At 73.3% G+C, this 113,922-nt stretch carries 106 protein-coding genes and 3 pseudogenes (2 of these 109 only partly in view); 71 read left to right on the forward strand and 38 right to left on the reverse strand.

Annotated features, from left to right (window positions below; all coding sequences use genetic code 11):
• Both H0S66_RS12165 and H0S66_RS12170 read left to right on the forward strand, forming a co-directional pair.
• Positions 1–395, forward strand: partial view of a TetR/AcrR family transcriptional regulator gene (locus H0S66_RS12165; RefSeq protein ID WP_179615617.1) — the 3' portion only. Its footprint begins 169 nt before the window's first position; only the last 395 of its 564 coding nucleotides appear in the window; its start codon lies beyond the left edge, outside the window; its stop codon occupies positions 393–395.
• Positions 396–425: 30 nt separating this feature from the next.
• Complete coding sequence (locus tag H0S66_RS12170) at positions 426–1,409, forward strand: SGNH/GDSL hydrolase family protein (RefSeq protein ID WP_179615618.1); 984 nt, start codon at positions 426–428, stop codon at positions 1,407–1,409.
• 122 nt (positions 1,410–1,531) lie between these two features.
• Here the strand turns inward: H0S66_RS12170 and H0S66_RS12175 are convergent, their stop codons facing one another.
• On the reverse strand, positions 1,532–2,509 hold the full coding sequence (locus H0S66_RS12175) for a type IV toxin-antitoxin system AbiEi family antitoxin domain-containing protein (RefSeq protein WP_179615619.1): 978 nt from the start codon (positions 2,507–2,509) through the stop codon (positions 1,532–1,534).
• A gap of 212 nt (positions 2,510–2,721) precedes the next feature.
• Complete coding sequence (locus H0S66_RS12180; RefSeq protein WP_258016885.1) at positions 2,722–4,236, reverse strand: AtzH-like domain-containing protein; 1,515 nt, start codon at positions 4,234–4,236, stop codon at positions 2,722–2,724.
• Between the two features lie 43 nt (positions 4,237–4,279).
• Here H0S66_RS12180 and H0S66_RS12185 point away from each other — a divergent pair, with 43 nt between their 5' ends.
• On the forward strand, positions 4,280–4,615 hold the full coding sequence (locus tag H0S66_RS12185; protein ID WP_179615620.1) for a YnfA family protein: 336 nt from the start codon (positions 4,280–4,282) through the stop codon (positions 4,613–4,615).
• A gap of 7 nt (positions 4,616–4,622) precedes the next feature.
• Here the strand turns inward: H0S66_RS12185 and H0S66_RS12190 are convergent, their stop codons facing one another.
• Complete coding sequence (locus H0S66_RS12190; protein ID WP_179615621.1) at positions 4,623–4,811, reverse strand: hypothetical protein; 189 nt, start codon at positions 4,809–4,811, stop codon at positions 4,623–4,625.
• Positions 4,812–4,917: 106 nt separating this feature from the next.
• Here H0S66_RS12190 and H0S66_RS12195 point away from each other — a divergent pair, with 106 nt between their 5' ends.
• A complete protein-coding gene (locus H0S66_RS12195) occupies positions 4,918–5,844 on the forward strand; it encodes an acyl-CoA thioesterase (protein ID WP_180923599.1) in 927 nt (308 codons plus the stop codon).
• On the opposite strand, the gene H0S66_RS12200 is transcribed toward H0S66_RS12195, so the two are convergent.
• The 4 genes from H0S66_RS12200 to H0S66_RS12215 form a co-directional block, all read right to left on the reverse strand.
• Complete coding sequence (locus tag H0S66_RS12200; RefSeq protein ID WP_179615623.1) at positions 5,766–7,310, reverse strand: sulfatase family protein; 1,545 nt, start codon at positions 7,308–7,310, stop codon at positions 5,766–5,768. The genes H0S66_RS12195 and H0S66_RS12200 overlap by 79 nt on opposite strands.
• A 56-nt stretch (positions 7,311–7,366) precedes the next feature.
• Entirely contained in the window at positions 7,367–8,968 is a 1,602-nt protein-coding gene (locus H0S66_RS12205; protein ID WP_179615624.1) for a sulfatase family protein, read from the reverse strand.
• A 63-nt stretch (positions 8,969–9,031) separates the two neighbouring features.
• Positions 9,032–10,342 carry an HNH endonuclease gene (locus H0S66_RS12210; RefSeq protein WP_179615625.1) on the reverse strand — a complete coding sequence of 437 codons (1,311 nt, stop codon included), beginning with the start codon at positions 10,340–10,342 and terminating at the stop codon, positions 9,032–9,034.
• A gap of 89 nt (positions 10,343–10,431) precedes the next feature.
• On the reverse strand, positions 10,432–11,901 hold the full coding sequence (locus H0S66_RS12215; RefSeq protein ID WP_179615626.1) for a hypothetical protein: 1,470 nt from the start codon (positions 11,899–11,901) through the stop codon (positions 10,432–10,434).
• A 424-nt stretch (positions 11,902–12,325) separates the two neighbouring features.
• On the opposite strand from H0S66_RS12215, the gene H0S66_RS12220 reads away from it, so the two are divergent.
• On the forward strand, positions 12,326–15,499 hold the full coding sequence (locus H0S66_RS12220; protein WP_179615627.1) for an Ig-like domain-containing protein: 3,174 nt from the start codon (positions 12,326–12,328) through the stop codon (positions 15,497–15,499).
• Positions 15,500–15,566: 67 nt separating this feature from the next.
• Here H0S66_RS12220 and H0S66_RS12225 read toward each other — a convergent pair whose 3' ends face one another.
• Positions 15,567–16,949 (reverse strand): hypothetical protein, encoded by a 1,383-nt coding sequence (locus tag H0S66_RS12225; protein WP_180923601.1) that lies wholly within the window; start codon positions 16,947–16,949, stop codon positions 15,567–15,569.
• A gap of 534 nt (positions 16,950–17,483) precedes the next feature.
• On the opposite strand from H0S66_RS12225, the gene H0S66_RS12230 reads away from it, so the two are divergent.
• The gene (locus tag H0S66_RS12230) at positions 17,484–20,831 is read left to right on the forward strand and encodes an RHS repeat domain-containing protein (protein WP_179615629.1); all 3,348 of its coding nucleotides are present in this window, start codon (positions 17,484–17,486) and stop codon (positions 20,829–20,831) included.
• 291 nt (positions 20,832–21,122) lie between these two features.
• On the opposite strand, the gene H0S66_RS12235 is transcribed toward H0S66_RS12230, so the two are convergent.
• Together H0S66_RS12235 and H0S66_RS12240 are read right to left on the reverse strand one after the other, a co-directional pair.
• The gene (locus H0S66_RS12235) at positions 21,123–22,052 is read right to left on the reverse strand and encodes a hypothetical protein (RefSeq protein WP_179615630.1); all 930 of its coding nucleotides are present in this window, start codon (positions 22,050–22,052) and stop codon (positions 21,123–21,125) included.
• A complete protein-coding gene (locus tag H0S66_RS12240) occupies positions 22,049–23,002 on the reverse strand; it encodes a DMT family transporter (RefSeq protein ID WP_179615631.1) in 954 nt (317 codons plus the stop codon). Before H0S66_RS12240 ends, H0S66_RS12235 begins: the two co-directional genes overlap by 4 nt.
• 80 nt (positions 23,003–23,082) lie before the next feature.
• Here H0S66_RS12240 and H0S66_RS12245 point away from each other — a divergent pair, with 80 nt between their 5' ends.
• Genes H0S66_RS12245 through H0S66_RS12265 form a run of 5 tightly spaced genes read left to right on the forward strand, consistent with a single transcriptional unit; the run spans position 23,083 to position 27,960 of the window.
• Positions 23,083–23,799, forward strand: a complete 717-nt coding sequence (locus H0S66_RS12245) for a (deoxy)nucleoside triphosphate pyrophosphohydrolase (RefSeq protein WP_258016886.1) — start codon at positions 23,083–23,085, stop codon at positions 23,797–23,799.
• Between the two features lie 10 nt (positions 23,800–23,809).
• Entirely contained in the window at positions 23,810–24,727 is a 918-nt protein-coding gene (gene mshB / locus H0S66_RS12250; RefSeq protein ID WP_179615632.1) for an N-acetyl-1-D-myo-inositol-2-amino-2-deoxy-alpha-D-glucopyranoside deacetylase, read from the forward strand.
• 14 nt (positions 24,728–24,741) lie between these two features.
• Positions 24,742–25,107, forward strand: coding sequence for a hypothetical protein (locus H0S66_RS12255; protein WP_179615633.1), 366 nt, complete (start codon positions 24,742–24,744; stop codon positions 25,105–25,107).
• A 24-nt stretch (positions 25,108–25,131) separates the two neighbouring features.
• Positions 25,132–26,901, forward strand: coding sequence for a VanW family protein (locus H0S66_RS12260; protein ID WP_179615634.1), 1,770 nt, complete (start codon positions 25,132–25,134; stop codon positions 26,899–26,901).
• A 21-nt stretch (positions 26,902–26,922) separates the two neighbouring features.
• Positions 26,923–27,960 (forward strand): DUF389 domain-containing protein, encoded by a 1,038-nt coding sequence (locus H0S66_RS12265; protein WP_179615635.1) that lies wholly within the window; start codon positions 26,923–26,925, stop codon positions 27,958–27,960.
• A 6-nt stretch (positions 27,961–27,966) separates the two neighbouring features.
• Here the strand turns inward: H0S66_RS12265 and H0S66_RS12270 are convergent, their stop codons facing one another.
• Entirely contained in the window at positions 27,967–28,947 is a 981-nt protein-coding gene (locus H0S66_RS12270; protein ID WP_179615636.1) for a GNAT family N-acetyltransferase, read from the reverse strand.
• A gap of 86 nt (positions 28,948–29,033) precedes the next feature.
• Here H0S66_RS12270 and fdxA point away from each other — a divergent pair, with 86 nt between their 5' ends.
• Together fdxA and dapC are read left to right on the forward strand one after the other, a co-directional pair.
• Entirely contained in the window at positions 29,034–29,360 is a 327-nt protein-coding gene (fdxA, locus tag H0S66_RS12275) for a ferredoxin (protein ID WP_179615637.1), read from the forward strand.
• A complete protein-coding gene (dapC, locus tag H0S66_RS12280; protein ID WP_179617369.1) occupies positions 29,357–30,505 on the forward strand; it encodes a succinyldiaminopimelate transaminase in 1,149 nt (382 codons plus the stop codon). Before fdxA ends, dapC begins: the two co-directional genes overlap by 4 nt.
• A gap of 100 nt (positions 30,506–30,605) precedes the next feature.
• Here the strand turns inward: dapC and H0S66_RS12285 are convergent, their stop codons facing one another.
• Positions 30,606–30,956 (reverse strand): cupin domain-containing protein, encoded by a 351-nt coding sequence (locus H0S66_RS12285; RefSeq protein WP_219633569.1) that lies wholly within the window; start codon positions 30,954–30,956, stop codon positions 30,606–30,608.
• A gap of 112 nt (positions 30,957–31,068) precedes the next feature.
• On the opposite strand from H0S66_RS12285, the gene H0S66_RS12290 reads away from it, so the two are divergent.
• On the forward strand, positions 31,069–33,117 hold the full coding sequence (locus H0S66_RS12290; RefSeq protein ID WP_179615639.1) for a hypothetical protein: 2,049 nt from the start codon (positions 31,069–31,071) through the stop codon (positions 33,115–33,117).
• On the opposite strand, the gene H0S66_RS12295 is transcribed toward H0S66_RS12290, so the two are convergent.
• The 4 genes from H0S66_RS12295 to H0S66_RS12310 form a co-directional block, all read right to left on the reverse strand.
• Positions 33,114–34,124 carry an IS481 family transposase gene (locus H0S66_RS12295; RefSeq protein WP_179615640.1) on the reverse strand — a complete coding sequence of 337 codons (1,011 nt, stop codon included), beginning with the start codon at positions 34,122–34,124 and terminating at the stop codon, positions 33,114–33,116. The two genes, H0S66_RS12290 and H0S66_RS12295, sit on opposite strands and share 4 nt — an antisense overlap.
• Before the next feature lie 116 nt (positions 34,125–34,240).
• Positions 34,241–34,738 carry a hemerythrin domain-containing protein gene (locus H0S66_RS12300; RefSeq protein ID WP_179615641.1) on the reverse strand — a complete coding sequence of 166 codons (498 nt, stop codon included), beginning with the start codon at positions 34,736–34,738 and terminating at the stop codon, positions 34,241–34,243.
• A 94-nt stretch (positions 34,739–34,832) separates the two neighbouring features.
• A complete protein-coding gene (locus H0S66_RS12305) occupies positions 34,833–37,403 on the reverse strand; it encodes an ABC transporter permease (RefSeq protein ID WP_179615642.1) in 2,571 nt (856 codons plus the stop codon).
• 3 nt (positions 37,404–37,406) lie between these two features.
• Entirely contained in the window at positions 37,407–38,183 is a 777-nt protein-coding gene (locus H0S66_RS12310; protein ID WP_218876310.1) for an ABC transporter ATP-binding protein, read from the reverse strand.
• A gap of 147 nt (positions 38,184–38,330) precedes the next feature.
• Here H0S66_RS12310 and H0S66_RS12315 point away from each other — a divergent pair, with 147 nt between their 5' ends.
• Positions 38,331–39,551, forward strand: coding sequence for a YihY/virulence factor BrkB family protein (locus H0S66_RS12315; RefSeq protein WP_258016887.1), 1,221 nt, complete (start codon positions 38,331–38,333; stop codon positions 39,549–39,551).
• A 31-nt stretch (positions 39,552–39,582) separates the two neighbouring features.
• On the opposite strand, the gene H0S66_RS12320 is transcribed toward H0S66_RS12315, so the two are convergent.
• Both H0S66_RS12320 and dapD read right to left on the reverse strand, forming a co-directional pair.
• Positions 39,583–40,551 (reverse strand): VldE C-terminal domain-containing protein, encoded by a 969-nt coding sequence (locus tag H0S66_RS12320; protein ID WP_179615644.1) that lies wholly within the window; start codon positions 40,549–40,551, stop codon positions 39,583–39,585.
• 67 nt (positions 40,552–40,618) lie between these two features.
• Positions 40,619–41,608 (reverse strand): 2,3,4,5-tetrahydropyridine-2,6-dicarboxylate N-succinyltransferase, encoded by a 990-nt coding sequence (dapD, locus tag H0S66_RS12325; protein ID WP_179615645.1) that lies wholly within the window; start codon positions 41,606–41,608, stop codon positions 40,619–40,621.
• A gap of 164 nt (positions 41,609–41,772) precedes the next feature.
• Between dapD and H0S66_RS12330 the strand changes: the two genes are divergently transcribed.
• The 3 genes from H0S66_RS12330 to H0S66_RS12340 all read left to right on the forward strand — a co-directional run bounded on the left by H0S66_RS12330 (position 41,773) and on the right by H0S66_RS12340 (position 43,432).
• Positions 41,773–41,910: a hypothetical protein gene (locus tag H0S66_RS12330; protein WP_180923604.1), complete on the forward strand. Its 138-nt coding sequence runs from the start codon at positions 41,773–41,775 to the stop codon at positions 41,908–41,910.
• A complete protein-coding gene (locus tag H0S66_RS12335) occupies positions 41,907–42,749 on the forward strand; it encodes a hypothetical protein (protein WP_180923606.1) in 843 nt (280 codons plus the stop codon). The genes H0S66_RS12330 and H0S66_RS12335 overlap by 4 nt, the downstream gene beginning before the upstream one ends.
• Positions 42,750–42,844: 95 nt before the next feature.
• Positions 42,845–43,432, forward strand: coding sequence for a P-loop nucleotide/nucleoside kinase family protein (locus tag H0S66_RS12340; RefSeq protein ID WP_179615647.1), 588 nt, complete (start codon positions 42,845–42,847; stop codon positions 43,430–43,432).
• Between the two features lie 10 nt (positions 43,433–43,442).
• Here H0S66_RS12340 and H0S66_RS12345 read toward each other — a convergent pair whose 3' ends face one another.
• From H0S66_RS12345 to H0S66_RS12355, 3 genes are all read right to left on the reverse strand, one after another.
• Positions 43,443–43,994, reverse strand: a complete 552-nt coding sequence (locus H0S66_RS12345) for a DinB family protein (RefSeq protein ID WP_218876312.1) — start codon at positions 43,992–43,994, stop codon at positions 43,443–43,445.
• Positions 43,995–44,077: 83 nt separating this feature from the next.
• Positions 44,078–44,281, reverse strand: a complete 204-nt coding sequence (locus H0S66_RS12350; RefSeq protein WP_179615648.1) for a helix-turn-helix transcriptional regulator — start codon at positions 44,279–44,281, stop codon at positions 44,078–44,080.
• Positions 44,281–44,691, reverse strand: coding sequence for a hypothetical protein (locus H0S66_RS12355; protein WP_179615649.1), 411 nt, complete (start codon positions 44,689–44,691; stop codon positions 44,281–44,283). The genes H0S66_RS12350 and H0S66_RS12355 overlap by 1 nt, the downstream gene beginning before the upstream one ends.
• Positions 44,692–45,029: 338 nt before the next feature.
• Between H0S66_RS12355 and ileS the strand changes: the two genes are divergently transcribed.
• Positions 45,030–48,311 (forward strand): isoleucine--tRNA ligase, encoded by a 3,282-nt coding sequence (gene ileS, locus H0S66_RS12360; RefSeq protein ID WP_179615650.1) that lies wholly within the window; start codon positions 45,030–45,032, stop codon positions 48,309–48,311.
• Positions 48,312–48,727: 416 nt separating this feature from the next.
• Positions 48,728–50,734 carry an Ig-like domain repeat protein gene (locus tag H0S66_RS12365; RefSeq protein WP_179615651.1) on the forward strand — a complete coding sequence of 669 codons (2,007 nt, stop codon included), beginning with the start codon at positions 48,728–48,730 and terminating at the stop codon, positions 50,732–50,734.
• A gap of 40 nt (positions 50,735–50,774) precedes the next feature.
• On the opposite strand, the gene H0S66_RS21125 is transcribed toward H0S66_RS12365, so the two are convergent.
• Together H0S66_RS21125 and H0S66_RS12375 are read right to left on the reverse strand one after the other, a co-directional pair.
• On the reverse strand, positions 50,775–52,328 hold the full coding sequence (locus H0S66_RS21125; protein ID WP_179615652.1) for a cupin domain-containing protein: 1,554 nt from the start codon (positions 52,326–52,328) through the stop codon (positions 50,775–50,777).
• Positions 52,329–52,418: 90 nt separating this feature from the next.
• Complete coding sequence (locus tag H0S66_RS12375) at positions 52,419–53,282, reverse strand: LLM class F420-dependent oxidoreductase (protein WP_179615653.1); 864 nt, start codon at positions 53,280–53,282, stop codon at positions 52,419–52,421.
• A gap of 188 nt (positions 53,283–53,470) precedes the next feature.
• Between H0S66_RS12375 and dapE the strand changes: the two genes are divergently transcribed.
• Genes dapE through H0S66_RS12395 form a run of 4 tightly spaced genes read left to right on the forward strand, consistent with a single transcriptional unit; the run spans position 53,471 to position 56,094 of the window.
• Positions 53,471–54,595 (forward strand): succinyl-diaminopimelate desuccinylase, encoded by a 1,125-nt coding sequence (dapE, locus tag H0S66_RS12380; RefSeq protein WP_258016888.1) that lies wholly within the window; start codon positions 53,471–53,473, stop codon positions 54,593–54,595.
• 1 nt (position 54,596) lies between these two features.
• Entirely contained in the window at positions 54,597–55,331 is a 735-nt protein-coding gene (locus H0S66_RS12385) for an LOG family protein (protein WP_179615655.1), read from the forward strand.
• 7 nt (positions 55,332–55,338) lie between these two features.
• The gene (locus H0S66_RS12390) at positions 55,339–55,653 is read left to right on the forward strand and encodes a DivIVA domain-containing protein (protein WP_246305142.1); all 315 of its coding nucleotides are present in this window, start codon (positions 55,339–55,341) and stop codon (positions 55,651–55,653) included.
• A 15-nt stretch (positions 55,654–55,668) separates the two neighbouring features.
• Entirely contained in the window at positions 55,669–56,094 is a 426-nt protein-coding gene (locus H0S66_RS12395; protein WP_179615656.1) for a hypothetical protein, read from the forward strand.
• A 10-nt stretch (positions 56,095–56,104) separates the two neighbouring features.
• Here H0S66_RS12395 and H0S66_RS12400 read toward each other — a convergent pair whose 3' ends face one another.
• Positions 56,105–56,911 (reverse strand): enoyl-CoA hydratase/isomerase family protein, encoded by an 807-nt coding sequence (locus H0S66_RS12400; protein ID WP_179615657.1) that lies wholly within the window; start codon positions 56,909–56,911, stop codon positions 56,105–56,107.
• A gap of 121 nt (positions 56,912–57,032) precedes the next feature.
• Between H0S66_RS12400 and H0S66_RS12405 the strand changes: the two genes are divergently transcribed.
• Genes H0S66_RS12405 through H0S66_RS12415 form a run of 3 tightly spaced genes read left to right on the forward strand, consistent with a single transcriptional unit; the run spans position 57,033 to position 59,172 of the window.
• Positions 57,033–57,200 carry a DUF3117 domain-containing protein gene (locus H0S66_RS12405; protein ID WP_082602897.1) on the forward strand — a complete coding sequence of 56 codons (168 nt, stop codon included), beginning with the start codon at positions 57,033–57,035 and terminating at the stop codon, positions 57,198–57,200.
• Positions 57,201–57,217: 17 nt separating this feature from the next.
• Positions 57,218–58,831 (forward strand): leucyl aminopeptidase family protein, encoded by a 1,614-nt coding sequence (locus tag H0S66_RS12410; protein ID WP_179615658.1) that lies wholly within the window; start codon positions 57,218–57,220, stop codon positions 58,829–58,831.
• On the forward strand, positions 58,828–59,172 hold the full coding sequence (locus H0S66_RS12415) for a hypothetical protein (protein WP_179615659.1): 345 nt from the start codon (positions 58,828–58,830) through the stop codon (positions 59,170–59,172). The genes H0S66_RS12410 and H0S66_RS12415 overlap by 4 nt, the downstream gene beginning before the upstream one ends.
• Before the next feature lie 47 nt (positions 59,173–59,219).
• On the opposite strand, the gene H0S66_RS12420 is transcribed toward H0S66_RS12415, so the two are convergent.
• Positions 59,220–59,918, reverse strand: a complete 699-nt coding sequence (locus H0S66_RS12420) for an O-methyltransferase (RefSeq protein ID WP_476739291.1) — start codon at positions 59,916–59,918, stop codon at positions 59,220–59,222.
• A 163-nt stretch (positions 59,919–60,081) separates the two neighbouring features.
• Here H0S66_RS12420 and sigE point away from each other — a divergent pair, with 163 nt between their 5' ends.
• The 3 genes from sigE (at position 60,082) to H0S66_RS12435 (ending at position 62,530) form a co-directional block, all read left to right on the forward strand.
• Entirely contained in the window at positions 60,082–60,705 is a 624-nt protein-coding gene (gene sigE, locus H0S66_RS12425; protein ID WP_179615660.1) for an RNA polymerase sigma factor SigE, read from the forward strand.
• Positions 60,702–61,148 (forward strand): anti-sigma factor family protein, encoded by a 447-nt coding sequence (locus H0S66_RS12430; RefSeq protein WP_180923608.1) that lies wholly within the window; start codon positions 60,702–60,704, stop codon positions 61,146–61,148. The genes sigE and H0S66_RS12430 overlap by 4 nt, the downstream gene beginning before the upstream one ends.
• Positions 61,149–61,264: 116 nt before the next feature.
• Positions 61,265–62,530, forward strand: a complete 1,266-nt coding sequence (locus tag H0S66_RS12435; protein ID WP_179615662.1) for a S1C family serine protease — start codon at positions 61,265–61,267, stop codon at positions 62,528–62,530.
• Positions 62,531–62,640: 110 nt separating this feature from the next.
• On the opposite strand, the gene H0S66_RS12440 is transcribed toward H0S66_RS12435, so the two are convergent.
• The gene (locus H0S66_RS12440; protein WP_179615663.1) at positions 62,641–62,877 is read right to left on the reverse strand and encodes a helix-turn-helix domain-containing protein; all 237 of its coding nucleotides are present in this window, start codon (positions 62,875–62,877) and stop codon (positions 62,641–62,643) included.
• A 99-nt stretch (positions 62,878–62,976) separates the two neighbouring features.
• On the opposite strand from H0S66_RS12440, the gene H0S66_RS12445 reads away from it, so the two are divergent.
• Both H0S66_RS12445 and H0S66_RS12450 read left to right on the forward strand, forming a co-directional pair.
• Positions 62,977–63,690: a CpaB family protein gene (locus tag H0S66_RS12445; RefSeq protein WP_179615664.1), complete on the forward strand. Its 714-nt coding sequence runs from the start codon at positions 62,977–62,979 to the stop codon at positions 63,688–63,690.
• A gap of 32 nt (positions 63,691–63,722) precedes the next feature.
• Positions 63,723–65,072 carry a CpaE/TadZ family protein gene (locus H0S66_RS12450; RefSeq protein WP_179615665.1) on the forward strand — a complete coding sequence of 450 codons (1,350 nt, stop codon included), beginning with the start codon at positions 63,723–63,725 and terminating at the stop codon, positions 65,070–65,072.
• On the opposite strand, the gene H0S66_RS12455 is transcribed toward H0S66_RS12450, so the two are convergent.
• The gene (locus H0S66_RS12455; protein ID WP_258016889.1) at positions 65,035–66,408 is read right to left on the reverse strand and encodes a hypothetical protein; all 1,374 of its coding nucleotides are present in this window, start codon (positions 66,406–66,408) and stop codon (positions 65,035–65,037) included. The genes H0S66_RS12450 and H0S66_RS12455 overlap by 38 nt on opposite strands.
• A gap of 1 nt (position 66,409) precedes the next feature.
• Complete coding sequence (locus H0S66_RS12460; protein ID WP_179615666.1) at positions 66,410–66,796, reverse strand: hypothetical protein; 387 nt, start codon at positions 66,794–66,796, stop codon at positions 66,410–66,412.
• 94 nt (positions 66,797–66,890) lie between these two features.
• Between H0S66_RS12460 and H0S66_RS12465 the strand changes: the two genes are divergently transcribed.
• The 4 genes and pseudogenes from H0S66_RS12465 to pruA all read left to right on the forward strand — a co-directional run bounded on the left by H0S66_RS12465 (position 66,891) and on the right by pruA (position 70,322).
• Positions 66,891–68,333 carry a WS/DGAT/MGAT family O-acyltransferase gene (locus H0S66_RS12465; protein WP_179615667.1) on the forward strand — a complete coding sequence of 481 codons (1,443 nt, stop codon included), beginning with the start codon at positions 66,891–66,893 and terminating at the stop codon, positions 68,331–68,333.
• Complete coding sequence (locus H0S66_RS12470) at positions 68,333–68,674, forward strand: DUF6912 family protein (RefSeq protein ID WP_179615668.1); 342 nt, start codon at positions 68,333–68,335, stop codon at positions 68,672–68,674. The genes H0S66_RS12465 and H0S66_RS12470 overlap by 1 nt, the downstream gene beginning before the upstream one ends.
• A gap of 9 nt (positions 68,675–68,683) precedes the next feature.
• Positions 68,684–68,968, forward strand: a pseudogene (locus H0S66_RS20510) (L-glutamate gamma-semialdehyde dehydrogenase); the annotation flags it as partial.
• A 94-nt stretch (positions 68,969–69,062) separates the two neighbouring features.
• Positions 69,063–70,322 carry an L-glutamate gamma-semialdehyde dehydrogenase gene (gene pruA, locus H0S66_RS12475; RefSeq protein WP_258016890.1) on the forward strand — a complete coding sequence of 420 codons (1,260 nt, stop codon included), beginning with the start codon at positions 69,063–69,065 and terminating at the stop codon, positions 70,320–70,322.
• A 63-nt stretch (positions 70,323–70,385) separates the two neighbouring features.
• On the opposite strand, the gene H0S66_RS12480 is transcribed toward pruA, so the two are convergent.
• Complete coding sequence (locus tag H0S66_RS12480) at positions 70,386–70,538, reverse strand: hypothetical protein (RefSeq protein WP_179615670.1); 153 nt, start codon at positions 70,536–70,538, stop codon at positions 70,386–70,388.
• 79 nt (positions 70,539–70,617) lie between these two features.
• The gene (locus H0S66_RS12485) at positions 70,618–71,688 is read right to left on the reverse strand and encodes an alkene reductase (protein ID WP_179615671.1); all 1,071 of its coding nucleotides are present in this window, start codon (positions 71,686–71,688) and stop codon (positions 70,618–70,620) included.
• 66 nt (positions 71,689–71,754) lie between these two features.
• Between H0S66_RS12485 and H0S66_RS12490 the strand changes: the two genes are divergently transcribed.
• Positions 71,755–71,958 (forward strand): hypothetical protein, encoded by a 204-nt coding sequence (locus H0S66_RS12490; RefSeq protein WP_179615672.1) that lies wholly within the window; start codon positions 71,755–71,757, stop codon positions 71,956–71,958.
• On the opposite strand, the gene H0S66_RS12495 is transcribed toward H0S66_RS12490, so the two are convergent.
• From H0S66_RS12495 to H0S66_RS12505, 3 genes are read right to left on the reverse strand one after another with little or no spacing between them, the layout of a single operon-like run.
• Entirely contained in the window at positions 71,943–72,425 is a 483-nt protein-coding gene (locus H0S66_RS12495) for a DUF2505 domain-containing protein (protein ID WP_179615673.1), read from the reverse strand. The two genes, H0S66_RS12490 and H0S66_RS12495, sit on opposite strands and share 16 nt — an antisense overlap.
• The gene (locus tag H0S66_RS12500; protein ID WP_179615674.1) at positions 72,425–72,910 is read right to left on the reverse strand and encodes a DUF2505 domain-containing protein; all 486 of its coding nucleotides are present in this window, start codon (positions 72,908–72,910) and stop codon (positions 72,425–72,427) included. Before H0S66_RS12500 ends, H0S66_RS12495 begins: the two co-directional genes overlap by 1 nt.
• Before the next feature lie 27 nt (positions 72,911–72,937).
• Positions 72,938–73,945 carry a hypothetical protein gene (locus H0S66_RS12505; RefSeq protein ID WP_179615675.1) on the reverse strand — a complete coding sequence of 336 codons (1,008 nt, stop codon included), beginning with the start codon at positions 73,943–73,945 and terminating at the stop codon, positions 72,938–72,940.
• 120 nt (positions 73,946–74,065) lie between these two features.
• Between H0S66_RS12505 and H0S66_RS12510 the strand changes: the two genes are divergently transcribed.
• The 5 genes and pseudogenes from H0S66_RS12510 to H0S66_RS12530 all read left to right on the forward strand — a co-directional run bounded on the left by H0S66_RS12510 (position 74,066) and on the right by H0S66_RS12530 (position 84,838).
• Positions 74,066–74,860: a tryptophan 2,3-dioxygenase family protein gene (locus H0S66_RS12510; protein WP_258016891.1), complete on the forward strand. Its 795-nt coding sequence runs from the start codon at positions 74,066–74,068 to the stop codon at positions 74,858–74,860.
• Between the two features lie 73 nt (positions 74,861–74,933).
• A complete protein-coding gene (locus H0S66_RS12515; protein ID WP_258016892.1) occupies positions 74,934–79,835 on the forward strand; it encodes an NAD-glutamate dehydrogenase in 4,902 nt (1,633 codons plus the stop codon).
• Positions 79,836–80,204: 369 nt separating this feature from the next.
• Positions 80,205–82,028 (forward strand): ABC transporter ATP-binding protein, encoded by a 1,824-nt coding sequence (locus tag H0S66_RS12520; RefSeq protein WP_179615677.1) that lies wholly within the window; start codon positions 80,205–80,207, stop codon positions 82,026–82,028.
• Positions 82,025–83,881: an ABC transporter ATP-binding protein gene (locus H0S66_RS12525; RefSeq protein WP_180923610.1), complete on the forward strand. Its 1,857-nt coding sequence runs from the start codon at positions 82,025–82,027 to the stop codon at positions 83,879–83,881. The genes H0S66_RS12520 and H0S66_RS12525 overlap by 4 nt, the downstream gene beginning before the upstream one ends.
• 31 nt (positions 83,882–83,912) lie before the next feature.
• A pseudogene (locus H0S66_RS12530) lies at positions 83,913–84,838 on the forward strand (SDR family NAD(P)-dependent oxidoreductase).
• Positions 84,839–84,903: 65 nt separating this feature from the next.
• Here H0S66_RS12530 and ku read toward each other — a convergent pair.
• Positions 84,904–85,899: a non-homologous end joining protein Ku gene (gene ku / locus H0S66_RS12535; RefSeq protein WP_179615680.1), complete on the reverse strand. Its 996-nt coding sequence runs from the start codon at positions 85,897–85,899 to the stop codon at positions 84,904–84,906.
• 106 nt (positions 85,900–86,005) lie between these two features.
• On the opposite strand from ku, the gene ligD (H0S66_RS12540) reads away from it, so the two are divergent.
• The 10 genes from ligD (H0S66_RS12540) to H0S66_RS12585 all read left to right on the forward strand — a co-directional run bounded on the left by ligD (H0S66_RS12540) (position 86,006) and on the right by H0S66_RS12585 (position 94,951).
• The gene (gene ligD / locus H0S66_RS12540) at positions 86,006–86,950 is read left to right on the forward strand and encodes a non-homologous end-joining DNA ligase (protein ID WP_258016893.1); all 945 of its coding nucleotides are present in this window, start codon (positions 86,006–86,008) and stop codon (positions 86,948–86,950) included.
• A gap of 25 nt (positions 86,951–86,975) precedes the next feature.
• Entirely contained in the window at positions 86,976–87,884 is a 909-nt protein-coding gene (gene ligD / locus H0S66_RS12545) for a non-homologous end-joining DNA ligase (protein WP_179615681.1), read from the forward strand.
• Positions 87,885–88,014: 130 nt separating this feature from the next.
• Positions 88,015–88,551, forward strand: coding sequence for a hypothetical protein (locus H0S66_RS12550; RefSeq protein ID WP_179615682.1), 537 nt, complete (start codon positions 88,015–88,017; stop codon positions 88,549–88,551).
• An 82-nt stretch (positions 88,552–88,633) separates the two neighbouring features.
• Positions 88,634–89,359 carry a response regulator transcription factor gene (locus H0S66_RS12555; protein ID WP_246305143.1) on the forward strand — a complete coding sequence of 242 codons (726 nt, stop codon included), beginning with the start codon at positions 88,634–88,636 and terminating at the stop codon, positions 89,357–89,359.
• A gap of 100 nt (positions 89,360–89,459) precedes the next feature.
• Complete coding sequence (locus H0S66_RS12560) at positions 89,460–90,221, forward strand: HAD-IIA family hydrolase (protein ID WP_179617377.1); 762 nt, start codon at positions 89,460–89,462, stop codon at positions 90,219–90,221.
• 28 nt (positions 90,222–90,249) lie between these two features.
• Positions 90,250–92,370 (forward strand): ATP-binding protein, encoded by a 2,121-nt coding sequence (locus H0S66_RS12565; RefSeq protein WP_179615684.1) that lies wholly within the window; start codon positions 90,250–90,252, stop codon positions 92,368–92,370.
• 74 nt (positions 92,371–92,444) lie between these two features.
• Positions 92,445–92,948 carry a pyruvoyl-dependent arginine decarboxylase gene (locus H0S66_RS12570; RefSeq protein WP_179615685.1) on the forward strand — a complete coding sequence of 168 codons (504 nt, stop codon included), beginning with the start codon at positions 92,445–92,447 and terminating at the stop codon, positions 92,946–92,948.
• Positions 92,941–93,522 carry a hypothetical protein gene (locus tag H0S66_RS12575; protein WP_179615686.1) on the forward strand — a complete coding sequence of 194 codons (582 nt, stop codon included), beginning with the start codon at positions 92,941–92,943 and terminating at the stop codon, positions 93,520–93,522. The genes H0S66_RS12570 and H0S66_RS12575 overlap by 8 nt, the downstream gene beginning before the upstream one ends.
• Positions 93,523–93,610: 88 nt before the next feature.
• Complete coding sequence (locus tag H0S66_RS12580) at positions 93,611–93,994, forward strand: response regulator (protein WP_179615687.1); 384 nt, start codon at positions 93,611–93,613, stop codon at positions 93,992–93,994.
• A 9-nt stretch (positions 93,995–94,003) separates the two neighbouring features.
• On the forward strand, positions 94,004–94,951 hold the full coding sequence (locus H0S66_RS12585; RefSeq protein WP_179615688.1) for an oxygenase MpaB family protein: 948 nt from the start codon (positions 94,004–94,006) through the stop codon (positions 94,949–94,951).
• Here H0S66_RS12585 and H0S66_RS12590 read toward each other — a convergent pair.
• Positions 94,908–95,762, reverse strand: a complete 855-nt coding sequence (locus H0S66_RS12590) for an LLM class flavin-dependent oxidoreductase (protein WP_258016894.1) — start codon at positions 95,760–95,762, stop codon at positions 94,908–94,910. The two genes, H0S66_RS12585 and H0S66_RS12590, sit on opposite strands and share 44 nt — an antisense overlap.
• Before the next feature lie 385 nt (positions 95,763–96,147).
• On the opposite strand from H0S66_RS12590, the pseudogene H0S66_RS21050 reads away from it, so the two are divergent.
• The 12 genes and pseudogenes from H0S66_RS21050 to H0S66_RS12645 all read left to right on the forward strand — a co-directional run.
• Positions 96,148–96,957: pseudogene (locus tag H0S66_RS21050) on the forward strand (ABC transporter substrate-binding protein); the annotation flags it as partial.
• 61 nt (positions 96,958–97,018) lie between these two features.
• Entirely contained in the window at positions 97,019–97,375 is a 357-nt protein-coding gene (locus H0S66_RS20520) for an ABC transporter substrate-binding protein (protein ID WP_258017222.1), read from the forward strand.
• Positions 97,372–98,133: an ABC transporter ATP-binding protein gene (locus tag H0S66_RS20525; RefSeq protein ID WP_179615690.1), complete on the forward strand. Its 762-nt coding sequence runs from the start codon at positions 97,372–97,374 to the stop codon at positions 98,131–98,133. Before H0S66_RS20520 ends, H0S66_RS20525 begins: the two co-directional genes overlap by 4 nt.
• Complete coding sequence (locus H0S66_RS12605) at positions 98,130–98,894, forward strand: ABC transporter ATP-binding protein (protein WP_179615691.1); 765 nt, start codon at positions 98,130–98,132, stop codon at positions 98,892–98,894. The genes H0S66_RS20525 and H0S66_RS12605 overlap by 4 nt, the downstream gene beginning before the upstream one ends.
• Positions 98,891–99,766 (forward strand): branched-chain amino acid ABC transporter permease, encoded by an 876-nt coding sequence (locus H0S66_RS12610; protein ID WP_179615692.1) that lies wholly within the window; start codon positions 98,891–98,893, stop codon positions 99,764–99,766. Before H0S66_RS12605 ends, H0S66_RS12610 begins: the two co-directional genes overlap by 4 nt.
• Positions 99,763–100,926 carry a branched-chain amino acid ABC transporter permease gene (locus tag H0S66_RS12615; RefSeq protein ID WP_218876314.1) on the forward strand — a complete coding sequence of 388 codons (1,164 nt, stop codon included), beginning with the start codon at positions 99,763–99,765 and terminating at the stop codon, positions 100,924–100,926. The genes H0S66_RS12610 and H0S66_RS12615 overlap by 4 nt, the downstream gene beginning before the upstream one ends.
• Entirely contained in the window at positions 100,923–102,503 is a 1,581-nt protein-coding gene (locus H0S66_RS12620; protein ID WP_179615693.1) for a class I adenylate-forming enzyme family protein, read from the forward strand. Before H0S66_RS12615 ends, H0S66_RS12620 begins: the two co-directional genes overlap by 4 nt.
• Positions 102,500–103,213, forward strand: coding sequence for a TetR/AcrR family transcriptional regulator (locus H0S66_RS12625; protein WP_179615694.1), 714 nt, complete (start codon positions 102,500–102,502; stop codon positions 103,211–103,213). The genes H0S66_RS12620 and H0S66_RS12625 overlap by 4 nt, the downstream gene beginning before the upstream one ends.
• On the forward strand, positions 103,210–104,145 hold the full coding sequence (locus tag H0S66_RS12630; RefSeq protein WP_179615695.1) for an alpha/beta fold hydrolase: 936 nt from the start codon (positions 103,210–103,212) through the stop codon (positions 104,143–104,145). The genes H0S66_RS12625 and H0S66_RS12630 overlap by 4 nt, the downstream gene beginning before the upstream one ends.
• A 73-nt stretch (positions 104,146–104,218) precedes the next feature.
• Complete coding sequence (locus H0S66_RS12635) at positions 104,219–105,529, forward strand: extracellular catalytic domain type 1 short-chain-length polyhydroxyalkanoate depolymerase (protein WP_179615696.1); 1,311 nt, start codon at positions 104,219–104,221, stop codon at positions 105,527–105,529.
• Between the two features lie 34 nt (positions 105,530–105,563).
• Positions 105,564–106,109 carry a hypothetical protein gene (locus H0S66_RS12640; RefSeq protein WP_179615697.1) on the forward strand — a complete coding sequence of 182 codons (546 nt, stop codon included), beginning with the start codon at positions 105,564–105,566 and terminating at the stop codon, positions 106,107–106,109.
• A gap of 112 nt (positions 106,110–106,221) precedes the next feature.
• On the forward strand, positions 106,222–106,776 hold the full coding sequence (locus H0S66_RS12645; RefSeq protein WP_179615698.1) for a YetF domain-containing protein: 555 nt from the start codon (positions 106,222–106,224) through the stop codon (positions 106,774–106,776).
• Between the two features lie 26 nt (positions 106,777–106,802).
• Here the strand turns inward: H0S66_RS12645 and H0S66_RS12650 are convergent, their stop codons facing one another.
• Positions 106,803–107,660, reverse strand: a complete 858-nt coding sequence (locus H0S66_RS12650; protein WP_179615699.1) for a hypothetical protein — start codon at positions 107,658–107,660, stop codon at positions 106,803–106,805.
• Between the two features lie 257 nt (positions 107,661–107,917).
• On the opposite strand from H0S66_RS12650, the gene H0S66_RS12655 reads away from it, so the two are divergent.
• The 7 genes from H0S66_RS12655 to H0S66_RS12685 are packed head-to-tail and all read left to right on the forward strand — an operon-like array spanning position 107,918 to position 112,543.
• Positions 107,918–109,216, forward strand: coding sequence for a TadA family conjugal transfer-associated ATPase (locus tag H0S66_RS12655; protein ID WP_179615700.1), 1,299 nt, complete (start codon positions 107,918–107,920; stop codon positions 109,214–109,216).
• 2 nt (positions 109,217–109,218) lie between these two features.
• Positions 109,219–110,073 carry a type II secretion system F family protein gene (locus H0S66_RS12660; RefSeq protein ID WP_179615701.1) on the forward strand — a complete coding sequence of 285 codons (855 nt, stop codon included), beginning with the start codon at positions 109,219–109,221 and terminating at the stop codon, positions 110,071–110,073.
• Positions 110,070–111,008 carry a type II secretion system F family protein gene (locus H0S66_RS12665; RefSeq protein WP_179615702.1) on the forward strand — a complete coding sequence of 313 codons (939 nt, stop codon included), beginning with the start codon at positions 110,070–110,072 and terminating at the stop codon, positions 111,006–111,008. The genes H0S66_RS12660 and H0S66_RS12665 overlap by 4 nt, the downstream gene beginning before the upstream one ends.
• Before the next feature lie 23 nt (positions 111,009–111,031).
• Positions 111,032–111,244, forward strand: coding sequence for a hypothetical protein (locus H0S66_RS12670; RefSeq protein WP_179615703.1), 213 nt, complete (start codon positions 111,032–111,034; stop codon positions 111,242–111,244).
• A complete protein-coding gene (locus H0S66_RS12675; protein ID WP_258016896.1) occupies positions 111,244–111,633 on the forward strand; it encodes a TadE/TadG family type IV pilus assembly protein in 390 nt (129 codons plus the stop codon). Before H0S66_RS12670 ends, H0S66_RS12675 begins: the two co-directional genes overlap by 1 nt.
• A complete protein-coding gene (locus tag H0S66_RS12680) occupies positions 111,630–112,088 on the forward strand; it encodes a hypothetical protein (RefSeq protein WP_179615704.1) in 459 nt (152 codons plus the stop codon). Before H0S66_RS12675 ends, H0S66_RS12680 begins: the two co-directional genes overlap by 4 nt.
• Complete coding sequence (locus tag H0S66_RS12685) at positions 112,085–112,543, forward strand: pilus assembly protein TadG-related protein (protein ID WP_179615705.1); 459 nt, start codon at positions 112,085–112,087, stop codon at positions 112,541–112,543. Before H0S66_RS12680 ends, H0S66_RS12685 begins: the two co-directional genes overlap by 4 nt.
• 21 nt (positions 112,544–112,564) lie before the next feature.
• Here H0S66_RS12685 and H0S66_RS12690 read toward each other — a convergent pair whose 3' ends face one another.
• Positions 112,565–113,107, reverse strand: coding sequence for a hypothetical protein (locus H0S66_RS12690; RefSeq protein WP_179615706.1), 543 nt, complete (start codon positions 113,105–113,107; stop codon positions 112,565–112,567).
• Positions 113,104–113,922 carry the 3' portion of a hypothetical protein gene (locus H0S66_RS12695; protein WP_179615707.1) on the reverse strand. Its footprint extends 792 nt past the window's final position, so only the last 819 of its 1,611 coding nucleotides appear in the window; the start codon falls outside the window, past its right edge; the stop codon is at positions 113,104–113,106. Before H0S66_RS12695 ends, H0S66_RS12690 begins: the two co-directional genes overlap by 4 nt.

Here is a 113,922-nt window from a genome sequence, read left to right on the forward strand (position 1 = left end):
TCAACGAGCGGGCGGTGGCCGCGGTCGAGGCGCTGCCGTCGCGGCGCACGGTCCGGGCCGGGGTGCACGGGCTGTGGGAGGCGTTCAGCACCCCGCCGCTGCAGGCCCTGATCACCTCCTACGTGCAGGCCGCCGCCACCGGGCTGCTGGGCGAGGAGCCCTACCGCAGCGACGTGCAGGCCTCCAACGCCGAGTGGGCGGCCGCGCTGCGCGACTACTTCGTGCGCTGCGGGGCCCCGCCGCGACGCGCGCGGCGGGTCGTGCGCCTCGTCGACGCCTCGCTGGTGGGGCTGCACGTCGACCTCGCCACCGAGACCTCCGACCAGCTCGCCGGGGTCGTCGACGACCTCGCCCGCGCCGCCCAGGGCCTGGCCCACCCCGAGACCGTGGCGTGACCTGCGTCACCCCGGCGCGTTGAGCAGGGCATGACGGCACGTCCCCACGCCCTGCTGGCCCTGCTCGCCCCGTTGGTGGGCGCCCTGCTCGCCGCCCCCGGCGCGGACCCCGGCGTCGCCGCTGCCGCGCCGGCCGAGCGGCGGCTGCCGACGTTCACCGAGTACGTCGCGCTCGGCGACTCCTGGACAGCCGACGTGGTGCTCGTCGACCGCTACGGCCTGCCCGACACCACCCACGCCCCGATCGACTGCGCGCAGTCGAAGTCGAACTACCCCAAGATCGTGGCCGAGGCGCTGGCGGTGCCGGTCTTCCGCGACGCCTCCTGCGGCTCGGCCACCACCAAGCACTTCCGACGACCCCAGGAGGGCCTGCCCCTGGGCGGCACCAACCCGCCTCAGTTCGACCGGCTCACCCGCACCACCGACCTGGTCAGCGTCGGCATCGGCGGCAACGACGCCGGCATCGCCGGTGCCGGCCTCGACTGCCTCAACCTGATCCCGGTCGAGAACCCTGTCTCCGACAGCGGCCCCGGGCTCCCGCTCGGCGGCTGCAAGGCCAAGTACACCGCCGGTGGCGAGGACCAGCTGGCCCAGCGGATCAAGGCGTCCGAGATCAAGCTCGTCAAGGCGCTGCGCCAGATCCACCGCCGCGCCCCGCGGGCCCGGATCCTGGTGATGGACTACCTCGACGTGGTGCCCGACCACGGCTGCTACCCGACCCTGCCGGCCACCGACGAGGACATGGCCTACATCTCCGCCAAGTTCCGCCAGCTCAACAAGATGGTGCACCGGGCCGCGCGGCGCGGCGGCGCCGAGGTCGTCAACACCTACCGCCAGAGCGCCGGGCACGACCTGTGCCAGGCACCCCAGGTGCGCTGGGCCGAGACCTACGGGCCCTCGGTCAACGACCCCGCCGTCGGCGTGCCCGCCCACCCCAACGCCGCCGGCGCCCGCGCCCAGGCGGCGTACCTGCTCCAGCACCTGCGCGACACCGACCCCGACGTCTACCGCTGAGCGGGCGCCTTGCATGAGTCCCCGGCCGACCGGGGACTCCTGCACTTGTCAGGGGTTGCAACACCTGACAAGCGAGCGACTCGCCCGACCAGTGCGGCAGCCCGGTCCCGCCGTACGACGGCTCAGGCGCTGAGCGGGGGCGGCGAGAGCACCGCCCCGATACGTCGGGCGGTCGCGGGACCCCGCTCGAGGTCGGGCCAGTCCACCCGGACCGGTCGCCAGCCGGTGGCCTCGCACACCTCCTGCTCGCGCTTCTTCTCGCGCAGCACCGCGTCGGTGACGCTCTCGCCGGGGCGCAGCAGCTTGGTGTACTTCACCTTGCCGTCGAACTCCATGAAGACACCCAGGTCCGGCCAGGCGAAGTCGACCCTCGCCACGAGCCGGCCCCACCGGTCGCGCACCTCGTACTGCGGCACCGGCATGGGCAGCCCGTTGGCCCAGCACAGGTAGAGCAGCCGGCTCTCGCCCACCGACTCCAGCCGTGGGTCGCAGAGGCGCAGGACGATGTTGGCGGTCAAGGTGCCTGGCCAGTGGTCCATCGGCTCGGTGATGTCCTCTCCGAGGGCCCGGTAGCGCGTCTCGAGCGCCTCCCGGGTGGTCAGCCCGCGGTGCAGCAGGTCGTTGACCACGCACAGCGCGGCCTCGGCACGGCCGGTGGTGGTCATCTCGAGACCCAGCCGCGTCGGCGACGAGACGACCAGCCCGCCGCGGGTCGCCGTGTCCCCGGGCAGCAGCTTGCCGCGGTGCTGCTGGACGCCCGCCTCGCGACGCCCCGCCTTCCGGTCGGGCCTGGTCACGTGCACGTCGGTGAGGTCGAGCCCCCAGTCCGGTGCACCCCAGAACGGCACCGCCGAGGCGTGCGAGACCACCAGGTCGGTCCCGCCCTGGGCCACCACCGCACGAGCCCGCAACCCGTTGCGGCCCGCCTCGTCGAGGGCGTCGTACGACGCTCTGCTGACGTAGGCGCCCCAGCGGACCTTGGCCAGGTCGCCGCGCGCGACGGCGCGGGAGATGGCTCGGTCCGTCCAGCCGCTCGCGACGAGGTCCTTGCGGAGGTGGAGGGGAGTGAGCAACGGGTCGTGAGGAGTCAGTTCGTCCATGCCCCCGGTGCTGCCCCGGGCACCGGCGGGCCTACCTGGGTGGGTGCTGGCCTGTGGACGACGAGCCGTCGGGGAGGGGTTGGGGTCAGCTGGTGGCTCGACCCAGGTCTGGCCAGCGGCGTACTTGGTGGGCGAGTCCCTCACTTGTCAGGTGTTGCAACCCCTGACAAGTGCAGGAGTCCCCGGCTGACCGGGGACTCATGCAGCCGGGCTCAGGCCAACGAGGCGGCGAGGGCCAGCAGGTCGCGGTCGCGTCCGGGGGCGGCGGTGAGGCTGACGCCGCAGGGCAGCCCGGCGGCGGTGCGCAGCGGCAGGGTGACGGCCGGCATCGCGGCGAGCGGGGCGAGGCAGGTCAACGAGAGCGTGGGCTCGCGCAGGGCGGCGAGGTCGCTGCCGAGCAGCGGCGCGACCGACGGCGTGGTGGGGGTGACCAGCACCCGGTCGCCGACCAGCTCGCGCAGCCGGGCGCGGGCGGCCAGCACGACCTCCTGGGCGCGCTCGGCGGTGCGCTCGTCGATGCTGGCGGCGTGGCTGAAGCGGGCGCGGGCCTCGTGGCCCAGCACGTCGAGGCGGTCACGCAGCCAGGCGCCGCGCACGGTCCAGGCCTCCCACGACTGCTGGGTGACGAAGGCGCGCCGCCACTCGGCCAGCTCGCCGAGCGACCAGCTCTCGCGCACCACCAGCCCCTGGGTGGCCACCCAGCCCTCGACGGCCTCGCGCACGTCGGGCTCGGCGAGGTCGAGCAGCTCGGGCACCAGCACCAGCTCGCCGCTGCCACGGGCGGAGGAGTCGGGCAGCAGCACGTCGCCGACGAGCGCGAGCAGGTCGGCGTCGCGGGTCATCCAGCCGACGGTGTCGAAGCTCGGCGCCAGCGCCAGCACCCCGTGGGTGCCGATCGCGCCGTGCGTGGTGCGCACGCCGTACAGGCCCTGGTAGGCCGCGGGCACCCGCGACGAGCCGCCGGTGTCGGTGCCGAGCCCGATGGTGGCGTGGCCCAGCGAGACCGCGCTGGCCGGGCCCGACGAGGAGCCGCCCGGCACCCGGTACGGCGCCCGCGGGTTGGGCGGGGCGCCGAAGTGCGGGTTGGTGCCGAAGAGCGACCAGGCCAGCTCGTCGGTGCGCGCGATGCCGCGCAGGTCGGCGCCGGCCTCGACCAGGCCCAGCACCGCCTTGGCGTCGCCGCGCTCGATCGGGGCGGCCGCCTCCCACGCCGGGTTGCCGCCGCCGACGGGGTGGCCGGCCACGGCGTAGACGTCCTTGACCGCCACGCTCTCGCCCGACAGCGGCCCGCCGGGCGTGCCGGGCACCAGCGGGTCGCCGACCACTCGCCACACGCGGGCGTCGAGGGCCGGCGCCGGCTCGGAGGTGTGCGCGGCGGTGACCATCCAGCCGGCGTCGGTGCGCGCCCACAGCTGGGTCTGCTGCCCGCGCCCGCCCGAGGCGTGCTCGGTCACGGCCACCACCAGCGCGTGGTCGGGGTCGGTGACCTGCACGTGGGTCTGCACCAGCCGCCGCGGCCCGGGCGCGACGGCGTACGCGGTGATCGCGCTGCTGCCCACGAGCAGCCCGCGCGGGTCCCCGGCCAGGGTGCTGGTGCCCGGGGCGACGAAGCGGGCCAGCGCCGCGGTGTCACCCTCGGCGACGGCGCGCTCGTGGGCGCGGAAGGCCTCCACCAGCCCGTCGGGGACGGGCAGTGCTGGTCCGGGGGTCGTGCCTGGCTGCTCCACGCCGCCGAGTCTGCCCTGTCGAGGGGCCTGCGAGACTGCTGCCGTGCCCGTCGCCACCTCGTTGCTGCTCTTCACCCTGGCCGCCCTCGCCGAGATCGGCGGCGCCTGGCTGGTCTGGCAGGGGGTGCGCGAGGACCGCGGCCTGCTCTGGGTCGGCGCCGGCGTGGTCGCGCTGGGGCTCTACGGGCTGGTGGCCACGCTCCAGCCCGACGCGAACTTCGGGCGCATCCTGGCGGCGTACGGCGGGGTCTTCGTCGCCGGCTCGCTGGCCTGGGGGATGGTCGTCGACGGGTTCCGGCCCGACCGCTTCGACCTGACCGGCGCCGCGCTGTGCCTCGTCGGCGTCGCGGTCATCATGTACTCGCCGCGCGCCGGCTGAGCGCCGCTCAGTCGCTGTCGTCGACCCGCTCCTGCGGGGCGTGGAGCTCGACGTCGGAGTCGGGGTCGGTGGCGTTGAGCTGCTCGTCGGGGTCCTTGTCGAGCCGCTCCGCGACGTCGGCCTGCGACAGGCCCTCCTCGTCGGGCACGCCCTCGGTGTGGAGCGGCTGGTCGTCGCGGCCGTGCAGGGTGCCCATGTCGTCCTCCGGGTGCTCGGGTGCTGGGGTGCTGGTCGTCCCACCGTGGCCCGTCGGGCGGCGGCTGGCTACACCCCCTCGTCGGCGGGTCGGTACCTTGCCACCCATGACCACCCAGCAGGCCGAGTTCGACGTCGACACCACCGTGACCCCCGCCGGTGAGGGCCGGTACGCCGCGCAGCTCGCGCCGGGCTGGAAGGTCGGGGGAGGGCTCAACGGCGGCTACCAGCTGGCCGTGGTCGGCACCGCGATCAGCACCCACCTGGCCGACAAGCCCGACCCGGTCGCGATCAGCGCCTACTACCTCTCCGCCGCGGAGGCCGGCCCGGCCACCGTCGACGTCGAGGTCAAGCGCGCCGGCGGGCGGATGTCGACGGTCGCGGCCGAGCTGAAGCAGGGCGAGGCCACCCGGCTCACCGTGCTGGCGACCTACTCCGACCTCGACCGCTTCGAGGGCGACGTGCGCACCACCGCGACCGAGCCCGACCTGCCGCCGCGCGAGGAGTGCGTGGGCCGGGCCGACGTGCCGTCGTACGTGCTGGAGATGGCGCCGCTGATGTCGCGCTTCGACATGCGCTTCCCGCGCGACCAGGCGGGCTGGACCACGGGCCAGCCCAGCGGCCGGGGGCGCTTCCAGGCGTGGTTCCGGCTGGAGGGTGAGCGGGAGCCCGACCCGCTGTCGCTGCTGCTGGTGCTCGACGCGCTGCCGCCGGTGACCTTCGACCTGGGCGTGATGGGCTGGGCGCCGACGCTCGAGCTCTCCGCCCACGTGCGCGCGAAGCCGGCGCCGGGGTGGCTCAAGGTGCAGCACCGCACCCGCAACCTGGCCGGCGGGATGTTCGAGGAGGACTGCGAGGTCTGGGACTCCACCGGTCGCCTCGTCGCGCAGTCGCGGCAGCTGGCGCTGCGCCGCGCCCGGCCTGAGCCCCGCCCGGCCGACCGCGGCCCAGCGGGTCAGCGCGGCGCGGGCTCCGGCCCGAAGTCCTGCTGCTCGCACCGGCGTACGCCGGCGCAGTCGGCGAGCCGCTGGTAGCGGCGCCGCAGCTCGGTCCGCACTCCTCGGTACGACGCCTGCCCGGCGACGTTGCGCAGCTGGCCGGGGTCCCGGCGCCGGTCGTAGAGCTCCTCGAAGCCGTCCCACCAGCGCGTGTAGGTGTAGCGCCCGGTGCGGACCCCGCGCCAGGCCCAGCCGAAGGCGGCGAGCTGCCGGCGGTCGCCGGTGCCGGCCTGGATGAGCGAGGTGTCGTTGACCGGGGCGCCGCTGCGCCACACCGGGCGCAGGCTGATCCCGTCGGTGTGCCCGGCCGCGCGCACGTCGTCGAGCACGCCGGCGAGGTCGAGGAAGGTCGGCGCCAGGTCGACCAGCGTGGCCGTCGCCCGGCTGCGGCTGCCCGGCTCGATGCCGGGGCCACGGACCAGGAACGGCACCTGCAGCGCCTCCTCGTAGGGGAAGTTCTTGCCGAAGATCCGGTGCTCGCCTAGCAAGTAGCCGTTGTCGCTGACGAAGACGACCAGGGTGTTGTCGAGCTCGCCGGTGCTGCGCAGCGCCCGCACCATCCGGGCGTTGGCCTCGTCGATCGCCTGCAGCGACCGGGCCCGGTCGCGCACGTGGCGGGTCAGGTGGTCGAGCGGGAAGCGCTTGCGGCGGCGTACGACGCCGGGCTTGTCGGAGACGTCGTCCTCGTTGAAGGACTTCTTGGTGCGGTTGCTGACCTGGAGGTCGCGGAACATGTCGGCGTGGCGTCGGGCGGGGACCGCTGAGCGCCAGCCCTTGACGAAAGCGGTGTGCGGGCCCACGTGGGAGGCCCACAGGAAGAACGGCTCGGGCTCGGAGGCGTACTGCTTGATCAGCCGCACCGACTCCCCGCGCACGATGTCGGCGACGTACTTGCGGCCGAAGCCGCGGGGCTCGCCGTCGTTGTAGAAGGTGGTGCCGTAGTAGGAGTAGGTCTTCTTGCCGGTGGGGGAGTAGAAGTCCCAGCCGCGGGGGCGGGGCTCCTCGAAGGAGTAGCCGTTGAGGTTCTTGCCGATGAAGGCCGTGCGGTAGCCGGCGTCCTGCAGCCAGGGGCCGATGTTCTGCTTCTCGTTGCGGCGGATGAAGGCCGACCAGCCGCCGTGGGGGCCGTCGTTGTGGCGCACCCCGTTGTTGTGGGCGTACTCGCCGGTGAGGATCTCCGCGCGGGCGGGGCAGCACAGCGGGTGGGGGCTGATGGCGTCGGTGAAGTCGAGGCCCTGACGCCGCAGCAGCCGGCGGGTGCGCGGCATGAACCGCAGCTCGTCGTCGGTCTGGTCGTCGGTGGTGATCAGCACGATGTTGGGGCGCTGCGGCTCGGCGGCCGCGACCGGATTCTCCGCGCCCCGGGAGTCCTCGCCGGGCCGGGTCGTCTGGTCCGAGGCCCGGCTCGCGGGCAGGCCGCCCACCAGGAGGGCCAGCGCCAGCGCCAGCAGCAGGAGAGGCGTCAGGGCGCGCGCCGCGGCAGGGCGCAGTCGAGGGAGCACGAGGCGAGAGGGTGCCACGCCGGCGACGAGGCGGGTTCTTCTTCCCCGGATCACGCTCAGCGCGGTGAGGGGACGGCCCCGAAGTCCTGCTGCTCGCACTCGCGCACGCCGGTGCAGTCGGCGAGCCGCTCGTAGCGTCGGCGCAGCTCGCGGCGCACCCCCCGGTACAACGCCTGCCCGGCGACGTTGCGCAGCTCGCCGGGGTCACGGCGGCGGTCGTAGAGCTCCTCGAAGCCGTCCCACCAGCGCGTGTAGGTGTAGCGCCCGGTGCGGACCCCGCGCCAGGCCCAGCCGAAGGCGGCCAGCGCCTCGGGGTCGCTGGTGCCGGCCTGGATGAGCGAGGTGTCGTTGACGGGGGCGACCTCGGCCCAGACGGGGCGCAGGCTGATCCCGTCGGTGTGGCCGGCCGCGCGCACGTCGTCGAGCACTCCCGCGTAGTCCAGGAACGTGGGGGCGAGGTCGACCATGCTGGCGGTGGCGCGGCTGGTCGTGCCCGGCTCGATGCCGGGGCCGCGGGCCAGCAGCGGCACCTGGAGCGCCTCGTCGTAGGGCACGTCCTTGCCGAAGTAGCGGTGCTCGCCGAGCAGGAACCCGTTGTCGCTGACGAAGACCACGAGGGTGTCGTCGAGCTCGCCGCTGCGGCGCAGCGCCCGGATGGTGCGCGCGTTGGCCTGGTCGATGGCCTGCAGCGACCGGGCCCGGTCGCGGACCTGCTTGGTGAGCTTGACCAGCGACAGCTTGCCCCGCCTGCTGATGAAGGGCGGCTTGTCGCTGACGTCGGCCTCGTTGAAGGAGGCCTTGGCGCGGGTGCTGACCTGCAGGTCGCCGAAGAGGCCGGCGTGGCGCCGTGCGGGGACCGGCGAGCGCCACCCGTCGACGTACGCCGCGTGCGGGCCGACGTGGGAGGCCCACAGGAAGAACGGCTCGGGCTCGGCGGCCCAGGCCTTGATCAGGCGGACCGACTCGTCGCGCACGATGTCGGCGACGTACTTGTCGCCGAAGCCGCGGGGCCGGCCGTCGTTGTAGAAGGTGGTGCCGTAGTAGGAGTAGGTGCGTTCGCCGGTGGGGGAGAAGAAGTCCCAGCCGCGCGGGCGCGGGGCGGCGAAGGTGTACTCGTTGAGGTTCTTGCCCACGAACGCGGTGCGGTAGCCCGCCCGGCGCAGCCAGGGGCCGAGGTTCTCCTTCTCGTTGTCCGCCACGAACGCCGACCAGCCGCCGTGGGGGCCGTCGTTGTGGCGCACACCGTTGTTGTGGGCGTACTCGCCGGTGAGGATCTCCGCGCGGGCCGGGCAGCACAGCGGGTGGGGGTTGATGGCGTCGGTGAACTCGATGCCCGCGGCCCCCAGCAGCCGCCGGGTGCGCGGCATGAACCGCAGCTCGGCATCGCTCTGGTCGTCGGTGGTGATCAGCACGATGTTGGGTCGTGGCTGGCGCTGCTTCGGCTCGTACGTCGCCCGCTCGGGCTCGGCGGTGGTCTCGCGCTCCGCGGGGGCAGGGGGCGGCACCGCCCGCTCGCTGCGGCGGGGGCGCTGCGGCCGCTCGCCGTCGTCGGTCTGCGCCGGCCAGGTCGCCACGATCAGCGCCAGCACCACGGCCGCGACGACCACCAGCACGGCGCCACTGAGCCGCACCCGTGTCGGCAGTCGCGAGATCCTCACGCTTCCTAGACGGTGCTGGGGAGCGGTCGGTTGCCTTCGAGGCTCAACTTTTTCGGCGCGGGGTCAGGCGGCGGGCGTGTAGTCGTCGAGGACGATCTGCAGGCGGGGGTGGAGGATGTCGACCCGTGGTCGCGTTGGTGCTGCTGTGACTGGTGGGTCGCCGGGTGGGAGGTCGGGTGCCCTCGAGCGGACCTGGTGTCCGGTGGGGGTGGTCGTGACGACGGTGCTGCCCTCGGTGGTGGCGGTGAAGCCGGGGGCTTCCTTGGCCTGGTTGCAGGCCTCGCAGAGGCCTTGTCCGTTGGTGGCGCTGGTGGGGCCGCCGGCGTGGTCGGGGACCACGTGGTCGTGGTGCCGGATCGGGGCGTCGCACCACGGGGTGCGGCACGACTGGTCGCGCAGGTCGATGAACAGCCCCAGGCCGGCGGGGAAGGCGCGTGCCCGGGAGTCCATCGCGACCAGCGCCCCGGTGCTGGTGGTGTAGAGCCTGCGCAGCGTCGCCTGCGCCTGCTCGACCGCGGTGGCGACCAGCTCACGGGCGAACCCGGCTGGCACCGGCCCGTAGCCGGCGACCCAACCGGGCTGGTGGCCGCCGCCGAGGAGGGTGGCGTCGGAGACCGTCAGGTTCACCGCCACCGGCACCGCAGGAACTGGCGCCGGCTCGGCGGGGCGGTCGGTGAGCACGGAGGTGACCAGGGTGTCGGCCATGACCTGCCCGCGGGAGCGCTCATCGCCACTCGCACGGGCGGAGTCGGCGGCGCGGGTGAGCGCGGCGTAGGCAGCGACGCCTTGGGCGACCGGGAGCAGCGCGGTCAGGTAGGTCATCGTGTCGGGTGCGGGTCGCAGGGACACGTACCGCTCGCTCTCGGCCTTTCGGGAGCGCTTCAGCGCGGCGTGCGGGTCGACCTCGTAGGCGCGGGCCCGGGCCGCGGCGACCAGCCGCTTGTCGCCCCAGCCGTCGGTGGTCTCGGGGTCGGCCATCAGCTCCGCATCGACCCGGCGCCGGTCCTGCAGCGACAGGCACGCGGTCTCGCGGGCCAGGAGGGTGGCGCGCCACTCGCTGCACCAACCGGCGCGCATCGCGGCCAGGGTGTGCGGCATCTCGGCCACCAGCATCTTCGCCAACCCGAGGTGGCGAGCGCCCCGGTTGGGAGACTCCCGCCTCGCCAGCCCGACCTGCGAGGCCACCCCGACACCCTGCCGCTCAGTGGGCAATCCGGCCGCGGCGTGGCGGCGGCGTACGACCTCGTCGAGACGAGCAGTCAGCTCCACCTGCAGCGCGCCGAGTCGGCACTTCTGCTCCTCCGCGGCCCGCAACGCCTCGACCAGCTCGGCCTCGCCACAGGCGAAGTCGGTGGCGGGGGGAGCGGAGGTCATGCCCCGATTTTACTCGAACGTGAGTTCGACGGCTAGAGCTGTGTGAGATCTGTGGACGACTTCGTCCCACTCCCCAAGGCCGGCCTCGGTCAGGCAGCAGACCCGTTGCAGTCGTCGTCGCGCAGCACGGGTCCGGTCGTCCGCCACCACGCGGCCGCTCGTTGGGAAGCTCGGTCGAGGCCCGCGACCTCCTCCAGCCGTTGCGGCGCGACCATCCCCAGTGTCAGCGTGACCCCGTAGCGGACGTCGGGATCGCTGGTGCCTGCGGCCAGCGCGACGAGTGCGTCGGCCTCGGCGGCGGTGAGTGGGCGCGGCGACAGGCTCAGGGCGTACAGAGCCTCCCGCTGGGACTCGGAGACGGTCGTGGCGCAAGCGCGCTCGACCATCTCGTCGGTGCGACCGCCGTGCCCCAAGGCTCCGAGAAGAGCCCAGGCGCGCAGGCCCACGACAGGGTTGTCGTCCTGGGTCAGGCTCAGGGCCCGTTCGGCGACCACAGCGGCGTACGGGCTCGCGCCGAGCGTGCGGCCGGCCAGGGAGCGCCGCCAGCCGTGCACGTGGAACAACGCCTCCTGGACCAGGCGGTCGAGCATCAGGTCGGGCTCGGGCGTGGTGCGGGTCGACCCGGCCGTGTCGACCTGGGCACCCCAGCCAACGCGCTTCCCGATGCCGCGCGAGAGCTGCAGCGGCACCAGCGAGGCCTGCTCCCGGGCGCGGAGCACGGTCTCGCGGGTCCCGACGTGGCGGATCGCCGTGACCAGCCGGTCGAACGCGGCTGCGGGGAGGTGGGTGGCGAGGTCGAGGGTGGAGAGCGCCTCGCTGGTGCTGGTGGTGCGCGCGAGCCGGCGCGCGCACATCGCCTCCAGCTCGTGCTGCGCCGCATGGTCGAGATGGCCCCGAGCGAGCTTGGTGGTGACCACGCCGAGCGTGCCCGACCGCAGTCGTCGGCTCGAGCTCCGCAAGAGCTTGAGCACCAGGTCGGAGGCGCCCGGGCCGTCCACCTCGGCGAGCAGCGAGAGCACCGGAGTCACGACCTGCACGTCGCGTCGGGTCAGCCAGCGCCCGGCTGCGCGCAAGAGGTGCGGCTGGGCGACCGGGTGGTCGAGCAGAGTCACGCACGCCTCGTGCCGGCGGTGGTGGGCGACCCCGCGCGTGCGCGCCAGCTCCGAGACCAACCGGTCGCAGACCGCCTGCCACAGCGGCGACGGCATGTAGAAGTGGTGGAAGGCGCTGACCGCAACGGCCCAGGAGAGCCACTCGGCCCCGTTGACGCGCGCCCCGGCCCGACCCGCCCGGTCGAGGATGTCGTCGATCTCCGCCGCCGGAGGTGCGGGCACCTCGGCGAGAGCGGCACGTTCCTCGAGGTGGCCAGAGGACCTGGCCATCAGTCGCGAGATCGCCAGCAACCGGGCCCGTGGCTGGTCCGCCTCCTGCTCGTAGAGCGCCGTCACCGGTGCGGGCACCGCGTGGTTGCCCGACTCCCAGCGGCTGATGCGGCTCACGTCAGCGGTGATCTGCTCAGCGCGCAGTCGACGGGCCAGCTCGGCACGCGTGCGCAGCACGGCCGGCACCGTGCGGCTGGTGACGTGCAGCCACGAGGCGCGAGGCCATGCGCGGAATGAGCCGGCCGCCATCGGCGTGGGATCGACCGGCATCACGACCGGCCGCCCCGAGCGGCGCCGAGGCGTGCGAGCAGGGGGCGCCGGGTGCTGGGGATCAGGGGCTTCAGACGGCACGCGGAGCCTCCTCGGTGACTCGGGAACGGCGCAGGGGAGCAACGATCCGGCGCCCGGTCGTTGCGCATTAAAGCAAAATTCGTGGCGTGGCACACATATCCGACGCGTCGTGAGGAGCGCTGTTTGTGTCTCCCGGTGTCGGCGCCCTCGAGGGGCGCGGCACCGGTCCTCGGGGACCAGCACGTACGCCGGCGACGACGTCGCCGACGCATGTCCATCTCTCGAAAGGAACCACATGTTCAGCAGCGGCATGAAGCGAGGCCTCGCCTCGGGCGCCGTGTCGGCCCTGGCCGTCGCGGGTCTCCCGATGCTCGCCTCCTCGGCAGGAGCAGTGACCCACGCGAGCACCCTCGGCGCCGACGCCGTCGACCTGGTGCAGCCCGGGACGGACGTCTCGGCCAAGAACGACGGGCAGAACACGACCATGCGCCTGACCGCCCTCGGCGGGTCGAACGTCACGTCGGTGACGTTCGCCTACCGCATCGGGGCTGCCGGCCCGTGGGTCGAGATCGGCACCGCCCAGCGCGACGACCAGGGCGCGTTCGGCCTCGAGTGGAACCCCTCCAGCATCGCCGGCGCCACGGACGTGACGCTGCGCGCCACCGGCAACGGACCGGCCGCCAAGCCCACCGACGACTCCGCAGCCGTCGCGGTCGACAACAACCTCGACACCGTCAACGTCGACGAGGGTGACGCGCTCGACGTCTTCCAGGCGCCGTACACCAACGACGCCGCCAAGGGGCAGTTCGGAGTGCTCACCGGCACCTCCTCGGCGCCCGGCGCCACCCCGGCGCTGGACTTCTACGACCCCAGCGCGAAGGCGTGGCACGGCAGCAGCGACGCCACGACCAGCACCACGGCCAAGGGGGCCGCCACAGGCACCTGGCGCGGTGTCCTCGACATCACCGACTACGACTACGCCAGCGGCGGCACCGACGAGCTGCTGGTCAAGGCGACCGGGGCCACCGACGACGCCGAGTCCTTCGCGGTGAACCGGCAGAAGATCGACGCCGTCAGCGCCGAGCCCACCAGCGCCAACGTGCCGGGCAGCGGCAAGGCCGACATCACCATCACGGTGACCGACGCCGACGGTGACCCCGTCGCCGGTGCCGAGGTCCGTCGTGAGGGCGGCGCCTACGTCGGGCAGAGCGACGCCGACGGCAAGGTCACCACCCAGCAGGACGGCGGCACCGAGGCGTACTACTACGCCAACGCCACCGACAGCGACTCCTACGAGCCGGGGCTGGGCGACAAGAAGACCCAGGACGTGACGGTGGGGCAGTACGCCGCAGGCGCCGACAGCCTCGAGGCGGTCTCGGTGCACGGCGACGCCTTCGACGTCGACGAGCACGACGACCTCGACGACATTCAGGTCAAGGTCAAGGACCAGGAGGGCGAGGACTTCGCCACCACTCAGGTCGTGAAGTACTCCTGGAGCTTCACCGCCTTCGACGGCGATCCGAAGAGCAAGGACCTGACCGACCCCGACGGCACCACCGCGGCGGTCGCCGGCACGGCCAGCATCCCGTTCCCGGAGCAGGCCGAGGGCGGCACCTACACGCTGACCGCCTCGCTCGAGGCCGACCCGGCCACGGGCCAGGGTGCGGTCGCGGCCTCGGAAGTGCTCACCGTCAAGGCAGGGGAGTCCTCGGTCGTCTTCGCCGACGACCAGGAGTCCGCCCCCGCCGGCTCCGCGACCGAGGTCGCGGGGCGCCTCGTGCTGGCTGACGGCACCGGACTGCCGGGCCGTCCGATCACGCTCACCTACACCGGGGGCGACGCCGGCTTCGACCAGGAGAACGGCGCCGACGCCAAGACACGCTCGGTGCGCACCGGCGACGACGGCGGCTTCAGCGTCACCCTCGACGACGTCGAGCAGGACGACCAGAGCACCGAGACCGGCAAGGTCGAGGCCAAGACCGACGACTACGAGGACCCGAACACGGCGGGCGACAGCGACAACCCGGGTGCCAGCGGTGAGGTCGCGGTCACGTTCTTCAACGAGACCGCTCCCGACGGCGCCGAGGTCGAGGTCTCGGGCCTCTCCGGCACGGGCACCCCCGGTGCGCCGCAGTACGGCACCGCCCTGGTCACCGACAAGGACGGCAACCCCGTCGAGAACGTGGCTGTGACCCTCAGCGTCGACGGGGCCAGCTTCTTCACCAGTGGCCCGCAGAACGGGGCCGCGGGGCAGGAGGCGGGCGACCTGGCTGACAGCGGCCAGGAGATCACCCGTGTCACCGACGCTGACGGCAAGGTCTCGTTCGCGGTCGGCATCGAGCGCAGCGAGGAGTTCGACGGCAACGGCAAGGCCGCCGACCAGCTCGCGGCAGCCGTGGGAGACGCCACGGACACCGAGTCCGTCTCGTGGAGCACCGCCGACCCGCTCAACGGCGGGGAGGTCCTCATCGAGATGGCGGGTGCGTCCTACCAGGAGTCGGGCGTGCTGCCGAAGGCGCCGGTCACCGACGACGTCGCCTACGACGTCAAGGTGACCGACCAGTTCGGCAACCCGGTGGGCGGCGAGGACGTGGCAGTCTCCGCGGACGGCGGCGACGTCGTCAACGGTGCCGGCAACGAGATCGACTCTGTGCAGCCCGGGTTCAGCGACGCGCCCGAGCTCTACCTGTCGTCCGACGAGGCCTCCGAGGCGACCCCCAGCGGGTCGTGGACCACCGACTCCTCGGTGTACGCCGCCGACGGTGCAGACGCCGACGACGACGCCGACGTGGTCACGACCGCAGACAGCGAGACGGTGACCGGCGATGGGCCGGTGACCTCGTTCTACGAGGTCGACTTCGCAGCCAGCTCCTTCGAGCTGGGCCAGCTCGGTGACGAGCAGCGCGAGGTGGGCGAGACGGTCATCATGACCTACGAGGCGGCCGATCAGAACGGTGAGCCGATCGAGTTCGACGTCTCGTTCTTCCGGACCGGCCCTGGCGACGACAGCGACGGCGACGCCAACAAGACCGCGCCCACGGGCGAGGACGGCTCGGCGACGTACGTCTTCTCCGGGAGCCAGGAGGGCACGGCGAAGCTGTCGGCCCTCGGCTACCTGGACAACGAGGTGGTGCCGGAGTCGCGTGCGACCGACACCGTGACCTTCGGTCAGCTTGACGACGGCGACCCCAGCGACCCGATCGAGATCGTGATCGCTGGTGACAGCAACGGCTCGAAGAAGGACGTCGTGCGGGCCTCGGTCGACGAGAACGCTGCGGGCGAGACGATCAAGCTGTTCAAGATCCGCGGCAAGAAGAAGGACGGCAACAAGCGTCTCAAGCAGATCCGCCAGGACATCGTGACCGAGGACGGCCAGCTGACCTTCAAGGTCGCTGACCGCAACGGGAACCGCAAGACGCGGTTCATCGCCAAGGTCACGCGCGGTGGCAACACCAACAAGTCGAACACCCAGAAGATCCGCTGAGGTTCGACCCACTGACCGGTCCGGGTGCCCCGTTGCTGCTGGCGGGGCACCCGGATCGTCCCGTTTCTCAGCCGGCGTCGGCCAGGGCGGGCCCGACCCGCAGCCACCAGTTCGCGATCTCGCGCTGCTCCGCCGGCAGCGAGTCCATGCGACCCAGGCTGCCGGGGGCTCCGGTGCCGAGCGCCAGGAGGCCCGCGGACCGCACGCCGCGGTGCGTCGTCCTCAGCGTCGTGTCCACGACGCGGGCCGCTTCCTCCGTGTCAAGGGTGGTCCCGCTGCTGCCCAGGCAGGTCAGGGCGCGACGCTGCACCCAGGGACGACGCTCGTCGGCCGCGAGCCGAGCGATGTCGTCACGTCGGGTGCCGGTGCCGAGCTGCCAGATGGCCTCCCAGGCCAGGGCGCCGACGAACTCGCTGTCGCCCGAGGCCAGCGACAGGCAGGCGTCGGACACGGCCGGCCCGTACGGGCTGACGCGCAGCAGGCTCGTGGCCATCGACCGGCGTGCGCCGTGCACGTGGAAGAGCGCCTCGCCGACGAGTCGGTGCAGCAGGAGATCGGGCTCGGCGGCGTACAGCATGGGGGTGACCGACTGGGCCTGCGCCGCGATGTTGCGGCTGAGCGTGCGAGCAACCTCAGCGGGCAGCAGGCAGTGCGTCTCTCGGCTCGACTCGACCCGGCCGCGCAGCTGGGCGTCGCGTACGCTCCTCAGGACGCGCTGGTACGAGGACTCAGGCAGGCAGCTCATCAGATCCAGGATGTCGATCCCGCTCTGGCCCTGGGGGGTGACCAGCTCGCGGATGGCGCGCTGCTCCAGCAGGGCCAGCGCCACTCCCTGGAAGTGGCCGCGGGCGGACTTGGCGGCGGCCACCTGGACAGCTCCCTGGTTGAGGGGGCGAGCGTTCGCGTCGAGCAGGCGGAGCACGAGCTTGCTCGCGGCCTCGTTGCGGACGTGGTGCAGCAGCGAGAGGAGGGGGCTGACGACCTGTACATGAGGGTCGATGAGCCAGTCCCCGAGGGCGTTCACGACGTGACGCTGAGCGACGGGGTGGGAGATCAGGGTCACCGCGGCCTCGTAGCGACGCAGCCGGTCGCCGCCCACGGTGCGTGCCAGCTCGTTGACCAGTCGCCTGCAGACGGTGTCCCAGGTGGACTTGGGCAGCAGCACCATCTCGAAGCGGGTGACCTCGACAGCGAGGCGGAGCCAGTCCGCGCCCACCATCGGGGCGGTCGAGTCGGCAGCCTGCTCGAGCAGCTCGGAGACCAGCTTGTCGGGCGCGCTGTCGGCGTCGGAGAAGGCCACGGGCTCAGGTGCCGGGGTGGTCGGGTCGGAGACGCGCAGCACGGACCGTTGGGCGGCCAGCAGCACCCCGTCGGGCAGGCCGATCGCCTGTTCGTAAGCACGGACCACCTTGACCGAGACGCTTTGCGTGCCGGATTCCCACCGGCTCACCCGACTCAGGTCGGCGGCTACCCCGAGGTCGCGCAAGCGCTCGACGAACGAGCTGCGGCTCGCCAGTCCTGCGTCCGTCGAGCACGACCGACTGGTGGCCAGCAACCACGAGGTGCGTGCGACCGGGTCGGTGGTTCGGGAGGGCATGGAGCTCGGGTCGTCGGGCAGCTGGGTCGGCCGTCCCCGTCGCTTCGTGGGTGCGCCGCCGGGGGTCCTCGACCTCGACGGGCTGGGGCGGGCCGGGCGGACCGATCCTCGCAAGGTGACTCTCCTGGTGGTTTCGACGACGTCTCGCGGCCCCGATGCCGTGGCGCTATATACCCACAACTGGTGAAACGCGTCTCAGTTATTGCAAAGGAAGTTGCGCCCGACATTAAAGCCACATCAGGTCTCTTTACCTTCCTAGAGTCCGGATCGTCTTGCTGGGCGCTTCGTGCCCGGTGAGGCACACAGCGGCCCTTCGGGATTGCTGTGCCATGACCTCGTGCTCGGTCGAGGTCAGTCCTTACACACATCCGGAAGGATCTTTTCCACATGAACAGCAGCGGCATCAAGCGGGGACTGGCCGGCTCGGCCATCGCCGCCCTCGCAATCGCGGGCCTGCCCATGGCGGCCTCCGCGCAGACGGTCGGCCAGGGCGAGCCCGCCTTCGAGCTCTACTCCCAGTACTCCGGCGGCGCCTCGACGCGCAACGACGGCACCGACAAGACCGTGACCCTCTTCGCGGGCACGCCGGCCACCATCGGCGGCAAGACGGTCAACAGCGTCCGGTACTCGTACTCCACCGACGCGGGCGCGACCTGGACGAACATCGGCAACCTCGTCGTGCCGATCGACGGCATCGCGACCATCCAGTGGACCCCGCCGGCCCAGCCCCCGGTGGTGACGAACATCCGCGCCGAGGCCCTCGACAACGTCAACGACGTGCTGGCCACCCAGTCGCAGGCTGTCGTCGTCAAGACCGACGCCCCGGCGGTTAAGCTCGACGGTGCTCTGCGCTCCGAGGTCGGGCAGTGGCAGAACGAGATGGTCGTCACCGGTCGCACCTCGGCTGCGGCCGGTGCGCCGAACCTCTCCGTCAGCGCGCGTGGTCCGGTGAGCAGCAACGCCGCCGGTCCCGCTCCGTCGCTTGGCGACCCGGACGCCAACAACACCCGCAGCTTCAAGACCCACGTCGACATCTCGGGCAACCTGACTGCTGACCCGATCGACGAGGTCATCGTCGGCGCCACGGCGACCGACCTGCTCGGCAGCTCCGACGACGTCACCGCCTACAAGGTCTACGACCAGGTCGTCACGGGCATCACCGCGCCGCTGGCGGCCGGCTCGACCGAGCAGGTCCCTGCCGGTTCCGGCGAGGAGACGAAGTACGTCATCACTGCCGTCGACCAGAAGGGCGCGGCGATCCAGGGCCTCGACGTCTTCGAGGCAGACAAGGCCGGTGCGCCGGCCGCGGGTCCGAGCACCCCCGACGGCACCACGGAGACCAACGACGACGGCAAGGTGACCGTCACCTTCGACGAGGCCAACATCGCCGCTGGCTCCAGCAGCCAGACCGGCTACTACGTGGTCGACGTCAACGAGAACGGCACGTACGAGCCGGGCACCGACACCCTGCTGACGCTCAGCCAGAGCAACTACTCCGTCACCCCCACCAAGGTCGAGATCTCCTCGGACCTCGGAACGGCTGTGGACGACGACGAGACGGCGACGCTCACCTTCACGGTGACCGACCAGAAGGGCAAGCCGGTCCAGGGCGCCACGGTGCTGTGGAGCGACAAGCGCACCAACGTCGACAACAACGACAAGGTCGACTACCCGACCGACAACCCCGCGATCACCGGTCTCCAGTACGAGAACGCTGGTACGACCAACGCGCAGGGCAAGGTCTCCGTCACGTTGCCGAACCGCAACGACGTCAACGAGACCCACGACGTCGACGCCTACGTCAACCTGAACGGCACCCCTGCCCCTGACCAGGGCGATGTCATCGCGGCCCCCGTGCAGGTCAAGTCGGGTCTCGCCGACATCACCTGGGACAACGGCCGCAAGGCACAGGCCGGCAACGCGACCACGACGGTCCAGAGCGGCAAGCTCGCGCTGGCCAAGTTCGGCGACGCTCTCGGCAAGCGCAGCGTGGGCGTCGAGATCACCGACCTCGGTGACACGACCGCCGGCAACGACACCGGCAACGCCGTGCTGGCGCCGCAGTCGGCCCAGCCGGAGGGCACGACTCGCGGCAGCGACCTCAAGGCCAACGTGCTCACCCGCGCGGACGGCACGTTCGGTGTCGCGGTGCAGGACCCCGCCAGCCCGAACGGTGAGGAGCTCGACGTTGAGGTCACGGCGCAGGCTCCGACCCTGGAGAGCCCCGGCGACCAGACCGACGCAACCCTGTCGATCGACTTCCTGCGCTCGCTCACGCCCACGCGCGTCGAGATCCAGGACGACCTCGGCACCGTCGACCAGGTGGAGGCGCCGTTCGGCGACCTCGAGCCGGGCAAGTACGGCTACGGAACTGTGGTCGCCTACAACGCCGACGGCGTGGCGCTGACCGACCTGGTCGTCCCTGTGACGATCAAGGAGGGTTCGTTCATCGACCTGGACAACCCGTTCGACCCCGAGCCCAAGGTTGGGGAGCAGGCGGGCGAGTGGAGCTCGGCCGGCAAGTCGATCTCGGTGACCACCGACGACGACGGTGAGGGGTTCTTCGCCTTCAACATCGAGCGCAACGAGGGCTTCGACGACGACGGCCGGGTCAGCGACAAGATCAACGCCGGCACCGGTGCCGCGTCGTTCGAGTTCGACTTCACCTGGGACACCATCGGCACCCCGCTGAACCCGGGCGCCACCCCCCTCGTGGTCACGCTGTCCGACACGCAGGAGAGCAGCATCCTTCCTCAGGCCCGGGTGGGCCAGGAGGTTGCCTACGACGTCGAGACCTACGACCAGTTCGGCAACCGGACTCAGCAGAACCTGACGGTGCGCGACGACACGCCTCGTGCCGGGACCCAGGGCAGCTCCTCGGAGTTCGACCTCAACCAGCCGGCCATCATCGCGGAGGCAACCTCTGCGACCAGCCAGTCGCTCGAGGTCGAGCTCGACAACGCCACGAAGTTCCTGTACGTCGACAACAAGTCGAACAGCCAGTTCGACCCGACCAACCCGGCGGCCAACTTCGCGTCGTTCAGCTCGGCCGACATCCAGGAGACCACCGACGCCATCGAGTGGTACACCGTCGACGAGGCGGCCTCGAGCTTCTCGCTGATGCAGGAGGGTGACGAGACGGTCCCGGTTGGCACCACCGTGACCATGGTGGCCAACGCGGTCGACCAGAACGGCCAGCCGCTCTACGGCAACGACGTCCAGGTCAAGTGGGTCCGCTCGGGCCCCGGCGGTCAGGACTCGGACGGCCAGGGCATGGCTGACCCGACCACGGACATGAACGGCAACGCGTACTACGACTTCGCTGGCACCAGCGAGGGCACTGCCGAGGTCACGGCCATCATCACCGTGGGCGGTCAGCGTGTTGCCCGCCTCGTCGACACCGTCACCTTCGGCAAGAACCCCGGCGGTGGCGACCCGGTCGAGGTCGAGGCGCTGATCTCCGGTGACTCCAACGGTGGCGCGAAGGACGTCGTCCGGTTCCAGGTCGACGATGCCGCTGAGGGTGCGACGGTGAAGCTCTTCAAGATCCGTGGCAAGAAGTCCGAAGGCAACAAGCGCCTGGTCCAGGTCCGCGAGGACATCGTCCCCGAGGGCGGCACCCTGACCTTCAAGGTCGCGGACCGCAACGGGAACAAGAAGACCCGTTTCGTGGCCAAGGTCGGGAAGACGGTCAACAGCCTCGCGGCGAAGTCCAACACCCAGAAGCTTCGCTGATCCTTCTGGTCATGGGGAGCTCCGGGGCCGGGACGTAGGTTGTCCGACCCGGAGCTCCTCCCGGGAGCCACCAGGCGAAGCCAGGGAGGTTCCCGCTCCTGGGCACAGTCATCTGAGCACGATCCATGAGCCAGCTCACTGAGCCGGAGACACAGACGCGGTCCGGGCCATTCTCTGTTGCCGCTGCTTGAGAATGGTCCGGACCGCTTGTCCACCTTAGGACACAACGATGGTCCGGCTGCATCACCGGGGTCGCACACGGCGTGTGCGACCCCGGTGGGCATTTGCACGTCAGTGCTGCGGTAGCCGCACGACCCACCGCCGACGCGGGTGCTCGGTGACCGTCCACAGGTCGCCGGCCGCGTCGGCGTACAGGTCCTCGGGGCCCATCGGCATCGCCCACCGGCGGGCCTCGAAGGAGCCGGGGGAGCCGGTCCACAGCGAGCCGGGGCCCCAGGGGCCGTGCGAGGTCGTGACCGACCAGCGGCCCTCGCGCTCCACGACTCCCTGCATGCCGGCCACGCCCTCGCCCACGACGACCGGGGCGGAGCAGGGCAGGTCGGTGCGGGGGTCGACGTCGATGCGGGCCAGGCGCCGCGTCCTCTTGCCGCGGGCGTACTCACCCACGACGATCCCCGACGCGCCCGCCGACAGGAACGAGTAGCGCAGCGGTTCGACACCCTCGGGCGCCGAGGCGCGGTGCGCGTGGCGCACCGGCAGCACCGGCCCCTCGTCGGTGACGACGACGTCGTCCAGGTGTGCGGTGTAGAAGCCCTTCGCGGTAGCCGCGACGTGCAGCCAGCGGCCGGTGCGGGCCAGGCCGCCGGCGTGCACCTTGAGCGGCGCCAGCTCCAGGGCCCCCGAGTCGTCGACGCGGGGCACCGCCAGCCGCACGTGGGCGTACCAGCCCGCCCGGGTGTCGACCACCGAGATCCGTGAGCCGCCTGACTTCGCGTACCACGAGACCAGCAGCGTCGCGTCGGCCTCGGCGGCGTCGGTGACGCCCTGCGGCCACCACTCGCGGTCGATCCGGTCGGGCTTCTCCCACGTCCACGCGGTCATGCCCAGCGCGCGCAACGCCCAGCTGCGGCGCAGCTGACCCGTCAGCGGCACGGCCTCGATGCCGACGGCCCCCGGCACCCGCGGGTACGCCGCGCTGCGAGCCAGCCGCAGCCCGCTCGCCTCGTCGACCCACGCGGTCTCGGCCTCGGGCTGGCTCATGCGGTCGGCTCCTGGAGTCTCGCGGCTGCTGCTGTACGACGGGCGCGCCCGGCGCGGGTCGCGACGGCGACGCCCACCACCGAGAGTGCCAGCCCCACCACCTGGCGCGGGCCCAGGGTGTCGCCGAACGCCACCCAGGCCAGCACCGCGGTCACCGGCGGCATCAGGAAGAAGACGCTGGCCCCGGCGCTGGCCCCACCGCGGCGCACGAGCACGCCGAGCAGCAGCAACCCCACCACCGAGTTGATGCCCGCGATGTAGCCGACCGCGGCCAGGCCCAGCAGCGGGTCCTCGACCCCACCGGTGCCCTCGACCGCCAGCGCGACCACGCCCAGCGGCACCGCCGCGATGGCGCACTGCACCGTCGCCGACCAGATCGGGTCGGCGCTCACGTGGATCCAGCGCTGCCCCAGGGTGCCCAGGCTCAGCGCCAGCAGGCTCGCCACCCCCAGCACCAGCCCCAGGGGCCCGCCCGCCCCGTCGACGTCGGGCCCCAGCACCACCAGCACGCCCACCACGCCCGCCGCGAAGCCCAGCACCTGCACCCGGGTCAGCCGCTCGCCGAGCAGCAGCCCCGCCAGGACGACCGTCAGCACGGGGGACAGGGAGTGCAGCAGCGAGGCCAGGGTCGCGCCCAGGCCGAGCTCGAAGGCGACGTACATCAGCCCGAACTGCACGGCGTTGAGCACCAGCCCGACTGCCCCGACCCGCACCACCTCCTCGCGCGTCATCCGCATCGGCCCGCGCAGCCACCACGCCAGCGGGGCGAGCAGCAGCGCGGCCAGCGCGAAGCGCAGGGTGAGCAGCGTGAACGGCTCCACCACGCTCACCCCCGCCGGCCCGGCGATGTAGCCCGACGACCACACCAGCACGAACGCCGCCGCCGGGACGAGCGGTACGGCGCCGGGTGGGGGAGCGGAGCGGGTGGGGGTGCGGTCCCGAGAGGTCACGGGCCCAGCCTGCCTCATGGGGTGGTCCCGAGACGGTTGCTGCGCAACCTCCTCGACCAACGGGTCGATATCGTGCGGGCGTGGCTGAGCGGAGGCTGGTGGTGGGCGCGGCGATCGTGCGCGGGGCGCGCGTGCTGGCCGCGCGACGTACGACGCCGCCCGAGGCCGCGGGGCGGTGGGAGCTGCCGGGCGGCAAGGTCGAGCCGGGCGAGCGGCCCGCCGACGCGCTGGAGCGCGAGATCGCCGAGGAGCTCGGCTGCGAGATCGAGGTGACCGCCTGGCTGGGCGGCACCAGCGAGATCGACGACCACCTCGAGCTGCGGGTGGCGGTGGCCCGCATCGTCGAGGGCGAGCCCGCGCCCCACGAGCACGACCGCCTGACCTGGGTGGGCGCCGACGGGCTCGACGGGCCCGGAGGGCTCGACTGGATGGCGGCCGACCGGCCGTTCCTGCCCGAGCTGACCCACCTGCTGCGCGCCGCCGAGACCGAGCAGCGCCGCGCGGTGCTGCGCGCGGTCCTCTTCGACGAGGACGACGCCACCGCCGTGCTGCGGCGGCTGCGCGGCGACGGCTACGAGGCGCACCTCGAGCGCGAGCGGCTGGCCGGCGAGGACGACGACGAGGACCACCCCTGGGCGGTGCTCACCGACGCCCCGCAGTGGCTGGTCGAGGTGCTCGTCGACGACCACGAGGGCTGGCTCGACGACGACACCGTGGCCGCGACCCCGCCCCCGGCCGCGCCCCTCGACCTGCCGTCCGGCCCCCGGCGCATCAAGAGACCGGGCGCGCAGACCTAGGATCGAGCCCATGTCGACCACCTCCGGAGACCAGCGCCTGCTCCTGGTGCACGCCCACCCCGACGACGAGTCGATCGGGCAGGGCGCCACGATGGCCAAGTACGCCGCCGAGGGCCGCGGCGTCACGCTGGTGACCTGCACCGCCGGCGAGATGGGCGAGATCCTGGTGCCCGAGCTCGAGCACCTCGCCGCCGACAAGGACGACCGGCTCGGCGAGCACCGCCGCACCGAGCTCGCCGCGGCCATGAAGGCGCTCGGCGTCACCGACCACCGCTTCCTCGGCGGCTTCGGCCGCTTCCGCGACTCCGGCATGAAGTGGCACGCCGACGGCCACGCGGTCGCCGCCGACGACATCCACGACAACGCCTTCTGGCGCGCCGACCTCACCGAGGCCGCCGACCTGCTGGTCGAGGTGATCCGCGAGGTCCGCCCCCAGGTGCTGGTCACCTACGACCAGTTCGGCGGCTACGGCCACCCCGACCACATCCAGGCCCACCGCGTCGCGATGTACGCCGCCCAGCTCGCCGCGGTGCCGTCGTACCGCCGCGACCTCGGCGCGCCGTGGGAGATCGCGAAGATCTACTGGGGCGCGATGTCGGAGAGCCGGATGCGCGCCGGGCTGCGCGCGCTGCGCGAGGCCGGCGACACCACCAGCTTCGAGGGCATGGACCCCGACGGCCCGCTGCCGCACTTCATCACCCCCGACGAGGACCTCGCCTGCGCGGTCGACGCCACCGACTACGTCGACACCAAGATGGCCGCCCTGGCCGCGCACGCCACCCAGATCACCACCGACGGGCCGTTCTTCGCGCTCTCCAACAACGTCGGGGCCACCGCGTGGGGCCAGGAGTTCTACCGGATCGCCAAGGGCACCCTGGGCCCGGTGGGGGAGGACGGCCTCGAGACCGACCTCTTCGCGGGGCTCTGAGCACGCTCCTGCCCATGCCGCTGCGCGTGCTGGTCGTGGGCGCCCTCCTGCTGGCCGGTGCCGTGACCGGCCTGGGTGTGCTGCTGGTGCACGCCACCGGCTGGGGCCTGGCGCTCGGCGCGGCCGCGTCGCTGGCGGTGCTGCTGGCGCTGCCGCCCGGCTTCACCACCCGGGTCGCCTACGCGCTGGGGATGGCGCTGCTCCTGGTCGCCGCTGCGCGACCACGGCCCGAGGGCGACTACCTGATCGGCTCGGGCCTGCTCGGCTACGGGCTGCTGGGGCTCTCGCTGGTGCTGGTGGTGGCGGCCGTGGTCAGCGTGCCGCGGCGCCCGCACCCCAGCGCGCCACCCACCCCTCCCGGCGAGGATTCAAGGCTGTAGGTGCTGGCTCTTAGAGTGGAACGTGTGAGCCGAGACCCCAAGCGACCCTCCGACGACCGCGAGTCCAGCGGCGCCAAGGCCGTGGTGCTGATCCTCGGTGTCCTGGCCCTGCTGGCCGGCGGCGGCTACGCCGTGGCCGGCGCCGTGGCCGGTGACAAGGTGCCGCGCGGCACCACCATCGCCGGCATCGACGTGGGCGGGCGCAGCCCCGCGCGCGCCGAGCGCACCCTGGCCGCCGGGCTCGACGAGCGGCTCGGCTCGCCGCTGAGCGTCGCGCTGCCCGGCGGCGAGACCACCGAGATCGACCCGGCGCAGGCCGGCCTCTCGGTCGACACCGCCGCCTCGGTCGCCGACGCCGGCGGACGCCAGTCGTGGGCCCCCGACCGGCTCTGGGACTTCTTCACCGGCGGTGAGGACCTCGACCCCGTCGTCGAGGTCGACGAGTCCGCGCTCGACGCCGCCCTGGACGAGGCCGCCGAGGGTGTCGCCCAGCCCGCCGTCGACGGTCAGGTGCGCCTGACCGCCACCGGCGTGAAGACCACGAAGGCCAAGGTCGGCAGCGAGCTCGACGTCGAGGCCGCCCGCGAGGCCGTCGTGGCGGCGTACGTCGCGATGGCCGGCGGTGACGACGACGCGAGCGCCGAGCTCGTGGTCCGCGACGTCGAGCCCGACATCGACGACGCCGACGTCGACCGCGCCGTCGAGGAGTTCGCCAACCCCGCGATGTCGGCGCCCGTCTCTCTGGACTTCGGCGACGCGACCGTGAGCCTCGACCCGCAGCAGTACGCACCGATCGTGCGGCTCAAGGCCGTCGACGGCGCGCTCGAGCCGGCCGTGAACACCAAGAAGCTCGTCGGCCTCGTCGACGCCGCGACCGCCGGCGACGGCGCCCCGGTCGACGCCACCGTCGCGCTGGTCGACGGCAAGCCCAAGGTGGTGCCCGGCAAGCCCGGCGTGACCTACGACCCCGCCGACGTCACCGACGCGCTGCTCGAGGTCGTCGTGCGCCGCGAGGGCCGGCGCAGCGCCGAGGTCGAGGCCAAGGTCGAGAAGCCCGACTTCACCACCAAGGACGCGCGCGAGCTCAACATCCGCGAGCAGGTCTCGACGTTCACGACCTACTACCCCAACGCGGAGTACCGCAACGTCAACATCGGTCGCGCCGCCGAGATCATCGACGGCACCGTGCTCGCCCCCGGCGAGACCTTCTCGATGAACGACACGGTGGGCGAGCGGACCCGCGAGAACGGCTTCACCGAGGGCTTCATCATCTCCAACGGCATCCTCAAGGAGGACCTCGGCGGCGGCGTCTCGCAGATGGCCACCACCCTCTTCAACGCCGCGTTCTTCGCCGGCCTCGAGGACGTCGAGCACAAGCCGCACTCGTTCTACATCGACCGCTACCCGGTCGGGCGCGAGGCCACGGTCGCGTGGGGCGCCATCGACCTGCGCTTCAAGAACGACACGCCCCACGGCATCCTCATCGACACCAACGTCACCCCCGGCGACGCGACCGGCACCGGGGTGGTCACCGCGACCTTCTACTCCACCAAGTACTGGGACATCACCTCCAAGACCGGTGAGCGCTACGACTACACCCAGCCCACGACGCGCACCCTGTCGGGCGACGACTGCTACGCCTACGAGGGCTCCGCGGGCTTCTCGATCAACGTGTGGCGCTACTTCCGCCGCGCCGGGGAGTCGGAGCTGGAGCGCACCGAGAAGTTCAACACCGTCTACACGCCCTCCGACGGCGTGGAGTGCAAGCCGGCGAAGGCGGGCTCCGGGGGCTGAGCGTGGCCCTATCGTGAGCGGATGCTGGTCCACCTGCGGCTCACCGCACCCGCCGACCTGACCGACGCCGTCCGCGAGACGCTGTGCGAGCCCGACTGGGCCACCAACGTCACCCTGCAGCGCGACGTGGTCATCGACCCGCCCGGCGACCTGCTCGAGTGCGACGTGGCCCGGGAGAAGGCCGGGCCGCTGATCGACAAGCTCGAGCGCTGCGGGCTCAAGGAGCGCGGCTCGATCCTGGTGGTCGACCCCAGCGGCGCCCCCTTCGACCGGGCCGAGGAGCTCGAGGCGCTCGCGCCCGGCCATCCCGACGACGCGGTGATCTGGGAGCAGGTCGAGGCCGACGCCGAGGGCGGGGCCGACCCGACGGTCTCCTACCACCTGTTCCTGGTGCTCGCGGTGGCGCTCGGCGCCGTCGCGGTGCTCACCGACTCGGCGGTGCTCGTGGTCGGGGCGATGGTGGTGGGCCCCGACTTCGCGGTGGTGGCCAGCGCCAGTGCCGGCGTCGTGCTGGGCCGCTGGCGGCTCGTGCGCCGCAGCCTGCAGCTGCTGGTGCTGTCCTTCGTGCTCGCGATCGCGGTCGTGGGCCTGCTGTGCCTGCTCGGGCGGGCCACCGGGATGATCGACCTGGCCGACGTGACCGCCAAGCGGCCCAACACCGGCTTCATCTGGCGCCCCGACCAGTGGTCGCTGGTGGTGGCCCTCATCGCCGGCGCCGCGGGGGTGCTGGCGCTGTCGATCCAGAAGACCTCGACCATGGTCGGCGTCTTCATCAGCGTCACGACCGTGCCCGCCGCCGGCAACCTCGCCCTGGGCCTGGCGTTCCTCGAGACCGCCGAGATCCTGGGCTCGCTGGCCCAGCTCGGCATCAACATCGCCGGGATGCTGATGGCTGGCACGCTGGTGCTGGCGGTGCAGCGGCGCTGGTGGATCCCCATCACCGCCGGGGCCGAACGGGTCTTCCGGGCCACGTCGTACGGCAACGACGACGGGCGTGCCGGGTCAGCGGGACCTGGGCACAGCCGCGACGAGGGCATCGGCGTGCGCGACGAGGACTGAGGCGCCTCAGCCCGCGTCGCCGGGCACCAGGTAGCGCGTCACGTGGTGCACGGCCAGGCCGAGGCCGTCGTAGAGGGCGCGCGCGGCGGGGTTGTCGGACTCGACGTGCAGCCACACCGTCATCGCGCCGCGCTCGGCGCCCCACTCGAGCAGGGCGTCGAGGACCTCGCCGGCCAGGCCCTGGCGGCGGTGCTCGAGACGGGTGCGCAGACCGTTGAGCCCCAGCCAGTCGCCGTGCACCGCCCCGCGGCCCTCGGCGCGCGGCTCGGCGGTGCCCGGCACCACCACGTGCACCCGCTCGTCACGGTCGCCCTCGAGGGCGACCACGCCCAGGCCCCGGCCGCGCCCACGGCGGGCGCGGCGCACCGCGACCAGCGAACCCAGGCGGAACTCGACCTCGCCGTGCGGGTAGGGCCCCCACCCCCGCTCCCGGAACGCGGCCTCGACGTCGCCGTCGGCCTCGACCGAGACCATCGGGTCGCGGCCGCGCTTGGCGTAGAAGTCGAGCACCGCCCGCTCCGCCTCGGCGAACGAGCAGCCGGGGTCGCCCATCGCCAGCGCCGAGTTGGCGCGCTTGTAGAGCCGGCCGATCGGCGCCGGGTCGCTGCGCAGCACCCACTCTCCGACGTCGCGGCGCTCCACGTCGGGGAACAGCACGAACGAGTGGCCCTCGGCCTCGCGGGCCGAGACCCGCTGGCGCACCGACGCCCTCGGCGGCACCGGCTTGCCGGCGACGATGTCGGCGACCGGGATGGTCACCGGCTCGCCGTCGGCGGGCTGCACCACGCACACGCCCTCGCCCCAGGCCAGGCAGGTGCCCAGCACGTCGGTCAGCGCCGGGCCGCCGCTGGGGCCGGTCTCGACCTCGCCGGGCCCACCGTCGGCGCCGGGGCGGCGTACGACGCGGCGCACGACCACGCGGGTGCCCACGACGTGCGGGCCCAGGTGCGGCGCTCCCGAGGGGTGGGCTTCCGACGATGCAGGCACGGCGGGATACTAGGCTGCGCAACGGCGTCACCAGGATGCCGCCACCCTGCTGAACCCCCGCTGACCCCGCCTCCGAGGAGGAACCGGTGACCTACGTCATCTCCCAGCCGTGCGTCGACCTCAAGGACCGCGCCTGCGTCGACGAGTGCCCCGTCGACTGCATCTACGAGGGCAAGCGGATGCTCTACATCCACCCCGACGAGTGCGTCGACTGCGGCGCCTGCGAGCCGGTCTGCCCGGTCGAGGCGATCTTCTACGAGGACGACACCCCGGAGGAGTGGAAGGGCTACTACGACGCCAACGTGCACTTCTTCGACGACCTCGGCTCGCCGGGCGGCGCCGCGAAGATGGGCGAGATCGACAAGGACCACCCGATGGTCGCCGCGCTCCCGCCGCAGAACCAGGACTCCTGAACCAGCGTCGCCGGTCGGGGGGGCCGGTCTCGGCCCGCCTGCCCGACTTCCCCTGGGACCAGCTGACGTCGTACGCCGCCACCGCGCGCGCCCACCCCGACGGCATCGTCGACCTCTCGGTCGGCACCCCCGTCGACCCGACGCCCGAGGTGGCCCAGGCCGCCCTGCGCGCGGCGAGCGACTCGCCGGGCTACCCGGTCACGATCGGTCTCGAGCGCACCCGCCAGGCGTGCCTCGACTGGCTCGAGCGGCGCCACGGCGTGACCGGCGTGCCGGGGCTCGACCTCAGCGCGGTGATCCCCTCGATCGGCTCCAAGGAGCTGGTCGCGACCCTGCCGCTGCACCTGGGCGTGGGGCCCGGTGACGTCGTGGCCTACCCCGAGCTGGCCTACCCGACGTACGAGGTCGGGGCTGCGCTGTGCGGCGCGACCGGTGTGGCCACCGACTCGCTGACCTCCTTCGGCCCCGAGGCGCCGGCGCTGCTGTGGCTGAACTCCCCGTCGAACCCGACCGGGCGGGTGCTGCCGCCGGCCCACCTGCGCAAGGTCGTCGACTGGTGCCGCGAGCGCGGCACCGTGCTGGTCTCCGACGAGTGCTACGTCGAGTGTTCCTGGGAGGGTGAGCGGCCCGTCTCGGTGCTGCACCCCGACATCAACGGCGGCTCCCTCGAGGGCATCCTCGCGGTGCACTCGCTCTCGAAGCGCTCCAACCTCGCGGGCTACCGCTGCTCCTTCGTCGCCGGCGACCCGGCCCTGGTGGGCGAGCTGCTCGCGGTGCGCAAGAACCTCGGGCTGATCATGCCCGGGCCGATGCAGCACGCGATGGTCGCCGCCCTCGACGACGACGCGCACGCCGACGAGCAGCACGCCCGCTACGCCGCGCGGCGTACGGCCCTGCGCGCCGCGCTGGAGGGCGCGGGCTTCCGCGTCGACCACTCCGAGTCGTCGCTCTACCTGTGGTCGACCCGCGTGGTCGACGGGGTCGAGCAGGACTGCTGGGAGACCGTCGCCTGGCTCGCCGAGCGCGGCATCCTCGCCGCCCCCGGCGTCTTCTACGGCCGCGCCGGCGCCCGCCACGTGCGGGTCGCCTTCACCGCCACCGACGAGCGGGTCTCCGCCGCGGTGGCTCGGCTCGCGGCGGGCTGAAGGTTCATCGGGTACCCGATGGAACTGGCGCCGCCCGGCTGAGCGTTCATGGCGGCAGCGCGAGCTCCATCGGGTACCCGATGAAACTCCCGCGGGCCGCTCAGACCGCCGCGCCCATCACCCCCAGCATGTGGTGGTCGAGCACGACGGTGTGGGCGTGGGAGGGGCTGAAGAGGATGACCTCGGCGTCCTGCTCGACGCGCACGCTGTGCCCGGCGCGCCAGCTGAAGAGGTCGCCGGTGGTGCAGCGCTCGGGGTCGCCGTCGGTGTAGGTCACGACCAGCGCGCCGGAGATGACGTACCCGACGTGGGTGGCCTGGCAGGCGTCGCCGGGCAGGCCCACGAGCAACGGGGCGATGTCGGTGCCGGCGGCCAGCGAGAACCACTCGGCGGCCAGCGGGCCCTCGGCGAGGCCGAAGTCGGGCAGCTGGCGGGCGGTGGCGCCGGGCACGTCGATCTTGACGGGCAGGTCGTGCTGCCGAGATGTGCATGGGAGTCTCCTGTGCGAGTGGGTGGCTGGGCTGTCACTCGTACGGCGTGACAATCGGTGTCACAGTGGGACAGTGACGCTCGACCGGGCCCGCGCGGCCCTCGGCACCGGCGCATGGACCGACGCCCTGACCGAGCTCGGGGCGCTCGCCGAGGACGACGGTCCGCAGCTGGCGGACGCCCTCGAGGTGCAGGCCGCGGCCTGCTACGGCGCCGGCGACCTCGAGCGCTCCCTCGGGTCCTGGGAGCGGCTGTACGACCTGCACGAGCAGCGCGGGGAGACCGAGCAGGCCGGGCGCGCGGCGGCGATGACCGCGCTGCACCTGCTCATCGACTCGGGCCTGATGGCCACGGTGCGCGGCTGGAACCGCCGCGCCGAGGAGCTGCTGGGCCCCACGCCCGAGTCGCCGGTGTGGGCGATGGTGGCCATGGTGGCCGGCTACGAGCGGTTCTTCAGCGGCGACCCGGTCGCCGCGCGCGAGCTCGCCCGCCGCGCCGTCGAGCTGGGCCGCGAGCGCGACGTCGTCGCCGCCGTCGTGGTGGGGCGTACGGCGCTGGCCCGGCTGCGCATCCTCGACGGTGCGGTCGAGGAGGGCCTCGAGCTGCTCGACGAGGTCGCCATCGAGCTGACCTCCGAGCGCGTCGACCCGCTGACCGCGGGGATGATGCTCTGCGAGCTCGTCTGCGCCGCGCAGGGCGTCGGGCGCCACGACCGGGCCCGGGAGTGGACCGAGGTGATGCAGCGCTGGCGCCCGGGCCGCGCCGTGGGCGGCATCAACGGGCGCTGCCGGGTGCACCGCGCCGAGATGCTGCGCTGGTCGGGCCCGGGGGAGGAGGCCGAGGCCGAGGCGGTCGCCGCCTGCGAGGAGCTGCGGCCCTGGATGCGGCGCGAGTACGGCTGGCCGCTGGTCGAGCTCGGCACGATCCGGCTGCGCCTGGGTGACCTGGTGGGCGCGGAGGAGGCCCTGCTCGAGGCCCACGAGCACGCCTGGTGCCCCCAGCCGGCGCTCGCCCTCCTGCGCCTGGCCCAAGGCCGGGGCGAGGAGGCGCTGGCCCTGCTCGACGAGGCCGTCGCCCACCCGCTCCCGATGCCCTCCAAGGAGCGCCCGCCCTTCGTCGAGCTGCGGGTCGCGCCGCTGCTGGAGGCGCAGGCCGAGGTGGCCGCCGTGCTCGGCCGGCCACAAGCGGTCGCGCGCGCGGCCGAGCGGCTCGAGGCGATCGCGCAGCGCTGGCCGGGCCCGGGCCTCTGCGCCGCCGCGGCGCTCGCCCGGGCCCGAGCCGAGCTGGCCGCCGGGCGCCCGGCCGTCGAGGCCGGCACGGCCGCGGTGGCGGCCTGGGCCGACGCGGAGGCGGCGTACGAGACGGCGGGTGCCCGCGAGGTGCTGGCCGCGGCGCTCGACGCGGCCGGTCGCCCCGACGCGGCGCGCCTCGAGCGCGACTCGGCGCTGGTGGCCTACCAGGCGTTCGGCGCCGCCCTCGACGTACGCCGCCTGCTCGCCGTCGCGGGTCAGGGCGAGGAGGAGCCGGGGGAGCGGGCTCCGGGGCCGCCGGTCGCGGTCTTCGAGCGCCTCGGCAGCAGCCGTCGGGTCGCGCTCGGCGGGGTCGAGCGGGTGCTGCCCGACCTCAAGGGGCTGCGCTACCTCGAGCGGCTGCTGGTCCGGCCCGGCGAGGAGCTGCACGTGCTCGACCTGGTCGCCGGCGAGGCCGACCCGCAGGCTCCCGAGGGGGTCGTCCGGGTCGACGCCCCGGGCCTCCTGGTGCTCGACGAGGAGGCCAAGGCGGCCTACCGCCGACGGCTGGCCGAGGTCGAGGACGACCTCGAGGAGGCGGTGCGCACGGACGACCTGGCGCGCCAGGAGATGGCCGCGCGCGACCGCGACTACCTGCTCGCCGAGCTCTCGCGGGCAGTGGGTCTGGGTGGTCGCGACCGGCGTACCGGCGGCTCGGCCGAGCGCGCGCGCACCAGCGTGACGCGCTCGCTGCGCTACGGGCTGGCGCGCCTGGCCGAGCAGCACCCCGACCTCGGGGACCACCTCTCGCGCCGGGTCCGCACCGGCACCTACTGCTGCTACGAGCCCGACCCGTTGAGCCCGGTGACCTGGCGGATGGGCCAGCGGGGCTAGCTGTGATGTCCAGCCAGGTTGTCCAACCTGGTGATGGGTGTCGCCTTGCCGATCGCTGAGTGGGGCCGGTGGTGGTTGTACTCGTGGATCCATGCTGGCAGAGCGGCGAGCCGGGCTGACTCGGAGTTGTAGAACTTCTTGAAGGCCCACCCCTCGGCGAGGGTGCGGTGGAACCGCTCGACCTTGCCGTTGGTCTGCGGCCGGTACGACCGGGTCCGCTTCGGGGTGACGCCGAGATCGGCGCAGGTCTCGCGCCACAGGTGCGACCTGTAACAGCCGCCATTGTCGCTGAGCACGCGGTGGACCGTGACGCCTCGCTCGGCAAACCAGGCGACCGCGTTGCGCAACACGGCAGCGGCGGTCTCCTTGGTCTCGTCGTCATGAGCCTCGACGTAGGCCACACGGGAGTGGTCATCGATCACGGTATGCAGGTAGCAAGTGCCGATGAGGGGGGCGCGATGCTTGCTCCGCGGGGCACCAGTGCGCACGACGGTCGCGGATCGGTTCTTCTCGCCCTGCTGGCGACCCACGTAGCGCCACCCGCCGCCGTCGGGGACGCGGCCGAGCTTCTTGACGTCGACGTGGATCAGGTCCCCGGGCGCTTCGTGTTCGTAGCGGCGGATCGGCTCGCCCGTGGCGCGGTCAATGTGGGTGAGTCGGCTGATCCGGCAGCGAACCAAGACGGCATGCACGGTCGAGGCCTGCATCCCGAGCCGGTCAGCGATCTGGACCGGACCCAGGCGGTGCTTCCAACGCAGGTGGACGATCTTGCGGACGACCGGGGCCGGGGTTCGGTTCGGTTGGCGGTGCGGCGCCGATGACCGATCAACCATGCCGTCGGGACCCTCGGCGAGGTAGCGCTCGGCCCACTTCTTCGCGGTCTTCCACGACACGTCGTAACGCTCGGCCGCTCGAGCCGGCGACCAGCCCTGGTCAATGATCAGACGCGCCAGCCGCAGCCGGGTGCGCGGCGTCAGGGCCGCATTGGAATGGGTAGCGTGGGACATGAAGACCTCCTGGTCGTGAAGCGGTTCCTAGATAGCTCCACTCCACACCGGGAGGTCTTCACCCATCTACACATCAGATCGTGTCGTCACACGATCTCGACCAACGTGCCTGGTCATCACAGCTGGCCCGGCTCGCTGGGGTCGGCGCAGGTCCAGCCGGGCGGCGTGTGGGCGTGGCTCAGCTGGTTCAGGAGCGTGGCCTGCTGCCGTTCGGTGAGCGTGTCCTCGACGTGGGCGAGGATGACGGGCCGCTCGGTCGAGGTGTGCCGGTCGAGCTCGGCCTGCAGGATCCGCGCCGCGGTGCGGACGTCGGGGGTGCCGGGCGTGGCCAGGTCGGCATCGAGCCGGTCGAGGGTCTCCCACAGCTGGTAGTGGTCGAGCGACATGGCGTGCACCGGGCCCTCCATCCCTGCCTCGCGCAGCAGCGGGAACACCAGCTCCTCCTGCACGTAGATGTGCTCCCGCAGCGCCGCGACCGCCTCCCCGAGCCGGCGGGCCGCGACGGTGGGGCCGCCGCGTCGGGCCAGGTAGTCGTCGATGTGCTGCTCGATGGTGCGGCAGCCGGCCTCGAGGACGACCGAGAGCCGCACGGGCGGCAACGGGTCGTGGGTCATGGGGCACCTCCGGGGGCGGGGTCCCCACGCTAGGCCTGGCCCGCTGCCCAGCCCAGGGCCGAAGGACCCAGCGGCGCGGGCCGGCGTCAGGGGTCTACTCGGTCGCGATCGCGTCGAGCACGTTCATCCGGGAGGCGCGCACCGCCGGCACGATGGCGGCCAGCACCCCGAAGACCACGGCGACGGCCAGGAAGGCCACCAGGCTCGTCCAGGGCAGCGCCAGCTCGGAGAGGTCCTCGCGCAGCGAGCGCTGCAGCAGCACCCCGATCACGAGACCCAGCACCAGGCCGAGGACCGCGCCCATAAGCGAGATGGTCACCGACTCCAGGGTGACCATCCGCCGCAGCCGGGGGCGGGAGAGGCCCACCGCGCGCAGCAGCCCGATCTCGCGAGTCCGCTCGAGGACGCTCAGGCTCAAGGTGTTGACGATGCCGATCACCGCGATCACCACCGACAGCGCCAGCAGCCCGTAGACGATGTAGAGCAGCTGGTTGATCTGCGCGGTGATGGAGTCGGCGAACTCCTCCTTGTCCTGCACGGCCACGATCGGCAGGTCGGCGACGATCTCGTCGAGCTCGTCCTGGACCGCCTGCACCTCGGTCGGCGACGAGCCGGCGGCGGTGTTGACGCTCAAGGTGGTGTCGACGCGGCGCACACCGGCCTCCTCGAGCACGTCGAAGCCGACGTTGACCGGCCCGGCCACGGGGGTGTCGTCGATGATGCCGGCCACCTCCACCTCGACGGGGGCCGCGCCGGGGAAGCCGAGCGCGAGCGTCGAGCCGACCTCGAGGTCGCGCTCGGCGGCGGTGTCGGCGCTGACCACGGCCTGGCCTGCACCCGGCTGCGCCGCGCCCTCGGTGACGCCCAGGTCGTAGACGTCGCCGAAGGCGTCGTCGGAGGCCACGATGTACGTCGGCTCGTCGTCGCCGCCGACGGTGGCCAGCACGCCCTGCTGGCGCGCCAGCACCGCCACCCCGTCCACCGCGGCCATCTGGTCGCCGATGGCCACCGGGAAGCTGCCGAAGACCGGTGACTGCACCAGGAAGTCGGCCTCGAACTGGTCGTCGACGAGCTTGTCGGTCGAGGCCGCCATCGACGCGGCCAGGACCCCGACCGCCGAGACCAGGGTCAGCCCGATCATCAGCGCAGAGGCGGTCGCGCCGGTGCGCCGCGGGTTGCGCAGCGCGTTGTCGCCGGCCAGACGACCGGTGGTGCCGAAGACGGCGCTGAAGAGCCGCCGCGCGCCGAGCAGCACCGGGCGACCCAGCACCGGGCTGATCGCGGCCGCGGTCAGCACCCACACCACCGCGCCCGCCCCGATCCACAGCGCGTCGTTGCCGGGGGCGCCGACCACGCCGGCCCCGGCTGCGCCCGCGCCCAGCACCAGCAGCACCACACCGACGGCGGTGCGCCGGCCCAGGCCCTGCTCGGGGGCGCCGGTGTCCTCGCGCATCGCCGCGACCGGCGCCACCCGCGAGGCGCGCCGCGCCGGCAGGTACGCCGACAGCAGTGTCACGCCCAGCCCGACGGCGTACGCCGCCGCGACCGTGCCGGGCGTCAGGGTCAGCACCGCGCCGTTGATCTCCAGGCCGAAGCTGCCGAAGAGCGCGGCCAGGCCACGGGCGAGGCCCAGGCCCAGCACCAGGCCGAGCGTGGACCCGACCAGGGCGGTGAGCCCCGCCTCGAGCAGCACCGAGCGGCGTACCTGCACCCGGCTGGCGCCCAGGGCGCGCAGCAGCGCCAGCTCGCGCACCCGCTGCGCGACCAGGATGGAGAAGGTGTTGGCGATGATGAACCCGCCGACGATGACGGCGATCACCGCGAAGGTGCCCAGGAAGATGTCGATGAAGCCGAGGAACTCCCCGACCGACGACTGCGACTCCTCGGCCACCTCGTCCCCGGTGACCGCCTCGAAGCCCGTGGGCAGCACCCTGCCGGCGGCCTCGACCAGCTCGGCCTGGGTGACTCCTGCGGCGGCGGTCAGCGTCACCGACGTGAAGACGTCCTCGCCGCCCAGGAACATGGCCTGCGCGCCGTCGGTGGAGAAGATCACGAGGGTGCTGCCGGCGGTGCCGGCGCCGCCGTTGAAGCCGGCCAGGCCGACCAGCTCGAGCTCCCGGGTGACCGGACCCGAGCCGTCGACCCCCGGCGGGATGACGGTGACCTGGTCGCCCAGCTCGTAGCCGGCGTTCTCGACGGCCGCGGTGTCGAGCGCGATCTCGTCGTCGGCCTCGGGCCAGCGGCCGCCGTCGAGGACCAGGATCGGCTCGCCGGCCATGTTGGGGCTCGCCGCGTAGTTGAAGGCCAGGGTGGGTGCACCGCCGGTGCCCACGAGCTTGTCGTCGGGGTCGAGCACGTAGAGGCCCAGGCCGTCGACGCTGCCGTCGGCGCGCGCCACCTCGGGCAGCGCGTCGAGTGCCGCGACCTCGGCAGGGGAGACGGTGGCCGTCGAGCCGGCCCCCACCGCCTCGAACGACGCGGCGCCCGCGGGGCGCACCACCGCATCGGACGTCGAGCCCTCGATGATGCCGGTGAAGGTCGTGGACAGGCCGCTGCTGAAGGTCAGCACCCCGCCCAGGAAGCCGATGCCGAGCACGATCGCCAGGGTGCTCATCGCCAGCCGCGCCTTGCGCGCCAGCAGGCTGCGCCAGGTCAGTCGCCACACGGCTCAGCCCGCCTGGTGCGGCACGGCCGGGCGCTGCAGCCGGCCCATCCGCTCGAGCACCGACTCGCGGTCGGGCTCGCGCAGCTCGTCGACGATGCGCCCGTCGGCCAGGAACAGGATCCGGTCGGTGTACGACGCCGCCACCGGGTCGTGGGTGACCATCACGACCGTCTGCGCGAGCTCGTCGACGCTGCGGCGCAGGAAGCCCAGCACCTCGGCGGAGCTGGTGGAGTCGAGGTTGCCGGTCGGCTCGTCGGCGAAGACGATCGCGGGCCGGCTCACCAGGGCCCGGGCGCACGCCACCCGCTGCTGCTGACCCCCCGACATCTCGCTGGGACGGTGCCCCAGGCGCGGGCGCAGCCCCACCGCGTCGACGACGGCGTCGTACCAGTCCTGGTCGGGCTTGCGCCCCGCCAGGTCGAGCGGCAGCAGGATGTTCTCGCGCGCGGTCAGGGTCGGGATCAGGTTGAAGGCCTGGAAGACGAAGCCGACCTTCTCGCGCCGCAGCGTGGTGAGGTCCTTGTCCTTGAGCCCGGCCAACGCCGTGCCGTCGACGACGACCTCGCCGCTGGTGGGGGTGTCGAGCGCCGCCAGGCAGTGCATCAGGGTCGACTTGCCGGAGCCGGAGGGCCCCATGATGGCGGTGAACTCGCCGCGGTGCAGGTCGACGCTGACGCCGTCGAGCGCGCGCACCTGCGCCTCGTCGGCGCCGTACACCTTGGTCAGGTCGTGGGCGCTGGCCGCGAGCGTGGGCGGCTGCGCGGCGGTGGGCTGGGCCATGCGCCGAGTCTGGCAGCGGTCGGTGCCGCGCGTCATCGGGAATACCCCGGATGGTGTCCCCGGGGTCCCCCCGACCACCCCTCAGGGAGGTGCCCCTCGACGAGGGTTGCGCCTACCTTCGGCGGAATGGGTAGGACTGCGAAGGACGTGACAGGAGTGACGGGCGGGGCGACGGGCGGTGACGGGCGGCGCAAGGGTGCGGCCGGGCTCGTGGCCGGCGCGGCGCTGGGCTACGTCGCAGGCTCGCGGACGCGACGCGTCGAGCTGCACGACGTACCGGCCGACGACCGGGACGGGGGCGAGCCGCGGAAGGGCCCCGGGCGCGAGGGGGTCGCCCCGGACCCCGACAGCGACCTCAAGCCCGACTCACCGGGTGACGTCACCGCACCGTCGTGGAAGTACGTGCTGCGCAAGACCGGCCGCGAGTTCGGCAAGGACCAGTGCACCGACCTGGCCGCCGCGCTGACCTACTACGGGGTGCTCGCGCTCTTCCCGGCCGCACTGGCGCTGCTCTCGCTCGTCGGCCTGGTCGGCGACCCGCGCGAGACCGTCACCACGCTGCTGCAGATCCTGCTCGACGTCGGCGCCGGCACCGCGGTCGAGACGATCGAGCCGACCCTGATGTCGCTGGCTCAGGCCGAGGGATCGGGGTTCGCGCTGGTGGCCGGTCTGCTCGCCGCGCTGTGGTCGGCCTCGGGGTACGTCAACTCCTTCAGCCGCGCGATGAACCGGATCTACGAGATCCGCGAGGGCCGCCCGGTCTGGAAGCTGCGCCCGGTCATGCTGCTGGTGACCCTGGTGATGGTGCTGCTCGCCGCGCTGGTGATGGTGGCGCTGGTGCTGACCGGCCCGGCCGCCGAGGCCGTGGGCGAGGCGATCGGGCTCGGCTCGAGCGTCGTGACCGTCTGGAGCATTGCCAAGTGGCCGGTGCTGCTGCTGGTCGTGGTGCTGATCGTGGCGATCCTCTACTGGGCGACGCCCAACGTGGAGCAGCCCAAGTTCCGGTGGATCAGCCTCGGCGCCGTCCTCGCGATCGTCACCTGGATCGTGGCCTCGGCCGCCTTCGGCTTCTACGTCGCCAACTTCGGCAGCTACAACAAGACCTACGGCTCGCTGGCCGGCGCCGTGGTCTTCCTGCTGTGGCTGTGGATCACCAACCTCGCGCTGCTCTTCGGCGCCGAGCTCGACGCCGAGCTCGAGCGCGGGCGCGAGCTGCAGGCCGGCATCGCCGCCGAGGAGTCGGTGCAGCTGCCGGCGCGCGACACCACCGGCATCGAGAAGGCCGACGAGAAGCACGAGGAGGACGTCGCCCGCGGGCGCCGGCTGCGCCTGTCGCGCGGGGCCACCCAGGAGACCGCCGACGACTGAGCCGTGGTGGGCCCGGCCGGGGGCCGCCGCCTCAGGCGAAGACGTCGACGTGCACGTGCTCGCGGTGCTCGAGGATCTCGGCCGTCGACTCGGCCACGCCCGAGGTGTCGACGTCGTACTCGCGCCAGCCCTGGGCCGAGCGGCGAGCGGTCCAGATCTTGTCGTCGAAGATGATCGTTGCGATCGCGAGCCGCTCGGCCTGGCTGACCAGGTAGTGCGAGATCGCCCAGCCGCGCACCTTGTTGGCATCCGAGACCGGGCGCACGAAGATGTCGACGGCCCGGCCGTCGTAGTGGGCCGAGCCCTCGCTGTGCCCGGTGCTGACGCCGCCGGGGGCGAAGCCGCCCAGCGGCAGCTCCCCGAAGACCGCGGTGACCTCCTTGCGCACCTGGTTGGCCCGGAAGGTCAGCCCGACGTCGCGCAGGTCGGAGTCGGAGGCCTCGACGTCGCCGGGCACCTCGCAGTGCAGCGCGGCGGGGGAGTTGCCGGTCAGCGCCGAGGCCAGCACCCGGGCGTCGGCCTCGTGGTCGGCGTAGGCGTTGGGGAAGCCCGAGCGCTGCACCGCCTGCGCCGCCTCGGTCACCTCCATCTCGCGGTAGCCCTCGACGTCGAGCAGGGCGTCGTAGAAGGCGTTGGTGGCGTAGACCGGGTCCTGCAGCTGCGCCTCGGTGCCCCAGCCCTGCGAGGGCCGCTGCTGGAAGATGCCCAGGGAGTCGCGGTCACCGGAGTCGAGGTTGAGGATCTTCGACTCCTGGTAGGCGGTGGCCAGCGCGATCGACACCGCGCGCGCCGGCAGCCCGCGGCGTACGCCGATCGCCGCGATCAGCCCGGCGTTCTCGGCCTGCTCGGCGCTGAGCTGGACCTCGAGGCCGTCGACCGTGGCGGTGCAGGTGCGGCTGGTGAAGACACCGCCGACCCGGTCGACCACCGCCCAGACGCCGAGCGCGATCACCCCGGCCAGAGCCAGGGTGATCGCGACGGCGGGGACGACCTTCCTCATGGGGACATCGTCCGTGACGACCCCAAGAGGACGCTGAGGCGGGGCCCGGCGCCGACCGCCGGCTCGCTCAGTTGGCGTGCAGGTCGGCGTTGAGGGCGATGCCCTCGCCCTTCCACGCCACGGCCTCGACGGCCCCGGTGACCGAGTTGCGGCGGAAGAGCACGTTGGAGGCGCCGGACAGCTCGGCGGCCTTGACCACCCGGGGCTCGCCGCCCTCGGGGTCGGTCATCGTGACCTTGGTGCCGGCGGTGACGTAGCAGCCGGCCTCGACGACGCAGTCGTCGCCCAGCGAGATGCCGATGCCGGCGTTGGCGCCCAGCAGGCAGCGCTCGCCGATCGAGATGACCGCGGTGCCGCCGCCGGACAGGGTGCCCATGATCGAGGCGCCGCCACCGATGTCGCTGCCCTCGCCGACCACGACGCCCGCCGAGATGCGGCCCTCGACCATCGAGGAGCCCAGGGTGCCGGCGTTGAAGTTCACGAAGCCCTCGTGCATGACCGTGGTGCCCTCGGCCAGGTGGGCGCCCAGGCGCACCCGGTCGGCGTCGGCGATCCGCACGCCCGCGGGGGCGACGTAGTCGGTCATCCGGGGGAACTTGTCGATGCCGTAGACCGCCACGTGGGTGCCGCCGGCCTTCATCCGGGCCCGGGCCATCTCGAAGTCGGCGACCGCGCACGGCCCGGCGGAGGTCCACACGACGTTGGTGAGCTTGCCGAAGACGCCGTCCATCGAGATGCCGTGGGGGCGCACGAGCCGGTGCGAGAGCAGGTGCAGGCGCAGCCACACGTCGGCGGTGTCGGCCGGGGGCTGCTGCAGGTCGGCGATCTCGACGAGGACGACCTCGCGGCGCACGCCGCGGGCGTGGTCGCTGCCCTCGAGGTCCACCAGGACCTTGGGAGCGGGCTCCTCCACGTCCGGGCGCGACCCGAGCCGCGGCTGCGGGAACCACACGTCGAGGACCGTGCCGTCGCCGGTGACGGTGGCCAGGCCGTGGCCCCAGGCGGGCCCGGTGGTGCGGGCGGGAGTGGTGGTCGTGGGCTCGTTGGTGGCGGTCACGACCCCACCCTAGGAAAGCCCGCCGACGCTCGGCGACCCCCTCCCTGCGGTGGGACGCCCCCGGGGGCGTTGGCACAGCGCTGCGCGGCGCCTACGCTGGGAGGACCTGCTCGGGGGGAGCGGGCCGGCGCCACGCGCCGTACGCCGACCGGAGGGATCGTCTGATGGCCTCCGCAGCGCGTCCCGGCACCCCCGTCTCCCCGCTGGTCCGCGGGCGCAACCGCGAGCTGGCGATCCTCGAGGTCGTGTGCGCGAGGTGCGCCCCGCGGTGGTGGTGCGCGGGCGCCCCGGCGTCGGGGTGAGCACGATGCTGCAGGAGGCCGCCCGGCGCGCCGCCGTCGAGGGGGTGCGGGTGAGCAGGCTGCGCCCGCGGCCCTGGGCCGCCTCGCCCCTCGACCTGGTCGACGACCTCGAGCCGATGCTCGCGGGGCGCGACAAGGTGCTGGTGGTGCTCGACGACGCCGACCTCTGTGACCCCGCGCAGCGCGCCGAGGTGGCGCGCCGGTGCCACCGCTCGCGCGCGCCGCTGCTGGTCGGCGCCCACGACGACGTGCCCGAGATCTCCGACGAGCGCGACTGCACCCTCATCGACCTGGCCTGCCTGGAGCGGGCGGGCGTCGCCGACGTGGTCGGCGACGCTCTGGGGGAGCGGCTCGAGGGCGCCTCCGGCCTGGTCTCGGCCTACCACCGCGCCAGCGCCGGCAACCCCGGCGTGCTCCGCGCGCTGCTCGACGAGCCGGGCCTGCGCGCCGAGTTCGCCGCCGCCGGCGCCGCCGGCGACCCCACCGACCTGGCCCCCCGCCTCGCCCACGCGCTGCCGGCCTCGGTGCACCGCCGCCTCGCGGCGCTCGACCCGCTGGCCCTGCTGGCCGTCGGGGTCGCGGCCGTCGCCGGCCCGCACATCCCGGCCGGGGTGGTCGAGGACGCCGTCGGCCCGGCCGCGCTCGCCCGCGCCGTCGAGTCGGGCCTGGTGGTGCACACCCCCGACGGCACCCCTGCCTTCCGCCACGGCGCGGTGCGCCGCCTCGTGCTCGAGGAGCTGCCCTCGGCCGTGCACTCCGACGTGCGCCACCGCCTCCTCGACGCCGCCCGCGCCCACGGGCTGACCGTGGTGCCCGACGACGTCCTCTCGCTGCGCTGACACGGCCCAGATCTCGCGTCGACCCGTCCCAGATCTCCCGCTGACCCGGCGCAAAACCGCTCGGCCGCGCCGCGCCGACGGCGTACGGTCCGGGCATGACGGGTGAGCTGCTGCTGATCACCGGACCGCCGGCGGTCGGCAAGATGACGGTGGGGCGTGCGATCTGCGCGCGCAGCGACTACCGCCTCTTCCACAACCACCACACGGTCGAGCCGCTGCTGGAGGTCTTCGGGCACGGCACGCCCGCCTTCGAGCAGCTCACCCTCGAGTTCCGGCGCCGGGTGCTCGAGGAGGCCGCCGAGCACGGGCTCAAGCTGGTCTTCACCCTGGTCTGGGGTGTCGACGACCCCGCGGACGCCGACCTGGTGCGGCAGATGATCGCGCCCTTCCGCGAGGCGGGGCTCCCGGTGCGCTGGGTCGAGCTGTACGCCGACCTCGAGACCAGGCTGGCCCGCAACTCCGGCGCCGACCGGATCGCCGCCAAGCCCTCGAAGGCCGACCTCGCCTGGTCGGACGCGCACGTGCGCGACGTCGACCGCCGGCTGCGGATGAACACCGACCCCGCCGACCCGACGCTCGCCGACGAGCTGCTCGCCGACGTCGAGCACCTGCGCCTCGACAACGCCGGGCTCACCGCCGACGAGGCGGCGCAGCGGGTGCTGGCCTGGCTCGAGCCGCACTGAGACGGCCGGGTCACTGACCGGTGCGGCCGTCGAGGCACTCCCGGACGAGGTCGGCGTGGCCGGCGTGGCGGGCGTACTCCTCGACGAGGTGCACCAGCACGTCGCGGACCTCGATCCGCTCGTCACCGACGCTGACGAGGTCGTCGAGGGAGGCAGTCGCGACCACCCCGTCGGCGTACGCGCACTCGCCGCGCCAGAGCTCGAACGCCTCGTGCACCGTGGTCTCGTCGGTCTCCTCGGTGGCGCCGGGGAGCGTGAAGCCGGCGTCGTCGCCCGGCTCGTCGAAGAGGCGGGGGAGGTCGCCGCGGCCCTCGAGGACCCGCCGGGCCCAGTGGTGCTCGACCCGGGCCAGGTGGCGCACCAGCCCGAGCAGGGAGATCGCCGACGGGGGCACCGAGGCCGTGGCGAGCTGGGTGGGGGACAGGCCCTGGCACTTCATGGCGATGGTGTGGCGGTAGGCCTCGAGGTAGCCGGTCACGCAGCCCCGCTCACCCCGGCTGCTGCCGGTGTCGCCGCGCGGGTCCTCGTCGGCCGGCACGAACATGCCGTGGTGGGAGGTCATGCGCAGCAGCCTGCCGCACGACGGGAGGTTCGGGCCGGGTCGACGCGAGATCCGGGCCGGGTCGGTGCGAGAAATGGGCCGGGTCAGGGGGTGGGGTCGTCGGGGGCGAAGATCTCGTCGACGGGGGTGTCGAAGAGCCGGCTGATCCGGAAGGCCAGCGACAGGCGGGGGTCGAAGTGGCCCTTCTCGATCGAGATCACGGTCTGGCGCGAGACGCCGAGCGCCGTCGCGCACTCGCTCTGCGACAGGCCGGCCCGCTCGCGCATCGCCCTGAGGTGGTTGTCCATCAGCCCTCGCGACGCTGCAGGACGACCAGGCGCACGGACAGGTCGCCGAGGCCGAGGACCACGAAGGGCCACAGCGGCACGTGGCCGGCGTCGAGGAGGGCGGTGAGGAAGGTGACCACGCCCAGGGCGACGACCAGGTCGTAGAAGGCGCCGCTGCTGGCGGAGCGGGCCCACTGGGACTCGATGGAGTCCTCGTGCTGCTCGGGGCGCTCGGTGCGGTCGAGGAGGACCGCCCCCAGGGCCAGGAAGCACCCGAAGGTCATCACGGCGAAGACGGTGAAGGAGACCTCGGCGGGGGCGTCGTCACGGACCCGGGCGGCGACGGCGCCGACGCCGGCAGCCAGGACCAGGGCCGGCGCGGTGGCGAGCAGCCACGGTCGGGCCGGGTGGGGAGCGGTGGTCGAGGGCATGGCGGCACGTCTCCTGATGTCAGAGTTCTTTGACACCTCCAGCATCAGGCCCGGCGCGCCATGGTGTCAAGTTTCTCTGACATGTCCTCCCGGAGGCGCGGTTGATCGGTGCGGCGGCGTACGATCGGGGCACAGGCGTCTGAGCCGTCATCAGCGGCGAGCCTCCGGAAGAAAGCCCTCGGGTGAGTAGAACCGGACGGGTGGGCCCGTCACAGCCAGCAACGAGCGGCCCCCGCAGCAGCACCCGCGGGAGCAAGCGAGGTGGTACCGCGGACCCCGGCAGGGGAGTCGTCCTCGTGGCAGTCAGCCCCGACGACCGACGTACCCCAGGAGCAGCCGTGACCTACCCGAAGGTCTCCACCGACCCCAGCGGCGCCAGCGCCGTCCCGTCGAGCCCGCGCTTCCCCGAGATCGAGGAGCGGGTGCTGGCCTACTGGGCCGCCGACGGCACCTTCCAGGCGAGCATCGACCAGCGCGACGCGGGCGAGCACGGCGAGAACGAGTTCGTCTTCTACGACGGCCCGCCGTTCGCCAACGGGCTGCCGCACTACGGCCACCTGCTCACCGGCTACGTCAAGGACCTGATCCCGCGCTACCAGACGATGCGCGGACGCCGCGTCGAGCGCCGCTTCGGCTGGGACACCCACGGCCTGCCAGCCGAGCTCGAGGCGATGCGCCTCAACGGCATCAAGACCACCGACGAGATCGTCGAGATGGGCATCGACAAGTTCAACGACGCCTGCCGCGAGTCGGTGATGACCTACACCGGCGAGTGGCGCGACTACGTGACCCGCCAGGCGCGCTGGGTCGACTTCGACAACGACTACCGCACCATGAACCCCGACTACATGGAGTCGGTCATGTGGGCGTTCTCGCAGCTGCACGAGAAGGGCCTGGTCTACGAGGGCTTCCGGGTGCTGCCCTACTGCTGGAACGACGAGACGCCGCTGTCGAACCACGAGCTGCGGATGGACGACGACGTCTACCAGAACCGCCAGGACCCCGCGGTCACCGTCGGCTACGCGCTCGACGCGACCGGTGAGGACGAGGTCCTCGACGACGCGCACCTGCTGATCTGGACCACGACCCCGTGGACCCTGACCTCCAACCTTGCGGTGATGGTCGGCTCCGAGATCGAGTACGTCGTCGTCGAGGCCGCCGTGCCCGGCACCGACACCACGGCGCGCTACCTGCTCGCCGAGGCCCGGCTGGCGTCGTACGCCAAGGAGCTGGGCTCGACCGACGACATCGAGGTGCTGGGCCGCTACCGCGGCGCCGACCTGGTCGGGCGCACCTACACCCCGCCGTTCTCCTACTTCCTGGGTCACGCCAACGCCTTCCGCGTGGTCGCCGCCGACGACGCCGTCACCACCACCGACGGCACCGGGCTGGTGCACACCGCCGGCGCCTTCGGTGAGATCGACAAGGAGGTCACCGACCGCGAGGGCATCGAGGCGGTGATGCCGGTCGGCAAGGACGGCCGCTTCACCCACCCCGTGGACGACTACGCCGGCATGCAGGTCTTCGACGCCAACCTGCACATCATCGACCACCTCAAGTCCACGACTCGCGGCGAGCAGGCGGGCGCGGTCACGCCCGGCACGATCCTGCTGCGCCGCGAGACCTACGACCACTCCTACCCGCACTGCTGGCGCTGCCGCGAGCCGCTGATCTACAAGGGCGTCTCGTCGTGGTTCGTCGAGGTCACCGCGATCAAGCAGCGGATGCTCGAGCTGAACCAGCAGATCAACTGGGTGCCCGACCACATCCAGGACGGCCAGTTCGGCCGCTGGCTGGAGAACGCCCGCGACTGGTCGATCACCCGCAACCGCTTCTGGGGCTCCCCGGTGCCGGTGTGGAAGAGCGACGACCCGGCGTACCCGCGCCTCGACGTCTACGGCTCCTTCGCCGACATCGAGCGCGACTTCGGCGACCTGCCGCGCAACCATGCCGGCGAGCCCGACCTGCACCGCCCCTTCGTCGACGAGCTGGTGCGCCCGAACCCCGACGACCCCACGGGGAAGTCGATGATGCGCCGGGTCCCCGACGTGCTCGACGTGTGGTTCGACTCCGGGTCGATGTCCTACGCGCAGGTGCACTACCCGTTCGAGAACGCCGAGTGGTTCAGCGGCACCGACGGCCACCCCGGCCACTTCCCGGCCGACTTCATCGTCGAGTACATCGGCCAGACCCGCGGCTGGTTCTACACGCTGCACATCCTGGCCACCGCGCTCTTCGACAAGCCGGCCTTCGAGAACTGCATCAGCCACGGCATCGTGCTGGGCTCCGACGGCAACAAGATGTCCAAGAGCCTGCGCAACTACCCCGACGTGCGCGAGGTCTTCGACCGCGACGGCGCCGACGCGATGCGCTGGTTCCTGATGTCGAGCCCGATCCTGCGCGGCGGCAACCTCGTGGTCACCGAGCAGGGCATCCGCGACTCGGTGCGCCAGGTGCTGATCCCGCTGTGGAACAGCTGGTACTTCTTCCAGCTCTACGCCAACGCCGGCTCCGTCGACGCGCAGGCCTCGACCGCGTCGACCGACCGCCTCGACCGCTACCTGCTGGCCAAGTGCGGCCAGTACGTCGAGCAGATGACCACCGCGCTCGACTCGTACGCCGTCGCCGACGCCTGCGACGCGACCCGCTCGTTCCTCGACGTGCTGACCAACTGGTACATCCGCCGCTCGCGCGAGCGGTTCTGGGACGCCGACGACTCCGCCCCGTTCGACACCCTCTACACGGTGCTCGAGACGGTCTGCCGGGTCACCGCGCCGCTGATGCCGCTGGCCACCGAGGAGATCTGGCGCGGGCTGACCGGCGAGCGGTCGGTGCACCTGACCGACTGGCCCACCGCCGGCGAGCTGCCCGCGGACGACGCGCTGGTCGCGGCGATGGACCAGGTGCGCGAGGTCTGCTCGGCCACCTCGGCGCTGCGCAAGGCCCGTTCGCTGCGCAACCGCCTGCCGCTGGCCGGGCTGACCGTGGTCGTCGCCGACCCCGCGGCGCTCGAGGGCTTCGAGTCGATCGTGGCCGACGAGGTCAACGTCCGGTCGGTGCGCCTGCTGGGCGCCGACGCGCCCGAGGCGGCGTCGTACGGCGTCTCGCAGCGGCTGAGCGTCAACGCGCGCGCCGCCGGGCCCCGGCTCGGCAAGGACGTGCAGCAGGCGATCAAGGGCTCGAAGTCGGGCGACTGGTCGGTGGCCGAGGACGGCACCGTGACCGCGGGCGGCCTGGCGCTGCTCGAGGGCGAGTACACCCTCGAGACCGTCGCCGGCTCGGCCGACGACACCGACGCGATCGGGATGCTGCCCGGCGGCGGCTTCGTGGTGCTCGACACCGTGGTCACCGACGAGCTGGCCGCCGAGGGCCTGGCCCGCGACCTGGTGCGCGCGGTCCAGCAGGCCCGCCGTGACGCCGGCTTCGAGGTCTCCGACCGGATCGTGCTGACGATCGCCGGCTCGGAGGCCGTGCAGGCGGCCGCGTCGACGCACCGCGAGCTGATCACCGGCGAGACCCTGGCGACGGCGTACGAGGTCACCTCGAACGTCGACCACCCGGGCACGCCGGTGACCGTGGGGGAGGGCGAGAAGGCGACCGTGGCGGTCGCGAAGGCCTGAGGCCGGCCTGCGCTGCCCGCCCCTCGTCCGGCCGCTCAGTCGAGCGGCGGCGGGGGCGGGGCAGGTAGGAGTGGGTCGACTGGCGGCCCCCGTCAATAGGGCGCAATAACTATTGTTCAGCGGCCGAAGAGGTGACCCTCAGTCGCGGTTCTGGGCGTTATAGGGGTGCTGGTCTGGACCTTCCGCGTAGGAGGGCGTCAAGCTGCCTCGGAACACGACCCACCGGTTTTACCTTTGCTGCTCCCTTCACCTCAGAGCAAAGGCAACCAGCAATGATCGTTCGCAGAGCGTCGACCTTGGCCGCAGCTGCGGCCATGGGGGCGATGTCACTATCCGCACTCACGGTCGGGAGCGCCGAGGCTGTTCCCGGTCCCGGCAACACCGCCACGACCTTGATCATCGACTCATCAGGATCGATGTCGTGGAACGACCCGGACGACTTGCGCAAGGACGGTGCGAGGACCTATCTGGGCGTGTCCCTGCCCGATGACGAGGTCGGTGTCGTCGACTTCGACTCGATCGTCCAGTCCGTCCAGGACCCGGTTGCCGTCGAAGCCAACCGTGGCACGCTCGAGGCCGCCATCGACTCCGTGGACAGCGACGGTGGGACCGACCTCGGCGCCGGCCTCCAGGCTGGCTGCGACTCCCTGGCGAACGCGACCGCGACCATGCGCGCAGGCATCTTCCTGACCGATGGTGACGGTTCCTACGCCGACGAGGCCACCTGCTTCGCAGACGCGGGCTGGCCCGTGTACGCGATCGCCCTGGGGTCGTCGACCGATGAGACCCTCCTGAGGGGGATCGCTGACCAGACCTCAGGTCGGTTCATCCCGCTGAACGACTCGACGCAGCTGGTGTGCATCTTCGGGCAGATCCGCAGCGAGATCGGCGGCGGCACCTACGACGAGTCGCAGTGCGACCCGTCGGGTGCGGTCGCGCAGGGCCAGACCAGCATCATCCAGATCGTTGTCGACCCCACCACGGGTCAGATCTCGGTCACGGTGAACTACGCCTTCGCCCCGACGGGCCCCGGTAACAGCCCTCGCTCGGCCCGAGCCGCGGCCACGGACCTGAAGCTGACGCTGGTGGACCCGACGGGTGCCCAGTTCAGCCGTGACAGTGCGGGACCGGGGGTGAGCGTCTCGAAGGGCCAGTCCTCCGAGACCGTCACCGTCCAGGCCCCTGTGGCCGGCACGTGGCAGGCGATGGTGTCGGGCGAGTCCGTGCCGAACGGGCAGTCGCAGCCCTTCAGCGTGTCCACCGTGCAGATCGCCGGCAACAACAACGGGGGCGGTGGAGGCGGCCCCGCTGTCGAGGCTCCGGGCGCCACCGTGCGGCCTGCCATCTCCGGCACGCCGAAGTTCGGTGAGACCCTCAGCGTCTCCGACGGTGAGTGGGACCAGCGGATCGACTCCTACTCCTACCAGTGGTTGCGTCAAGGCGCAGCGATCTCGGGTGCCACGGCTCCCACCTACACCACCGGTCTGGCCGATGTCGGCAAGCAGGTGACGGCGCTCGTGACCGCGCACCCCGTCGGCGCCCCGAGTGGCTCCGCGCAGGCCGACCCGGTCCTCGTGGACGAGGGGGATGCGGCTGTTGCTGCCACGGCCCCCTCGATCGAGGGCCTTGTCGCTGTGGACCAGGTGATCACCGCAGTGCCGGGCGCCTGGGACCTGGCGGGTCTCGACTTCTCGTACGCATGGATGGCCGACGGCAAGCCCATGCCGGGGCAGACCGGTGACTCCCTGGCGCTACGGGAGTCGGACCTCGGCAAGGTGATCTCCCTGGTCGTGACCGCGACGAAGCCTGGCCACGCCGACGGTGTGGCCACGTCCGGCGCTGCCACCGTGGCCGAGGCGCCCAACCCCGGGGCAACCGAGATGCCGGCCATCTCGGGTCTCCCGCAGCTGGGCAAGGTGCTGCACCTCAGCCGCGGCGAGTGGTCCCTTGACCGGCTCAGCTACAGCTACCAGTGGCAGCGCGACGGGGTCGACGTCCCCGGCGCCACCAACCTGTCCTACAAGGTGACCCGTGCCGACATCGGTCGACAGGTCTCCGCGGTCGTCACGGCAAGCCGTCACGGCTACCAGGACGGTCAGGCCTCCGCAGCCCCGGTGACGGTGGCCAAGGTCGCGCCGAAGATGGAGGCCGAGGTGTTCAAGGCGTCGAAGCTCCGCTTCCCCAAGAAGCCGCGGATCGTGGCGACCGTCCAGGCCGGCGAGGTCGACCCCAGCGGCACGGTCGAGGTCCGGATGGGGCAGGAAGTCCTTGGCAGCAAGTCCCTCAACCCGCGAGGTCGAGCCAAGGTCCGGCTCGCCAAGATGGCGCCCGGCACCTACGACCTGGTGGTTGCCTACACCGGTGACCAGCTGACCCAAGCGGTCGAGCAGCCGATCGTCGTGGTGGTGAAGAAGCGCAAGTGACCTGAGGGCGCGGGCCGGGCAGACGCCCGGCCCGCGTCGCTCAGTCGAGCGGCGGCGGGGGCGGGCCCAGCAGCTGGATCTGGAACTGGGCGCAGACCTGGGCGACCTTCTCGGGGTCGACCTCGGTCGGCTCCGGGATCTCGGCGCGGTCGGCCGGGGTGCCGAGGGTGCGCACGAAGTCGTCGAACTGCGCCGGGGTCGAGACCTGGAAGACCTTCGCGGTCGTCGACAGCACCTGGAACTGGTGCGCCTGCTGCTTGGGCAGGAACACGGTGCCGCCCTCGCCGACCACCTCGCTGATGTCGCCGGTGGTGAAGCGGATCTCGCCGGACAGCACGTGGAACAGCTCGTCCTCGACGTCGTGGCTGTGCAGCGGCGGCCCGAAGCCGCGCGGTCCCTCGAAGACGAGCGCCGTCATCGCGCCGTCGCTGCGCTTGCCGTCGACCTGCAGGGTCTGCAGCGTGTTGAGGAAGTGCCAGTGCTCGCCCTCGCCGGGGCCGAGGATCATCGGGGTCTGCAGGGTCATCGCGTTCTCCTTCGCTAGTGGTGGAAGAGGCGCTCGGCGTACCACTGCGAGAACAGGTGGGAGACGAGCTCGGTGCGGCTGGTGGTGCCGGTCTTGCGGAAGACGTTCTTGAGGTGGTCGCGCACGGTGTGCGGGGAGACGCCCACGCTCGGCGAGCTGCGCCGTGGACTCGCCACGGGCCAGGCCCAGCGCCACCTCGCGCTCGCGGGGCGTCAGGCCGTGGGCCCGGGCCAGCAGGTCGGCGACGTCGGAGGGGCCCGCGGGCTCGATGATGACCACCGCGTCGTCGCTGCCCCAGGCGCGCGAGGCGTGCAGGGTGACCCAGCGCCCGTCGGCGGCGCGGGCGCGGACCCGTGTCACGTCGCCGGGGCCGCGCAGCAGCGCCGTCATCGTCAGCAGCGCCGAGTGCACGTCCTGCTGCTCGCCCGGCGCGAGCAGCTCGAGCCAGGCCGCGCCGGCCTCGGTGCCGGGCCGCACCTGCCCGTCGCGGGTCAGGTGCACCAGGCCGGGCGTGCTCACCCCCGCCCCCTCGAGGCAGGCCCGGGCCAGCGCCTGGCGGCGGATGCCGCGGGCCACGACCGGTCCCAGTGCGGCCAGCAGCGCGAGCTCGTCGTCGCCGAAGTCGCGGGCGCCGCTCTCGCGGTGCACCTCGATCGCCCCCCACGTGCCACTCGGGTCGTCGGCGGTCAGGCGCACCTCGGCGTCGAGACCCTGCGGGCGCATCACCTCGCGGTGCCGCGCGCTGTCGGCGACCGGGTCGGTGCAGGAGCGGGAGAGCAGCGCGACCCGGCCGGTGCCGGCGAGGTCGCGGAAGAGGTTGACGTCGTCGACGTTGATCTCGTGGTGGAACCACGGCGCGCACGTGTCGAGCCCGAAGCCGTCGACGCAGGCGTCGGTGAAGAGCGTCGTCGCGGGGTCGGTGGTGAAGAAGACCCCGGTGTCCCACCCGACGACGGGCTTGACCCGGGCCGCGACCCCGGCCAGCAGGTCGGTCTCGACGCCCGCCGCCTCGCAGAAGCGGCGTACGCCGTGCAGGGTGCGCTCGGCCAGGTCGGTGCTGATCGTCATGGGCGGCTCCTTCGCCGGTCCCACCACGCTAGGCGGGTCCCGCGGCGAGGGCACTCCCTCAGATGGGGGGTTCGCCCCGGCCCGGCCGGTCTAGCCGAGCAGCGGCTCGGGGGCCAGCCCCAGGCGCGCGGCCAGCCGGTCGAGGCTGGCGAGCACCTCGTCGGGCTCCTTGTCGGGCACGCCCCAGATCAGCTCGGTCGCCCCCGCCTCCGCCCACGCGGCCAGGTCGTCGGGGTCGGGTTTGAAGGCGATCAGGACCCGTACGTCGGGCCGGCCCTCGCGCCCCGCCTCGCTCCAGGCCCGCTGCAGCGCCCCGATCTGGTCGGTGATGTCTCGCTGCTGCGGGGTGGTCATCCAGCCGTCGGCGTGCCGGGCGATCCAGGCGAACGTCCTGGGCCCGGCGCCGGCGCCGATGACCAGCGGCACGTGGCGCGCCGGCTTGGGCCAGGCCCAGCTCGGCCCGAACGAGACGAACTCGCCGTCGTAGGCGGCCTCCTCCTGGGTCCACAGCGCGCGCATCGCCTCGACGTACTCCTTGAGCACGGTGCGGCGCCGGTCGGCCGGCACCCCGTGGTCGGCCAGCTCGTCGGTGTTCCAGCCGAAGCCGGCCCCGATCTCGACCCGCCCGCCCGAGAGGTGGTCGAGGGTCGCGACCTGCTTGGCCAGGGTGATCGGGTCGGACTCCACCGGCAGCGCCACCGCCGTGGAGAGGCGGATGCGGCTGGTGACCGCGGCCGCGGTGGCCAGCGAGATCCACGGGTCGAGGGTGCGGGTGTAGCGGTCGTCGGGGAGCGTCGCGTCGCCGGTGCCGGGGTGGGCGGCGTCGCGGCGTACGGGGATGTGGGTGTGCTCGGGCACGTAGAAGGTGTCGAAGCCGCGCTCCTCCGCGGCCGCCGCCAGACGTGCGGGGGTGATGCCGCGGTCGGAGGTGAACAGGACGAGGCCGTTGCGCATGCGTGCCACACTAGAACGTGTTGCAGTTCGGGGGTAGCGGGAGTTTCATCGGGTACCCGATGGAACTCGCGGCACCTACATGAACCTTCGGTGTGGTGGCGCCAGTTCCATCGGGTACCCGATGAACCTTCGGGGTCGGCGGCGCGCACCCACCCCGGGGCGGGGGAGCGGCTGGTTGGATGGGCCCCATGACCAGCCCTGACGCGCGTACGACGAGCGACGCGACCCCGGTGCTCGACCTCGACGCCGACGTGGTGACCCTGACCCGCCAGCTGTGCGACATCGAGTCGGTCAGCCGCGACGAGCAGCGCATCGCCGACGCGGTGCAGGCGGCGCTGGAGGCGCTGGGCCACCTGAGCGTGACCCGGATCGGCCACACCGTCGTGGCCCGCACCGACCTGGGCCGCGGCGAACGGGTGGTGCTGGCCGGCCACCTCGACACGGTCCCGGTCAACGGCAACTTTCCCAGCCGTCTCGACGAAGGGGCCGGCCTCCTGCACGGGCTCGGCACCTGCGACATGAAGGGCGGAGACGCGGTGATCCTGCGCCTGGCCGCCACCGTGCGCGAGCCGGTGCGCGACGTGACGTTCGTGCTCTACGAGGCCGAGGAGATCGAGGAGGAGCACAACGGGCTGAAGAAGGTCGCCGAGCAGCGCCCCGACCTGCTCGAGGCCGACTTCGCGATCCTGATGGAGCCCTCCAACGCGGGCGTCGAGGCCGGCTGCCAGGGCACCCTGCGCGTCGACGTGCGCACCACCGGCGAGCGCGCCCACTCCGCCCGCTCCTGGAAGGGCGTCAACGCCATCCACGGCGCCGCCGACGTGCTGGCCCGGCTCAACGCCTACGAGGCCCGCCGCCCGGTCATCGACGGCCTGGAGTACCACGAGGGCCTCAACGCGGTCGCCATCCGCGGCGGCGTCGCCGGCACGTGGTCCCCGACGAGTGCGTCGTGGAGGTCAACTTCCGCTTCGCCCCCGACCGCTCCACCGACGAGGCCGAGGCGTTCGTCCGCGAGGTCTTCGAGGGGTACGACGTCACGCTCACCGACCTCGGCGCTGCCCGCGATGCCCGGGCTCGACCGGCCCGCGGCCAAGGAGTTCGTCGCGGCGGTCGGCGGGCAGGTCGCCCCCAAGTTCGGCTGGACCGACGTCGCGCGCTTCACCGCGCTGGGCGTCCCGGCGGTCAACTACGGCCCCGGCGACCCGCTCTTCGCCCACAAGGCCGACGAGCACGTGCCGGTCGCCGAGATCGAGCACTGCGAGCGCGCGCTGCGCGCCTGGCTCACCGGCGGCGCCGAGCGGGCGGGGGCCTGAGGTGTCGAGGCTGCGCGGGCGCTTCAAGGGCCCGGTCTTCACCCGCACCGAGGAGACCACCACCACCGACCAGCGGCTCCTCGACTCGCAGGGCGGGTCGGAGTGGCTGCATGCCGATCCGTGGCGTGTGATGCGTATCCAGGCCGAGTTCGTCGAGGGCTTCGGCGCGCTGGCCGAGCTGGGGCCCGCGATCGCGGTCTTCGGCTCCGCGCGCACCCCGCCCGACCACCCGTCGTACGCGCAGGGCGAGCAGGTGGGTCGGCTGCTGGTCGAGGCCGGCTTCGCGGTCATCACCGGCGGCGGGCCGGGCGCGATGGAGGCCGCCAACAAGGGCGCCTGCGACGCCGGCGGCACCTCCGTCGGGCTCGGGATCGAGCTGCCCTTCGAGGCCGGGCTCAACGAGTGGGTCGACGTCGGCATCAACTTCCGCTACTTCTTCGTGCGCAAGACGATGTTCGTGAAGTACTCCCAGGGCTTCGTGGTGCTGCCCGGCGGCGTGGGCACCCTCGACGAGCTCTTCGAGGCGATCACGCTGGTGCAGACCCGCAAGGTCACCCGCTTCCCGATCGTGCTGGTCGGCGTCGACTACTGGAGCGGGCTGCTGGACTGGATGCGCGACACCGTGCTGGCCGACGGCAAGATCTCGCAGGGCGACCTCGACCTGATCCACGTGACCGACGACGTCGAGGAGGCGGTGCGCCACGTCGTGGCCGCCCAGGAAGGGGCCGAGCGATGATCGAGCGATGATGTGGTTCTTCGCGATCCTGCTGGTGCTGGTGATGGGTGCGATCGCGATGGTCGCCGCCGGGCGCGGCACCCCGCTCGCGCCGACGTACGACGACCGCCCCGACGTCAGCGTGCCGGCGGGCACGCTGCGGGGTGACGACCTGCGCCGGGTGCGGTTCTCGCTGGCCTTCCGGGGCTACCGGATGTCGGAGGTCGACGCCCTGCTCGACCGGGTGGCCGCCCAGCTGGAGGCCGCCGGGGTCGACGGGGTCGGCGGAGCCGACGGGGTCGGCGAGGTCGACGGGGAGCGTGGCGCGCGCCACGAGCCGTAGGGCACACTCACGCGGGTGTCCTCCCAGGTCGTCGTCTACGTGCTCACCGCCCTCGCGGCGGTGGTGGTCGTGCTCACCCGTGCCCGTCTGGGCCGCAGCGACGGCGCCGCCCGGCGCGCCGACGTCGGGCGGCGCTGGCTGGCGGCGCACACCGGGGCCGGTGCCCTGGCGCTGGTGCTGTGGCTGACCTTCCTCGTCGCCCCCGCCGACACCGCGCTCGGCGGGTCGCTGCTGGGCGTCGTGGCGCTGGGCCTGTGGTGGGTCGTGGCGCTGGTGGGCCTGCTGATCCTCGCGCGCTGGCTGCCCTCGAAGGGCAAGCACGCCCAGGCCGGCACCGAGGACTCCTGGTCGACCGGTCCCGGCCTCTCGGTGCTGGCGCACGTCGGGATGGTCGTCGGGGTCGCCGTCTTCACCTGGGCCTACTGGTCGGCCGTGGTCTGAGCGACCTGCGTCAGCGGCCCTCGAACTGCGGGCGCTGCTTGGCCACGAACGCCTCGACCGCGGCGCGGTGGTCGGCGGTCGCGCCGGTGCGGGTCATCTGCTCGCTCTCGAAGGCCAGCGACTCGGCGAGGTCGTGGGTGGCGGCGTACGCCACCGAGCGGCGCATCGAGCCGAAGGCCAGGGTCGGGCCGGCCGCGAGGCGGGTGGCCAGCGCCTCGATCTCGCCCGCGAACTCGTCGGCGGGCACCACCGCGGTGGCCAGGCCGAGCTCGAGGGCCTCCTGGGCCGGCACGGTGCGGGGGAAGTAGAGCAGCTCCATCGCCTTGGCGCGCCCGACCAGCTGGGGCAGGTGCACCGAGGCGCCGGTGTCGCAGGAGAGCGCGACGCCGGCGAAGGCGAGGTTGAAGCCGGCCCCCTCGGCGAGCACCCGCAGGTCGCAGGCCATCGCGATGCTCGCGCCGGCGCCGGCCGCGACCCCGTTGACGGCCGCGACGACCGGCTTGTCGAGGTCGGCGATCGCGGTGACGATCGGGTTGTAGTGCTCGTCGACGGTGGTGAAGAGCGCGTCGCTGCCGCCGTTCTCGAGCAGCGAGATGTGCTCCTTGAGGTCCTGGCCGGTGCAGAACGAGCGGCCGGTGCCGGTGATGACGACGCAGCGCACCGCGTCGTCCTCGCCCACGCGGCGCAGCGCGTCGAGCAGCTGCACCTTGGTGGCGATGTCGAGGCTGTTCATCGCCTCGGGACGGTTCAGGGTGATGGTCGCGACGCCGCCGGAGACGTCGAGCAGCACGGTCGCGGGGGCGCTCTGGGAGGTCATGCGCCGAGTCTGCCCGACCCTGTGGTGCCTATCACCAGGGGGATGGGGGATACTAGGCACTCACGTGCCTCCCGGGTCCTCGGGTGCGCACCCCTGCACGCACGAATGGAAGAGGTGCCGGATGGCGGCGATGAAGCCGCGGACGGGCGACGGTCCGCTGGAGGTCACCAAGGAAGGGCGCGGCATCGTGATGCGCGTCCCGCTCGAGGGTGGAGGCCGCCTCGTCGTGGAGCTCAACGCTGACGAGGCCACCGCTCTCGGGGACGCCCTCAAGGGCGTCGTCGGCTGAGCCGGCTGCTCCCCTCGATGCCCCAGACCCCCGCCGCCCCGCTCCCTCACCAGCTGGCCCCCGGCCTGGCACCCCAGGTCACCCCGCCCGACGTCGCGCTCAGCGACCTCGGGCCGGACGCCGTCCTGGGCGTCGACGTGGTGGCCGTCCCGGTGCTGCCCGCCGAGGACGACACCAGCACCGGCCCGGTGCTGGGCCCCGGCGCGGCCGAGCTCTCCGACCAGCTCGGTCTCGACCTGCTCGCGGTGCTCGAGCTCGAGGAGGCCACCGGCGCGGCCGGCGAGGTCACCCGGGTGCCGGTGCCGCTGGGCGGGCCCGACAACGCCGAGCTGCGCTGGGTGCTGCTCGTCGGCGTCGGCCAGCAGCGCCCCGTCGACCTGCGCCGCGCCGGCGCGGCGCTGGCGCGGGCGGTGCGCAACCGTGACGCGGTCGCCACCTCGGTGCCGGCCGTCGCGGGCCCCGAGGGGCTCGAGGCCGGTCTCGAGGCGTTCGTCGTCGGCCTGGTGCTCGGCTCCTTCGGCTTCCGCTGGTCGGGCCGCGAGCCCGAGCAGCGCCCGGTGGCACGCGCGGTCCTCGCCGGTGTCGGCGACACCGAGGCCCACCGCGCGGTGCTCGCGCGAGCGCTCGCCGTGGCCGGGGCGGGCTGGCAGGCCCGCCTGCTGGCGACCGTCCCCTCGAACCTCAAGAACCCCGCCTGGCTGGCCGCGCAGGCCGTCGAGACCGCCACCCGCGCCGGCCTCGAGGTCGAGGTGTGGGACGAGGAGCGGCTGGCCGCCGAGGGCTGCGGCGGCATCCTGGGCGTCGGGCAGGCCTCGGCCAGCCCGCCGCGCCTGATCCGCCTCGACTACACCCCGGCCCGCGTCACCAGGAAGACCCCGACGGTGGTGCTGGTCGGCAAGGGCATCACCTTCGACACCGGCGGCCTGTCGATCAAGCCCGCCGAGGGCATGGCCACGATGAAGCGCGACATGACCGGCGGCGCCGTGGTCATCGCCACGATGGCGGCGCTGCGTGCCGTCGGCTGCCCGGTGCGCGTCGTCGGGCTGGTGGCGGCCGCCGAGAACGCCGTCTCCGGCAGCGCGATGCGCCCCGGCGACGTGGTGCGCCACTACGGCGGGCGCACCTCCGAGGTGACCAACACCGACGCCGAGGGCCGCCTGGTCATGGCCGACGCGCTGGCCTACGGCGTCGCCCAGCTCGACCCCGCCGCCATCGTCGACGTCGCCACCCTGACCGGGGCGATGAAGGTCGCCCTGGGGCTGCGCACCGGCGGCTTCTTCGCCGACGACGAGGCGCTGGCCGCCCACATCGCCGCGGCCGGCGAGACCTCCGGCGAGACCCTGTGGCGGATGCCGCTGGCCGACGTCTACGAGGAGCGCATCGCCTCCGAGGTCGCCGACGCCGACAACGCCGGCGGCGGTCCGGGCGCCATCACCGCGGCGCTCTTCCTGCGCCACTTCACCGGCGACGTGCCCTGGGCCCACCTCGACGTGGCCTCGGTCGGCGACTCGCCGGTCGACGTCGACGAGTGGAGCGCCGGCCCGACCGGCTTCGGCGCCCGCGCGCTGCTGGCCTGGCTGGGCTCCGAGGACCCGCTGGCCGGGGTCGGCGCCCAGGGGGACGCCTCGTGAAGGGCCTGACCGTGCGCTGGTCGCTCGCCGAGGCGCCGGAGGGCGTCGAGGCCGAGCTCGCGGCGTACGTCGAGGGCACCTCGCACGCGAAGTTCACCGGCATGTCGGGCCTGCAGTTCAAGACCTGGCGGATGCGGGCGGGGGAGTGGTTCGAGGGCGTCTACGTCTTCGCCAGCGACGAGGCCCGCGCCGCGTTCGAGGAGAGCTTCACCGCCGGCGCCGCCGACGCCCCGGGCTCGGCGATCATCGGCAGCGCCCCGGTGCTGATCGAGCCCTGCGACGTCCTCGCGGTCGCCGAGGGCTGGGACGGCTTCAGCCCCGTCGCGCGCGACGAGGGCTGAGGCCCGAGCAGGCCCGCGCAGTTCCGAGCAGGCCGGGCGCGGCGAGGTCAGTCCTCGTCGTCGGGGCTCCACACCTTCTTGGCGCACAGCAGGCCGTCGCCGACGGGCAGCAGCACCGAGAGCAGGCCCTCGTGCGCGGCCACGGTGCGCCCGAGCTCACGGATCGCCACCGTCTCCTCGTCGCGCTGCGCGGGGTCGGCGACCCGGTCGTGCCACAGGGCGTTGTCGAAGGCCACCACGCCGCCGGGGCGCAGCAGGCGCAGCGCCTCGGCGAGGTAGGCGGAGTACTCTCGCTTGTCGCCGTCGCAGAAGACCAGGTCGTAGTGGCCGTCGGTCAGGCGCGGCAGCACGTCGAGCGCCGAGCCCGAGATGGTGCGGGCGCGCTGCGAGGCGACGCCGGCCTCGGTGAAGGACTGGCGGGCCAGGCGCTGGTGCTCGGCCTCGATGTCGACGGTGGTCAGCACCCCGTCACCACGCATGCCGCGCAGCAGCCACAGGCCGGAGACCCCGGTGCCGGTGCCGATCTCGACGACCGCGCGGGCCTCGAGGACCGAGGCCAGGAAGCGCAGCGAGGCGCCGCCGCCGGGGCTGATCGGCACCACCCCGACCTCCTCGGCGCGGGCGCGGGCCGCGGCCAGGACGTCGTCCTCGGGGACGAACGCCTCCGCGTGGGACCAGCTGGCGGGGGTGATCGGCGTGGTGATGACGGGCCTCCTGCAGACGTGGCGCGCGGTCACTCGCCGCACGGTCGGGCCCAACCTATCGCGGGGCGGGCCCGCGCCCCGGGAACCCCGCTGCCGGGCCGCTCGTTGGAGGGGGCGACGACGTTCACAGGCTCCCCTCAGCAAGGAGCCCTAGCGTGGAGGACCACACACCGTGCGCACCCGGCGCCACCAGCAGGAGACCGCGATGACCAGTCCCGAGCACCCCGACGGCGCCCTGACCTGGGCGCAGATCGTCGAGGACCACTCCGACCGGGTCTACCGCCTGGCCTACCGCCTGACCGGCGACCGGCACGACGCCGAGGACCTCACCCAGGAGGTCTTCGTGCGGGTCTTCCGCTCCCTGGACTCCTACTCCCCGGGCACCTTCGAGGGCTGGCTGCACCGCATCACCACCAACCTCTTCCTCGACCAGGCCCGCCGCAAGCAGCGGATCCGCTTCGACGCGCTCTCCGACGAGCGCGCCGCCCGGCTGACCAGCAGCTCGCCGGCCCCCGAGGCGGCGTACGCCGACCAGCGCTTCGACGACGACGTCGAGCGCGCCCTGGCCACGCTGCCGCCCGACTTCCGCGCCGCGGTGGTGCTCTGCGACGTCGAGGGGCTCAGCTACGAGGAGATCGCGCAGATCCTCGACGCCAAGCTCGGCACCGTGCGCAGCCGCATCCACCGCGGCCGCGCCATGCTGCGCACCGCGCTGGCCCACCGGGCCCCCGGCAACGGCCGGCTGCGCTTCGCCGGGCCGGGGCTCGAGGTCGGGCGGGACACCTCGGGCGCCACCACCCTGGGTGGGTCCGTGGGGGGCGCCCGGTGATCGGTCACCTCGGCACCCGCGCCAGCGCCCTGCTCGACGGGCGCCTGGGCCCCGACGAGGCCGACCGGCTGTGGGAGCACGTGCACGGCTGCCACCAGTGCCGCGACCTGGTCGAGCGGCTGGGCGCGGTCAAGACCCGCCTCGGCGGCCTGGGTGCGGCGCCCTGCGCCGGTGCCCCCGACCACCTCAAGGGTGCGCTGAAGAGCGGCCTGGCGCCGGGCTTCCCCGCCGCCGGCCCCGGCCCGGCGTCCGCCCCTGCGCTCACCCGGGCGAGGTCTACCTGGCGCTGGGCGATCGGCCCACCGGCCGCGCCCGCCGCGCGGGCGGGGTGGTGGCAACCGTCGGCAGCGCCGCCGGCGTCGCGGTGCTGGGGCTGCTGGCGCTGGGCGCCGCGCCCGCCGACGCCCCGACGGCCGACCGGCAGGTGCCGGTCACGTCGGTGACGGTGCCCTCCTACGGCCCAGGCGTGGTGCCGGTGCGTGGGGTCGTCGGTCCCTGATCCAGGGCATCCGGTGCCCGGGTGGGGCGGGGCTCAGGACCCCCGGGGGATGATGGGCCGGTGAGCGACGAGGAGCAGACCGCGCAGGACACCGCGCAGCAGCCCGCGCAGCCGGCACCCCCGCAGCACGGGGCCTGGTTGCCGCCGCAGCCGGGACCGTGGGCGGGTGCGCCGTACGCCGGCCTCGGCCAGCAGGTGCCGCCGGCCCGGCCCGCCCCGCGGGCCCGGGTGAGCGGCTGGGTGTGGCCGGTCGTGATGGTCGTGGCGCTGGTGGTCGGCCTGCTCGGGGGCGCGGTCGGCGGGGCGCTGGTGACCGCGGTCGAGCGCAACGGGCTCGGCCCGGTCAGCGAGGGCCTGGCCGGGGTCGACACCATCACCCAGGCGCCGCTGCGCGCCGAGGACGGCACGGTCGCGGCGGTCGCCGAGGCGCTGCTGCCGGCGACCGTGCAGATCGTCGCCGAGCTCGGCGGCGACGACCAGGGGGCGACCGGGTCGGGCTTCATCCTCGACCGCCAGGGCCACGTCATCACCAACAACCACGTGGTGGCCGACGCCGCCGACGGCGGCCGCATCCAGGTGGTCGACCAGGAGGGCGCGCGCTACGCCGCCAGCGTGGTGGGCCGCAGCCCGGTCTACGACCTGGCCGTCCTCGAGGTCCCCGACCTCGAGGGCACCGACCCGGCCGCGCTGGGCGCCTCCGCCGCGCTGCGCGTGGGCGAGACGGTCGTGGCGATCGGCTCCCCGCTGGGGCTGAGCTCGACGGTCACCTCCGGCATCGTCAGCGCCCTCCAGCGCCCGGTCACCACCGGCGACTCGGCCAACGAGTCCTCGTACATCAACGCGGTGCAGACCGACGCCGCCATCAACCCCGGCAACTCCGGCGGCCCGCTGGTCAACCTCGTCGGGCAGGTGGTCGGGGTGAACTCCGCCATCGCCACCACCGGCGGGGGCGGCTTCGGCGGCGGCAGCTCGGGCAACATCGGCGTCGGCTTCGCCATCCCGATCGAGCAGGTCAAGGTCACCGCCGACCAGATCCTCAAGATCGGCGAGGCGCGCTACCCCGTGATCGGCGCCCAGGTGCGGACCGGCCGCGAGGACGGGCGTGGCGCGCGCATCGAGGAGGTCGTCGGCGGCAGCGCCGCCGAGGAGGCGGGCCTGCAGGAGGGCGACCTGGTGGTCGAGGTCGAGGGCGACCGGGTCACCGACGGGATCGCGCTGATCGTCTCGATCCGCTCCCACCAGCCCGGCGAGACGATCGAGTTCACGGTGCTGCGCAAGGGCGTGCGCGAGACCGTCGCGATCACGCTGCGCGCTGAGGTGGGCTGAGGGCGCCACCCGGGATTTCATCGGGTGCCCGACAGAGCTCGCGCCACCCGGCTGAAGGTTCAGCCAGGCAGCGCCAGTTCCATCGGGCACCCGATGAAACTCCCGGAGGGCTACTCGGGGCGCTCGGCCTCGACGTAGGGGTGCTCGTCGACGAAGGTGCGGGTCTCGGCGTACATCCGCTCGATGAACTGCTCGAGCTGCGCCGACTCCACCCGCCACTGCCCGCGACCGCCGATCTTGATGGCGGGCAGGTCGCCGCGGCGCACCAGCGCGTAGACCTGGGCGCTGGAGGTGTTGAGGACCTCCGCGACGTCGGCCAGGGTCAGGAAGCGGGGCGTGCCGGGCATGGGGCCATGCTCCCACCTGGCGGCCCGCGACGGCGCAGCCCACCCCGGGCTGTGGAGAAGCAGGTGAGAGAGCGCGCCCGAGTGGGCATGATGCCCGCCGTGACGACCGACCAGCAGACCAGCAGCGCGCCGACCGCCGCCGGCGCCGTCCCCGGCGCGACCCCCGGCGCCGTCCCCAGCGCCGTACGGGCCGGGCGCCCCGGGTGGCGCGACCCGCGGCTGTGGGTCGGCGTCGCGCTGGTCGCGGCCTCGGTGGTGCTCGGTGCCCGCCTGCTCGCGGCCGCCGACGACATGGTGACCGTGTGGTCGGCGGGCAGCGACCTGGGGGTGGGTCAGCGCCTGGAGCCCGACGACCTGGTCGCCCAGCGGGTGCGCTTCGACGACGCGCTGGCCCTGGAGGGCTACCTCGGCGCCGACGACGAGCTGCCCGCCGACGCGACGCTGCTGCGGCCGGTGGCGGCCGGCGAGCTGGTGCCCGCGGCCGCGCTCGGCTCGGCGCAGGACTCCGGGCGCGTCGAGCTGCCGCTCTCGGTCGACCCCGAGCGCCTGCCCGACCTCGGTGCCGGGATGACCGTCGACGTCTACCTGCTGGCCACCGGTCGCGACGCCGACGGGCGCAAGGTCGAGCTCGACCCCGGGCCGGTGCTCGCCGACGTGACCGTCGTCGACGCCAGCACACCCGACGGCGGCTTCGGCTCCTCGGGGCAGCGACGGGTCGTGGTCGCGGTGCCCGAGGACGACGCCGACGCCTACGTCGCGCTGCTCGGCCGGCTCGGCGAGCCCACGGTCCTCGTCTCGCGGGCCCAGCAGTGAGCCCAGCGGCCGGCCCGGGGGTGGGGCCGGGGGTGGGGTCCGAGCCGGTCGTCGTGCTGGTGGCCGCCGCCGGCGCGGCCTGGGAGTCCACGGCCGTGGAGGCGCTCAACGCCCGCAGCGGCGTGGTGCTGCTCAAGCGCTGCGTCGACGTCGACGACCTGCTGGCCGCCGCGTCGGCCGGGCAGGCCGACGCGGCGGTGCTCGGGCTCGACGCGCACGGCCTCGACGCCGCGGCCGTCGACCTGCTGCGCCGCTACCGGGTGCGCCCGGTCGCGGTGGTGCCCGCCTCGGTGGCCCCCGACACCGCCAGGCTGCGGGCCTCGCGCATCGGGGTGCGCACGCTGGTGCCCGAGGGACGCGTCGACACGGTCGCCGACGCGGTCACCGCGCCCGAGGCGAGCCCGGAGCCGACCCGCGTGGCCGACCGGGCGGCGTACGCCGGCGGGCCGGGCGCCCCGCCGCCCCCGGGCCCGCCGAGCGGACCGCCGCGGGTGCTGGCCCCCCTCGACGCCGAGGGGAGCCAGGACGCCGACGGGGCTCCCGCACCCGGGCGGGTGCTGGCCGTGTGGGGCCCGGCCGGGGCTCCCGGTCGCAGCACCGTCGCCGTGGCGCTGGCCTCCGAGCTGGCCCGCCGCCGCAGCACGACGATGCTGGTCGACGCCGACCCGCAGGCCGGCAGCACCGCCCAGCAGCTCGGTGTGCTTGACGAGGTCTCGGGGCTGCTGGCCGCGGCCCGGCTGGCCACGGCCGGCGTGCTGGAGGAGCGGCTGGCCTCGGTGCAGCGGGCCCTCGGGCCGCACCTGCGGGTGGTGACCGGGCTGCCGCGCTCGGACCGGTGGAGCGAGGTGCGCGCCGGCTCGCTGGAGCTCCTGCTCGAGCTGGGCCGCGAGCAGGGCCACGTGGTGGTCGACACCGGCGCCTCGCTGGAGGACGACCCGGCCGCCGACCTGGGCGGCCGGCCCGGCCGCAACGCGCTGACCCTGGGTGCGCTCGACGTCGCCGACGAGGTGCTGGTGGTGGGCACCGCCGACCCGGTGGGGCTCTCGCGGCTGGCCCGGGGGCTGGTCGAGCTGGGGGAGCGCTGGCCGGGCACCCCGGTGCGGGTGGCGGTCAACCAGATGCGACCCACCCTGGGCTGGACCCGCGAGGAGGTCGCCTCGATGGTGCACGGCTTCGTGGCCCCCGCCTCGCTGCACTTCCTGCCCGAGGACCGTGCCGGTGTCGACCGGGCCCTGGTGGCCGGGCGCACCCTGCTGGAGAGCGGCGAGTCGCCGCTGACCCGCGCGGTCGCCGAGCTGGCCGACGCCCTGGTCGGGGCGGCGCCGGCCGCGGCGCCCGCCGGGCTCAGGCAGCGAAGAGGAGGAAGAGCCCGCCGGCGGTGAAGCCGACCATCAGCAGCAGCAGCGGCAGCTGGCCGGTGAGCTGGTGGCGCTTGGGCAGCAGCGAGATCGCCCGGTCGTGGGCGGCCACCACCGCGACCACGTGACCCAGCACGACCCCCAGCACCTTCAGGTTGGCCAGCAGCGTGGGGTGGTAGGAGAGCCAGTAGTTGACGCTCCAGTCGCCGGTGCCGAGGTGGTCGGCGCCGGTGCTCATCGGGTCGCTGGCCTTGATCAGGGTGTCCTGGCCGACCTCGAGCCAGTACGACAGGTAGTGCGCGGCGATGTAGCCGACGATGATCGGGATCATCGTGTGCGCGAACTGCGAGGGCAGGTGCCGGCGCCGCTGGCCGTGGCCGACCCCGGTCAGCATGGTGCCCAGGGCGAAGAGCAGCCCGACCCCGCCGCAGAAGACGAGCAGCGCGATGTTGTCGGCCACGGTGGCCGCCCAGTCGCGGCTGGCGATCGCGTCGGTGTTGAGCAGGAACCGCACCCAGGTCGGCGACTCGCGGAAGGAGTCGAAGCCGGTGCTGCCGAAGAGCACCGCGACCACCGCCACCAGCCCGGGGCGCACCTCGGTGGTGGCCAGGTTGGCCAGCGGCGAGCGGACCGCGACCCGCCCGTCGCGCTCGCCCCACACCGACAGCTTGGCGACCAGCGAGGAGTAGACCTCGAAGGGGTCGGCCCGCTCGAACCAGGTGTCGCCGAAGAGCGCACCGCCCAGGAGCATCACCGCGACGTACACCGACGCCCACAGGCGCACCGGGCCCAGCTCGGTGGAGTAGGGGTAGACCAGCTCGAGCCAGACGAACGCGAACAGGCCCAGCGCGGCCGGCCAGTAGCCGAGGCGGGCCGGGTAGGCCAGCACGCCGCGGGCGGGGTCGGAGCCCGAGACCTTGGCCAGCAGCAGGTGGAAGGTGCGCACCGGGCTGACGGCCTTCCAGACCGGGCCCAGCAGCAGGGAGGCCGGCACGAGGCCGACCCACAGCCACACGTAGAACATCCCGAAGAACGGGTTGGTCAGCAGGTCCTGGCCCGCGACCGCGGCCAGCGCGGCCCAGCCGAAGAACAGCAGGCCGACGACCCGCAGCGCGCCACGCCAGAGCGCCGAGTCGAGGACGTCCTGCAGCGCGTCGGGCAGCAGGTGGCCCCCGCGCGGCGGCACGTCCTGGGAGGCGTAGCGCGGGGTGCGCCAGGCCAGGGCCAGGACGGTGAAGGAGATGGTCAGCGCCGCGACGGCGCCGGCGATGGCCAGCTCCGGCGAGATCGGCAGGTCCTTGGCCCCGCCGATGCCGTGCGCCTCGACCGTGCGCGCCGCGTCGTCCAGCCTCAGCCCCACGTCAGGAGACTTCGAGCTGGACGATCAGCTGGTCGGGGTCGTGCGCCTCGACCTCGACGACACCGGGACGCTCGAAGGTCAGCGTCTCCTCGGTGGTGCCCTCGGTGTAGTCGAAGGTGACCTCGGGGGTCGAGTGCACGTGCACCGAGCCGGCGACGTCGGAGGTGACGGTGAAGACGACCTCGTCGCCGACCCCGACCTCGATCCGGTCGCCCTTGGGGGTGATCGCCCCGTCCTCGACGGTGATCTCGATGGCGACGGGCTCCTGGGCGCCGTCGGCGCCGCTGTCGGGCTCCTCGGAGCCGCAGGCGACCAGCGCCAGGGGCAGCACGAGGGCGGCCAGGGCGGCCAGGCCGCGGGACGAGGGACGGGTCGGGACGCGGTGCATGAGGCTCTTCCTGTCGTGGCCGGTCGGCCGCGGGGGGTCGTCTCTGACAGAATCCCATGCACGACAAGGGCGACGGCGAGAGGGGCCCCACCAGATGACCACCCGGGTGCAGGCGCGCGACCTGGCCTTCCTGGCCGAGGAGACACCCTCGACGCCGCGTCACAACGCCACCGTGGAGGTCTTCGAGCCCGGTGCGTCCGGCTTCGACCACGAGCAGCTGCTCGCGCTCATCGAGGACCGCATCTCCTTCGTGCCGCGCTACCGCCAGCGGCTGCAGGCGGTCCCGGGGCGGCTGGCCAACCCGGTCTGGATCGACGACCCCGACTTCGACCTGGGCTACCACGTGCGCCGCTCGGCGCTACCGCGCCCCGGCACCCCCGAGCAGCTGCGCGAGCTGGTGGCCCGCATCGTCTCGCGGCCGCTCGACCGCTCGAAGCCGCTGTGGGAGGTGTACGTCGTCGAGGGTCTGGCCGACGGCCGGGTCGCGCTGCTCTACAAGGCCCACCAGGCCCTGGTCGACGGGGTCGACACCGTCGACCTGGCCCAGGTGCTGCTCGACACGTCGCCCGAGCCCAAGCTGCTCGGCGGCGACGACTGGGACGCCTGGAAGCGGCCCTCGGTGCCGAGCCTGGTGGCCGGTGCCGTGCGTGACAACCTGACCCGCCCCGACGTGCTGGGCCAGACGCTGCGCAGCACCTCCGCCGCGCTGGTGCGCGGCGCCGACGCCGCCGGCGAGCGCGCCGGCCAGGTGCTCGGCGCGCTCACCGGCCGCGGCGGCGAGCGGGAGACCCCGATCAGCGGCCGGCACTCCCAGCAGCGTCGCGTGGTGTCGGTGCACACCACCCTGGCCGACCACCAGCGCATCCGCGACGGGCACGGCGGCACCGTCAACGACGTGGTGCTCGCCACGGTCTCCGGCGGGCTGCGGGCCTGGCTGATGACCCGGTCGGAGTCGATGGCCGGGCTGCGGCGCGTGCGGGCGGTCGTGCCGGTCTCGGTCATCGACAGCGAGCTGGAGGCGACCTCCCTGGGCAGCCAGATCGCCGCCCACGTGGTCGACCTGCCGGTGGGCGAGCCCAGCGCCGTGGTGCGGCTGCACCAGGTCTCCTACTCCTTCCAGAGCCACGCCGAGACCGGCCGGGGCGTGGCCGCCAACCGCCTCGCCGGCATCGCCGGCTTCGCCCCGAGCACCTTCCACGCCATCGGGTCACGCGTCGCGGCCTGGGAGGCCGGGCGCGGCGCCCAGCTGATCGTCACCAACGTGCCGGGCCCGCAGTCGCCGCTCTACGCCGCCGGGGCGCGGATGGTCGAGACCTACCCGGTCCCGCCGCTGCTGCCCGGCCACCTGCTCGCCATCGGCGTGACGTCGTACGACGGGCAGGTCTCCTACGGCATCACCGCCGACCGCGACAAGGTGCCCGACGCCGACGTGCTGGGCCAGTGCCTGGCCGAGGCCCTCGACGAGCTGCTCGACACCGTCTCCGGGGTCCGCCCGCGCGCGCCGCGCGGTCGCCGCAAGAAGAGCGTGAAGCGCTGATGACCCGCCTCTACCTGCCCTCGAGCCTGGAGCTGCTGGCGCGCCTGCACGCCGGCGAACCCCTCACCACCGACACCGCCGTCGAGGCCGACGACGACAGCGAGGACGCCGAGTACGCCGCGCTGCTCGAGGCCGCCGAGGCCTCCGCCGGCATCGTCGGCGCCGGCCGGCGCCGGGTCGTGGTCGTGGCCGAGGTGGCCCGCCGCGGCGACCCGGTCACGGTGCGCGAGGTGGCCGCGGTGCACGTCGACACCGAGGAGGGCGCCGCCCCCGACGACGACCTGGCGTGGTTCGCGACCCAGGAGATCGGTCAACTGGTCCAGGGGGCCCCGGGCGCCTAGGGTCGGGCCATGGACGCCATCTCCTTCCCGCCGGCTCCCGTCAACGAGCCGAACCTCCACTACGCCCCCGGCTCCGCGGAGCGCGAGGCGCTGCTCGACCAGATCGCGGTGCTCGAGAAGGAGCCCCGCGAGCTGCCCGCCTACATCGGTGGCCAGTGGCGCCAGGGCGGCGGCGCGGCCATCGACGTCGTGCAGCCCCACGACCACCAGCACGTGCTGGGCACCACCCACAACTCGACCCGCGCCGACGCGCAGGACGCCATCGACGCCGCCCTCGCGGCTGCGCCGGCCTGGCGTGCGATGTCCTTCGACGACCGCTGCGCGATCATCCTCAAGGCCGCCGACCTGCTGGCCGGCCCGTGGGCGCCAGCGGCTCAACGCCGCGACCGTGCTGGGCCAGTCGAAGACCGCCTTCCAGGCCGAGATCGACTCGGCCTGCGAGCTCATCGACTTCTGGCGCTTCAACGTCCACTACGCCAAGCAGATCCTGACCGACCAGCCGATCGCCAACAGCCCCGGCATCTGGAACCGCACCGACCACCGCCCGCTCGAGGGCTTCGTCTACGCGATCACCCCCTTCAACTTCACCGCGATCGCCGGCAACCTGCCCACCGCCCCGGCCCTGATGGGCAACGTGGTGCTGTGGAAGCCCAGCCCCACCCAGCAGCTCTCGGCCTCGCTGATCATGGAGCTGCTCGAGGAGGCCGGGATGCCGCCGGGCGTCATCAACATGCTGCCCGGCGACGGCCTGGAGGTCTCCGAGGTGGCGCTGACCCACCGCGACCTGGCCGGCATCCACTTCACCGGCTCCACGCCGACCTTCCAGCACCTGTGGCGCACGGTCGGCGAGAACATCACCGGCTACCGCTCCTACCCGCGCATCGTCGGTGAGACCGGCGGCAAGGACTTCATCGTCGCCCACCCCTCCGCCGACCCCGCCGTGCTGCGCACCGCCATGGTCCGCGGCGCCTTCGAGTTCCAGGGCCAGAAGTGCTCGGCGGCCTCGCGCGCCTACGTGCCGGCCTCGGTGTGGGCCCGGATCAAGGACGACCTGGTCGAGGAGGTCGAGGCCATCAAGGTCGGCGACCCCACCGACCTGTCGAACTTCATGGGCGCCGTCATCGACGAGCGCGCGTTCGCCAAGCACGTCGCCGCCATCGAGCGGGCGCAGTCGACCCCGGGCCTCGAGGTCGTCGCGGGCGGCCAGACCGACGACTCCGTGGGCTGGTTCGTGCGGCCCACCGTCGTGGTCTCCGACCAGCCCGACGACGAGATGTTCGCGACCGAGTACTTCGGCCCGATCCTGGCCGTGCACGTCTACGACGACAGCCAGGACGGGGCCTTCGAGTCGGTCGTGGAGCAGATGGAGTCGTTCGCGCCGTACGCGCTGACCGGCGCGATCATCAGCCAGGACCGGGCCGCGGTCGCGTGGGCCCGTGAGGCGCTGCGCTTCGCGGCCGGCAACTTCTACATCAACGACAAGCCGACCGGTGCCGTGGTGGGCCAGCAGCCCTTCGGCGGCGGTCGCGCCTCGGGCACCAACGACAAGGCCGGTGCCGCGGTCAACCTGCTGCGCTGGACCAGCCCGCGCTCCATCAAGGAGACGTTCGTGCCGCCGACCGACTACCGCTACCCCTACATGGGCTGAGGCCCACGACGACGAGCGCCCCGCCCGGGAGACCGGGCGGGGCGCTCGTGCGTCACGAGTGGATCAGCCGGGCAGGCACTGGCTGCCGGCCTGGCCCTGGCCGTTGATCGAGATGTCGTAGTCGATGCAGATGCTCGCGGCCGAGGCCGGAGCGGTTGCGGCGACCAGCGAGAGACCGAACGAGAGGGCGAGGACGGCGACGAGGCGCTTGGCCATGTCGGTACCACCTTTCCGAGACGTGGCCGGACCCGAGCGACCCGGCCTTGCCCCGGTGAACGAACGGTGCGGCGTCAGGTCACGCCTCGAGCGCGGGGTAGTCGGTGTAGCCCTCGGCGCCCCCGCCGTAGAAGGTGGCGGCGTCGGGCTCGTTGAGCCCGGCACCCTCGGCCCAGCGGCGCGGCAGGTCGGGGTTGGCGATGAAGAGCCGCCCGACCGCGACCGCGTCGGCGAGGTCCTTGTCGAGGATCTCCTGGGCCGACTCGGCGGTGGTGACCTCGCCGAAGCCGTCGTTGGCGAGCACGACGCCACCGAAGGTCGAGCGGAGGTCCTGCACCAGGTCGAGGCGGGGGTCGGCCAGGATGCTGAGGTAGGCCAGGCCGAGCGGCGCGAGCTGCTCGACGAGGTGGGTGTAGGTCGCCTGCACGTCGGCGGCGTCCTCCTCGGTGGCGCCCTGGATGTTGTGCGCGGGGCTGATCCGGATGCCGACCCGCTCGGGGCCGACGGCCTCGGCCACGGCCCGGGTCACCTCGACGGCGAAGCGGGCGCGGTTCTCGGGGGAGCCGCCGTACCGGTCGTCGCGGGTGTTGGAGCCCGGGGCCAGGAACTGGTGGATGAGGTAGCCGTTGGCGGCGTGCACCTCGACGCCGTCCAGCCCGGCCTCGACGGCGTTGCGGGCCGCCCGGGCGATGCCCTGGACGACGTCGGGGATCTCGTCGGTGGTCAGCGCCCGCGGGGTCGGGTGCGGCTTGGCGCCCGTGGCGGTGAACATCTCGCCGGGGGCGGCGATGGCCGAGGGGGCCACGACCTCCTGGCCGCCGGTGTTGTCGGGGTGGGCGATGCGCCCGGCGTGCATCAGCTGGGCGACGATCCGTCCGCCGCGCTCGTGCACGGCGTCGGCCACGCGGCGCCAGCCGGCGAGCTGCTCGGGGGAGTGGAAGCCGGGGGTGTTCGGGTAGCCCTGGCCCTCGGCGGTGGGCTGGCTGCCCTCGGTGATGATCAGCCCGGCGGAGGCGCGCTGGGCGTAGTACTCGACCTGCAGGTCGCCGGGCACCGTGCCGGTGGCGCGGTTGCGGGTCAGCGGCGCCATCACGAGGCGGTTGGGCATCGTCAGGGCGCCGGCGGTCAGGGGCTCGAAGAGGGAAGGCATGTCTGTCCCAACCGGCCGGGGTGCCTGCCGCATTCCGCCACCCAGGGGTGAGCGACAATGGTCACGATGACGACCCAGATCCACCTGGTGGCCCTCCACCTCGGTGCCCTGCACCCCGTGGAGCGCGCACTGACTCTGGCACTGGCCTTCGGGCCGTTCGTGGTGCTCGGCGTGGTGGTCTGGTGGCGCTCGCGCCACGAGCAGGACGAGCACGACGACGGGCACGGCCCGGTCGAGCTGCCCGAGGACCCGGTTCAGCGCGACAGGTAGTCGCGCCCCACCTTGTGCTCCACCCGCAGCGCCTTGCGCAGCATCTCGGTCACCAGGCCCTCGACCTTCCCGCCGACCAGCGGGATCGAGACCTTGACGGTCAGGTCGACGGTCTCGGTGGTCACGCCGTCGCGCTCCACCAGCGTGATCGTGCCGCGCATGTCGCCGGGCTTGCCGGGGATCGTCATCGTCACCTCGCCCGCCTCGGGGCCGGTCCAGCGCTCCTCCTGCACGATCGTGATCTCGTCACCGATCAGCTTCTTGGCGAACGACGGCACGCCGGCGGCGTCCTGGACCTGCTCGACGCGCACCTCGAGCACGTCGCCGGAGGAGTCCACGCGCACGTCGTGGCGCAGCACCCGCTGCCGCTCGCAGACCTCCTCGCGGAACGCCGGGTCGGCCAGCATCGCCGCGACCGCGGCGAGGGGGGCGTCGTACGCCAGCTCCTCGACCAGGCGCTTCGACATCAGCGCTCACCCGCCAGCCAGGCGGTGCCGACGCCCTGCTCGACGTCGAGGTTCTTCCTGATCTGCTCGGCGAGCATCGACTCGAGCTTGCCGCCCACCAGGGGGACCTTCACCTTGGCGTCGAGCGTGACCACCTCGCGGGTGCCGCTGCCGTCGGCCTCGAGGGCCACGGTGCCGCCGATCGAGGTCGGCTTGCCGGGGGAGAGGATCGTGACGGTGCCGCCCGAGGGGCTCGTCCACTCCTCCTCCACCACGGCCTGCGTGGTGTCACCGGTGATCTTGCGGGCGATCGAGGGCAGGTCGCTGGTGTCCTGCACCTGGTCGACCACCAGGCTGAAGCCGTCGGCGCCCCGAGGGGTCAGGGTGACCTCGGCGGAGACGACCCGCTGGGCGGCGCACACCTTCTCGCGGAAGGCGGGGTCGCTCAGCATGGCGTAGACGTCGGCGGGGGAGGCGTCGTAGGTGAGCTCGTGGGTGAACTTCATGGGCGCCATCATGCCGTGGGTATGTCGCTACGCGGGGCAGGAGCGCAGGTCCTGCTCGAAGGTCGCCTCGTCGACCTCCTCCAGCACCTCCCCGGGGCCGGGCGCGGTGATGGAGACCGGCGCGCCCACGTCGGCGAAGCGGGCCTCGAGCGAGCCGTCGAGCACCTCCTCGGCGGTCCGGGCCGCCTCCCCGCCGGAGCGCCGCAGCTCGCGCAGGTCCGCCAGCGCCTCGGCAGCGACCCCGGCCCCCTCCAGGGCCGGCAGCAGGTCGCGCACCCGGACGGAGATGCTCTCCAGCACCCCGTCGGAGAGCGTGACGGTCGCGGGCACGGGGATGTCGCTCTCGGGGTCCAGCTCGCCGGTCACCAGGGACTTGCTGCTCAGCAGCTGGACCAGCGTCACGAGGTCGGCGGTGGCCAGGAAGGTCCCGGGGCCGACCTGCTCGCGACCCACCAGGTACGACGCCGCGATCACCGGCGCCGGGTGCGGTGCCCCCGCGCCCTGGACGCCGATCGTGGCCTGGAGGGCGCCCGCGCCCACCCAGCAGCCCCAGCCGGGGGCGTCCATGCGCATCCAGCTCGTGGCGTCGACCGTGAGCATCTCGGCGGTCAGGTCCTGGCCGTCGACGTCGAACGTGCGGGTCGCTGCCCAGGCCTGGCCGCCGATGTCGTAGCTGCCCTCCTCGCGGGTGCTCGCCACGGGGGCGAGGTCGGCGCGCACGGTGAAGGTCCCGGTGCCGGCGGTGAGCAGCGCCCGGACCGCCCGGGCGACGGCCTTGCGGGCCGCCGGGTCCTTGGCGAGGTCGCCGACGGCGAGGGCCTCCGGGGTCGGGGTGGAGGTGGGGCCGGACGTCGGGCTCGAGGTGGGGCTGGACGTCGGGCTGGGCGTCTCCGTGGAGCCTGCCGAGCTGGTGGTGCCGGAGCCGGCGCACCCGCCCAGCCCGGCGACGAGCACCCCGGCCGACAGGGTGCTGAGCAGGGCGGTGGGACGGCGGCCGGGACGACGGTGGGGACGACGGAGGTGGGAGGAGCGCACCGCGGGACCCTAGGCGGCGCGCCGACCCTCCACCAAGACCTCGCCGTGACGCTGTGCGAGGTTGGGGCCATGAGTGGTCAGCCAGGTCAGGGTGCGGCGACGCGGGGCGACGAGACGTTCGTGTCCTTCGGTGAGCAGGGGGCGCAGCTGACCTACGGGTCCTACCTGCGCCTGCCCCAGCTCCTCGACAGCCAGCACCTCGAGTCCGACCCGCCGGCGCACGACGAGCTGCTGTTCATCACGATCCACCAGGTCTACGAGCTGTGGTTCAAGCAGCTGCTGCACGAGGTCACCGCCGCCCGCGACGCCCTGCTCTCGCCGCCCGGCACGGGTCGGGACCGGCTGTGGTGGGCCCAGCACCTGCTGGCGCGCGTCCACGTCATCGAGCGCACCCTGGTCCAGCAGGTCGACGTGCTGGAGACGATGACCCCCCAGGACTTCCTGGAGTTCCGCCAGCGGCTCGCGCCGGCCAGCGGCTTCCAGTCGGTGCAGTTCCGCGAGCTGGAGTTCCTCTCCGGCGCCAAGGACCCCGGCTACCTCGACCGCTTCCGCGGGCTCAGCGACGACGAGCAGGAGCGGCTGCGCCGCCGGCTCGAGGAGCCGACCCTGTGGGACGCCTTCGTCACCGCCCTGGGCGGCGCCGGCTTCGACGTCGGCGACGACGAGCAGGTGGCGCGGGCGCTGCACACGGTGGCGCACGACCGCGACTCCCACGCCGCGCTGTGGGCGCTGGCCGAGGCGCTGCTGCAGCACGACGAGCTGGCCGCGTCGTGGCGGGCGCGGCACGTGGTGATGGTGGAGCGGATGATCGGGGCGAAGTCGGGCACCGGCGGGTCCAGCGGGTCGACGTACCTGCGCTCGCGGCTGCCGCTGCAGTACTACCCGCTGCTGTGGGAGCTGCGCTCGCAGCTCTGAGCCCCCAGCAGACCTCCGCACCACCCCGGGGCCCGTGTTGTCCGCGTCACGTCGGGGTCCTAGGGTCGGGAACGTGTCAACGACGACGCACGATCTCGACAAGTCCGAGCTGATCTCCAAGGCCGCGGAGCTGGCGCGTGCCGGCCGCGGCAGCGGCGGCCCGCCGCACGCCGAGGTGGGCGACCTGCTCACCGCCTACTACCGCCACGTCGCCCCCGAGGACCTCGCCGAGCGCGCCGAGAGCGACGTGTGGGGGGCCCTGGCCAGCCACTACCGCCTGGCCCAGCAGCGACCCCAGGGCCGCGCCTCGGTGCGGGTCTTCACCCCCACCCTGGCCGAGCACGGCTGGTCGGCCGGCGGGCACAGCGTCGTCGAGGTCGTCACCGACGACATGCCCTTCCTCGTCGACTCGCTGACCATGGAGCTCTCGCGCCAGCTGCGCGACGTGCACCTGGTCGTGCACCCGCACTTCGACGTCGAGCGCGACATCACCGGCGAGCTCCAGCGCGCCCGGGTCGTCGACGACGGCGCGATGGAGCCCCAGGACTCCTCGGTGCGCGAGTCGTGGATGCACGTGGAGATCGACCGGCTCGCCGACGACGACGACACCGAGCAGATCGTCGAGGACGTCCAGCGGGTGCTGCGCGACGTGCGCGAGGCCGTCGAGGACTGGCCGCGCACCCGGCAGCGGATGCTCGACATCGTGCGCGGCCTGCGCGAGGACCCGCCGGTCGAGCTGACCGCCGAGGAGGTCCGCCAGGGCGCCGAGCTGCTCGAGTGGCTCGTCGACGACCACTTCACCTTCCTGGGCTACCGCGAGTACCGGCTCGAGACCGTGGAGATCGACGGCGGCGAGGACGACGTCCTGCGGGCGGTGCCGGGCACCGGCCTGGGCATCCTGCGCGCCGACCAGGCCCACAGCACCTCCTTCGCCCGGCTCCCCGAGCCGGTCAAGGTCAAGGCCCGCGAGAAGTCGCTGCTGGTCCTGGCCAAGGCCAACTCGCGGGCCACCGTGCACCGCCCGGCCTACCTCGACTACGTCGGGGTCAAGACGTTCGACGAGCGGGGCGAGGTGACCGGCGAGCAGCGCTTCCTGGGCCTGTTCTCCTCCACGGCGTACGCCGAGTCGCTCACCCGCATCCCGCTGCTGCGCGAGAAGGCCCGCGAGGTGCTGCGCCGCAGCGGCTTCGACCCGCGCTCCTACGCCGGCCGCGCGCTGATGGACACCCTGGAGACCTACCCGCGCGACGAGCTCTTCCACACCGACGTGAGCCAGCTCGCGACGATGGCCGAGGCCGCGATGCACGCGCGCGAGCGGCGTGCGGTGCGCGCGATCATCCGCCCCGACACCTACGGGCGCTACGTCTCGGTGCTGGTCTACCTGCCCCGCGACCGCTACAACACCGCGGTGCGCGAGCGGTTCAGCGACATCCTGCTCGAGCGCCTGGGCGGCGAGTCCATCGAGTTCACCGTGCGGATCAACGAGTCGACGACCGCGCGCGTGCACTTCGTGGTGCACCTGCCGCGCGGCGAGAGCGACCCGACCGTCACCGGCCAGCTGCGCGCCCTCGACACCACCGACCTCGAGCGGCGCCTGGCCGACGCGTCGCGCTCGTGGCGCGACGACTTCCTGGCCGCCGTGCTCTCCGAGTACGGCGAGCAGGCCGGGGCGGTGCTGGGCCGGCGCTACGCCGACTCCTTCCCCGAAGCCTTCAAGGAGGACTACTCGGCGCGCACCGCCGCGGTCGACCTGGGCCGGCTCGAGGCGATCGAGGGCGACGAGGGCCTCGACCTGGCGCTGCACGAGAACCTCGACGCCGGTCGCGGCGAGGTGCGCCTGAAGGTCTACCGGGTCGGCAGCCCGCTGTCGCTGTCCGAGGTGTTGCCGATGATCTCCAGCCTCGGCGTCGAGGTCGTCGACGAGCGCCCGTACGAGATCGACGGCCTCGAGCGCGCCTCCTACATCTACGAGTTCGGGCTGCGCTACGGCCGCTCGCTGCCGGAGCGCTCCCGCGACCTCTTCGTGCAGTCGCTGCGCGCGATCTGGGACGGGCGCACCGACACCGACGGCTTCAACGTGCTGGTGCTGGCCGCCGAGCTGAGCTGGCGACAGGTCTCGGTGCTGCGCGCCTACGCCAAGTACATGCGCCAGGGCGGGTCGCCCTTCCAGCTCGACACCATCGAGGAGGCGCTGAGCAGCAACGTCGACATCACCCGGCTGCTCGTGCAGCTCTTCGAGGTCCGCTTCGACCCGACCTGCGAGGACCGCGAGCAGCGCGAGGAGCAGCTGCGCGAGCGGCTGGCCGGCGCGCTCGACGACGTCGCCAGCCTCGACCACGACCGCATCCTGCGCTCCTACCTGACCCACATCGGCGCGACCCTGCGCACCAACCACTACCAGTGCACCGACGACGGCGAGCCCAAGTCGTACCTCAGCCTCAAGCTGGAGCCGTCGGCGATCCCCGACCTGCCGCGCCCGCGCCCGGAGTACGAGGTGTTCGTGCACTCCCCGCGCGTGGAGGGCGTGCACCTGCGCTTCGGCTCGGTGGCCCGCGGCGGGCTGCGCTGGTCCGACCGGCGCGACGACTTCCGCACCGAGGTGCTGGGCCTGGTCAAGGCGCAGATGGTCAAGAACACCGTCATCGTGCCGGTGGGCGCGAAGGGCGGGTTCTTCGCCAAGCAGCTGCCCGACCCCTCCGACCGGGAGGCGTGGATGGCCGAGGGCATCGCCTCCTACCGCACCTTCATCAGCGGTCTGCTCGACATCACCGACAACCTCGTCGACGGGCGCACCGCGCCGCCGGTCGACGTGGTGCGCCACGACGGCGACGACTCCTACCTGGTGGTCGCCGCCGACAAGGGCACCGCGACCTTCTCCGACATCGCCAACGAGCTGTCCAAGGACTACGGGTTCTGGCTCGGCGACGCCTTCGCCAGCGGCGGCTCGGTCGGCTACGACCACAAGGCGATGGGCATCACCGCCCGCGGCGCCTGGGTCTCGGTGCAGCGCCACTTCCGCGAGCGCGGCATCGACTGCCAGACCGAGGACTTCACCTGCGTTGGCATCGGCGACATGTCCGGCGACGTGTTCGGCAACGGGATGCTCTGCTCCGAGCACATCCGGCTCGTGGCCGCCTTCGACCACCGCGACATCTTCCTGGACCCCACGCCCGACGCCGCGACGTCGTACGCCGAGCGCAAGCGGCTCTTCGAGCAGCCGCGCACCAGCTGGCAGGACTACGACACCTCGCTGATCTCCGAGGGCGGCGGGGTGCACTCGCGCTCGAAGAAGTCGATCCCGATCACCCCGCAGGTGCGCGAGGCGCTCGGCATCAGGGACGACGTGTCGTCGATGACGCCGGCCGAGCTGATGCGCGCCATCCTCACCGCGCCCGTCGACCTGCTGTGGAACGGCGGCATCGGCACCTACGTCAAGAGCCGCGAGGAGACCCACGCCGACGCCGGCGACAAGGCCAACGACCCGATCCGCGTCGACGGTCGCGACGTGCGGGCGCGCTGCATCGGCGAGGGCGGCAACCTGGGCCTGACCCAGGCCGGGCGCATCGAGTACGCCCGCCTGGGCGGCGACCCCGACAGCGGTGGCGGTCGCGTCAACACCGACTTCATCGACAACTCCGCCGGGGTGGACACCTCCGACCACGAGGTCAACATCAAGATCCTGCTCGACCGGGTGGTCGCCGACGGCGACCTGACCGGCAAGCAGCGCAACGAGCTGCTGGCGGCGATGACCGACGAGGTCGCCGCGCTGGTGCTGCGCGACAACTACGAGCAGAACCTGGCGCTGGCCAACGCGCTCTCGCACGCGCCGTCGCTGCTGCACGTGCACGAGGAGTTCATGAAGCGCCTCGAGCGCGAGGGCGTCCTCAACCGCGCGGTCGAGGGCCTGCCCACCAGCCGCGAGGTGCGTCGCCGGGCCGACAAGAAGGAGGGTCTGACCGCGCCGGAGCTGTCGGTGCTGCTGGCCTGGACCAAGATCGTGCTGGCCCAGGAGCTCATCGAGTCCGACGTGCCCGACGACCCCTACCTCGACCAGGACCTGCTGGTCTACTTCCCCACGGCGATGCGCGAGCGCTTCACCGAGCAGATCCGCAAGCACCCGCTGCGCCGCGAGATCATCGTGACCCAGGTGGTCAACGACCTGGTCAACGGCGCCGGCATGACCTTCTGGCCGCGCCTGGGCGGCGAGACCGGGGTGGGGGCCGCCGAGCTGACCCACGCCAACTTCGTGGCCCGCGAGATCTTCGGGTCGCTGCCGCTGCGCGAGGAGCTGCACTCCTACGACAACAAGCTCGACGCCTCGGTGCAGACCCGGATGCGCCTGGAGATGCGCACCCTGGTCGAGCGGGCCACCCGCTGGCTCGTCGCCAACCGGCGTGCCCCCCTCGACAGCAGCGCCACCGTCGAGCAGCTGGCCGGGCCGGTCCAGGAGACCGTGGCCCAGCTGCCCGAGCTGATGACCGGGCGCGAGCTGGCGGCCTTCGAGCAGCGCCGCGACCGCCTGGTCGAGCGCGGCGTGCCCGACGACCTGGCCGCGCGCGTGGCGGTCCTGCCGCCGGCGTACATGGTGCTCGGCATCGTCGACGCCGCCACCCGCGAGGGCCTCGACCCCGCCGAGGTCGCCCGGGTGCACTTCGCCCTGGGCGAGCGGCTGGGGCTGCCCGCGCTGGTGCTGCGCATCCTCGCGCTGCCGCGCGAGGACCGTTGGCAGACCATGGCGCGCGCGGCGCTGCGCGACGACCTGCACTCGGTGCACCTGCAGCTGACCCTGCGGGTCATCGCCGCCACCGGCGACGACGAGTCGGCCACCGCCCGGATCTCGACCTGGGAGGACGGCGACGCCACCGCGGTGGGCCGCGCCGCCAGCACCCTCGGCGAGATCTGCTCCGACGAGGACGCCGACCTCGCGCGGCTCTCGGTGGGGCTGCGGATCGTGCGGGGGCTGCTCACCAGCTGACCCCGTCGTCGGTCGCGGGGTGTCGACGACGCTCGGCCCTCGGCCCTCGCTGCTCAACCAACGGCGGCCTCCGTTGGTCGAGCAGTGACGAGCGCCAGCGAGGAACGTCGTCGAGACCCGGTGAGAACCGCGCCCGCCGTACGCCATGGGCTCACCGGTTTTCGAGGACGCTCGAGCCTTCGGCCCTCGCTGCTCAACCAACGGCGGCTTCCGTTGGTCGAGCAGTGACGAGCGCCAGCGAGGAGCGTCGTCGAGACCCCGTGAGGTGCCCGCCTCCTGTACGCCCTGCGACGTTCGCGCCGATACCGGGTCGGGGGGTGAGGAAACCCGGTCGTGGAGTGTCGGTGGACGCACCTAAGATCGGTGTCGATGTCAACGACTCTCGGATCTCGTGGTGGCACCGACGCGCTCGGTCCCGACCCGGACAGCCCGCCGCCGGCCGGCGTCCACTCGCTGTGGCGCCTGCGCGGCTACCTGCGCCCCCACGTCGGGGCGCTGGCCATCATGCTCGTCGCCTCGCTGGGCGGGGTCGCCCTGGCGATCGGCATCCCGCTGGTGACCCGGGCGATCATCGACGGGCCGGTGACCGACCGCGACCTCGGGGCCCTGCTGCCGCTGGCCGGGCTGGCGCTGCTGCTCGGCGTGCTCGAGGCGGTGCTGGTGTGGTGGCGGCGCTGGGTGCAGTCCAACGCGGTCCTGGGCCTCGAGACGACGATGCGCCGCGACCTCTACGCCCACCTGCAGCGGCTGCCGATGGCCTTCCACACCCGGTGGGGCTCGGGCCAGCTGCTGTCGCGGGCCACCACCGACCTGGCCGCGATCCGCCGGTTCTCCGGGTTCGGCCTGCTGTTCCTGCTGATCAACGTCGTGCAGCTGGTGGCGACCACCGCGGTCCTGCTGCACATGTACTGGCCGCTGGGACTCGTGGTGGCCGCGGCCGCGGTGCCGATCGTGTGGCTCTCGATGCGCTTCGAGAAGCGCTACGTCGTCATCTCGCGCCGGGTCCAGGACGAGCAGGGCGACCTCGCGACCCTGGCCGAGGAGGGCGCGGTCGGCATCCGGGTGGTGAAGTCCTTCGGGCGCAGCGCCCACATCGGCGAGCAGTACGACGTCGCCGCCCGACGCCTGCACGCCACCAGCGTCGAGAAGGCGAGGCTCTCGGCGAAGTTCTGGACCTTCCTCGAGGTGATCCCCAACGTCGCGGTGGTCGTGGTGCTGCTGCTCGGCGCCCTCGGGGTCGGGCGCGGCCAGCTGACCCTCGGCGAGCTGGTCGCCTTCATCACCCTGCTGCTGAGCCTGGTGTGGCCGGTCTCCTCGCTCGGGGTCATCCTGGCGATGGCCCAGGAGGCGATGACGGCCTCGGCGCGCATCCTGGAGATCTACGACACCGAGCCCTCCATCGTCGGCGGCGACCGGGTCGTCGACGACCCGCGCGGCCACCTGCGCCTCGAGCAGGTCGACTTCGCGTTCCCCGACGCCCCCGACGAGCCGGTGCTGCGCGGCGTCGACCTCGACGTGCGCCCCGGCGAGACGGTCGCCCTCGTCGGCGCCACCGGCTCGGGCAAGACCATCCTGACCGCGCTCGTCCCGCGGCTGTGGGACGTCACCGGCGGCCGGGTGCTCATCGACGGCGTCGACGTGCGCGAGCTGCGCACCGACCACCTGCGCACCCTGGTCGCCACCGCCTTCGAGGACCCCACGCTGTTCTCGATGAGCGCGCGCGAGAACCTCACCCTGGGCCGCGCTGACGCGACCGAGGCCGAGATCGAGCAGGCCCTCGAGGTCAGCCAGGCACAGTTCGTGCACGACCTGCCGTGGGGCCTCGACACCCGCATCGGCGAGCAGGGGATGGCGCTCTCGGGCGGGCAGCGCCAGCGGCTCGCGCTGGCCCGTGCGGTGCTGGCGCGCCCCCGCGTCCTGGTGCTCGACGACACCCTGTCCGCGCTCGACGTGCACACCGAGGCGCTCGTCGAGGAGGCCCTGGGCCGGGTGCTGTCCTCGACGACGGCGATCGTGGTGGCGCACCGGGCCTCCACGGTGCAGCTGGCCGACCGGGTCGCGCTGCTGCAGGACGGCACCATCACCCACGTCGGGCCGCACCGCGAGCTGCTGGCGACCGTGCCGGCGTACCGCGACCTGCTCGCGGGCGACGACGACCTCGACGACGAGCAGGCTGAGGAGGTGTCGGCATGAGCACCGCACAGACCTGGCGCGGCGAGGCCGAGGTCGACCAGGACGAGGCGGCCGAGCGGCTGACGGCCGGCTCCCTCGGGGGCGGCGCCAAGCGGTTGCTGCGCGACCTGCTGCGCCCCTACAAGCGGGCCCTGCAGGTCCTGGTCCTGATCGTGCTGGTCGAGAACGCCGCCCGGCTGGCGATCCCCTACCTGGTCAAGGTCGGCATCGACTCGGGCATCCCGCCGATCCGCGAGCGCGACGACCTCTCCACGCTGCTGACCGTGGTGGCCGTGGTGCTGGTGGCCACGCTGACCCAGGCCGTGGCCCGCAACCGCTTCCTCGTGCGCCAGGGCCAGATCGGCCAGGACGTGCTGCTGGCGCTGCGCCGACGGGTCTTCGGGCACTTCCAGGCCCTCAGCCCCGCCTTCCACGACACCTACACCTCGGGTCCCGCCTTCCACGACACCTACACCTCGGGTCGGGTGATCTCGCGCCAGACCTCCGACGTCGACGCGATCCACGAGATGCTCGAGACCGGCTTCGACGGCCTGGTCACCGCGGCCATCACCCTGGTCGGCACCGCCGGCATCCTGCTCTTCCTCGACGTCCGGCTGGGTCTGGTCGCGCTGCTGTGCGGGCCTTTTCTGGCGCTGCTGACCAACTGGTTCCGCAAGGCCTCGGCCAGCTCCTACCGGGTCACCCGGGAGAAGGTCGCGCTGGTCATCGTGCACTTCGTGGAGTCCATGGGCGGCGTCCGCGCGGTCCAGGCTTTCCGCCGCGAGGGGCGCAACCAGGAGATCTTCGACGACGTCAACGACCAGTACCGCCGCGCCAACCTGGTCGCCTTCCGTCTGGTCGCCTGGTTCATGCCCGGCATCCGCCTGATCGGCAACATCACCATCGCGGTGGTGCTGCTCTACGGCGGCTACCTGGCCTACCAGGGCGACGTCACCGTCGGGGTGCTGGCCGCGTTCCTGCTCTACCTGCGCCAGTTCTTCGAGCCGATGATGGAGATCAGCCAGTTCTACAACACCTTCCAGTCCGCCTCGGCGGCGCTGGAGAAGCTCGCTGGCGTGCTCGAGCAGGAGCCGGACGTCCCCGAGCCCACCTCGCCGCGCCCGCTGGCACAGGCGTCGGGGGAGCTGCGCTTCGACGCGGTCCGCTTCGAGTACGTCGAGGGGCGTCCGGTGCTGCCGGGCCTCGACCTGGTCGTGCCCGCCGGCCAGACCGTGGCGCTGGTGGGCACCACCGGCGCCGGCAAGACCACCCTGGCCAAGCTGGCCACCCGCTTCTACGACCCGACCGGCGGGCGGGTGCTGCTCGACGGCATCGACGTGCGGGACCTGGCCAGCGACACCCTGCGCGACCACGTGGTGATGGTGACCCAGGAGAACTACCTGTTCTCGGGCACGATCGCCGACAACATCCGCTTCGGCCGGCCCGACGCGACGATGGAGGAAGTCGTGGCCGCCACCACGGCGCTGGGCGCCCACGACTTCATCGCGGCCATGCCACAGGGCTACGAGACCGACGTCGCCAACCAGGGCGGCCGCCTCTCGGCAGGCCAGCGCCAGCTGGTCGCCTTCGCCCGCGCGTTCCTGGCCGACCCCGCGGTGCTGATCCTCGACGAGGCGACGTCCTCGCTCGACGTGCCCTCGGAGCGGCTGGTGCAGCAGGCGCTGCGCACCGTGCTGGCCGGGCGCACCGCGGTGATCATCGCCCACCGGCTCTCGACGGTGCAGATCGCCGACCGGGTGCTGGTGATGGAGCACGGCCGGGTCGTCGAGGACGGCAGCCCTTCGGAGCTCGTGGCCGCCGGCGACGGCCGGTTCTCGGCGCTGCACGAGGCCTGGCAGGCCTCGCTGGCGTGAAGGGGCACGGGTCGTCGGTAGTCTCGCGCGCATGATCCGAGGCGCGGCACGGCTGCTGAGCACCCCCGTGGCCCGCCTCGACAGGCTCACCCGTCCGCTCACCGGGCGACCCAGCCCGCTGCGCGGCACCCACGTGGTCATCACCGGCGCCTCCTCGGGCATCGGCGAGGCCACGGCGTACGCCGCCGCTGCCGCCGGCGCCCACGTGCTGCTGGTGGCGCGGCGCGCCGACGAGCTCGAGCGGTGGCCGGCCGGGTGCGCGAGCGGGGCGGCCTGGCGACGACGTACCCCTGCGACCTGACCGACGGTGCGGCCGTCGACGCGCTGGTCGCGCGGCTGCTCACCGAGCACGGCCACGTCGACCACCTGGTCAACAACGCCGGGCGCTCGATCCGGCGGTCGCTGGCGCTGAGCGGCGACCGGTTCCACGACGTCGAGCGCACGATGGCGATCAACTTCCTGGCCCCGGTGCGCCTGACCATGGGGCTGCTGCCCTCGATGCGCGAGCGCGGCTCGGGCCACGTGGTCAACATCGTCACCTGGGGCGTGCAGCTCAAGGCCCCGAAGTTCTCGGCCTACATCGCCTCCAAGACCGCCCTCGACGCCTGGAGCCGGGTCGCGGGCCGCGAGACCTGGGGCGACGGTGTCACCTTCACCTCGATGCGCTTCGGGCTGGTCGAGACCGCGATGACCGCGCCCACCGAGGCCTACGCCGGGCGCGGCGCGAGCCCCGAGCAGGCCGCCGCGCGCGTCGTACGCGCCCTGGAGGAGCGGCCGGTGCTGGTCAGCACCCTCGCCGGCAACCTCGGCGAGGTGCTCAACCTGCTCGCGCCCCGGCTCACCGACGTGCTCTTCGCCCGAGCCGACCAGATGTTCCCCGACTCCGCCGCGGCCCGCCCGGGGGAGGGGGAGGCCGCGAAGGTTCATCGGGTACCCGATGAAGCTGGCGCCACCTGACCGAAGGTTCAGCCGGGTAGCGCGAGTTCCATCGGGTACCCGATGAAACTCTCGCCGGCCTCGCCTCAGCTCGCCTTCTTGGCCGCCGCCGCCTTCTTCGTCGCCGTCTTCTTGCTGGTGCTCTTCTTCGCGCTGGTCTTCCTGGCCGCGCTCGACTTGCTGGTGCTCTTCTTGGCCGTCGACTTCTTCGCGGCCGTCTTCTTGGCCGGCGTCTTCCTGGTGGCGCTCCTCGCGGGCTTCTCGCCGGCCTCGGAGTCCCCGGAGTCCTCCTCGGACTCGTCGCTCTCACGGCGCCCCGACTTCGCGGCGTCGACGGAGCGCTGGAGGGCGGCGAGGAGGTCGACGACCTCGCCGGAGGACTTGGTCGAGGTGGGGGTGCGCTTCATCTCGCCGCCCTCGATCTTGGTCTTGACCATCATCTCGACGGCCGCGGCGTAGTCGTCCTCGAACTCGGAGGCGTCGAAGTCGCCGGCGAGGGTCTCGACGAGCATCGTGGCCATCTTGGTCTCGGCCTCCTTGACCTCGCCGGCCTCGACCGAGAAGTCGGGGGTGCGGATCTCGTCGGGCCACATCATCGTCTGCAGCACGATCACGTCGTCGCGCACCCGCAGCACCGCGATGGTGGTGCGCTGGCGCAGCGCGACGGTCACCACGGCCATCCGGTCGGCCTCGAGCAGCGCCTGGCGCAGCAGGGCGTACGGCTTGGCGCCGGACTTCTCGGGCTCGAGGTAGTAGCTCTTCTCGAAGAGCATCGGGTCGATCTGGTCGGAGGGCACGAACTTCTCGACCGCGATCTCGCGCGACGACGTCGACGGCAGCTCGGCCATGTCGTCGTCGGTGAGGATCACCATCTCGCCGTCCTCGGTCTCGTAGCCCTTGGCGATGTCGGCGTAGGGCACCTCCTCGCCGTCGATCGAGCAGACCCGCTGGTAGCGGATGCGCCCGCCGTCCTTGGCGTGCACCTGGCGGAACGACACGTCGTGCGACTCGGTCGCGGAGTAGAGCTTGACGGGCACGCTGACGAGCCCGAAGGACACCGCACCCTTCCAGATCGCGCGCATGGGGAAGCCTCTCGTTTCGCGGACACCACCAGTGTGACGGGTGGGACGCCGGTTCGTCATCGCCCGGGTGGGGGCGCGGGCGCGCCCGCTCGGGCAGGATGGCCGGGTGCCACCGCTGCGCCCGATGCTCGCGACCAAGGCGAGCAGCCTGCCCACGGGCGCCGAGTGGTCCCACGAGGTGAAGTGGGACGGCGTGCGCATCCTCGCCGACCTCACCCCCGCCGGCGGCGGCTCGGCGAGGCTGTGGAGCCGCAACGTCAACGAGGTCGGCGTGGCCTGGCCCGACGTGGTCGAGAACGCCGTGGGTGCGCGCGACCTGCTCGTCGACGGCGAGGTGATCGTGCTCAACGGCGCCGGGGTGCCCGACTTCCGGGTGCTCCAGGAGCGCCTGCACGTGAGCCGGGCGAGCACCGCCGAGCGGCTCGCCGGCAGCCTGCCGGCGACCTTCATGGTCTTCGACCTGCTGCGGCTCGACGGCACCGACCTGAGCGACCTGCCGCTGCACGAGCGACGCGCCCGCCTCGCCGACCTCGACCTGGGCCGCTGGCAGGTGCCGGCGGCGTACGACGACGGGGCGATGCTGCACGCCGCCACCCTCGAGCAGGGGCTCGAGGGCGTGGTCAGCAAGCGCCTCGACTCCCGCTACACCTTCGAGCGGCGCAGCCCGCACTGGCTCAAGCTCGCCCACCGGCACCGCCGCTCCTACGTCGTCGGGGGCTGGCGGCCCCAGGAGGGCAGCAGCGACCGGCTGGCCGCGCTGCTGGTGGGGGAGCCGACCCCCGACGGGCTGGCCTACCGCGGTCGGGTCGGCAGCGGCATCGGGGCGCGGGTCTCGCGCCAGCTCACCGCGCTGGTCGCCGACCTCGCGCGCGACCGCAGCCCCTTCGCCGACGAGGTGCCCCGGCTCGACGCCCGCGGCACGCACTGGGTCGAGCCGGTGCTGGTCGTCGACGTCGACACCCACGGCACCGGCCACGCGCGCCTGCGCCAGCCGTCCTACCGCGGCCTGCGCGAGGACCTGGCCCCCGCCGACCTGCCGGACCAGTCGTGAGGCCAGTCGTGAGGGGCGGGGACTGATGGCGGGCGAGGAGGTGCTGGTCGACGTCGAGGGCCGCACGCTGCGCATCAGCAACCTCGACAAGGTGATGTACCCCGCGACGGGGACGACCAAGGGCGAGGTGCTGCAGTACTACGCCCGGATCGCGCCCACCCTGCTGCCGCACCTGGCCGACCGCGCGGTGACCCGGATCCGCTGGCCGCACGGCACCGGCGGCAGCAGCTTCTTCGAGAAGAACGCCCCCTCGGGGACGCCGTCGTGGGTGCGCACCGTGTCGGTGCCCACGACCGGCAGCCGCGGGGAGTCGCGCCACGGCGACCGCCTGGTCTTCCCGGTGGTCGACGACCTGGCGACGCTGACCTGGCTGGCCAACCTGGCCGCCCTCGAGCTGCACGTGCACCAGTGGCGGGTGGGGCGCAACGGCCGGCCGCGCAACGCCGACCGGATCGTCATCGACCTCGACCCGGGTGACCCGGCGGGGCTGCACGAGTGCTGCCAGGTGGCGCTGCTGGTGCGCGACCGCCTGGCCGAGCGCGGCCTGGAGGCGCGACCGGTCACCAGCGGCAGCAAGGGGCTGCACCTCTACGCGACGCTGCCGCGGCGCCTGCCACCCGCGGAGTCGACCGAGCTGGCCAAGCAGGTCGCCGAGGAGCTGTCCGCCGCCCACCCCCGGCGGGTCACCGCGACCATGACCAAGGCACGCCGCGGCGGCAAGGTCTTCCTCGACTGGTCGCAGAACGCCGGCTCGAAGACCACCATCACGCCCTACTCGCTGCGCGGTCGCGACCGGCCGTACGTCGCCGCGCCGGTCTCGTGGGACGAGGTCGAGGCCGGCGCCGAGGACCCCCTGGGCCTGGAGCAGCTGCGGCTCGAGGAGGTCCTGGAGCGCGTGGAGGAGCGGGGCGACCTGTTCGCGGAGCCGCGCTGAGGGTGCTGCCGAGCGGTGTTACCGAACCGTGGACCGGTCGTGGTCGAGGCGTGGCCGCGCCGTGCGCGCCGGGTCCTACGGTCACAGGGACCGGGCACCCGACCGGTGCGCGACCAGGGGAGGACCCGCCATGACCTCGATCCAGCTCCAGCGGCACGGACAGCCGCAGCTGCCGAGCCTGAGCAGCTCGCAGCTGCGCACGGGTGGCGTGTTCCTGGTCGTGCTGCTCGTGCTCGCGGGCACCGTGTGGCTCAGCGGCATCCCGCTGCGCGGCAGCGAGACCGACGCGGGCGCCGGCATGTCGCTCTCCGCCGGCGAGCAGGGCACCACGCTGAGCGTGACCAGCCTCGAGGCGGGGGCCAGCGCCAGCCGCACCGTGACGATCCGCAACCCCGAGAGCAGCGAGGTGCGCCTGGCGCTGGTCGAGAACGCCGCGCCCACCACGGCCGCCGGTGGCGCGCTGGTGCTGCGCATCGAGCACGACGAGCGGGTGGTCTACGAGGGCCCCTTCGGTGCGATGGCCGACGTACGCCAGGACATGGGCTGGGTGCCGGCGCGCGGGGAGAGCACCTTCCGCTTCACCGTCTCGCTCCCTGAGACCGCGCCGCCCTTCTCCGCGGGCGGGCAGGCCGCCACAGCCACGTATGCGTGGGAGAGCACTCCCTGACGGGGAGGGGTCCGGGGTGTCGCGTCGTCGAACTGCCGTGTTGGCGCCTCGCCCTGATGCCCGGGGCCCTATGCTTCGGACCATGGCTCAGCGTGTCCTGGTGGTCGAGGACGAGGAAGACATCGCCTTCCCCCTCGTCCGCACCCTCGAACGTGAGGGCTACGAGGTGTCCTGGGTCGACAGCGGTCAGCGCGCCCTCGACGACCTGAGCGGCATCCCCGCGGACGTGGTCATCCTCGACCTGGGCCTGCCCGACATGGACGGCCTCGAGGTCTGCCGGCGCGCCCGGGAGGCCGGCTACGAGGGTGCGATCATGATCGTGACCGCCCGCGCCGGTGAGCTCGACCGGGTCGTGGGCCTCGACTACGGCGCCGACGACTACCTGGCCAAGCCCTTCGGCCTTGCTGAGCTGCAGGCCCGGGTGCGGGCGCTGCTGCGCCGCACCGCCAGCGGCTTCTCCGCCTCGGGCGACCCCGACCCCCACGGGCTGCGCGTCGACGTCGCGGCCCGCCGCGTCTACTGCGGCGAGCAGGAGGTCCCGCTGACGGGCAAGGAGTTCGAGGTGCTCAACATCCTGGCCTCCCAGCGCGACAAGGTCGTGGCCCGCGGCCGGCTGATGGCCGACGTGTGGGACGAGAACTGGTACGGCTCGACCAAGACCCTCGACGTCACCATCGGTCGCCTGCGCCAGAAGCTCGAGAGCGTCGGGGTCACCGACAAGATCGTCGCCGTGCGCGGGGTCGGCTTCCGTCTCGAGGGCGCCGCGGCCCCCTCGACCAGCTCGGCCCCCTCCTCGGCCGACGCCTGAGCCGGTGGCCGCGCCCCCGCAGGACCCCGCCCAGCACGACCAGCCCGACCAGCACGACCAGGCAGCCCCGCGCCGCGAGGTGCTGACCTGGCTGACCGACATGGACGGCGTGCTGGTGCACGAGGAGGTGCCGATCCCCGGCGCCCAGGAGTTCATCGAGGCCCTCCAGCGCTCCGGGCTCGGCTTCATGGTGCTGACCAACAACTCGATCTTCACCCCGCGCGACCTGCGCGCCCGCCTGCTCGGCAGCGGCATCGACGTGCCCGAGTCGGCGATCTGGACCTCCGCCCTGGCCACCGCGCAGTTCCTGCACGACCAGCGCCCCGGCGGGTCGGCGTACGTCGTGGGGGAGACCGGGCTGACCACGGCCCTGCACGACGCGGGCTACGTGATGACCGACCGCGACCCCGACTACGTCGTGCTCGGCGAGACCCGCACCTACTCCTTCGAGGCGATCACCCGCGCGATCCGCCTCATCGACGACGGCGCCCGGTTCATCGCGACCAACCCCGACCCCAGCGGGCCCAGCCAGGACGGCAAGCTGCCCGCCACCGGCGCGGTCGCCTCGCTGATCACCACTGCGACCGGGCGGGCGCCCTACTACGTCGGCAAGCCCAACGCGCTGATGATGCGCAGCGCCCTGAACCGCATCGACGCGCACTCCGAGACCACCGTGATGGTGGGCGACCGGATGGACACCGACATCATCGCCGGGCTCGAGGCGGGGCTGCGCACGGTGCTGGTCACCAGCGGCTCGACCCGCCCCGACCAGGTCGGCACCTTCCCCTACCGCCCCACCGTGGTGCGCGAGTCGGTGGCCGACCTCGTCGGCCTCGTCGACGAGTGGGCCCGACGGGTGTGAGCACGCCCCCGCGACGTAGTCTCCGCGCATGACGTCCGGCCCCCCCGATGCCAGGCGGCAGCGGGTCCTCCTGGTCGTCGCCACCGTCGTCGCCGCCGCCGTGCTCGTCGTCTTCTGGTCGCTGCTGGCGTCGTCGCTCTCGCTGGAGGCACGTGGGGGTGTCAGCGCCCTGGGCCTGGTCGTGGCGGGCGCGCTGGCCACCGCGAGCACCGCTGTGCGGGCCCGGTGGTCGACCGGCGGGCGGCGTCGCGCCTGGCGGCTGCTGTCCCTGGCCGGCCTGACCGCGCTCACCGGCAACGTGCTGGCGATGCTGCTGGGGGACTCCTCGAGCGCGGTGTCCTCGCCGGTGGGCGACACCGCGATCGCCCTGGCGCTGGTGCTCGCGATCGTGAGCCTGACCTGGTTCACCCAGGTGAACCGCAGCCGGGTCGACCTGGCGGTGATGGCGCTCGACGGGCTGATCCTCGGCACCGCGGTGCTGATGATCGCCGCCAGCCTGGTCTACGACCAGCTGCTCGCCTCGGGCGAGAACGTCTCCCTGCTCGCGGGCACGGTCATCCCGATCCTCGACGTCGTGCTGGCGACCGTCGCGCTCATCCTGCTGCGCCGCACCCGCGGCCCCGACCGGGTCGCCCTCGGCCTGGTCGCGGCCGGCTTCATCGTCTACACGATGACCGACCTGGGGTACGCCGTGCGGGTCGCGGCCGGCACCTTCGACTTCGGCACGGTGCTCGACCTCGGCTGGATGGGCGGCTACCTCCTGCTCGCCCTGGCGGCCTGGTGGCCCAGCCGGGTCAGCGACGTGACCCGCGAGGACGGGGTCGCGGGCGCGGAGGACTGGGACACCGCCGTCGTCTTCGGCGTGCTGCTGGTCGCGACCATGGTCGAGGTGATCGGCGAGGGCGCCGGGGGCCTGCTCAGCGTCGAGGCCGTGCTGTGGATCCTCCTGATCGGCGGGGCGGGGCTGCGCCAGGGGCTGATCGCGCGCGACAACCGGCACCTGCGCGCCAACCTGGAGGACCAGGTGCGCGAGCGCACCGCCGACCTGCGCCAGATGGGGCGCGAGACCGAGGTGCTGCTGTCCTCGGTGGCCGACGGCATCTACGGCGTCGACCTCGAGGGCAGGGTCACCTTCGTCAACCCCTCCGGCGCCCAGATGCTGGGCTACGAGGTGGCCGACCTGACCGGGCGCGTGGCCCACGACGTCTTCCACGCCCCCGACGAGCAGGGCAGGGCCTACCCGGCCGAGCACTGCTACATCGCCGACGCCGTCGGCTCGCGCCGGGTCACCCACAGCGAGGACGACCGCTACCTGCGTGCGGACGGTGAGGCGTTCCCGGTCGAGATCACCGCGAGCCCGCTCGTCGACGGCGACACCGGCGAGGTCCGTGGCGGGGTCGTGGTCTTCCGTGACGTGACCTCGCGCCACGAGGTCGAGCGGGTCAAGAACGAGTTCCTCTCGGTGGTCAGCCACGAGCTGCGCACCCCGCTGACCTCGATCCGCGGCTCCCTGGGGCTGCTGGCCGGTGGCGTGCTCGGGGAGCTGCCCGAGCCCGCCTCGGCGATGGTCGACCGGGCGCTGATGAGTTCGGAGCGCCTGACCCGGATGATCAACGACATCCTCGACCTCGAGCGGATCGAGTCGGGCAGCCTGGCCCTCGAGGTCGCGCCGCACGACGTCGACGACCTGCTGGCCATCGCCGAGCGCGAGATGACCGGGCTGGCCGAGAGCCGCCAGGTGCGCCTCGTGCGCGGTGCCGGGTGCCCGGCCCAGGTCCTGGCCGACCACGACCGCATCGTGCAGTCGCTGACCAACCTGATCGGCAACGCGCTGAAGTTCTCCGCGCCTGGCGCGGTGGTCGAGCTCGACGCGCGGCTGGTGGGCGGCGAGGTGGAGATGCGGGTGCGCGACCAGGGCCGGGGCATCCCCGCCGACCAGCTCGACGCGATCTTCGACCGGTTCGTGCAGGTCGACTCCTCCGACATGCGCCAGGAGGGCGGCTCGGGCCTGGGCCTGGCGATCTGCCGCGGCATCGTGGAGCGCCACGGCGGCCGGGTGTGGCTCGAGAGCGAGGTCGGCGTCGGTACCACCGCCCACCTGAGCCTGCGGGCCGCGCCGGTGCGTGGACCCTCCGAGGTGCCGGTCTGAGCCGCGGGGCAGAATCGGCCCGCTCGCCGGCGGGGACAGCCCCGCACCACCGTCCCGCTGCCTCGGAGGCTCCCTTGGACACGACCCCACCGCCCGCCGCGCCCCGGATCACCGTGCGCACCGGCAGCGGCACCGGCCGCACCCGGCTCTCGGCCTTCGACGCCGCGCTGCGCGAGGCCGGGGTGGCCGACCTCAACCTGGTCACGCTGTCCTCGGTGGTGCCGCCGGGCAGCACGGTGGTGGAGTCGTACGAGCCGTTGGAGCACGACCACGGGGACCGGCTGTGGTGCGTGCTGGCCTCGGCCGGCGCCGAGCAGCACGGCGAGGTCGTGTGGGCCGGTCTGGGCTGGGCCCGCGAGACCACCAGCGGTGCCGGGGTGTTCGTGGAGCACCACAGCGGCAGCGAGGAGGCCCTGCGCACCCAGATCGCGCTGAGCCTGGAGGACCTGTGCGCCTCGCGCGGCTGGGGCGAGGTCGAGAGCCACACGGTCGTGGCCAGCGCCCACTGCGTCGACGACCCGGTCTGTGCCCTGGCCGTGGCCGCCTACGAGGTCCAGGGGTGGGGCACCGGTGCCTGAGCGGACCCTCGAGGGGCTGACCGTGACCATCGAGGTCGAGACGGTGCTCGAGCCCGAGGTCGTCGAGCGCTTCCACGCGCTGTACGCCGCCACCTTCGAGCCGCTGGCCACGCGCGCCGTGGCGCGCCAGGTGCTGCACCGCGAGGAGTTCGTGGAGGAGATGTCGGACCCGCGGGTGATGAAGTACGTCGCCCGCGACCTCGACGGCGAGGTGGTCGGGCTGACCACGCTGACCCGCGACCTCGAGACCGTGCCGTGGATCAGCCCCGACTACTTCGCCGCGCACTACCCCGAGCACACGGCCCGCGACGCGGTCTACTACCTCGGCTTCACCCTGGTCGCCCCGCAGCACCGTCGCACCCACGTCTTCCAGTCGATGATCGAGGAGGTCGTCGAGCTGGTCCGCGACGACCGCGGGGTCTGCGGGTGGGACGTGTGCGCCTACAACGAGCAGCACCTGGGCTTCTCGACGATGATCGGGGCGCTGCTGCACTCGCGGGCCGACTGCACCATCGAGCAGGTCGACACCCAGACCTACTCGGTGGTCCAGATGCACGGACCCAGGGGCTCCTGAGCGCTCCTGGGGATGACCGGCGGGGGTGCCGCCCCGGGTATCGTGGGCGCTCGCGGTCGTCCGGGGCCGTGACCGTCGAGAGGGAACGATGCCGAGCGTGCTGGTGGTCGACGACGACGACGACGTCCGCATGGTCACCTGCATCTCGCTGAGCAAGGTCGGCGGGTGGGACGTGCTCGAGGCGTCGCGCGGTCGTGAGGCGCTCGAGCTCGCCGCGAGCGCCCGGCCCGACGCCATCCTGCTCGACCTGATGATGCCGGACATGGACGGCATCACGACCTTCCGCCTGCTCCAGGACGACCCCGTGACCAGGGACATCCCCGTCATCCTGCTGACCGCCAAGAGCCGGGTCGGCCCCACCCAGCCGTGGGACGGACTGGCCGTGACCGGGGTGCTGGCCAAGCCCTTCAGCCCGATGGAGCTGCCCGGCGACGTCGCGGCGCTGCTGGGCTGGAGCGCGCCGGGCGCCTAACGTACGGCCATGCGGTCGTTCCGGTGGCACGGCAAGACGTTCGGCGGGGTCCCGCGCGAGCACTGGCGGTGCGTCAACGACGCGCTCGACCCCGAGACCGACTTCGTCGAGATCTACCGCAACGCGGTGGTCCACGAGTTCCCGTGGGACATGAACCAGGCGCTGTCCTTCGCGCTGTTCCGCACCTACGCGGTGCCGGGCATCGGGCGGCTGCTCGCCGAGACCGGCGCCTTCACCGAGCAGGTGCAGCGGCGCTACGACGACACGGCGCTGCTGCTCGAGCAGCCCTCCCTCAAGGGCTTCGACCACCCCGACGCCCGGGCCGCGATCCGGCGCGTCAACCAGATGCACCGCGCCTACGACATCCCCGACCACGAGTTCCGCTACGTGCTGTCCACGTTCGTGGTGGTGCCCAAGCGCTGGCTCGACGACTACGGCAAGCGGCCCCTGACCAGCACCGAGCTGCGGGCCTCGGTCAACTACTACCGCACCCTCGGGCGGCACATGGCGATCCCCGACGTGCCCGAGACCTACGACGGCTTCGCCCGGCTGATGGACGACTACGAGGCCGAGCACTTCGGCCCCGACGCCGGCGGTCGGGCGGTGGCGGCCTCGACGCTGGCGCTGATGCTGACCTTCCAGCCCCGCATCGCCGCACCGGCGGTCGAGGTGTTCTCGCGGGCCCTGATGGACCCGCCGCTGCTCGAGGCGCTGGGCTACGCCGCACCCCCGCGACCGGTCGTGCTCGCCGCCCGGGCCGGGCTGCGAGCACGCGGGCGGGTGCTGCGGTTGTTCCCGGCGCGGATGAGCCCCCAGACGGTCGCCGACCTGCCGTGGGTGCGCTCCTACCCCGACGGCTACGAGATCGAGCAGCTGGGCACCTTCCCGACGCCGGGCGTGGCCGGCTGCCCGGTCAGGCACGCTCCTGGGCCAGCAGCTCCCGCACCCGGGGGATGACCTCGGTGCCGTAGAGCCGGATCGACTCCGCACGCTGGGCGTGCGGCAGCGCGCCGACGGCGTACTTCATCTGGAAGCGCGAGAGGCCCAGGGTGCGCACCGCCCAGGCGATCTTGGTCGCCACGGTCTCGGGGGAACCCACGAAGAGCGCGCCCTGCGCGCTCGCGCCCTCGTCGAAGGCCGCCCGGGTGTAGGGGCCCCAGCCGCGCTCGCGCCCGATCCGGCTGAAGGCCGCCGCCTGGTGGGGGTACATCTGCTCGCGCGCCAGCTCGTCGGTGGCGGCGACGTGGCCGGGGGAGTGCATGCCGACCGGCAGCTCGGGACGCTCGTACTCGGTGAGCGCGCGGCGGTAGAGGTCGGCGAGCTGGGTGAACCCGGCGGGGGAGCCGCCGATGACGGCCAGCACCAGCGGCATGCCGTACGCCGCCGCCCGCACCACCGACTGCGGCGTGCCGCCGACGGCGATCCAGGCGGGCAGCAGCCCGGCCTCGGTGCGGGGGTGCACGACCTGCTCGCGCAGCGGCGGGCGGGTCGTGCCCGACCAGGTCACCGGCTGCTCGGTCTGCACCGCGGCGAAGAGGTCGAGCTTCTCGTGGAAGAGCACCTCGTAGTCGGACAGGTCGTGGCCGAAGAGCGCGAAGGACTCGGTGAAGGAGCCGCGGCCCAGCTGCACCTCGGCGCGCCCGCCGCTGATCGCCGCGAGCGTGGCGAAGCGCTGGTGGACCCGGATCGGGTCGTCGGAGGAGAGCACCGTGACACCGGAGCCGAGACGTATCCGCGAGGTCTGCCCGGCGATCGCGGCGAGCACCACGTCGGGGGCGGAGACCGCGTAGTCGTCGCGTGGTGCTCGCCGACCCCGAGGTAGTCGACCCCGACCTCGTCGGCCAGCACCCCCTCGGCCACGACCTGGCGGATCGCCTCGGCCTCGTGCACCGGTCGCCCGTCGGGGCCGAGCTCGAGGTCGCCGAAGGTGTCGAGGCCGAAGGTCGGGTGCGCGCCGGGTGCCGAGGCGGGCCAGGGCATCGGGCAGGGCGTCGGGCTGGGCGTCGGGCTGGGCGGGCGGGACCGGGGGAGTGCTCACCCCTCGAGCGTACGAGCGGCGGTCCGTACCGGTCGTTGACAGGAGTCAGCCCTGTGGCTACGGTCACGTCATGAGACCTGAATCACCCGTCAGGTTGGACGACGAAGGAGAAGTCATGACGCAGCGCACCCCGGCCCGACAGGGCGGACGACGAACCCTGGCAGTGGCCGCAGCAGCGGTCGTGGGCGTGCTGGGCCTCAGCGCCTGCGCGCCCGACAGCGGCTCGGCCTCGGCGGGGGAGGACGGCGAGGGCGCCGCGGTGCCCGTCTCGATCATCTACTCCCAGAGCGGCCCGCTCGCCGCCTACGGCGAGGCCTACCGCAACGGCCTCGAGGCCGGCATCGACTACGCCACCGACGGCAGCGGCGAGGTCGACGGCCGCGAGATCGACCTCGACTTCGTCGACGACGCCGGCGACCCCGCCAAGGCGGTCGGCCTGGCCAAGGACGCGATCGGCTCGGGCACCCAGATCATCGCCGGCACCGTCTCCTCGGGCGTCGCGCTCTCGCTGGCCGAGCAGGCCGAGCAGAACGAGGTGCTCTACATCTCCGGGCCCGCCGCGGCCGACGCCGTGACCGGCATCAACCGCTACACCTTCCGCTCGGGCCGCCAGACCTACCAGGACGTGGCCACCGCCGGCTCGCTGATCGGCGACCTCGACGGCAAGAAGGTCGCGGTCTTCGCGCAGGACAACGCCTTCGGCCAGGGCAACGTGGCCGGTGTCGAGGCCGTCCTGGGCGGCGCCGGCGCCGACGTCGAGCCGGTGCTCGTGCCCGAGGACGCCACCGAGTTCACCCCCTTCGCGCGTCGCATCCTCGACGCCGAGCCCGACCTGGTCTTCGTGGCCTGGGCCGGCGACACCACCAGCGCCATGTGGCAGTCCCTGGACCAGCAGCAGGTCTTCGACGAGGTGCCGGTGACCACCGGGCCTCGGCGACATCGCCAGCTACGGCGCCTACGGCGCGGCCAGCGAGCAGATCACCTTCCTGTCGCACTACTTCGCCGGCGCCCCCGACAACGAGGTCAACGCCGCGATGGTCGAGTCCCTCGAGGAGGCCGGCGCCGAGGCCGACCTGTTCTCGCCCGACGGCTTCGTGGCCGGCCAGATGATCGTGCACGCCATCGAGGAGGGCGGCGGCGACGACGTCGACGCGATGATCGAGGCGCTCGAGGGCTGGGAGTTCGAGGGCCCCAAGGGCACCACCACGGTGCGCGCCGAGGACCACGCGCTGATCCAGCCGATGTTCGCGGCCACCCTGACCAAGGAGGGCGGCTCGTTCGTGCCCGAGCTGGCCGACCAGGTCGAGCCCGACGCCGTCGCACCCCCGGTCGCGACCTCGTGAGCGAGCCCGGCCCGGTCCTGGCGGTGCGCGACCTGCACCTGAGCATCGGCGGCGCGGTCATCATCGACGGGGTCTCCCTGGCGGTGCCGCGCGGTGAGATGCTCGGGGTGATCGGCCCCAACGGTGCGGGCAAGACGACGCTGTTCAACCTGCTCTCGGGCGTCATGCGCCCGACCGCGGGCACGGTGCACCTCGCCGGCGACGACGTCACCGCCCGCTCGGTCGACGCCCGCGCCAGGGCCGGGCTGGGACGCACGTTCCAGACCTCGAGCCTCTTCGACGGCCTCACCGCCGTCGAGAACGTCCGCCTGGCCGCCCAGGCCGCCCTCGGCGGCGCGCTCAGCCTCGTCCGGTTCCCCGGGCGCGGCGGCGCCGCCACCGAGCGGGCCCGCGACCGGCTCGACCAGGTGGGCCTGGCCCACCACGAGCACACCGTCGCCGGCGGGCTGGCCCACGGCGACAAGCGCAAGCTCGAGATCGCCATGCTGCTGGCCAGCGACCCCCACGTCATCCTGCTCGACGAGCCGATGGCCGGGGTCGGCAGCGCCGACGTCGAGGGCCTGATGGACCTCATCCGCCGGGTGCACCGCGAGCACGGCACCACCGTGCTGATGGTCGAGCACCACATGGACGTCGTGCTCGGCCTGGTCGACCGCCTCGCGGTCATGCACCACGGCCAGCTGCTGGCCTGCGACTCCCCGGAGGCCGTGATGGCCGACCCCACCGTCCAGAGCGCCTACCTCGGAGCGACCGCATGAGCACCCCCCGTACGACGCCGCAGGCGCAGCCCGTGCTGCGCGTGCGCGGCCTCTCGGCCCGCATCGGCCAGCAGCAGGTCGTCGAGGACGTCACCCTCGAGGTGCCCGCCCAGGGCGTCACCGCGCTGCTGGGCCGCAACGGCGTCGGCAAGACCAGCACCATCAAGGCGGTGCTCGGCCTGGTCGAGCGCAGCGGGGTGGTCGAGCTCGACGGCGAGCGCATCGACACCCTGCCCACGCACCGCATCGTGCAGCGCGGCGTGGGCTACGTGCCCGAGGACCGCGAGGTCTTCGGCTCGCTGAGCGTCGAGGAGAACCTGCGGCTGGCCGAGCGCACCTCGAACCCGCGCCGCGAGCTGGTCGCCGACCTGTTCCCCGACATCATCGCCCGCAGCCAGCAGGCCGCCGGCACCCTGTCGGGCGGGCAGCAGCAGATGGTCGCGCTCGCCCGCGCGCTGCTCAACGAGAACCGGCTGCTGCTCGTCGACGAGCCCACCAAGGGCCTCTCGCCCAAGCTGGTCGGGGAGGTCACCGAGGCCCTCGAACGCGCTGCTCAGGTGGTCCCGATCCTGCTCGTCGAGCAGAACCTCGTCGTGGCCCGCCGCCTGGCCGACCGCGCGGTCGTGATGTCCGACGGCCGGGTCGTGCACACCGGCGACGCCGCCGAGCTGCTCGACGACGAGCAGCGGGTCGTCAGCCTGCTCGGCGTCGGCTCCACCGGCGAGTCCCACTCCACCCACAGCCAGGAGGTCCCCTCGTGAGCACGATCGTGCTGCTGCTCGCCACCGGCCTGGGCCTGGGCGCGCTCTACTTCCTCGTCGCCTCCGGGCTCTCGCTCATCTACGGCCTGATGGGCGTGCTGAACTTCGCCCACGGCTCGTTCCTGACCCTCGGTGCCTTCGCCGGCTGGGAGACCGCCCGCCGCCTCGGCGGCGACTCGTGGGGCTCGCTGCTGCTCTCGCTGCTGGTCGGCGCCGGCGTCGGCGCCCTGGCCGCGGTGCTCACCGAGCTGCTGCTGATCCGGCGGCTCTACGAGCGCCACATCGAGCAGGTGCTGGTCACCGTCGGCCTGGCCCTGGCCACGGTCGCGCTCTTCGACGGCATCTGGGGCACCGACGCCATCTTCGTCACCGGCCCGGCCTGGTTCAACGAGACGACCACGATCCTCGGCGCCCGGGTGCCCAACGACCGGTTCGTGCTGATCGGCGTCGCGCTGCTGGTGCTCGGCGGCATCATCGCCTTCCTGCGCTTCACCCGCTTCGGCCTGGTGATCCGCGCCGGCGTCGAGAACCGCTCCATGGTCACCGCCCTGGGCATCGACGTGCGCCGCGCCTTCACCGTCGTCTTCGCCATCGGCGGCGCGGCCGCCGGCCTGGGCGGGGTGCTGGCCTCGCACTACTTCGGCTACGTCTCGCCGCAGCTCGGCGGGTCGCTGCTGATCTTCGCCTTCATCGTCACCGTCATCGGTGGCCTGGGCTCCCTGCTCGGCGCGGCGATCGCCTCCGTGGTGGTCGCGGTGCTCCAGCAGATGGCCAACTTCTACCTCTCCGGGACCGGCGACCTGGTGGTCGTGCTGCTGCTGGCCACCGTGCTCCTCGTGCGTCCCTCCGGCCTGATGGGAGCCCGCGCATGAGCACCGACACCACCACCGGCACCAGCCCCACCCCGACCGCCGACGCCCCGGCGTCCCCGGCCCCGGCCGGGTCGGGCGCCGGGCCGCGCCGCGGGCCCGGCCTGCCGCTGCGGCTGCTGGGCATGCTCGGCCTCGTCGCTCTGCTCGCGGTGCTGCCGCTGGTCAACCTGAGCATCCCCGGCGTGCTGCCGGGAGCGACGTACACGCCCGGCACGCTGCAGCTGATGGCGCTGGCGCTGGTCTTCGCCTCGCTGGCGCTGACCTACCACGTGATCTTCGGGGTGGCAGGGCTGCTGAGCTTCGGGCACGCGCTCTACCTGGCCATCGGCGCCTACGGCCTGGGCATCGTCCTGGACCGCACCGACCTGGGCCTGGTGCCGGCGATGGCGCTGACCCTGGTGGCCGGCGCGGTCGTCGCGCTGGTGCTCGGCGCGGTCGGGCTGCGGGTCGGCGGCATCTCCTTCGCCATGGTCACCCTGGCCTTCGCGCAGGCCGGCTCGGTGCTGATCCGCCGCAACAGCGACGTCACCGGCGGCGAGGAGGGGCTGCGCCTCGACACCACCCACGTGCCCGACGCGCTGGTCGGGGTCACCGACACCCGCAACCTCTACTGGGTGGCCGTGGTGCTGCTCGTGGTCGTCTTCGCGCTGGTCACCTGGTTCGAGCGCTCCCGCGCCGGCCACGTCGCCGCCGCGACCCGCGAGAACGAGCTGCGGGTGCGGGTGCTGGGCCTGCGCCCCTTCGCCGTCAAGCTGCTGGCCTTCGTGACCGGCTCGGTGCTGGCCGTCGTGGTCGGCATGGTCTACCTGCTGCTGCAGAGCGGCGCGACCCCGCGGATCGCCTCCGCCGACTTCACCCTCACCATCCTGGTGATCGTCGTGCTCGGCGGGCTCGGCTCGCGCTGGGGAGCGGTGGTCGGCGGCATCGTCTACACGCTGCTGGACCAGCGGCTGACCGCGCTGGCCGCCTCCGACGCCGTCGAGGGGCTCCCGGGCGTGCTGAGCGTGCCGCTGGGGGAGCCGCTGTTCATCCTCGGCACCCTCTTCATCCTCGTGGTGCTCTTCGTGCCCGGCGGCCTGGTCGGCCTCGGCGCCCGCCTGGCCGGGGCGCGCAGCCGGGCCGGGCGCCCCGCGGTCGCCGCGGGTGAGGATGGCCCATGACCACTCCGCGCCGCGACGGCCTGCACACCCTGGGTCGCTGGACCACCGACCGGGCCACCTCCACCCCCGAGCGGGTCGCCATCGACGACCGCGGGGTGGTGCTGACCTACGCCCGGCTCGACCAGCGCGCCGAGGACCTCGCCGAGCGGCTGCTCGCGGCCGGCTACACCGCCGGGGACCGGCTGGCCACGCTGACCGGCAACAGCGCCGACCACGTGGTGCTCTTCTTCGCCTGCGCGAAGGCCGGGCTGGTGCTGGTGCCGCTGTCGTGGCGGCTCTCCCCGCGCGAGCTGGCCGGCCAGGTCGAGGAGGCCGACCCCGCGCTGCTGCTGGTCGAGGAGGAGTTCACGGCGCTGGCCCGCGCCACCCTCGACCTCGTCGTCGGCACGGTGCCGGTGGCCGCGATGGGCACCCAGGGCGTCGAGCAGCACGCCCCGGCTCCCGGCGGGTCCGAGCGGGCCCGCGGCGAGCGGCGTACGACGACCGGCGGGGCGGCCCGCCCCGTGGGCGACGACGACCCGCTGCTGATCATCTTCACCTCCGGCACATCCGGGCAGGCCCGCGGTGCGGTGCTGACCCACGCCAACTGCTTCTGGACCAACCTGTCGCTCTCGCGCACCGCCGAGATCACCAGCCGCGACGTGGTGCTGGCGCTGATGCCGCAGTTCCACGTCGGCGGGTGGAACGTGCAGCCGTTGCTGGCTTGGTGGATGGGCGCCACCGTGGTGCTCGAGCGCACCTTCGACGCCGGGCGGGTGCTGCACCTGATCGCCGAGCGCCAGATCACCACGACGATGGGGGTGCCCGCGACCTACCTGATGCTCGCCGAGCACCCCGACTTCGCCGACGCCGACCTGACCAGCCTGCGCCACGCCATCGTCGGCGGGGCACCGATGCCCGAGCCGCTGCTGCGCACCTGGCACCGGCGCGGGGTCGCGCTGACCCAGGGCTACGGGCTGACCGAGGCCGCCCCCAACGTGCTGTGCCTGCCGCCCGAGGAGGCCACCCGGCGCGTGGGCATGGCCGGCACGCCGTACCCGCACGTCGAGGTCGAGCTGGTCGACCCGGCCACCGGCGCGCTCGTCGAGGGCCCCGGCACCGGTGAGCTGGTGGTGCGCGGGCCCAACGTCTTCGCCGGCTACTTCCGCGAGCCCGAGCACGAGCGGGCCGAGCAGGAGCGGCGCCGCGGCCTGCACACCGGCGACCTGGCCACCCGCGACGCCGACGGCTACTACCGCATCGTCGACCGCATCAAGGACATCTTCATCACCGGCGGCGAGAGCGTCGCGCCCGCCGAGGTCGAGCAGGTGCTGCTCGCGCACGCCGCCGTGGCCGACGCCGCCGTGGTCGGGGTACCCGACGAGCGCTGGGGCGAGGTGTGCGCGGCGTACGTCGTGCTGCGCCCCGGCGTGGCCACCGACGAGCAGGACCTGCGCGAGCACTGCGCGAACGAGCTGGCCGCCTTCAAGGTGCCGCGCCACGTCGCGGTGGTCGCCGAGATCCCGCGCTCCTCGAGCAGCAAGATCATGCGGCGCGCGCTGGCCGACCGGTGGCGCGAGCAGGAGGTCCGGGCATGAGCGAGAGCGCACGCAAGCCGCCGAGCACCAAGCGCGGCACCGCGACCCGCAAGGCGATCATCGACGCCGCCGAGCACGTCTTCGCCGAGCACGGCTACGCCGACGCCTCGATCACCCGTATCACCGAGCGCGCCGGGGTCGCCCAGGGCACCTTCTACCTCTACTTCGACTCCAAGCTCACCGTCTTCGAGGAGCTCGTCGAGGACCTCAACCGGCGGGTGCGCCACGCCATGAGCGAGGGCTCGGCCGGGGCCACCACCCGGCTGGAGGGGGAGCGGGCCGGCTTCCGGGCGTTCTTCGCCTTCACCGCCGAGCACCCCGCCCTCTACCGCGTGGTGCGCGAGGCCGAGTTCGTCTCGCCGCGGGCGCTCAAGCTGCACTACACGCGCATCGTCGAGGGCTACATCGCCAACCTCGAGCGGGCCCGCGAGGTCGGCGACGTCGGCGAGATCGACCCCGAGGTCGTCGCGTGGGTGCTGATGGGCATCGGCGAGATGGTCGGGATGCGCTGGGTGCTGTGGGGCGACGAGCCCGGCCGCACGCTGGGCCCCGGCGCCACCGCCACGGTGCCTGACCACGTCTTCGAGCAGGTGATGGCCTTCATCGAGCGCGCCCTGGCCGCCGGCCACCCCGCCACCGACCCCGCCGACCACCCCGCCGACCACCCCGCCGCCGACCCCGCCACCGACCCAGGAGCAGACCAGCGATGACCACCGCCACCCGGCACCCCTCGGGGCCCGCCGCCCCGACCGACCCGGCCGGCCCGCGCACGGTCCGTGTGCCCGTCGACGGCGGCGAGCTGACCTGCGGCGTCTGGGGGCCCGAGGACCCCGAGGCTCCGGTGGTGCTCGCGGTGCACGGCATCACCGCCCACCACCGCTGCTGGCCGCTGGTCGCCGAGGCGATGCCCGGTGTCCGGGTCGTCGCCCCCGACCTGCGCGGCCGCGGCCGCAGCGCGGGCCTGCCGGCGCCGTACGGCCTCGAGCGCCACGCCCGCGACCTCGAGCAGGTGCTCGACCACCTCGGGGTGCGCGAGGTGACGCTGGTGGGTCACTCGATGGGCGCCTTCGTGGTGCTCACCCTGGCCGCGCTGGTGGGGGAGCGGGCCACCGGGCTGGTGCTCGTCGACGGCGGCCTGCCGCTCGCGGCGCCCGCCGGGGGCGTGCCCTCGCCGACCGCCACCCCCGACGACGTGCTCGGGCCGGCCGCGCAGCGGCTGCGGATGACCTTCGAGAGCCACGAGGCCTACCGCGACTTCTGGCGCGAGCACCCCGCCTTCGCCCACGACTGGAGCCCCGTCGTCGAGGGGTACGTCGACTACGACCTCGAGGGCGAGGCGCCGCGACTGAGGCCCTCGGCCGCGGTGGCCGCCGTGGCCGCCGACGCCGCGCAGCTCTTCGGCGGGCCGACCTACGAGCAGGCGATGCGCTCGCTCACGCTGCCCACCGTCTTCCTGCGCGCCCCGCGCGGGCTGATGGACGAGCCGCAGGCGCTCTACGCCCCCGACGCGGCCGAGCGGGCGCGCGCGCTGGTGCCGCACCTGCGCGACGTCGAGGTCGACGACGTCAACCACTACACGATCGTGCTGGCCCCGCGCGGGGCCGAGGCCGTCGTCGCCGCCGTACGAGACCTGCACGCCTGAGCCGACCCGCACCACCTGTTCCACACCTGTTCCACACCTGCACGTCATGCCTGGCCCTACTCGGAGGAGCACCATGAACGACGTACCGACCCCGTCCCTGCCCACCAGCACAGCCGCGGCGCGGCGCCGGGGCGTCCCGGCCGCGCTGGCCGGCGTGCTCGCGGTGGTGCTCACCGCGGTCGCGCTGGCGCTGGCACCCGGGGCCACCACCAGCGCCCGGGCCGCCGGCAGCTGGACCAGCGAGACCATCGCCGGGATGAACGTGCGTCTCTACGTGCCGACCACCGCGCCCGCGATCGCCGACGGCCGGGCGCTGATGGTCAACCTGCACGGCTGCGTGCAGACCAACACCGACCTGCAGACCGCCGGCAACTGGCAGGCCACCGCCGACGACTACGGCATGGTGGTGGCCGTGCCGGCCGCGCCCGGCGGCGGCGTGATCGCGGGGTGCTGGGACTACTACGACGGCAACCACAGCCGCAGCGCCCCGGCGCGCCACGACGACAACCTGCTGGCGCTCGTCGAGACCCTGCTCGGCCGGACCACGCTGGGTCTCGACGCCGACCAGGTCTACCTCTCCGGTCTCTCCTCGGGCGGCGGCGAGACGATGGTGATGGGCTGCCTGGCCCCCGACGTCTTCGCCGGCATCGGGATCAACGCCGGCCCCACGGTCGGCACCACCTCCTCTCAGATCTCGACGGTCTCCACCACGAAGTCGGCCGCGACCTCGACCTGCACCCGCTTCGCCGACAGCCACACCGCCGGCTTCGACACCCAGCTCACCTCGGTCATCCACGGCAACGACGACTACACCGTCGCCACGGGCTACAACCTGCTCAACGCCGAGGTGATGGCCGGGCTGTACGACGCCACCGCGACCTCGCCGGTCGCGATGTCGACGCTGCCGGGCACCAGCACCGCCGGCAGCGGCACGGTCTGGTCCGACGCCGAGGGGCCCCGGGTCTCGCTGCTCACCAACACCGGCCTGGGCCACAACTGGCCGGCCGGCGGCGGCCCGGGCGGGCGCTACATCAAGGCCACCAGCATCGACTACCCGCGCTACGTCACCTCGTTCTTCTTCGCGAACAACCGCCGGGTGAGCGGCACGACGGGCACCCCGACGCCGACCCCTACGCCGACCCCCACCCCGACCCCGACCCCGACCCCGACACCCACGGCGACCACGCCGCCGCCTGCGGTGGACTGCTGGACCACCAGCAACGCCACCCACGAGGACGCGGGGCGCGCGGTCAGCTACGGCAACGACCCCTACAACCCCTTCTACGCCCTCGGCAGCCAGGACTACCTGGGCCAGGGCGACGCGACCGTGACGGCGGTGCGCCGGACGGGCGAGGGCGTCTACCGCAAGGTCACGGCCTGCTGAGGGCGTCGCGGCGACGGCGGCCTAGCCTGGGCGCGTGAACCCGCTCCGCACCGTCGTCGTCGGCCTGCTGCTCGTGGTGGGCGACCTGCGCATCGGCGACGGGGAGGTGGCGCCCGACCTCCTGCCCGACCCCGTCGGCTGGGTCCTCGTCGCGGTGGCGCTGGGTCGCCTCGCCCACCTGCACCCCGGGTTCGGCGTCGGCGTCGTCGCCGCCTGGGTCGGGGCCGCCCTCTCGGTGCCGCTGTGGCCCGGGCTCGCGGGGCTCCGCGAGGTCGAGCTGCCCCTCGACACCGCCACCGGGATCGTCGACCTGGTCGTGGTGGTGGCCGTGCTGACCGGCGTGATGGCCGTGGTGCCGACCCGCAGCGCCGGCGCCCGCTCGCTGCGCACGACGTACGTCGTGGCGGCGCTGGCCTTCGGCGCCCTCGCCCTGGGCTCGCTGGGCAGCATGGCGCTCGCGGTGCTGGCGCTGATGGCGGGGCTGGTCAACCTGGTGGTGCTCATCATGGTGCTGGTCTTCCTGGGCAGCGTCTCGAAGGAGACCCCCCACCCGGCCCCCGCCGCCCCCGCCCCACGCTGACCAGGCGCAAATGTCGCGCTGACCCGGCGCAAATGTCGCGCTGACCCGGCGCGGATCTCCCCCGGTCGGTGGCCCCGGCACGCGGGCGGTGGTGATGGGCCACGATGGGTCGATGGACGACCTCGGCTTCTACCTCGGCCTGCCTCTACTCGGCGCTGTGGCGATCGTGGTCTCCACGATCGTGCTCTACCTGGCGATCACGGCCCTGCTCTCGCACGCGGGTCAGCGGCTCCACGCCTCGCCCTCGAGCCTCGATCTCGCCGTCGTCACGGTGCTCGGCGCGATCGTGGGTCGCTCGATCCTCGGCCAGGTGCCGACGCTCAGCGGTGGCCTGCTGGCGCTGGCGACGTTGCTGGCGGTCGAGGGCGTCGCCGGGCGGGTACGTCGCAGCGAGCGGATGGTGGCGCGTCGGCGGCACCGGGCGGTCGCGGTGATGGTGGCCGGGCAGGTGCAGCGCCACGAGCTGACCCGGCTCGGCCTCGACGAGACCGGCCTGTGGAGCGAGCTGCGCGCCGCCGGCGTCCGCTCACCGCAGGAGGTGGCGGTCGCGGTCGTCGAGCCCGACGGGCGGTTCACGGTGCTGCGCCGCGGCGAGGACGTGCACCCCGCCGCGCTGACCGGGGTCAAGCAGTCGGGGGAGCTGCTCGAGCGGCTCGCCCGCGACTGACCCGGCCCCGGTCCCGCGCCGACCGGTTACTGCTCGAGCTGGGCGGCCTCCTCCTCGGAGATGATGGAGACGAACCAGTGGTGGCCCCACTCGGACCCCCGTACCGGGTCGCCGGCCTCGATGCCCTTGCGCGGCACGTCCTTCGGTGCCGGGACGGACCCGACGACGTAGATGTTCCACTGCTGTCCGAGGTGCTCCTCGGTCGGAGCCAGCGTGAGTGCGGCATCGGGAGCGTGCTCGACCCAGGGCAGCGGGTAGCCCTCCTCCTCGTACCAGCCGAAGCCGCCGTCCTCGTTGAGGTAGCGGTCGACGCCCTTGGCGAACTGGATGCCGTCCTGCCACTCGCCCTCGTAGGCGACCGAGTAGGTGCGCCCGGCGACCAGGTAGTCCTTGCCGTCGGCCTCGATCGTCTCCAGCCGCGCCATGTCCGGGTGGGCCACCGGGGTGGGGATCGTGTACTTCTTCGCCTTGCTCGTGCGCACCAGCTTCTTGCGCTTGTACTCCTTGACGACGAACTTGTAGGTCTCGCCGTACTCGAAGTCGTGGTCGGCCCGGGAGAAGATGGCGGTCCCGTAGGACTGCGTCGCGGTGGCCTCAGCGCCGCCCTTGATGAACGCCCGGTAGGTGTGGCCTTTCTTCACGCCCGTGAACCGCATGCCCACGACGTACCAGCCCCAGAGGTAGCCGGCGCCGCCGCACTCGCAGGAGACCCCGGGCGACTTGATCCGCAACGGCTTGGTGCGGGCCCGGTCCTCGGTCGACGACACGGCGGGCGTGCCGGCCGCTGGTCCGGCGGCCTGGGCCGGGGCCAGGCTGAGGCCGCCGGCGAGCAGGGTCAGGGACGTGGCCACGCCGGCCAGGCGGGTGAGACGTGCGGGGGACATGCAGGCTCCTTGGGGTCGGGGGAGCCCCATCGTGGTGAGCAGCAGCCGCCGCTGGGGCCGGACCGGGTGATCCCGGACGATTCCGAACAGGCTGGAGCGCAGGCACGCGCCGGCTCGGCGCGAGATCTGCGCCGGGTCGGCGGGGCGGGAGGTTCTCCACAGGTTAAGGAGTGCCACTTCCCGGGTAGGTAAAGGACTGCGTAGCGTCAGCGACGACGCACTCCCACCTCTCGGATCCCTACTCGGAGGGAGCCTCCATGGCGATGACCCACGCCGACGCCCGCCGGGCGTCGGCTCCCTCCCGGCTGCCCGGTCACTCCGAGACGCTCGAGCAGCTCGACCACGCGCTGCGCGAGGCGGTGCGACGCGAGGGCGTCGACCCCCAGCGCGACCCGGGCGTCGTACGCCGCCTGGCTGAGGCGCTGGTGCGGGCGCACGACGACAGGAGCCTGACCGGGGCGGTGGCGCCGGTCGGCGACCTCGAGGCGATGGTCGACGAGCTGGTCGCGCGGGTCTCGGGCTTCGGGGCGTTGCAGCCGCTGCTGGACGACCCGAGCGTCGAGGAGGTGTGGATCAACGACCCGAGCCGGGTCTTCGTGGCCCGCAACGGGCGCCACGAGCTGACCAACCTGATGCTCACCCAGGCACAGGTCGCCGAGCTGGTGGAGCGGATGCTCAAGTCCAGCGGGCGGCGCGTCGACATGAGCCGCCCCTTCGTCGACGCGATGCTGCCCGAGGGACACCGGCTGCACGTGGTCCTCGAGGGGATCAGCCGTGGCTTCTCCGCCGTGAACATCCGCAAGTTCGTGCTGCGCGCGGCCCGGCTGGGCGACCTGGTCGAGCTGGGCAGCCTGACCCCGCAGGCCGCGGAGTTCCTGCAGGCCTCGGTGCGGGCCGGGCTCAACATCCTGGTCTCCGGCGGCACCCAGGCCGGCAAGACGACGATGCTGAACTGCCTGGCGGCCGCGATCCCCGGCAGCGAGCGGGTGATCTCGGCCGAGGAGGTCTTCGAGCTGCGCTTCCCGCACCCCGACTGGGTGCCGCTGCAGACCCGCCAGGCCGGGTTGGAGGGCACCGGAGAGATCCGGCTGCGCGACCTGGTCAAGGAGACGCTGCGGATGCGGCCGAGCCGGGTGATCGTGGGGGAGGTGCGGGCCGAGGAGTGCCTCGACCTGGTGCTGGCGCTGAACTCCGGGCTGCCTGGCATGTGCACCCTGCACGCCAACTCCGCGCGCGAGGCGCTGGTGAAGATGTGCACGCTGCCGCTGCTGGCGGGTGAGAACATCGGCTCGCGCTTCGTGGTGCCGACCGTCGCCTCGTCGGTCGACCTGGTGGTTCATCTGGGTCTCGACCACCGGGGTCGGCGGCACGTAGAGGAGATCGTGGCGGTGCCGGGGCGCACCGAGAACGACATCATCGAGGTCGAGCCGATCTTCCGGCGTACCCAGGGCGAGCTGCGCCGCGCGCAGGGGATGCCGCCGCGCACCGAGCTCTACGAGCGTCACGGCATCGACGTACGCCGCCTGCTCGCGGTGGGCGCGGAGCAGGAGGTCTGAGCGTGGGCGCGCTGGTGGGTCTCGGGGTGGGGGTCGGGCTGCTGCTCATCTGGTCGGCCTTCACTATGCCGCGGCGACCTCGCGCGACCTCGACCGGACCGGGGCGGCTGGAACGGCTGCTGGGCTCCGCGGGGCTGCGGGGCGTGTCCTCGACGTCCTTCGTGCTGATGTGCGCGGTTGCGGGTGTCGGGGCCGCGCTGCTGGTGCAGCTGGTCTCCCGGACCCCGCCGGTCGCGGTCGTCTTCGGGGTGCTGGCGGCCTACCTGCCAGTGACGGTGGTCGCGGCCCGGGCGCGGCGGCGGCTGCGCGAGTTCGCCGAGGTGTGGCCCGAGGCGGTCGACAACCTGTCCTCCGCGGTGCGCGCCGGCATGTCGCTGCCCGACGCGCTCTCGGCGCTGGGCACCCGGGGGCCGGAGCCGCTGCGCGAGGCGTTCACCGGTTTCGCCCTCGACTACCAGGTCACCGGCCGGTTCGGCGAGAGCCTCGACCGCCTCAAGGACCGCCTGGCCGACCCGGTCGGCGACCGTGTCGTCGAGGGCCTGCGGGTGGCCCGCGAGGTCGGCGGCGGCGAGCTGGGCCGGCTGCTGCGCAACCTGTCGGGCTACCTGCGCGAGGACGCCCGCACCCGCTCCGAGCTCGAGTCGCGGCAGGCCTGGACGGTCAACGGGGCCCGCCTCGCGGTCGCGGCGCCGTGGGTGGTGCTGCTGCTGATGTCGTTGCAGAGCGACGTGATCCGCCGCTACGCCTCACCGGCCGGGGTCGTGGTGCTCGCCGTCGGGGCCGGGCTGTGCGTGCTGGCCTACCGCCTGATGATGCGCATCGGCCGGCTGCCCACCGAGAGGCGGATCCTGTCGTGAGCCTGACGATGTGGGGTGCCCTGCTGGGGGCCACGACCGCCGCCGGGCTGCTGCTGGTCGCGGCGCGGCTGCGCGTCGTACGCCGCCCGCAGCTGGCCGACCGGGTGCTGCCCTACCTGCGGGACCTGCCGCAGGCGGGGCGCCCGGCCGCGGGGCCGAAGCTCGAGGGCGGGTCGTCGGTGGTGGTCGCCGTCTTCGGACCGGTGCTGCGCTCCCTGGCCCAGAGCGTGGAGCGGGTGCTGGGTGGCGCGACCTCGGTGCGCCGGCGGCTGGCGCGGGCCGGCATCGACAGGAGCGTGCACGAGTTCCGCGTCGAGCAGGTCCAGTGGGGGCTGGTGGCGTTCTCGCTGGCGGCGGCCTGGGGGCTGCTGCGCACCCTGGGCGACCCGGGAGCGGTGGTGAGCTCGGCGCTGGTGTGCGCCATCGCCTTCGTGGTCGGTGTGCTCGCCCGCGACAACCACCTCTCGGCCCAGGTCCGCACCCGCGAGCGCCGCATCCTCGCCGAGTTCCCGACCGTCGCCGAGCTGCTCGCGCTGGCGGTGGCCGCCGGGGAGAGCCCGGTCGGCGCGCTCGACCGCGTGGTGAGCCGCTCCGGCGGCGAGCTGTCGGCCGACCTGGCCCGGGTGCTCGCGCAGGTGCGCACCGGTGAGCCGGTCGGCTCCGCCTTCGACACCCTGGCCGCCACCAGCGGCCTGCCGCTGGTCTCCCGCTTCGCGCAGGGCATCGCCACCGCCGTCGAGCGCGGCACCCCGCTGGCCGACGTGCTGCACGCCCAGGCCGCCGACGTCCGCGAGGCCGGCCGGCGCGAGCTCATCGAGTCGGCGGCCCGGCGCGAGGTGCTGATGATGGTGCCCGTCGTGTTCCTGGTGCTGCCCGTGACCATCATCTTCGCCTTCTGGCCCGGCGTCGTCGGGCTCGACCTGACGACCCCATGACCCTCTCGGGAAAGGACACCCACATGACATCCCTCCTCGCGCACCGACTGGTGCTGCTCTGGCTCGCCCTGGTGGCACCCGCCCACCGCAGCGGCCCGCGCCGCGACGAGCGCGGCGACGTGCCCGGGTGGGTGCTGGTGACCGTGATGTCGGCCGGCATCGTGGTCGCGATCGGCTCGATCGCCCAGGACGAGCTGGGGCAGATGCTGCGCAACGCGCTCAACAAGGTGAAGTAGTGCCGCTGCTGCGTCGGCGCAGCTGCCGCGGCGCGGCCATCGTCGACTTCGTCCTGGTGCTGGTCGTGCTCGTGCCGCTGGTGCTGGGCATCCTGCAGGTCTCGTTGGTGCTGCTGGTGCGCAACACCCTGGCCTCGGCCGCCTCCGAGGGCGCCCGGTACGCCGCCACGGCCGGTCGCGGCGAGGGCGACGGGATCGCGCGCACCCGCAGTCAGATCGACGGCGCAGTCTCGGGCCGCTTCGCCCAGGACGTCACCGCCCGCACCGTGCTGGTCGACGGCGCACCCACCGTCGTGGTCACCGTGCGGGCGACCGTGCCCGCGCTGGGCCTGGGAGGCCCGGGGGTGGGCATCGAGGTCGCCGGCCACGCGGTCGAGGAGGAGCAGTGAGCCGGCGGCCGGTGGGTCGGCGGTACCGCGACGAGACCGGCAGCGCCCTGGTCGAGCTGGTCTGGCTGGGCGTCCTGCTCCTGGTGCCGATGCTGTGGATCGTCGTCAGCGTCTTCGAGGTCCAGCGCGGTGCCTTCGGCGTGGAGTCGGCAGCCCGGTCGGCGGCGCGGGCCTACGCCCTGGCCCCCGACGACGCCAGCGGCCACGACCGCGCGAGGGCAGCGGCCCGGCAGGCGCTGGCCGACCAGGGCCTCGACGACGTCCCCGTCACCGTGGACGTGCGCTGCGGCGAGCTGGCCGACTGCCACTCCGGGACCGCGGTCATCACGGTGCGTGTCGACTCGAAGGTCGAGCTGCCCTTGATGCCCGACGTGCTCGGCGGGGGAGCACCCAGCTTCGCGCTGGCCTCCAGCCACACCGTCCCGATCGGGCAGTACCAGGAGATCACCCGATGAGGCCCCGACCCACGAGCCGGCGCGACGAGCGGGGCCAGGTCAGCGTGCTGATCGTCGGGTTCGCCTTCGTGCTCGCGCTGGGGGTGGCGGTGGTGGTCGATGTCAGCGCCGCCTACCTGCAGCGCTCCGGGCTCAGCACCCTGGCCGACGGCGCCGCGCTGTACGGCGCCGACGCGGGCGCGACCGGGGCGTCGACGTACACCGAGGGCGTGCCGCAGGACCAGCTCGCCCTCGACGCCGGGGTCGCCCGGGCCGGGGTGGCCGACTACCTGCGCAGCGTCGGTGCTCACGAGGAGTACCCCGGTCTGCGGTTCGTGGTCGTCGTCGACCAGGCCCGCTCGTCGGTGCAGGTGCGCCTCAGCGCCCCGCTCGACCTGCCGCTGAGCATGCCCGGCGCCCCCGAAGCGCCCGCGGTCTCGGCCGAGGGGTCGGCCGTCTCCGACGTCGAGCGGTGAGCCCGGCCCTGGCGGCAGCCGTCAGACGAGGGCCTCGCTGCCTTCCTCCAGCCGTCGGAAGTGCTCGATCGGGAGCTCGGCCTCGGCGTACCGAGCCCAGACCAGGACGTCCCAGTCGGCCTCGGCGGCGGCGAAGGTCCACCCAGGCGGCATGTCCTGTCGACGCAGCCGGTGGTCCTCCTCCACGGTGACGACGGCCATGGGCAGGCGCAGGAGCCGCAGGAGCACGGTGGTGTCGGTCAGCCGGCCCGACTCCGCGAGCTCGAGCAGGTGCTTGCTCACCACCCGCATCGGCACCACGTGCTCGCCGGTCGTGCCGACGACGCTGCCGTCCTCCGCCCTGGTCCGCGGCTGGTCCTTGAGCCGCATCGCATCCGGCGACCACCAGGCGCCGGCCGACCGCCTGCGGTGGCCCTGCTGCGTCTCCCGCGGCTTGGCCCAGATGTAGTCGATGTCGTCACGGATGATCTTGGTCCGGTTCAGGTCGGGGCGCCCCACGAGCAGGTGGACCATGCCCAGGATCAGGGCGGCGTCCTGCTCGTCGTCGGGCGTCGGGCGCGTCACGGGACGGAGCCGTCCGCCGTGCCGCGCTTCTCGGCCAGCCCGGTGACACCCACGACCAGCAGGCCCAGCAGCAGCAGGCTCAGTCCTTTGACGAAGGCCAGGGCGAGGGTCAGCCACGGGGACTCGGGCCACACCGTCTGGGCCTGTCCCAGGGAGATCGGGGACAGCACCGTGTCCGTGGCGTACAGCAGCGACCACGCGCCCCTGTCCATGAAGGACTCCCACCACCCGTCGGGAAGCGTGGACGGGTTGGCCAACGGTGACTGGACGAACTGGTGGGCGAAGGAGAAGGTCACCACAACGGCGACGACCAGCAGACCCAGCAGCCACCACAGCGCCCGGACGTTGCTGTAGAAGTAGCGGACGGTGGGCCCCAGCACCAACCGCTCAGCCCACCCCCATGGCTCGTGCCGGGTGCGTGCCTTGGCCCCCAGCACACCGAACTCCGTCGCGGCACGCGCCCTCCCGGACCGGCGCAACGCCTGCTCGAGCTGGTTCCAGACCTCCTCCGGCAACGAGGCGGACGATGCCGTGAGCCAGTCGTGGAGGCGACGGGCGGCCGCCGCGTCGGACTTCTTGCCCGGGGTGTCCTCGACGTCGGCGAGACCCACGCTGCCGATCCTGACGGACCTGCTCACCTCGAACGGGATGGCGCCCTCGTCCGGCGGGATCCAGAGCTTCCCGAAGCGGGCGCCGTCGATCACCGTCCGGAACGTCGTCGCAGTCGAGGAGGAGGACGCCTCCGGGTTGGCCGGTGAGAACTCGCCGATCACCGCGTCGGGGATGAACAGCTGTCCGAGGCCTCGACATCCCCA

It is taken from the genome of Nocardioides marinisabuli, from assembly GCF_013466785.1.
In the GTDB taxonomy this organism is placed as follows: Bacteria; Actinomycetota; Actinomycetes; order Propionibacteriales; family Nocardioidaceae; genus Nocardioides; species Nocardioides marinisabuli.

Coding starts and splice junctions, on each gene's coding strand:
- H0S66_RS12170 (WP_179615618.1), top strand. CDS start 426: ATGACGGCACGTCCCCACGCCCTGCTGGCCCTGCTCGCCCCGTTGGTG.
- H0S66_RS12175 (WP_179615619.1), bottom strand. CDS start 2,509: ATGGACGAACTGACTCCTCACGACCCGTTGCTCACTCCCCTCCACCTC.
- H0S66_RS12190 (WP_179615621.1), bottom strand. CDS start 4,811: ATGGGCACCCTGCACGGCCGCGACGACCAGCCGCTCCACACCGAGGGC.
- H0S66_RS12195 (WP_180923599.1), top strand. CDS start 4,918: ATGACCACCCAGCAGGCCGAGTTCGACGTCGACACCACCGTGACCCCC.
- H0S66_RS12210 (WP_179615625.1), bottom strand. CDS start 10,342: ATGACCTCCGCTCCCCCCGCCACCGACTTCGCCTGTGGCGAGGCCGAG.
- H0S66_RS12220 (WP_179615627.1), top strand. CDS start 12,326: ATGAAGCGAGGCCTCGCCTCGGGCGCCGTGTCGGCCCTGGCCGTCGCG.
- H0S66_RS12230 (WP_179615629.1), top strand. CDS start 17,484: ATGAACAGCAGCGGCATCAAGCGGGGACTGGCCGGCTCGGCCATCGCC.
- H0S66_RS12235 (WP_179615630.1), bottom strand. CDS start 22,052: ATGAGCCAGCCCGAGGCCGAGACCGCGTGGGTCGACGAGGCGAGCGGG.
- mshB (WP_179615632.1), top strand. CDS start 23,810: ATGTCGACCACCTCCGGAGACCAGCGCCTGCTCCTGGTGCACGCCCAC.
- H0S66_RS12255 (WP_179615633.1), top strand. CDS start 24,742: ATGCCGCTGCGCGTGCTGGTCGTGGGCGCCCTCCTGCTGGCCGGTGCC.
- H0S66_RS12265 (WP_179615635.1), top strand. CDS start 26,923: ATGCTGGTCCACCTGCGGCTCACCGCACCCGCCGACCTGACCGACGCC.
- H0S66_RS12295 (WP_179615640.1), bottom strand. CDS start 34,124: ATGTCCCACGCTACCCATTCCAATGCGGCCCTGACGCCGCGCACCCGG.
- H0S66_RS12300 (WP_179615641.1), bottom strand. CDS start 34,738: ATGACCCACGACCCGTTGCCGCCCGTGCGGCTCTCGGTCGTCCTCGAG.
- H0S66_RS12310 (WP_218876310.1), bottom strand. CDS start 38,183: ATGGCCCAGCCCACCGCCGCGCAGCCGCCCACGCTCGCGGCCAGCGCC.
- H0S66_RS12320 (WP_179615644.1), bottom strand. CDS start 40,551: ATGAGGAAGGTCGTCCCCGCCGTCGCGATCACCCTGGCTCTGGCCGGG.
- H0S66_RS12330 (WP_180923604.1), top strand. CDS start 41,773: ATGGCCTCCGCAGCGCGTCCCGGCACCCCCGTCTCCCCGCTGGTCCGC.
- H0S66_RS12340 (WP_179615647.1), top strand. CDS start 42,845: ATGACGGGTGAGCTGCTGCTGATCACCGGACCGCCGGCGGTCGGCAAG.
- H0S66_RS12345 (WP_218876312.1), bottom strand. CDS start 43,994: ATGACCTCCCACCACGGCATGTTCGTGCCGGCCGACGAGGACCCGCGC.
- H0S66_RS12350 (WP_179615648.1), bottom strand. CDS start 44,281: ATGGACAACCACCTCAGGGCGATGCGCGAGCGGGCCGGCCTGTCGCAG.
- H0S66_RS12355 (WP_179615649.1), bottom strand. CDS start 44,691: ATGCCCTCGACCACCGCTCCCCACCCGGCCCGACCGTGGCTGCTCGCC.
- H0S66_RS12365 (WP_179615651.1), top strand. CDS start 48,728: ATGTCGTGGAACGACCCGGACGACTTGCGCAAGGACGGTGCGAGGACC.
- H0S66_RS21125 (WP_179615652.1), bottom strand. CDS start 52,328: ATGACGATCAGCACCGACCTGGCCGAGCGCACCCTGCACGGCGTACGC.
- H0S66_RS12375 (WP_179615653.1), bottom strand. CDS start 53,282: ATGCGCAACGGCCTCGTCCTGTTCACCTCCGACCGCGGCATCACCCCC.
- dapE (WP_258016888.1), top strand. CDS start 53,471: ATGACCAGCCCTGACGCGCGTACGACGAGCGACGCGACCCCGGTGCTC.
- H0S66_RS12390 (WP_246305142.1), top strand. CDS start 55,339: ATGATGTGGTTCTTCGCGATCCTGCTGGTGCTGGTGATGGGTGCGATC.
- H0S66_RS12400 (WP_179615657.1), bottom strand. CDS start 56,911: ATGACCTCCCAGAGCGCCCCCGCGACCGTGCTGCTCGACGTCTCCGGC.
- H0S66_RS12405 (WP_082602897.1), top strand. CDS start 57,033: ATGGCGGCGATGAAGCCGCGGACGGGCGACGGTCCGCTGGAGGTCACC.
- H0S66_RS12410 (WP_179615658.1), top strand. CDS start 57,218: ATGCCCCAGACCCCCGCCGCCCCGCTCCCTCACCAGCTGGCCCCCGGC.
- sigE (WP_179615660.1), top strand. CDS start 60,082: ATGACCAGTCCCGAGCACCCCGACGGCGCCCTGACCTGGGCGCAGATC.
- H0S66_RS12440 (WP_179615663.1), bottom strand. CDS start 62,877: ATGCCCGGCACGCCCCGCTTCCTGACCCTGGCCGACGTCGCGGAGGTC.
- H0S66_RS12460 (WP_179615666.1), bottom strand. CDS start 66,796: ATGCACCGCGTCCCGACCCGTCCCTCGTCCCGCGGCCTGGCCGCCCTG.
- H0S66_RS12465 (WP_179615667.1), top strand. CDS start 66,891: ATGACCACCCGGGTGCAGGCGCGCGACCTGGCCTTCCTGGCCGAGGAG.
- H0S66_RS12470 (WP_179615668.1), top strand. CDS start 68,333: ATGACCCGCCTCTACCTGCCCTCGAGCCTGGAGCTGCTGGCGCGCCTG.
- H0S66_RS12480 (WP_179615670.1), bottom strand. CDS start 70,538: ATGGCCAAGCGCCTCGTCGCCGTCCTCGCCCTCTCGTTCGGTCTCTCG.
- H0S66_RS12485 (WP_179615671.1), bottom strand. CDS start 71,688: ATGCCTTCCCTCTTCGAGCCCCTGACCGCCGGCGCCCTGACGATGCCC.
- H0S66_RS12490 (WP_179615672.1), top strand. CDS start 71,755: ATGACGACCCAGATCCACCTGGTGGCCCTCCACCTCGGTGCCCTGCAC.
- H0S66_RS12495 (WP_179615673.1), bottom strand. CDS start 72,425: ATGTCGAAGCGCCTGGTCGAGGAGCTGGCGTACGACGCCCCCCTCGCC.
- H0S66_RS12500 (WP_179615674.1), bottom strand. CDS start 72,910: ATGAAGTTCACCCACGAGCTCACCTACGACGCCTCCCCCGCCGACGTC.
- H0S66_RS12520 (WP_179615677.1), top strand. CDS start 80,205: ATGTCAACGACTCTCGGATCTCGTGGTGGCACCGACGCGCTCGGTCCC.
- H0S66_RS12525 (WP_180923610.1), top strand. CDS start 82,025: ATGAGCACCGCACAGACCTGGCGCGGCGAGGCCGAGGTCGACCAGGAC.
- ku (WP_179615680.1), bottom strand. CDS start 85,899: ATGCGCGCGATCTGGAAGGGTGCGGTGTCCTTCGGGCTCGTCAGCGTG.
- ligD (WP_179615681.1), top strand. CDS start 86,976: ATGGCGGGCGAGGAGGTGCTGGTCGACGTCGAGGGCCGCACGCTGCGC.
- H0S66_RS12550 (WP_179615682.1), top strand. CDS start 88,015: ATGACCTCGATCCAGCTCCAGCGGCACGGACAGCCGCAGCTGCCGAGC.
- H0S66_RS12555 (WP_246305143.1), top strand. CDS start 88,634: ATGGCTCAGCGTGTCCTGGTGGTCGAGGACGAGGAAGACATCGCCTTC.
- H0S66_RS12560 (WP_179617377.1), top strand. CDS start 89,460: ATGGACGGCGTGCTGGTGCACGAGGAGGTGCCGATCCCCGGCGCCCAG.
- H0S66_RS12565 (WP_179615684.1), top strand. CDS start 90,250: ATGACGTCCGGCCCCCCCGATGCCAGGCGGCAGCGGGTCCTCCTGGTC.
- H0S66_RS12580 (WP_179615687.1), top strand. CDS start 93,611: ATGCCGAGCGTGCTGGTGGTCGACGACGACGACGACGTCCGCATGGTC.
- H0S66_RS12585 (WP_179615688.1), top strand. CDS start 94,004: ATGCGGTCGTTCCGGTGGCACGGCAAGACGTTCGGCGGGGTCCCGCGC.
- H0S66_RS12605 (WP_179615691.1), top strand. CDS start 98,130: ATGAGCACCCCCCGTACGACGCCGCAGGCGCAGCCCGTGCTGCGCGTG.
- H0S66_RS12615 (WP_218876314.1), top strand. CDS start 99,763: ATGAGCACCGACACCACCACCGGCACCAGCCCCACCCCGACCGCCGAC.
- H0S66_RS12620 (WP_179615693.1), top strand. CDS start 100,923: ATGACCACTCCGCGCCGCGACGGCCTGCACACCCTGGGTCGCTGGACC.
- H0S66_RS12625 (WP_179615694.1), top strand. CDS start 102,500: ATGAGCGAGAGCGCACGCAAGCCGCCGAGCACCAAGCGCGGCACCGCG.
- H0S66_RS12630 (WP_179615695.1), top strand. CDS start 103,210: ATGACCACCGCCACCCGGCACCCCTCGGGGCCCGCCGCCCCGACCGAC.
- H0S66_RS12635 (WP_179615696.1), top strand. CDS start 104,219: ATGAACGACGTACCGACCCCGTCCCTGCCCACCAGCACAGCCGCGGCG.
- H0S66_RS12645 (WP_179615698.1), top strand. CDS start 106,222: ATGGACGACCTCGGCTTCTACCTCGGCCTGCCTCTACTCGGCGCTGTG.
- H0S66_RS12650 (WP_179615699.1), bottom strand. CDS start 107,660: ATGTCCCCCGCACGTCTCACCCGCCTGGCCGGCGTGGCCACGTCCCTG.
- H0S66_RS12655 (WP_179615700.1), top strand. CDS start 107,918: ATGGCGATGACCCACGCCGACGCCCGCCGGGCGTCGGCTCCCTCCCGG.
- H0S66_RS12670 (WP_179615703.1), top strand. CDS start 111,032: ATGACATCCCTCCTCGCGCACCGACTGGTGCTGCTCTGGCTCGCCCTG.
- H0S66_RS12685 (WP_179615705.1), top strand. CDS start 112,085: ATGAGGCCCCGACCCACGAGCCGGCGCGACGAGCGGGGCCAGGTCAGC.